The organism is Sphingobium olei (assembly GCF_042678845.1).
GTDB classification, from domain to species: Bacteria; Pseudomonadota; Alphaproteobacteria; order Sphingomonadales; family Sphingomonadaceae; genus Sphingobium; species Sphingobium olei.
Map to the genome: position 1 here is coordinate 1 of NZ_JBHTLS010000127.1, position 113170 is coordinate 113170.

The 113170-nt window shown below is 65.4% G+C and carries 107 protein-coding genes, 2 tRNA genes and 1 other RNA gene; 75 read left to right on the forward strand and 35 right to left on the reverse strand.

The genetic code is table 11. The features are described 5' to 3' along the window. Positions 1-59: 59 nt before the first annotated feature. Positions 60-935, forward strand: coding sequence for a TonB-dependent receptor (locus ACFQ24_RS12410; RefSeq protein ID WP_380911642.1), 876 nt, complete (start codon positions 60-62; stop codon positions 933-935). A 323-nt stretch (positions 936-1258) separates the two neighbouring features. Next, positions 1259-1660: a DUF6766 family protein gene (locus ACFQ24_RS12415; RefSeq protein ID WP_380911644.1), complete on the forward strand. Its 402-nt coding sequence runs from the start codon at positions 1259-1261 to the stop codon at positions 1658-1660. Positions 1661-1846: 186 nt separating this feature from the next. Here ACFQ24_RS12415 and ACFQ24_RS12420 read toward each other — a convergent pair whose 3' ends face one another. The 5 genes from ACFQ24_RS12420 to ACFQ24_RS12440 form a co-directional block, all read right to left on the reverse strand. After that, positions 1847-4270 carry a membrane-bound PQQ-dependent dehydrogenase, glucose/quinate/shikimate family gene (locus ACFQ24_RS12420; RefSeq protein WP_380911646.1) on the reverse strand — a complete coding sequence of 808 codons (2424 nt, stop codon included), beginning with the start codon at positions 4268-4270 and terminating at the stop codon, positions 1847-1849. Positions 4271-4422: 152 nt separating this feature from the next. Beyond that, complete coding sequence (locus ACFQ24_RS12425) at positions 4423-5721, reverse strand: chloride channel protein (RefSeq protein WP_380911648.1); 1299 nt, start codon at positions 5719-5721, stop codon at positions 4423-4425. Between the two features lie 196 nt (positions 5722-5917). After that, a tRNA-Glu gene (locus tag ACFQ24_RS12430) sits at positions 5918-5992 on the reverse strand. A gap of 320 nt (positions 5993-6312) precedes the next feature. After that, positions 6313-7101, reverse strand: a complete 789-nt coding sequence (locus tag ACFQ24_RS12435; protein WP_380911650.1) for a SapC family protein — start codon at positions 7099-7101, stop codon at positions 6313-6315. Between the two features lie 148 nt (positions 7102-7249). Then, positions 7250-8689 (reverse strand): FAD-binding oxidoreductase, encoded by a 1440-nt coding sequence (locus ACFQ24_RS12440; RefSeq protein ID WP_380911651.1) that lies wholly within the window; start codon positions 8687-8689, stop codon positions 7250-7252. Positions 8690-8766: 77 nt separating this feature from the next. On the opposite strand from ACFQ24_RS12440, the gene ACFQ24_RS12445 reads away from it, so the two are divergent. Both ACFQ24_RS12445 and ACFQ24_RS12450 read left to right on the forward strand, forming a co-directional pair. After that, a complete protein-coding gene (locus tag ACFQ24_RS12445) occupies positions 8767-9201 on the forward strand; it encodes a hypothetical protein (RefSeq protein WP_380911653.1) in 435 nt (144 codons plus the stop codon). A gap of 109 nt (positions 9202-9310) precedes the next feature. Next, entirely contained in the window at positions 9311-10660 is a 1350-nt protein-coding gene (locus ACFQ24_RS12450) for a DEAD/DEAH box helicase (protein WP_380911655.1), read from the forward strand. Positions 10661-10881: 221 nt separating this feature from the next. Here ACFQ24_RS12450 and radC read toward each other — a convergent pair whose 3' ends face one another. Further along, positions 10882-11586 (reverse strand): RadC family protein, encoded by a 705-nt coding sequence (gene radC / locus ACFQ24_RS12455; RefSeq protein WP_380911657.1) that lies wholly within the window; start codon positions 11584-11586, stop codon positions 10882-10884. A gap of 127 nt (positions 11587-11713) precedes the next feature. On the opposite strand from radC, the gene ACFQ24_RS12460 reads away from it, so the two are divergent. The 8 genes from ACFQ24_RS12460 (at position 11714) to ACFQ24_RS12495 (ending at position 18320) form a co-directional block, all read left to right on the forward strand. Beyond that, positions 11714-14947, forward strand: coding sequence for an intermembrane phospholipid transport protein YdbH family protein (locus ACFQ24_RS12460; protein ID WP_380911659.1), 3234 nt, complete (start codon positions 11714-11716; stop codon positions 14945-14947). After that, the gene (locus tag ACFQ24_RS12465) at positions 14944-15132 is read left to right on the forward strand and encodes a YnbE family lipoprotein (protein ID WP_066764571.1); all 189 of its coding nucleotides are present in this window, start codon (positions 14944-14946) and stop codon (positions 15130-15132) included. The genes ACFQ24_RS12460 and ACFQ24_RS12465 overlap by 4 nt, the downstream gene beginning before the upstream one ends. After that, positions 15129-15527 carry a YdbL family protein gene (locus ACFQ24_RS12470; RefSeq protein WP_380911662.1) on the forward strand — a complete coding sequence of 133 codons (399 nt, stop codon included), beginning with the start codon at positions 15129-15131 and terminating at the stop codon, positions 15525-15527. Before ACFQ24_RS12465 ends, ACFQ24_RS12470 begins: the two co-directional genes overlap by 4 nt. Before the next feature lie 164 nt (positions 15528-15691). Beyond that, positions 15692-16015: an AtpZ/AtpI family protein gene (locus tag ACFQ24_RS12475; RefSeq protein ID WP_380911664.1), complete on the forward strand. Its 324-nt coding sequence runs from the start codon at positions 15692-15694 to the stop codon at positions 16013-16015. Positions 16016-16062: 47 nt separating this feature from the next. Then, complete coding sequence (locus tag ACFQ24_RS12480) at positions 16063-16848, forward strand: F0F1 ATP synthase subunit A (RefSeq protein WP_380911666.1); 786 nt, start codon at positions 16063-16065, stop codon at positions 16846-16848. A 51-nt stretch (positions 16849-16899) separates the two neighbouring features. After that, the gene (locus ACFQ24_RS12485) at positions 16900-17127 is read left to right on the forward strand and encodes a F0F1 ATP synthase subunit C (RefSeq protein WP_004207392.1); all 228 of its coding nucleotides are present in this window, start codon (positions 16900-16902) and stop codon (positions 17125-17127) included. Between the two features lie 94 nt (positions 17128-17221). Continuing rightward, positions 17222-17716, forward strand: coding sequence for a F0F1 ATP synthase subunit B family protein (locus ACFQ24_RS12490; protein WP_380911668.1), 495 nt, complete (start codon positions 17222-17224; stop codon positions 17714-17716). Beyond that, positions 17709-18320, forward strand: a complete 612-nt coding sequence (locus ACFQ24_RS12495) for a F0F1 ATP synthase subunit B family protein (RefSeq protein ID WP_380911670.1) — start codon at positions 17709-17711, stop codon at positions 18318-18320. Before ACFQ24_RS12490 ends, ACFQ24_RS12495 begins: the two co-directional genes overlap by 8 nt. Positions 18321-18531: 211 nt before the next feature. On the opposite strand, the gene ACFQ24_RS12500 is transcribed toward ACFQ24_RS12495, so the two are convergent. The 10 genes from ACFQ24_RS12500 to parE all read right to left on the reverse strand — a co-directional run bounded on the left by ACFQ24_RS12500 (position 18532) and on the right by parE (position 30227). After that, positions 18532-19323, reverse strand: a complete 792-nt coding sequence (locus ACFQ24_RS12500) for a LysR family transcriptional regulator (RefSeq protein WP_380911672.1) — start codon at positions 19321-19323, stop codon at positions 18532-18534. Continuing rightward, complete coding sequence (apaG, locus tag ACFQ24_RS12505; protein WP_380911826.1) at positions 19320-19718, reverse strand: Co2+/Mg2+ efflux protein ApaG; 399 nt, start codon at positions 19716-19718, stop codon at positions 19320-19322. The genes ACFQ24_RS12500 and apaG overlap by 4 nt, the downstream gene beginning before the upstream one ends. Before the next feature lie 32 nt (positions 19719-19750). Then, a complete protein-coding gene (locus ACFQ24_RS12510) occupies positions 19751-20959 on the reverse strand; it encodes a trans-sulfuration enzyme family protein (protein WP_380911674.1) in 1209 nt (402 codons plus the stop codon). Beyond that, the gene (locus tag ACFQ24_RS12515) at positions 20956-21954 is read right to left on the reverse strand and encodes a threonine dehydratase (RefSeq protein WP_380911677.1); all 999 of its coding nucleotides are present in this window, start codon (positions 21952-21954) and stop codon (positions 20956-20958) included. The genes ACFQ24_RS12510 and ACFQ24_RS12515 overlap by 4 nt, the downstream gene beginning before the upstream one ends. A 66-nt stretch (positions 21955-22020) precedes the next feature. Further along, complete coding sequence (locus ACFQ24_RS12520; RefSeq protein ID WP_380911679.1) at positions 22021-22440, reverse strand: hypothetical protein; 420 nt, start codon at positions 22438-22440, stop codon at positions 22021-22023. Between the two features lie 76 nt (positions 22441-22516). Next, entirely contained in the window at positions 22517-23560 is a 1044-nt protein-coding gene (gene leuB, locus ACFQ24_RS12525; protein WP_380911681.1) for a 3-isopropylmalate dehydrogenase, read from the reverse strand. Positions 23561-23647: 87 nt separating this feature from the next. Further along, positions 23648-24382, reverse strand: a complete 735-nt coding sequence (recO, locus tag ACFQ24_RS12530) for a DNA repair protein RecO (RefSeq protein WP_380911683.1) — start codon at positions 24380-24382, stop codon at positions 23648-23650. 615 nt (positions 24383-24997) lie between these two features. Continuing rightward, complete coding sequence (gene uvrC, locus ACFQ24_RS12535; RefSeq protein WP_380911685.1) at positions 24998-26911, reverse strand: excinuclease ABC subunit UvrC; 1914 nt, start codon at positions 26909-26911, stop codon at positions 24998-25000. Between the two features lie 53 nt (positions 26912-26964). Further along, positions 26965-28254 (reverse strand): serine hydrolase, encoded by a 1290-nt coding sequence (locus tag ACFQ24_RS12540; protein ID WP_380911687.1) that lies wholly within the window; start codon positions 28252-28254, stop codon positions 26965-26967. Beyond that, complete coding sequence (parE, locus tag ACFQ24_RS12545; RefSeq protein WP_380911689.1) at positions 28251-30227, reverse strand: DNA topoisomerase IV subunit B; 1977 nt, start codon at positions 30225-30227, stop codon at positions 28251-28253. The genes ACFQ24_RS12540 and parE overlap by 4 nt, the downstream gene beginning before the upstream one ends. Before the next feature lie 162 nt (positions 30228-30389). On the opposite strand from parE, the gene ACFQ24_RS12550 reads away from it, so the two are divergent. After that, entirely contained in the window at positions 30390-31223 is an 834-nt protein-coding gene (locus ACFQ24_RS12550; protein ID WP_380911691.1) for an outer membrane protein, read from the forward strand. A gap of 78 nt (positions 31224-31301) precedes the next feature. Here ACFQ24_RS12550 and ACFQ24_RS12555 read toward each other — a convergent pair whose 3' ends face one another. Further along, the gene (locus ACFQ24_RS12555; RefSeq protein WP_380911693.1) at positions 31302-31991 is read right to left on the reverse strand and encodes a GcrA family cell cycle regulator; all 690 of its coding nucleotides are present in this window, start codon (positions 31989-31991) and stop codon (positions 31302-31304) included. Positions 31992-32109: 118 nt separating this feature from the next. Here ACFQ24_RS12555 and ACFQ24_RS12560 point away from each other — a divergent pair, with 118 nt between their 5' ends. Then, positions 32110-32979 carry an ABC transporter permease gene (locus tag ACFQ24_RS12560; RefSeq protein WP_380911695.1) on the forward strand — a complete coding sequence of 290 codons (870 nt, stop codon included), beginning with the start codon at positions 32110-32112 and terminating at the stop codon, positions 32977-32979. A 4-nt stretch (positions 32980-32983) separates the two neighbouring features. Here the strand turns inward: ACFQ24_RS12560 and ACFQ24_RS12565 are convergent, their stop codons facing one another. Continuing rightward, positions 32984-33112, reverse strand: a complete 129-nt coding sequence (locus ACFQ24_RS12565) for a hypothetical protein (RefSeq protein ID WP_380911697.1) — start codon at positions 33110-33112, stop codon at positions 32984-32986. A 117-nt stretch (positions 33113-33229) separates the two neighbouring features. Between ACFQ24_RS12565 and wecB the strand changes: the two genes are divergently transcribed. From wecB to ACFQ24_RS12590, 5 genes are all read left to right on the forward strand, one after another. Next, positions 33230-34345, forward strand: coding sequence for a non-hydrolyzing UDP-N-acetylglucosamine 2-epimerase (gene wecB, locus ACFQ24_RS12570; RefSeq protein ID WP_380911699.1), 1116 nt, complete (start codon positions 33230-33232; stop codon positions 34343-34345). Positions 34346-34508: 163 nt separating this feature from the next. Then, positions 34509-34745, forward strand: a complete 237-nt coding sequence (locus tag ACFQ24_RS12575) for a hypothetical protein (RefSeq protein ID WP_380911701.1) — start codon at positions 34509-34511, stop codon at positions 34743-34745. A 235-nt stretch (positions 34746-34980) separates the two neighbouring features. Continuing rightward, entirely contained in the window at positions 34981-36276 is a 1296-nt protein-coding gene (gene wecC, locus ACFQ24_RS12580) for a UDP-N-acetyl-D-mannosamine dehydrogenase (RefSeq protein ID WP_380911702.1), read from the forward strand. 117 nt (positions 36277-36393) lie between these two features. Further along, entirely contained in the window at positions 36394-37101 is a 708-nt protein-coding gene (locus ACFQ24_RS12585) for a polysaccharide biosynthesis/export family protein (RefSeq protein WP_380911704.1), read from the forward strand. After that, positions 37101-39188, forward strand: a complete 2088-nt coding sequence (locus tag ACFQ24_RS12590) for a GumC family protein (protein ID WP_380911706.1) — start codon at positions 37101-37103, stop codon at positions 39186-39188. Before ACFQ24_RS12585 ends, ACFQ24_RS12590 begins: the two co-directional genes overlap by 1 nt. 24 nt (positions 39189-39212) lie before the next feature. On the opposite strand, the gene purQ is transcribed toward ACFQ24_RS12590, so the two are convergent. Next, on the reverse strand, positions 39213-39887 hold the full coding sequence (gene purQ / locus ACFQ24_RS12595; protein WP_380911708.1) for a phosphoribosylformylglycinamidine synthase subunit PurQ: 675 nt from the start codon (positions 39885-39887) through the stop codon (positions 39213-39215). Positions 39888-39890: 3 nt separating this feature from the next. Beyond that, complete coding sequence (gene purS, locus ACFQ24_RS12600) at positions 39891-40124, reverse strand: phosphoribosylformylglycinamidine synthase subunit PurS (protein WP_380911710.1); 234 nt, start codon at positions 40122-40124, stop codon at positions 39891-39893. Positions 40125-40293: 169 nt separating this feature from the next. Between purS and ACFQ24_RS12605 the strand changes: the two genes are divergently transcribed. Further along, the gene (locus ACFQ24_RS12605) at positions 40294-41046 is read left to right on the forward strand and encodes a sulfite exporter TauE/SafE family protein (RefSeq protein WP_380911711.1); all 753 of its coding nucleotides are present in this window, start codon (positions 40294-40296) and stop codon (positions 41044-41046) included. Between the two features lie 36 nt (positions 41047-41082). Here the strand turns inward: ACFQ24_RS12605 and purC are convergent, their stop codons facing one another. Both purC and ACFQ24_RS12615 read right to left on the reverse strand, forming a co-directional pair. Continuing rightward, on the reverse strand, positions 41083-41865 hold the full coding sequence (gene purC, locus ACFQ24_RS12610; RefSeq protein ID WP_066764533.1) for a phosphoribosylaminoimidazolesuccinocarboxamide synthase: 783 nt from the start codon (positions 41863-41865) through the stop codon (positions 41083-41085). Positions 41866-41989: 124 nt separating this feature from the next. Continuing rightward, positions 41990-43267, reverse strand: a complete 1278-nt coding sequence (locus ACFQ24_RS12615) for an aminotransferase class V-fold PLP-dependent enzyme (protein ID WP_380911713.1) — start codon at positions 43265-43267, stop codon at positions 41990-41992. Positions 43268-43418: 151 nt separating this feature from the next. Here ACFQ24_RS12615 and ACFQ24_RS12620 point away from each other — a divergent pair, with 151 nt between their 5' ends. From ACFQ24_RS12620 to aac(6'), 24 genes are all read left to right on the forward strand, one after another. Next, positions 43419-44507, forward strand: a complete 1089-nt coding sequence (locus tag ACFQ24_RS12620; protein WP_380911715.1) for a L,D-transpeptidase family protein — start codon at positions 43419-43421, stop codon at positions 44505-44507. Further along, positions 44504-45070 (forward strand): M23 family metallopeptidase, encoded by a 567-nt coding sequence (locus ACFQ24_RS12625; protein ID WP_380911717.1) that lies wholly within the window; start codon positions 44504-44506, stop codon positions 45068-45070. Before ACFQ24_RS12620 ends, ACFQ24_RS12625 begins: the two co-directional genes overlap by 4 nt. 226 nt (positions 45071-45296) lie before the next feature. After that, a complete protein-coding gene (efp, locus tag ACFQ24_RS12630; RefSeq protein ID WP_380911719.1) occupies positions 45297-45860 on the forward strand; it encodes an elongation factor P in 564 nt (187 codons plus the stop codon). Beyond that, the gene (locus ACFQ24_RS12635) at positions 45860-46255 is read left to right on the forward strand and encodes a hypothetical protein (protein WP_380911721.1); all 396 of its coding nucleotides are present in this window, start codon (positions 45860-45862) and stop codon (positions 46253-46255) included. The genes efp and ACFQ24_RS12635 overlap by 1 nt, the downstream gene beginning before the upstream one ends. A gap of 49 nt (positions 46256-46304) precedes the next feature. After that, the gene (locus ACFQ24_RS12640; RefSeq protein WP_380911723.1) at positions 46305-47120 is read left to right on the forward strand and encodes an inositol monophosphatase family protein; all 816 of its coding nucleotides are present in this window, start codon (positions 46305-46307) and stop codon (positions 47118-47120) included. Positions 47121-47246: 126 nt separating this feature from the next. Beyond that, complete coding sequence (locus ACFQ24_RS12645; protein ID WP_373932558.1) at positions 47247-47621, forward strand: NADH-quinone oxidoreductase subunit A; 375 nt, start codon at positions 47247-47249, stop codon at positions 47619-47621. Beyond that, positions 47612-48166 (forward strand): NuoB/complex I 20 kDa subunit family protein, encoded by a 555-nt coding sequence (locus tag ACFQ24_RS12650; protein ID WP_066767273.1) that lies wholly within the window; start codon positions 47612-47614, stop codon positions 48164-48166. The genes ACFQ24_RS12645 and ACFQ24_RS12650 overlap by 10 nt, the downstream gene beginning before the upstream one ends. Before the next feature lies 1 nt (position 48167). After that, positions 48168-49058, forward strand: coding sequence for an NADH-quinone oxidoreductase subunit C (locus tag ACFQ24_RS12655; RefSeq protein ID WP_380911726.1), 891 nt, complete (start codon positions 48168-48170; stop codon positions 49056-49058). Next, positions 49058-50293: an NADH-quinone oxidoreductase subunit D gene (locus tag ACFQ24_RS12660; protein WP_380911728.1), complete on the forward strand. Its 1236-nt coding sequence runs from the start codon at positions 49058-49060 to the stop codon at positions 50291-50293. Before ACFQ24_RS12655 ends, ACFQ24_RS12660 begins: the two co-directional genes overlap by 1 nt. A gap of 279 nt (positions 50294-50572) precedes the next feature. After that, on the forward strand, positions 50573-51241 hold the full coding sequence (gene nuoE, locus ACFQ24_RS12665) for an NADH-quinone oxidoreductase subunit NuoE (protein WP_380911730.1): 669 nt from the start codon (positions 50573-50575) through the stop codon (positions 51239-51241). Next, positions 51238-52575, forward strand: coding sequence for an NADH-quinone oxidoreductase subunit NuoF (gene nuoF / locus ACFQ24_RS12670; RefSeq protein ID WP_380911732.1), 1338 nt, complete (start codon positions 51238-51240; stop codon positions 52573-52575). The genes nuoE and nuoF overlap by 4 nt, the downstream gene beginning before the upstream one ends. A gap of 2 nt (positions 52576-52577) precedes the next feature. Then, entirely contained in the window at positions 52578-54584 is a 2007-nt protein-coding gene (gene nuoG, locus ACFQ24_RS12675) for an NADH-quinone oxidoreductase subunit NuoG (RefSeq protein WP_380911734.1), read from the forward strand. Further along, positions 54581-55630 carry an NADH-quinone oxidoreductase subunit NuoH gene (gene nuoH / locus ACFQ24_RS12680; protein ID WP_380911736.1) on the forward strand — a complete coding sequence of 350 codons (1050 nt, stop codon included), beginning with the start codon at positions 54581-54583 and terminating at the stop codon, positions 55628-55630. The genes nuoG and nuoH overlap by 4 nt, the downstream gene beginning before the upstream one ends. Next, positions 55627-56112: an NADH-quinone oxidoreductase subunit NuoI gene (gene nuoI, locus ACFQ24_RS12685; protein ID WP_380911738.1), complete on the forward strand. Its 486-nt coding sequence runs from the start codon at positions 55627-55629 to the stop codon at positions 56110-56112. Before nuoH ends, nuoI begins: the two co-directional genes overlap by 4 nt. 29 nt (positions 56113-56141) lie before the next feature. Beyond that, entirely contained in the window at positions 56142-56753 is a 612-nt protein-coding gene (locus ACFQ24_RS12690) for an NADH-quinone oxidoreductase subunit J (RefSeq protein WP_380911740.1), read from the forward strand. Beyond that, entirely contained in the window at positions 56750-57055 is a 306-nt protein-coding gene (gene nuoK, locus ACFQ24_RS12695) for an NADH-quinone oxidoreductase subunit NuoK (protein ID WP_066697213.1), read from the forward strand. The genes ACFQ24_RS12690 and nuoK overlap by 4 nt, the downstream gene beginning before the upstream one ends. A gap of 8 nt (positions 57056-57063) precedes the next feature. Further along, on the forward strand, positions 57064-59175 hold the full coding sequence (gene nuoL, locus ACFQ24_RS12700) for an NADH-quinone oxidoreductase subunit L (RefSeq protein ID WP_380911742.1): 2112 nt from the start codon (positions 57064-57066) through the stop codon (positions 59173-59175). After that, complete coding sequence (locus ACFQ24_RS12705; protein ID WP_380911744.1) at positions 59175-60722, forward strand: NADH-quinone oxidoreductase subunit M; 1548 nt, start codon at positions 59175-59177, stop codon at positions 60720-60722. The genes nuoL and ACFQ24_RS12705 overlap by 1 nt, the downstream gene beginning before the upstream one ends. Then, positions 60722-62158 carry an NADH-quinone oxidoreductase subunit NuoN gene (gene nuoN / locus ACFQ24_RS12710; RefSeq protein WP_380911746.1) on the forward strand — a complete coding sequence of 479 codons (1437 nt, stop codon included), beginning with the start codon at positions 60722-60724 and terminating at the stop codon, positions 62156-62158. Before ACFQ24_RS12705 ends, nuoN begins: the two co-directional genes overlap by 1 nt. 2 nt (positions 62159-62160) lie before the next feature. Further along, positions 62161-62862 (forward strand): biotin--[acetyl-CoA-carboxylase] ligase, encoded by a 702-nt coding sequence (locus ACFQ24_RS12715; protein WP_380911828.1) that lies wholly within the window; start codon positions 62161-62163, stop codon positions 62860-62862. 11 nt (positions 62863-62873) lie between these two features. After that, complete coding sequence (locus tag ACFQ24_RS12720; protein ID WP_380911748.1) at positions 62874-63656, forward strand: type III pantothenate kinase; 783 nt, start codon at positions 62874-62876, stop codon at positions 63654-63656. Then, positions 63653-65290 (forward strand): ribonuclease J, encoded by a 1638-nt coding sequence (locus ACFQ24_RS12725; RefSeq protein WP_380911750.1) that lies wholly within the window; start codon positions 63653-63655, stop codon positions 65288-65290. Before ACFQ24_RS12720 ends, ACFQ24_RS12725 begins: the two co-directional genes overlap by 4 nt. 10 nt (positions 65291-65300) lie before the next feature. Continuing rightward, complete coding sequence (locus ACFQ24_RS12730; RefSeq protein WP_380911752.1) at positions 65301-65570, forward strand: DUF1467 family protein; 270 nt, start codon at positions 65301-65303, stop codon at positions 65568-65570. A gap of 41 nt (positions 65571-65611) precedes the next feature. After that, positions 65612-66031, forward strand: a complete 420-nt coding sequence (aac(6'), locus tag ACFQ24_RS12735; RefSeq protein WP_380911754.1) for an aminoglycoside 6'-N-acetyltransferase — start codon at positions 65612-65614, stop codon at positions 66029-66031. Positions 66032-66041: 10 nt separating this feature from the next. On the opposite strand, the gene ACFQ24_RS12740 is transcribed toward aac(6'), so the two are convergent. Further along, positions 66042-68714 (reverse strand): hypothetical protein, encoded by a 2673-nt coding sequence (locus ACFQ24_RS12740; RefSeq protein WP_380911756.1) that lies wholly within the window; start codon positions 68712-68714, stop codon positions 66042-66044. A gap of 79 nt (positions 68715-68793) precedes the next feature. Between ACFQ24_RS12740 and ACFQ24_RS12745 the strand changes: the two genes are divergently transcribed. From ACFQ24_RS12745 to ACFQ24_RS12760, 4 genes are all read left to right on the forward strand, one after another. Beyond that, complete coding sequence (locus ACFQ24_RS12745; RefSeq protein WP_380911758.1) at positions 68794-69096, forward strand: Hpt domain-containing protein; 303 nt, start codon at positions 68794-68796, stop codon at positions 69094-69096. 85 nt (positions 69097-69181) lie between these two features. Further along, entirely contained in the window at positions 69182-70348 is a 1167-nt protein-coding gene (locus ACFQ24_RS12750; RefSeq protein ID WP_380911760.1) for a hypothetical protein, read from the forward strand. 56 nt (positions 70349-70404) lie between these two features. Next, complete coding sequence (locus tag ACFQ24_RS12755) at positions 70405-71493, forward strand: hypothetical protein (protein ID WP_380911762.1); 1089 nt, start codon at positions 70405-70407, stop codon at positions 71491-71493. Further along, positions 71490-72866, forward strand: a complete 1377-nt coding sequence (locus ACFQ24_RS12760) for a sensor histidine kinase (protein WP_380911764.1) — start codon at positions 71490-71492, stop codon at positions 72864-72866. Before ACFQ24_RS12755 ends, ACFQ24_RS12760 begins: the two co-directional genes overlap by 4 nt. Positions 72867-72915: 49 nt before the next feature. Here ACFQ24_RS12760 and ACFQ24_RS12765 read toward each other — a convergent pair whose 3' ends face one another. Beyond that, positions 72916-73572: an alpha/beta hydrolase gene (locus ACFQ24_RS12765; protein WP_380911766.1), complete on the reverse strand. Its 657-nt coding sequence runs from the start codon at positions 73570-73572 to the stop codon at positions 72916-72918. A 141-nt stretch (positions 73573-73713) separates the two neighbouring features. Between ACFQ24_RS12765 and ACFQ24_RS12770 the strand changes: the two genes are divergently transcribed. From ACFQ24_RS12770 to ACFQ24_RS12830, 13 genes are all read left to right on the forward strand, one after another. Next, on the forward strand, positions 73714-74751 hold the full coding sequence (locus ACFQ24_RS12770; RefSeq protein ID WP_380911768.1) for a cysteine desulfurase family protein: 1038 nt from the start codon (positions 73714-73716) through the stop codon (positions 74749-74751). Next, a complete protein-coding gene (locus tag ACFQ24_RS12775) occupies positions 74748-75842 on the forward strand; it encodes a cysteine desulfurase family protein (RefSeq protein ID WP_380911770.1) in 1095 nt (364 codons plus the stop codon). Before ACFQ24_RS12770 ends, ACFQ24_RS12775 begins: the two co-directional genes overlap by 4 nt. A gap of 16 nt (positions 75843-75858) precedes the next feature. Then, the gene (locus tag ACFQ24_RS12780) at positions 75859-76194 is read left to right on the forward strand and encodes a 2Fe-2S iron-sulfur cluster-binding protein (RefSeq protein WP_380911772.1); all 336 of its coding nucleotides are present in this window, start codon (positions 75859-75861) and stop codon (positions 76192-76194) included. An 8-nt stretch (positions 76195-76202) separates the two neighbouring features. Further along, complete coding sequence (gene blaSGM / locus ACFQ24_RS12785; protein ID WP_380911773.1) at positions 76203-77162, forward strand: SGM family class A beta-lactamase; 960 nt, start codon at positions 76203-76205, stop codon at positions 77160-77162. Between the two features lie 51 nt (positions 77163-77213). After that, positions 77214-77309: signal recognition particle sRNA small type (ffs, locus tag ACFQ24_RS12790), an RNA gene on the forward strand. A gap of 51 nt (positions 77310-77360) precedes the next feature. Continuing rightward, positions 77361-78989: a DNA polymerase III subunit gamma/tau gene (locus ACFQ24_RS12795; protein ID WP_380911775.1), complete on the forward strand. Its 1629-nt coding sequence runs from the start codon at positions 77361-77363 to the stop codon at positions 78987-78989. Continuing rightward, the gene (locus tag ACFQ24_RS12800; protein ID WP_066765004.1) at positions 78986-79309 is read left to right on the forward strand and encodes a YbaB/EbfC family nucleoid-associated protein; all 324 of its coding nucleotides are present in this window, start codon (positions 78986-78988) and stop codon (positions 79307-79309) included. The genes ACFQ24_RS12795 and ACFQ24_RS12800 overlap by 4 nt, the downstream gene beginning before the upstream one ends. A gap of 128 nt (positions 79310-79437) precedes the next feature. After that, positions 79438-81834 carry an endopeptidase La gene (gene lon, locus ACFQ24_RS12805; RefSeq protein ID WP_380911777.1) on the forward strand — a complete coding sequence of 799 codons (2397 nt, stop codon included), beginning with the start codon at positions 79438-79440 and terminating at the stop codon, positions 81832-81834. Positions 81835-82015: 181 nt separating this feature from the next. Beyond that, positions 82016-82288, forward strand: coding sequence for an HU family DNA-binding protein (locus ACFQ24_RS12810; RefSeq protein WP_066764995.1), 273 nt, complete (start codon positions 82016-82018; stop codon positions 82286-82288). Positions 82289-82498: 210 nt separating this feature from the next. Next, a complete protein-coding gene (locus ACFQ24_RS12815; protein WP_380911779.1) occupies positions 82499-83074 on the forward strand; it encodes a septal ring lytic transglycosylase RlpA family protein in 576 nt (191 codons plus the stop codon). A gap of 91 nt (positions 83075-83165) precedes the next feature. Continuing rightward, positions 83166-83242: transfer RNA gene (locus ACFQ24_RS12820), tRNA-His, on the forward strand. Positions 83243-83307: 65 nt separating this feature from the next. After that, positions 83308-83679: a phosphoribosyl-AMP cyclohydrolase gene (gene hisI, locus ACFQ24_RS12825; RefSeq protein WP_380911781.1), complete on the forward strand. Its 372-nt coding sequence runs from the start codon at positions 83308-83310 to the stop codon at positions 83677-83679. Next, positions 83666-84196 carry a hypothetical protein gene (locus ACFQ24_RS12830; protein WP_380911782.1) on the forward strand — a complete coding sequence of 177 codons (531 nt, stop codon included), beginning with the start codon at positions 83666-83668 and terminating at the stop codon, positions 84194-84196. Before hisI ends, ACFQ24_RS12830 begins: the two co-directional genes overlap by 14 nt. On the opposite strand, the gene ACFQ24_RS12835 is transcribed toward ACFQ24_RS12830, so the two are convergent. The 5 genes from ACFQ24_RS12835 to ACFQ24_RS12855 form a co-directional block, all read right to left on the reverse strand. Next, on the reverse strand, positions 84190-84816 hold the full coding sequence (locus ACFQ24_RS12835; protein WP_380911784.1) for a YitT family protein: 627 nt from the start codon (positions 84814-84816) through the stop codon (positions 84190-84192). The two genes, ACFQ24_RS12830 and ACFQ24_RS12835, sit on opposite strands and share 7 nt — an antisense overlap. A gap of 173 nt (positions 84817-84989) precedes the next feature. Further along, on the reverse strand, positions 84990-86186 hold the full coding sequence (locus tag ACFQ24_RS12840; protein ID WP_380911786.1) for an MFS transporter: 1197 nt from the start codon (positions 86184-86186) through the stop codon (positions 84990-84992). A 125-nt stretch (positions 86187-86311) separates the two neighbouring features. Then, positions 86312-87004 carry a L,D-transpeptidase family protein gene (locus ACFQ24_RS12845; RefSeq protein WP_380911787.1) on the reverse strand — a complete coding sequence of 231 codons (693 nt, stop codon included), beginning with the start codon at positions 87002-87004 and terminating at the stop codon, positions 86312-86314. A 50-nt stretch (positions 87005-87054) separates the two neighbouring features. Beyond that, complete coding sequence (locus tag ACFQ24_RS12850; RefSeq protein WP_380911789.1) at positions 87055-89322, reverse strand: NADP-dependent malic enzyme; 2268 nt, start codon at positions 89320-89322, stop codon at positions 87055-87057. Between the two features lie 27 nt (positions 89323-89349). Next, positions 89350-90255: a LysR family transcriptional regulator gene (locus tag ACFQ24_RS12855; RefSeq protein WP_380911791.1), complete on the reverse strand. Its 906-nt coding sequence runs from the start codon at positions 90253-90255 to the stop codon at positions 89350-89352. A gap of 106 nt (positions 90256-90361) precedes the next feature. Here ACFQ24_RS12855 and ACFQ24_RS12860 point away from each other — a divergent pair, with 106 nt between their 5' ends. From ACFQ24_RS12860 to alaS, 5 genes are all read left to right on the forward strand, one after another. Then, positions 90362-92476 (forward strand): malate synthase G, encoded by a 2115-nt coding sequence (locus ACFQ24_RS12860; protein ID WP_380911793.1) that lies wholly within the window; start codon positions 90362-90364, stop codon positions 92474-92476. A 66-nt stretch (positions 92477-92542) separates the two neighbouring features. Further along, positions 92543-93169: a glutathione S-transferase family protein gene (locus tag ACFQ24_RS12865; protein WP_380911794.1), complete on the forward strand. Its 627-nt coding sequence runs from the start codon at positions 92543-92545 to the stop codon at positions 93167-93169. Next, entirely contained in the window at positions 93162-94415 is a 1254-nt protein-coding gene (locus ACFQ24_RS12870; protein ID WP_380911796.1) for a M24 family metallopeptidase, read from the forward strand. The genes ACFQ24_RS12865 and ACFQ24_RS12870 overlap by 8 nt, the downstream gene beginning before the upstream one ends. Positions 94416-94508: 93 nt before the next feature. Further along, positions 94509-94988 (forward strand): PilZ domain-containing protein, encoded by a 480-nt coding sequence (locus ACFQ24_RS12875; RefSeq protein ID WP_380911798.1) that lies wholly within the window; start codon positions 94509-94511, stop codon positions 94986-94988. Between the two features lie 88 nt (positions 94989-95076). Continuing rightward, positions 95077-97743, forward strand: coding sequence for an alanine--tRNA ligase (alaS, locus tag ACFQ24_RS12880; protein ID WP_380911799.1), 2667 nt, complete (start codon positions 95077-95079; stop codon positions 97741-97743). 64 nt (positions 97744-97807) lie between these two features. Here the strand turns inward: alaS and ACFQ24_RS12885 are convergent, their stop codons facing one another. From ACFQ24_RS12885 to ACFQ24_RS12895, 3 genes are read right to left on the reverse strand one after another with little or no spacing between them, the layout of a single operon-like run. Next, positions 97808-98095, reverse strand: a complete 288-nt coding sequence (locus ACFQ24_RS12885) for an acylphosphatase (protein WP_380911801.1) — start codon at positions 98093-98095, stop codon at positions 97808-97810. After that, entirely contained in the window at positions 98095-98889 is a 795-nt protein-coding gene (locus ACFQ24_RS12890; RefSeq protein WP_380911802.1) for an NYN domain-containing protein, read from the reverse strand. Before ACFQ24_RS12890 ends, ACFQ24_RS12885 begins: the two co-directional genes overlap by 1 nt. A gap of 31 nt (positions 98890-98920) precedes the next feature. After that, positions 98921-99559 carry a carbonic anhydrase gene (locus tag ACFQ24_RS12895; protein WP_380911804.1) on the reverse strand — a complete coding sequence of 213 codons (639 nt, stop codon included), beginning with the start codon at positions 99557-99559 and terminating at the stop codon, positions 98921-98923. Between the two features lie 7 nt (positions 99560-99566). Here ACFQ24_RS12895 and lipA point away from each other — a divergent pair, with 7 nt between their 5' ends. Both lipA and ACFQ24_RS12905 read left to right on the forward strand, forming a co-directional pair. Continuing rightward, entirely contained in the window at positions 99567-100583 is a 1017-nt protein-coding gene (lipA, locus tag ACFQ24_RS12900) for a lipoyl synthase (RefSeq protein ID WP_380911830.1), read from the forward strand. 6 nt (positions 100584-100589) lie between these two features. Then, positions 100590-101060: a type II toxin-antitoxin system RatA family toxin gene (locus tag ACFQ24_RS12905; protein ID WP_380911806.1), complete on the forward strand. Its 471-nt coding sequence runs from the start codon at positions 100590-100592 to the stop codon at positions 101058-101060. On the opposite strand, the gene ACFQ24_RS12910 is transcribed toward ACFQ24_RS12905, so the two are convergent. Next, positions 101012-101524 carry a CinA family protein gene (locus tag ACFQ24_RS12910; RefSeq protein ID WP_380911808.1) on the reverse strand — a complete coding sequence of 171 codons (513 nt, stop codon included), beginning with the start codon at positions 101522-101524 and terminating at the stop codon, positions 101012-101014. The two genes, ACFQ24_RS12905 and ACFQ24_RS12910, sit on opposite strands and share 49 nt — an antisense overlap. 4 nt (positions 101525-101528) lie before the next feature. Beyond that, positions 101529-102692 (reverse strand): bifunctional 2-C-methyl-D-erythritol 4-phosphate cytidylyltransferase/2-C-methyl-D-erythritol 2,4-cyclodiphosphate synthase, encoded by a 1164-nt coding sequence (locus ACFQ24_RS12915; protein WP_380911810.1) that lies wholly within the window; start codon positions 102690-102692, stop codon positions 101529-101531. 106 nt (positions 102693-102798) lie between these two features. Between ACFQ24_RS12915 and dusB the strand changes: the two genes are divergently transcribed. The 7 genes from dusB to hflX all read left to right on the forward strand — a co-directional run bounded on the left by dusB (position 102799) and on the right by hflX (position 112158). After that, positions 102799-103821 carry a tRNA dihydrouridine synthase DusB gene (dusB, locus tag ACFQ24_RS12920; RefSeq protein WP_380911812.1) on the forward strand — a complete coding sequence of 341 codons (1023 nt, stop codon included), beginning with the start codon at positions 102799-102801 and terminating at the stop codon, positions 103819-103821. Continuing rightward, a complete protein-coding gene (locus ACFQ24_RS12925; RefSeq protein WP_380911814.1) occupies positions 103818-104930 on the forward strand; it encodes a two-component system sensor histidine kinase NtrB in 1113 nt (370 codons plus the stop codon). The genes dusB and ACFQ24_RS12925 overlap by 4 nt, the downstream gene beginning before the upstream one ends. Next, positions 104927-106378: a nitrogen regulation protein NR(I) gene (ntrC, locus tag ACFQ24_RS12930; protein WP_380911816.1), complete on the forward strand. Its 1452-nt coding sequence runs from the start codon at positions 104927-104929 to the stop codon at positions 106376-106378. The genes ACFQ24_RS12925 and ntrC overlap by 4 nt, the downstream gene beginning before the upstream one ends. A 105-nt stretch (positions 106379-106483) precedes the next feature. Further along, the gene (locus tag ACFQ24_RS12935; RefSeq protein WP_380911818.1) at positions 106484-108739 is read left to right on the forward strand and encodes a sensor histidine kinase; all 2256 of its coding nucleotides are present in this window, start codon (positions 106484-106486) and stop codon (positions 108737-108739) included. Then, positions 108729-110099, forward strand: a complete 1371-nt coding sequence (ntrX, locus tag ACFQ24_RS12940) for a nitrogen assimilation response regulator NtrX (protein ID WP_380911820.1) — start codon at positions 108729-108731, stop codon at positions 110097-110099. Before ACFQ24_RS12935 ends, ntrX begins: the two co-directional genes overlap by 11 nt. 133 nt (positions 110100-110232) lie before the next feature. Then, positions 110233-110727 carry an RNA chaperone Hfq gene (gene hfq, locus ACFQ24_RS12945; RefSeq protein WP_380911832.1) on the forward strand — a complete coding sequence of 165 codons (495 nt, stop codon included), beginning with the start codon at positions 110233-110235 and terminating at the stop codon, positions 110725-110727. A gap of 63 nt (positions 110728-110790) precedes the next feature. Beyond that, entirely contained in the window at positions 110791-112158 is a 1368-nt protein-coding gene (gene hflX, locus ACFQ24_RS12950; protein WP_380911822.1) for a GTPase HflX, read from the forward strand. A gap of 28 nt (positions 112159-112186) precedes the next feature. On the opposite strand, the gene mazG is transcribed toward hflX, so the two are convergent. Then, the gene (gene mazG, locus ACFQ24_RS12955) at positions 112187-112966 is read right to left on the reverse strand and encodes a nucleoside triphosphate pyrophosphohydrolase (RefSeq protein WP_380911824.1); all 780 of its coding nucleotides are present in this window, start codon (positions 112964-112966) and stop codon (positions 112187-112189) included. Positions 112967-113170 lie beyond the last annotated feature (204 nt).

A 113170-nucleotide genomic window follows, 5' to 3' on the forward strand; every position in this document is an offset into this window, starting at 1 on the left:
ACTATCAACATCCCGTTCTCGCCACTTGGTCAAACCACGCGGCCTCATAAAACTCCGGGATGAAAGGGGTCCTTTTTACACGCCGTTCACCCCCCGAACGGGGGGCCTATTGCACGCCGATCCTCACGCAGGCCAACAGCGTCGAGCCGCTGCGCACCGTGACGTATAAGGCCTGGCTGCCCAAGCTTGGCGCCAGCTATGAGGTCGCGCCCGACAAGATGCTGAGTTTCACGATCCAGCGCGGCTATCGCGCGGGTGGCGCGGGCCTCAACCAGCAGCGCGCGCAGGCCTATGACTATGATCCTGAGTTCACCACCAACTATGAACTCGCGTTTCGCTCCGAATGGTTCGATCGCAAGCTCACGCTCAATGCGAACGCCTATTGGATCGACTGGTCCGACCAGCAGGTGTCGGTGCAGCTAACGCCAGGCGCGGTCTTCGACACGCAGGTGGTGAATGCCGGCAAGTCGCGGCTTTATGGGTTCGAGGTGGAAGTTTCCGGCCGTCCGACGCGAATGCTGAACATTTATGCGGGGCTCGGCTACAGCAATACCAAATTCACCGATTTCAACGTGACCATCGGCACGCTTTCCGCCGCCGCGCAGGGCAACGAGTTCGCGCGCGCGCCGCATTGGACCGCGTCGGCGGGCGCGACATTGCAGCATCCCTCGGGCATGGTGGCGAACTTCAACGCCAATTATCGCAGCGCCTATTATCAGAGCACCGTCGTCCAGGACTTTCGTGACATTCCCGCGCTTACGCTCGTCAACGCCAAGCTCGGCTGGCAGGGAAAAAATGTCGGCGCCTTCGTGACGGTCAGCAACCTGTTCGACAGTCAGAAGAGGACGCAATCCTTCCTCGATTTCGACGGGCGCACACGCGGCACTATTGCTGAGCCACGCACATTCGGCCTTAGCCTCGAGGGCCGGTTCTGAACCGCAGTATCTGGAACGGGGGGAGGCAGCGGACTTGTTTTTCATGATGTGCGGATGATCAATCGATCCTTGCGGCAGAGTCATCCTCGCCTGTGCAAGTCAATTCACGTTCCACACTGGCCATTGCGGAACATCGCCCCGATCAGAGCCGCTGACAAGGGGGCAATGCGATACGACTCCCTGCAAGACAGGCACCGTAGCCGGCTTGAGAGTATCAGCTATCGCAAGTTTCTCGGGTCATGAACCAGTTGGGTTTGGCTGCGTTACTGATGAGCAACAATTCACCCCAGACGGGGCCATTTTGTCGGTGAGGAGCCCGTGCGATGAAGCGCTACGCCTACGGCTGGATAACGGCCTTGTTCTTCCTGGTCTCGATCGCAGGCCACTGGATCTTTGGATGGTATGCATTCGTCGATGAAGCCCGCGAACACGGTCAGGTGCCGGAGGTGAGCAACTACCTTGTCGAGATGGGCCGTGACACATTCGAGAACTGGCAGTCGGAATTCCTTCAACTCATCTGGCAGGTCGTGGGCCTCGCGTATTTCCTGTACGTTGGATCGCCAGCGTCGAAGGAAAATGACGACCGCCTGGAGGCAAAGGTCGACGAACTGATGAAGCTGGTGGGTGGCGAAAAGGCCGAGGCGATGATCGCTACTATCGACGAGCGCTATCTTCGGACCCATGGCCATGCCCAACCGCACGCGCACGATGTTGGACGAGAGTGAAATCGGAAGACAACCTTAATGACGCGACCATCACGGTTCTATCCGAGGAGATCAAACATCACGTAAAGGAGGACGAGGAGGCCGCGAAAGACGGCAGGTCCGCCCACGACGTCGATCTCGCGGCCTTCGTGGCCAAGTGCTTGCGAGCAAGGGGAAGCTTCTGGCCGAAGCGAGTAAGTGTCGGGTTCAGCCTTTCGAGGCTGGCAGCGCCCAGGCGATCACCTGATCCCCGATTGGCGTCTTCATGAAATGATGGCCGCCGGTCATCAGCACCACATATTCACGGCCATCCTGTTCATAGACCATGGGCGTCGCCTGACCGCCGGCCGGCAGCGCCTGCTGCCAGAGGATATTGCCGGTCTTGAGGTCGATCGCCTTGAACAGGTCGTCCGTCGATGCCGCGATGAAGATGAGACCGCCCGCCGTCACGACCGCACCGCCGTTATTGGGCGTGCCGATGGTCAGCGGCAGATGACTGGGAATGCCGAACGGGCCGTTCCTGCGCGCCGACCCGAATGGCCGGTCCCACAGCGTCTTGCCGGTCGCGATGTCGATGGCCCGGATGCCGCCATAGGGCGGTTGCTTGCACAACATGCCGGTGACGGGCATCTGCCATCCTGCATTCACGTCGATGGCATAGGGCGTCTGCGCCTGCGGGTCGCCAGCACCCTCGGAATGGGGCTTGCCGCCGCGGCTGGCGTTGCCGCCCTTGTCTTCCTTCGCCATGGCCGCCTTCTGCTCGCGCGTGAACCAGCCCTTCCGGTCGGCTTCCGCGCGCGGCACCAACCGGACATAGTTGGGCATGTCGTTATAATTGGCAACGATGATCCCACGCAGCGGATCGACCGCAACACTGCCCCAGTCGGTCCCGCCATTATAGCCGGGATATTCGATCGAATGGCGATCCGTCTCGGGCGGGGTGAAGAAGCCCTTGTAGCTCGCCCTTCGGAAATTGATCCGGCAGATCATCTGGTCGATAGGGGACATGCCCCACATGTCGCTTTCCCTCAGGTCCGGCTTGCGCAGCGTCTGCCAGAGCGAAACGATCTGCGTGGGTGAGCGCTGCTCCGGCTCCACGCCACCGCCCGGCACCCGGATGGTGCCGACAGGGGTGAGCGGACGCCCGGTCGCGCGGTCGAGCACATACATGTCGCCCTGTTTGGACGACACGAGCAGTGCGGCTTTGCCCTTATAGTCGATCAGGGTCGGCTGGCTGCCGAAATCATAGTCCCAAACGTCGTTCTTCACCGCCCTGAACGTCCAGCGGGGCTTGCCCGTCGTCACGTCGAGCGCGACGATGGACGTTGCAAAGCGGTCTTCCACAGGAGAGCGCATGCTGCTCCAATAGTCGACGCTGCTGTTGCCCATGGGCAGGTAGACGAGGCCAAGTTTTTCGTCGCCGCTGGCGATCGTCCACATATTGGGCGTACCGCGCGCCCATTGCTGTCCGGCGGGCGGATAGCCGGTCCACTCCGGGTGCTTCATGTCCCAGGCGAACCGCAACTTGCCGGTCACGGCATCGAAGCCCTGGATGACACCGGACGGTTCCCAGCGCTGCTGTCCGTCGAGCGTCTGATGCCCGGTCACGGCGATGCCGCGAATGATGACGGGCGGCGAATTGATTGAGACGAGACCGGGGAAGACCTTGCCCATGCCGACCTTGGCGTCGACCTCGCCATTCCGGCCGAAGTCGCTGCACGGCCGGCCGGTTTGCGCATCGACGGCGATCAGGCGCGCGTCCAGCGTGCCCTCGATCAGCCGGCGGGCGCAGAGCGTGCCGGGCTGGGCACCCGGCATGGCATAATAGCTCACTCCACGGCAGGCGGCGGTGTAGGGTATCCATTCGTCCTTCACCTTGGGATCGAAACGCCACCGCTCCTTGCCCGTGCGCGCGTCGAGCGCGATCATCACATTCTTCGCCGAACAGAGATAGAGCATGTCGCCGATCTTCAGCGGCGTCGTCTCCGCGCCATATTGCGCTGCCGCCGCCTCCGTACGCGGCATGTCGCCCGTGTGCGTCAGCCACACCTGCTCCAACCGAGCGACATTGCCGGTATTGATCTGCGTCAGCGGCGAATAGCGGCGGGTGGCTCCGGTCCCGCCATAGGCCGGCCAGTCCGCCCCGGTTGCCATGCCGGATGGATCGGCCATGCCGACCGAAGTCGGAGCCGGCAAGGCGGCGACTGCTACGTCCCTCCTGCCCAACGTGGTAAATAAAAGGCCCGTAGCGACCACGGTGACGCCCACCGCGATGCCCGCATTGCGCCATCTGTGGGGAGCGCGCGTCAACGTGGCCATGACGGGGAAGGTGACGATCAGCAGAATGATCGGCGCGAAAATGCGCGGCACCAGCGCCCATGCGAGATTGGTCTGCGCGTCGAAGAAGGCCCAGAGGATGGTGGCGGCGACGATGGCGATGTAGAGCCACGCGCCTGCCATCCGGCTCCGGACCAGCAGATAGCCCGACGCCATCATCGCAAGCCCGGTCGGCAGATAATAGAGCGAGCCGCCCAGCGTCGCGAGCCATCCTCCGCCGACCGCCAGGACAATGCCGATCAGGCCAACGACCGTTCCGAAGATGAGGGCGGGCCAACGCCGGTTTCCTGCCATGTCGACTATCCTTGCTGCACCGCCGGGAGGCGGGACGGCGCCGCCGGACATGCTGTTTCCGCCAGGGGAAAGGCGTCAGCGCGGCTTCCGTTCCATTGCAAATTTGTAATGTTGGGCAAGGACCGCACGCATTTGTTCACGCGACGCGGTGATCACCCCACGGTCGAGAATCTTTGCGCCAGCCCGTGGTAGAGCTTCTCTTTGCAAACGAATTGCGCGGCAAAATCGCTCACGAGGGCGGCACCTAGCAGCGGCATCATGAGGCCCCGGCTGGCGGTGGTCTCGGAGATGATGATGACGGCGGTCAAGGGCGCGCGCACCACACCCGTGAAATAGGCGACCATTCCAAGCAGCACGAGCGCACCCGGAGGGTAACCCGAAAAGATGCTGCGGAGGACGTCGCCGATGCCAGCTCCCACGGAGAGGGAGGGCGCGAATATGCCGCCGGGCAGGCCCGACACCGCCGTGGCAAGCGTCGCCACGAACTTGGCCGCACCGAACCAGAGGGGCGCGTCGCCTCCCACTATGACATCATGTGCGGTCTGGTATCCGGTTCCCCACGTCAGCCCGGTTGCTATACCGAGGACCGCCACGATCATGCCGCATAGTCCCGAGAACAGCACAGGTCTGCGTCGCAGCCACGCCACCGGGCGTAACGGCGTCGTGCCTGCGCAAAGCATCAGCCGGGAGAAGCATCCGCCGGCGACGCCACCGATCAAGCCGGCGACAGGGGTGACGAACAACGCTTGGCTTACACTGAGAGTCTGGCGCATTTCACCGAAATAGACATAATCGCCCGCCAGCCCCAGGCTGACCATGCCGGCAATCAGCACGGCCGCCATCACAAGCAGCGTCATCCTTTGCTCATAGGCTGCAGCCAGTTCTTCGATTGCAAAGGCGACGCCGGCGAGGGGTGTGTTGAATGCGGCCGCCACGCCCGCTGCGCCGCCCGCGATATAGACCGAAGAACGCAGCGGAATGCGCATCCATCGGTGCGCATGACCCATGATCGTCGCTGCGATCTGGACGGTGGGCCCCTCCCGCCCCACCGATGCGCCGAACAGCAATGTGCCAACCGTCAGGAAAAACTTGGCGAGGGCGGTGCGAATCGATGCCAGCCGATCCAGTCCGTGCACAGGGTCGCGGCTTGCCGCCATGACTTGCGGTATGCCCGATCCCCTGGCCTCCGGTGCGAAGCGGAGAGTGAGCCATACGAAGGCGGCAAACCCCGCTGGCGTTACAATCAGCGGCAACCACCAGCACCAGCCGATCATGTCATGAAAAAGTTCGTTCGCGGTGTCGGCAAGGCTTGCGAACAGCAGCGCCACCACGCCGATCAGGATTGCACCGCCTAGGATGGCAATGCGGCGACGCCAGATCAATGCTTCCGGGCCATGCCGCCGCATCCATATGCGGTAGCGGCGCGGGAGTAAGGAGAGCGGACCAGGCATCAGAGCCCGGCTCTATCCCTACCCTATCCTGTGTTCAAGGATTGCGGCTCGGCCGTCTGTTGCACCATCCACTCAAGCCGCATCGAACGGATCGTCGATCCGTTACCGGCCGGGTATTGGGAGAGACGACACTTTCCTACTCAACGGGTCGCCGGGCGAGTCCACCCTAGCGATGCTCTCTAAGTCATTGATTTTATGGTGACCCCTACGGGAATCGAACCCGTGTTTCAGCCGTGAGAGGGCCGCGTCCTGACCGCTAGACGAAGGGGCCTTGGGTCGCGTCGGCGACCGGCAGGGGCTGCGCTTTAGCAGGCCCTGCACCGGCGTCAAGAGGAAGGGTGGCGCTACGGGCGAATGTGTCCGATGCCAACACCCAGGTGTCATTGGACCCATAAAAAACCACCCCATGCAAGCATGGGGTGGCCAGGTTCAGGGAGGAGACGCCTCCAAAGGGGGAGGCGCCCATATGACACACCCGAAAGGGGGGCAGGTGCGCCATATGTTCGAGAGATAGGGCAGTTGGCGCGCCCTTTCAAGAGGGGCGCATCGACTGCGTCCATCGCTTTGTCGATCCGGCCCGGTCGCCCTGCCTTATGCGTCGGCGGCTTCGGGCGTGGCGGGCAGGGCGATCGGCCCCTTGCCCTGGGCGACCTGCGCCTCGAACACATCGCGCATCAGCTGCAACGAAAAGAGATGCGCGTGGATCAGCGGCAGCAGGCCGTTCTGATTGATCTTGCGCAGCTGGTCTCCGCGCATGTCGCGCAGCTTTTCCTCATTGACCATGCGGAAGCCGCGATAGACGAACGGCTGTTCGTTGAGCGGCGTCTGGATGGTGACTTCGCCATCCATCAGCAGGTCCATTTCCACGAGGTCGCGCACGAACTGCCCGGTGCGGGCGGCTGCCTGCTCGAAATCCTCGCAGAATTTGAGGACGCCCTGAGTCAGTTCGCTGGGCTGGCCATTCTCGAACAGCGGCTGGCCGTCTTCAAAGGCGCCGATGATCGGGCTGGTCGGGTCGAAGCAGAGCGACAGTTCGTCGCCTTCAGGGCGCAGCTTCGCCAGCATCCAGGGATAGCGGCGGACATAGGCCGGGACATAGGCGGGACCGCCAAGCTTGCCTTCTGCATCAACGAACACATTGACGCCTTCGTTGAGGCCCATCAGCAGCAGCGGAACCGCATCGTCGCCGGCCGAAAAGATGATGGGCGCGAAGCGCTGGGCCGGCACGAACTCGTCCACCGTTAGCGGCACGGCATGCTGGGTCGCCAGGAACGGCGCCGAGTCGGCGGTGCGCAGCTTGTAATCGACATGGTCGGCGCTGCTCAGCGGCAGGAGGTCATTGTAGAAAATCGGCAGGGTATTGGCGGGCGCGCTGGCCATGTTCAGGTCCACTCTTTGACTCTGCGGCGGGTTGCTGTCCGGAAATCCGGCCGCCGCTGGCTGAATATTGCGGCAAGGCGATAGTGGCCTTGATCCCGATAGGCAATCGGTTTGTCCGGGTAGCAGGAAGGCGGCTGCGCGAGTGGGCTCAGCCCTCGCCGGGCAGGGGGATGAGCTTGCCCGGATTGAACAGCCCATCGGGGTCGAACGCGGCCTTGATCGCACGGAGCGCACCGATCCGGGCAGGCCCCGCGAGCCGCCCCAGTTCCGCGCGCTTCATCTGGCCGATGCCATGTTCGGCGGAAATGGAGCCCCCGGCCGCCACCACGGCATCATGGACGAAGGCGTTGATCGCGCCGCCCTGCGCGGCGATCCATGCCGGCCCGTCCACGGTCCCCTTGGGCGCGCGGACGTGGAAATGCACATTGCCGTCGCCCAGATGGCCGAAGGAGGAGGCGGTGGTGCCGGGGAAAGCCGCCTCAGCCGCCGCTGCTCCCTCCACCATGAAGGCGGGCATCTTCGCCACCGGCACGCTGATGTCATATTGCAGCGCCGGCCCTTGCGCCCGTTCCGCTTCCGACAGGGATTCGCGGATGCGCCAGAAAGCCTCGGCCTGCGCCTCGTTCGCGGCAATGGCGGCGTCCTTGGCGATGCCCGCGTCGAAGGCGGCGGCCAGCGCCGTCTCCAGCCGGTCCGCCGGGCCGGGTTCCGAGAGGTCGGCATGATCGACTTCAATGAGGACATGCCAGGGCGTCCGCGTCTCGATGGGGCTGCGGGTGCCGGGAATATGTCCCACCACGAAGCCCACCGTTTCGTCGGCGATCACCTCAAACCCTTCGACGCTGTCGCCCAGCAGGCTTTCGGTCAGCCGCAGCAGCGCCAACGCGTCGGCGGGGCTGTCCACGCCGACCCATCCGACCGCCCGCGCGGCGATGGCGGGCACCAGCCGCAACGACGCGGCGGTGACCACGCCCAGCGTCCCTTCGGCGCCGATCAGCAATTGCTTTATGTCATAGCCGCGATTGTCCTTCTTGAGCGCGTCCAAGCCGTCGAAGATGCTGCCGTCGGGCAGCACAGCCTCTATCGCCTCCACCAGCGCGCGCATCGTGCCGTGGCGCAGCACCTGCGTCCCGCCCGCATTGGTGGAAACGAGGCCGCCGATGGTGGCCGATCCCTTTGCGCCCAGGCTCAACGGAAAACGCCGCCCCTGCGCCTCGGCCGCCTCGTGCAGCACGGAAAGGATGACGCCCGCCTCGCAGATCGCCAGATTGTCGTCGGGCGACAGGCTACGGATTCGGTTCATCCGGCGCAGCGACAGGATCAGCGCGGAGCCGTCCGCCGGCGGCGTCGCGCCACCGACCATGGACGTGTTGCCGCCCTGCGGCACCAGCGCCACGCCCAGTTCCGCCGCCAGCGTGACGGCGGCCGCCACCTCCTGCGTGGAGGCTGGCGACAGGATCGCCGCCGCCGCGCCATGATAGCGCCCACGCCAGTCATGGACCCAGGGATCGATGGCGTCGGGATCGGTGATGACGCCCTTTGGACCCAGCAGGGCGACGAAGCGGTCGATTGCGGCTTGTTCGATCATGGGACATGCTATGGCCCGGAATTCATCGACTGTTCAACCATGTGCCCATAGGGTTCGATGCCCAAAAGGGGTCCGTCTTGCTTCAATCCGTCCTGCTGCTGCTGATCGCGCCTGCCGGTGAACCCGTGCAGATGGCGCAACTCACCATCCAGCAGCGCATCATCATCCGCGTGCCTGCGGCAAAGAAGGGCAGCGCGCCCGCCCGAATCACGCCGGAAGCGCGCGAGCGGTGGGACGAGAAGAAGGGGCCGCGCTGTGTTGCGCTGCGGTCGATTCGCGGGGCCAGCGTCGTGGTGGACAATGGCGTGGACCTGCTGCTCGCCGACAATCACCGCTATCGCGCCCGGCTGGAAAAGGGCTGCGACTCCATAGGCTTCTATTCCGGTTTCTATGTCGAGCCTTCGGCGGACGGGTCGCTTTGCTCGGGCCGCGACGAGCTTCAGGCGCGCAACGGGATGAACTGCGCGATCGACAGTTTCCGGCGACTCGTGCCTGCGGACGAGGACGATTGATCGGCCCGGCCGCCGCGATTTTCTTGACAACAGGCCGATATTTCCGCAAGGCGCGCGCGATTTCCGTCGCGGACGCGCAGACGGACACCCTCCTGTCTCGGACGCTTGAATGACTTTTGCCGATCTCGGCCTTTCCGACGAATTGCTCAAGGCCGTAACGGAGGCGGGCTATGACACGCCGACGCCCATTCAGGCGCAGGCGATCCCCCCGGTCCTCATGATGAAGGACATTATTGGCATCGCGCAGACGGGCACCGGCAAGACCGCCAGCTTCGTGCTGCCGATGATCGACATCCTCGCCCACGGCCGCGCTCGCGCGCTGATGCCGCGCAGCCTGATCCTTGAGCCGACCCGCGAACTCGCTGCGCAGGTGGCCGAAAATTTCGAGAAATACGGCAAATATCACAAGCTCAACATGGCGCTGCTGATCGGTGGCGTGCAGATGGGCGATCAGCTCAAGGCGCTGGAAAAGGGCGTCGACGTGCTGATCGCGACGCCCGGTCGCCTGATGGACCTGTTCGAACGCGGCAAGATCCTGCTGAACGGCTGCTCGATGTTGGTCATCGACGAGGCGGACCGCATGCTCGACATGGGCTTCATCCCCGATATCGAACAGATCTGCACAAAATTGCCGGCGCAGAGGCAGACGCTGCTCTTCTCGGCAACGATGCCGCCGGTGATCAAGAAGCTGGCCGACCGCTTTCTGTCCAACCCCAAGTCGATCGAGGTGGCGCGCCCCGCGACCGCCTCCACCAACATCACCCAGCATCTGGTGAAGGTCGATTCGCGCAAGAAGCGGGAAGCGCTGCGCGCCCTCATCGACGCGCAGGACGTGCAGAGCGCGGTCATCTTCTGCAACCGCAAGACCACGGTGCGCGAACTCAACAAGAGCCTTCAGCGCCATGGCTACAAGTCGGGCGAAATCCATGGCGACATCGACCAGGCGTCGCGCATCGCCGAACTGGAGCGCTTCCGCGAAGGCAAAGTCAACATACTGGTCGCCTCCGATGTCGCTGCGCGCGGACTCGACATCAAGGGCGTCAGTCACGTCTTCAACTTCGACGCGCCCTGGCACCCGGACGATTATGTCCACCGCATCGGCCGCACCGGACGCGCAGGAGCGAAGGGCGTCGCCTACACGTTCGTCACGTCCGACGATGCCGAGGCGATCGACAATATCCAGAAGCTGATCGGCACCAAGATCGCCTATGCCGACCTGCCGGCAGGGGCGGACGCTGCCCCCGCGCCGGAAAAGCGTGGCGAGCGCCGCGAAGATCGCCGCCGGGACGAAGGCCGGGACGGAAAGCGCCCGCACGAGGAGCGTCCCCGCGCCGAACGCCGCCCGGAACCGGCGCGCACCCCGCCGCCGCCGCGCCGTCGCGATCCCTTGGATGATGGTCCGGACGAAGGTTGGAACGGTCCGGTCCCGGAATTTCTGTCGGTCGGCTTCAACGCCTGATCCGCAGAGGTGCCGCATCGTCACCCCCGTCGAAGAACAGGCAGCCTTTTGGCCTCAGCGCCGCCAATTCCTATCCTGTCCTATACCGCTTGCCTGCCCTAAAAAATGGGCGGTGCAGGCGAGCGCGCTCGCGTCATGAAATTTCCAACATTTGTTCGGAAATGTCACAACCTGCGGGACATATGCGAAGTTAAGCGGCGACTTTCCTATTTTCGGCGGCGCTAGAGCAGCCCCTTCGCTCGCAGGCTGACATGGCCCTGCGCGCCGATGATGACATGGTCGTGGACGCTGATGCCCAGCCGCTTGCCCGCCTCTATGATCTGGCGCGTTACGTCGATGTCCTGCCGGCTGGGCTCCGGCGAACCGCTGGGATGATTGTGGACCAGGATCAACGCGGCCGAACCCCAGTCGATCGCCCGCTTGATCACCTCCCGCGTGTAGATCGCTGCCTGGTCGATTGACCCGTCGCCCATATGATCGTCGCGGATCAGCATGTTGCGGCTGTTAAGGTGCAGCACCCGCACCCGCTCGACCGTCAGATACGCCATGTCCGCCCGCAGATAGTCGAGCAGCGCCTGCCAGCTGCCCAGCACCGGCTGCGCCGCCACCTCGTTCCGCAGCATCCGCAGCGCGGTCGCCTGCACGATCTTGATCGCCGCGACGCTGGTGTCGCGCATGCCGGGCACCCGCGCAATCGCCTTCCAGTCCGCGCTCATCAGCCGGCCGATCCCGCCGAATTCCCGCAGCAGCGCCTTCGCCAGCGGCTTGGTGTCGCGGCGCGGGATCGCCAGCGCCAGCAGATATTCGATCAGCTCATGATCGTGGAGCGCCTCTCCGCCATTTTCCGCCAGCTTCTGCCGCAGCCGCGCACGATGGCCCACGCCGTCATGCGCCTGCTGTCCGTCGATATCCGCCAATGCGTCCATTCCCCTGCGGCCCCGGCTCGAAGGCTATGCGTTGCGGTTTTTCGCCGCAAGGATATTTAACCGGGCAGGGACGTTGTGGTCCCGTTACGGACGGGCACGTCCATGAAAGCCGGGGTTGGCAAAGGGAATGGAAGAAGAGAGCGGCGAAGAAAGGGTTCGCCGGACCTGGTTGCGATGGCTGGGCGTCGGCACCGGGTCGCTGGCGCTCGTGCTGGTCGCGCTCTGGACGCAGCGGACGCCGATCGCGGAAAATTTCGTCAGCCGCGAACTCAACCGGCGCGGGGTGCAGGCCAGTTACGATCTGGTCGATGTCGGTTTCCGCACGCAGCGGATCGAGAATATCGTCCTTGGCAATCCCGCCCGGCCCGACCTGACGGCGCGCTGGGTGGAACTGGACATCGCCTTCACCGGCCTGACGCCGCAGGTGGCGGCGGTGAGGGCAGGGGGCGTGCGGCTGCGCGGTTCCTTGCGCGACGGCGTGTTGCGGCTGGGCGAGCTTGACCGGTTCCGCGGTCCGTCCTCGACCGCGCCGTTCAGCCTCCCTGACCTGCGCCTCGCGCTCTCCGACGCCAGGGTGACGCTAGATACCGATGCCGGACGGGTCGGCATGCAGATCGACGGCGACGGCAACCTGCGGTCGGGCTTTCGTGGCCGGGTGGCGGCCGCCATGCCGCGCGGCGTTGTGGCTGGCTGCGGCATAACGGCCGCGCGGGCGATGATCGACCTTGCGATGACGCAAGGCCGCCCGCACCTGCACGGGCCTTTGCGGCTCGATGCGCTCGCCTGCCGCGATACCGGCGTGGCGGTGGCGAAGCCGTCCGCCGACATCGACTTGACCTTGGGGCAGGCGCTGGACCGCTGGACCGGCCATGTCGATCTTTCCGCGCAAGCGTTCAAGGCGACTGGCCTCGTGCTTGCCGCGCCCAAGGGCCGCGTCGATATCGATGGCGACACAAGGCGCAGCAACGGGCGAATCCAGCTCGCCAGCCGCTCCGCGTCGGGGCAGGGCGCGACGCTGCGCGATGCCCGGCTGGCCGGTCGCTGGAACGCTGGCAAAGATGGCGCGGGTTTCAATGGAACACTGACCGGCCTCGACTTCCACATGCCCGGTCGTGATCCGCTTGCCGGGCTTCGCACCGGCGCAGCGGGCACGCCGGTCGCGCCGCTGGCGCGCCAGCTGGCGGATGCGGTCGATCAGGCAGGGCGCAGCAATCGCCTGCGCACAGCCTTCGCGCTGGCGCAAAAGGATGTGGGCGGCAGTATCGTCGTGACCGATGCTGCGATCGATGCGCGGAGCGGCGCGCGCGTCGGCATCGCGCCGGGGACACGGCTGACGCTGGCTTGGCCGGGCAGGCGAGGCGGGTTCGACTGGACGCTGGACGGCGCGGTCACGACGCAGGGCGGCGGCTTGCCCCATGCCGCGCTCAGGCTGGCGCGGCGTCTTGGCGGCGGTTTCGGCGGCGATCTTTTCGTCGATCCCTATGTAGCCGGCGATGCCCGTCTGGCGCTGGACCGGGTGCGATTTACATCGGACGCGAAAGGCACGACGCGGTTCCAGACCGCCCTTCGCCTCGACGGCCCGCTGCCCGACGGCGCACTGCGCGGGCTGAGCCTGCCTGTCTCAGGAACGATAGCGCCCGGCGGCAACATCGCGATCAACCCCGATTGCGTGCCGTTGTCGCTGGCCGAGGCGCGCTACGGCAGCTTCGCGCTCGGTCGCACCCGGCAGACGCTGTGCCCCGCTGGCGGTGGCGCGATGCTGGCTTACGGCCCCAATGGGCTGAGCGGCGGGCTATCGATCCGCAACCTCGCGCTCGATGGTCGCAACGGCGACAGCCCCATGCGCCTCCGCGCCGACCGAGCGGACGCCATATTGGGACGAACCGGCTTCCGCCTCTTCAACCCCGCCGTCACCATAGGTCCGGTGGACGCGCCGGTTCGCCTGTCCGCAGCCACGATGGATGGCGCGATGGGCGCGAAGGGTTTCGCGGGTCGTCTGACGGGTGCAGGCGGGCGGATCGGCTCCGTCCCGCTGATCGTCGAGCAAGGCAGCGGGGACTGGCGGTTCTCCGACGGCGCGCTGGCCCTCAAGGCCGCGATCATGGTCCGGGACGCGCAGGCGCCCGCCCGCTTCAATCCCTTGTCGGTGCCCGATTTCGTATTGACGATGATGGACGGCCGCGTCGCCGCGAGGGGCACGCTGACGGCTGCGGGCAGCGGCGTGAAGGTCGCGGACGTCGACGTCGCCCATGCACTGGGCAGCGGCGCCGGCCATGCCGACATCGCCGTACCGGGCCTGACCTTCGGCCCCTCGCTCCAGCCCGAACAACTGACCGACCTCACCAAGACGCTGATCGCCAATGTCGTGGGCACGGTGAAGGGGAAAGGGCGGATCGACTGGACCGGATCCAACGTCACCAGCAGCGGCACCTTCCGCACCGACGACGCCAGCCTTGCCGCTGCTTTCGGCCCGGTGGAAGGGCTGTCGGGCGAGATCCGCTTCACCGATCTCCTGAACCTCGTCACCGCGCCGGGGCAGGAGGTGCGGATCAAGTCAGTCAACCCCGGCGTAGAGGTGCGCGACGGCGTGGTGCGCTACCGACTGGAACCGAATCTCAAGGTACGGGTGGAAGGAGGTGGCTGGCCTTTCTCGGGCGGCCAGCTGATCCTGCTGCCCACCACCATGGATTTCAGCGCGGACGTCGATCGCTACCTGACCTTCCGCGTGGTCGGGCTGGATGCCGGGGCGTTCATTCAGGCGATGGAGCTGGAGAATATCTCCGCCACCGGCACGTTCGACGGCATCATGCCGCTGATCTTCAATGCGCAGGGCGGCCGCATATCCGGCGGCGTCCTGGTCGCGCGGCAACAGGGCCTGCCGCCGCTCATCATGCCCGAAGGCGTGCTGCCGACCATCCCCGCCTGCGATCCCAACCGCCAGTCCGGCGTCCTTTCCTATGTCGGCCCCGTCTCGAACGAACAGGTGGGTGTGATGGGCAAGCTCGCCTTCGATGCGCTCAAGAACCTGCAATATAAATGCCTGACCATCCTGATGGACGGCGCGCTGGACGGCGAAATGGTCACCAACGTCGTGTTTAACGGCGTTAACCGCAACAAGATCGGCGACGCGCCGGCCGGGATCGCGCGCAGCTTCATCGGCCTGCCGTTCCTGTTCAACGTCCGCATCTCCGCGCCTTTCCGTGGCTTGCTGGACACGGCCCGCTCCTATGTCGATCCGACGCAGACGATCCGGGACGAGATCGGAAGGCAGGCCGAGGAAAAGATGCGCGCCGCCCAGGTTCAGGGGCTTGCGGTTCAGCCTCTGGAAAGCGACAAGGCGATAGATAGGGAAGCGAAATGAAGAAGCGAGCAATCATCGTCGCCGGGCTGTCCGGCATTGCGCTGGGGGGATGCATTCAGGTGAAGGCGCCCGACAAGCCGATCGAAATCAACCTGAACGTCAAGGTGCAGCAGGAAGTCGTCGTGCGCCTGCAACGCGACGCGCAGACGCTGATCCAGAATAATCCGGAGTTGTTCCCGCAATGACACGCAAGATCCTCATGATCGCCGCCGGAGCCGCGGTTGCGCTGGCGAGCGGCCTCGTACTCACCGCTCCTGCGCGCGCGCAGTCGGGCGCGGTCGCCGCCGCGCTCAACGCCGGCACGGTCGGCGAGCAGGCGGACGGCTATCTGGGCGTTGTCGGTTCGGTCGGCGCGGACGTCCGCTCCGAAGTCGATTCGATCAACATCAAGCGCCGGGCGGCCTACACCCAGCTCGCCAGCCAGCGCGGCGTGACGGTACAGGATGTCGCCGCCGCCACCGCTTGCCAGACGCTCGGCCGCCTCAAGCAGGGGCAGGCCTACCGCGTCGGCGGCGGCGCCTGGCAGACGAAGGGCGCAGGCCCGATCGCGCTGCCCGCCTATTGCGCCACGGCGGGCTGATCGGGCAGGGCGTGTGGCGGACTTTCACCCGCCCTTCGTCCGCAGCGGATGGTCCTTCTCTTAGCAGGTTGACTATCCGCCATCCCCTTTCTAAACGGGCCGCGCCTTGACGGGTGCAGCCGCAAGCGCCATGCCGCCGCGACGACAGGTCGCGGAGGATCATCATGGCGGCGGATACACCCGGACAGAACCCGGCAGGGGAGGACGCGCGGATCAGCTCGCTCGAAGAGCGGATCGCACGTGCCGAACATGTCGAAAAGGTCAGGCAGGGGGCGACGGAGCAGCAGGCGGACGACGGGTCTCGCCTCGGCAACCGGGTGCTCGCTGAACTGATCGGCGGTCTTGTCGGCGGTGCGTTGATTGGCTGGGTCTTGGACAAGCTGTTCGACACATCCCCATGGCTTCTGCTCGTCTTCCTCGGTCTCGGGATCGTGGCGGCGTTCAGGAACATCATCAGATTGACGACGGTAAAGCGTCCCGACCAATAGGGGCGCTTTAATCATAGTCCGAAGACGTGAACGTTACAGGGGTCAACGTGGCAGAATCCGGCAAGATCGATCCGATGCACCAATTCGCTATCGAACCGCTGTTCGGTACGGATCATTGGTCGGTCGGCGGCTATAATCTCGCCTTCACCAACAGCGCGCTGTACATGGTGCTGGCCGCCGTGGTGCTGTGGATCTTCGTGATCGGCGGCATGAAGCGCGAGCTGGTGCCGGGCCGCTGGCAGATGGCGGTCGAGTATATGACCGGCTTCATCAAGAACCTGCTGATCGCCAACATCGGCGACAAGGGCCGGAAATACATCCCCTACGTATTCTCGCTCTTCATGTTCATCCTGTTGGCGAACCTCCTGGGCCTGCTGCCGCTCGGACTTTTCGGGCTGCACCCCTTTACCTTCACCAGCCATTTCACGGCTACCGGCGTGCTCGCCATCATGAGCTTCTCGATCGTGCTGATCGTCGGCTTCTGGAAGCATGGTCTGCACTTCTTCTCGCTGTTCGTGCCGCATGGCACGCCGGCGCTGATGGTGGTGCCACTCTTCTTCATCGAACTCGTGTCCTTCATGGTTCGCCCCTTCAGCCTCGGCTTGCGACTGTTCGTCGCCATGACGGCCGGCCACGTGCTGCTGAAGGTGCTGGCGGGCTTCGTCATCAACAGCGCCAACGCCTCGCCGGCGCTGGGTCTGACCGTCGGCACCGCCAGCTTCATCCTGATGATCGGCATCAGCGCGCTGGAGATGCTGGTCGCGGTCATCCAGGCCTATGTGTTCGCGCTGCTGACCTCGGTCTATCTGAACGACGCCGAGAACCTGCACTGAGTTTCGCAATTTCATCAACGTTTTTGACTGTTTAACAAGGGAGTTTACGACATGGACGCAGAAGCCGCAAAGCTGCTCGGTGCTGGCCTGGCCGCAATCGGTGCGGGCATCGCCGCCCTGGGTGTGGGCAACGTGTTCAGCAGCTTCCTGGAAGGCGCGCTGCGCAATCCGGGCGCTGCCGACGGTCAGCAGGGCCGCCTGTTCATCGGTTTCGCCGCGGCGGAACTTCTGGGTCTGCTGGCGTTCGTCATCGCCATGATCCTGGTGTTCGTGGCCTGACACGAATTGGAAGCGGGCGGGGCGGCGTGAGGAGCGCCGCGCCCGCCCGCTCCACCGAATATTTGACCGCCCTCCTACCGGACGGACCCGTAATATGCCTCAAATCGCGCAAATCGCCGATACCTATGCCAGCCAGATATTCTGGCTGCTGGTGACGTTCGGCTTCGTCTTCTTCGTCATTGGCCTGGGCATGGTGCCGAAGGTTCAGGGCACGGCGGACGCGCGCGACGCGAAGATCAGCGGCGATCTGGACGCGGCGAAGGCGGCGTTCGCCCGCGCTGACGAGGCGGAGGCGGATTACCGCACCCGCGACGCCGAAAACCGCGCCGCCGCCCAGGCGGTCGTGGCGAAGGCGAAGGCGGATGCGGCCAAGGCATCGGAAGCGCAGCTTGCCGCTGCCGACGCTGAAGTCGCGACCAAGATCGCTGCGGCGGAAGCACGCATCCAGGCCGCGAGCGACGCGGCGCTGGCACAGATCGAAACCGTCGCCGCCGACGCGGCGCGCGACATGGTGGTGCGCATTTCCGGCGTCGAAGCGTCGGAAGAAGCGGCCCGTAACGCAGTAAAGGCGGCACTGGCCCATGGCTGAGGCAGCAGCACAGCATCAGGGCGACGCGCCCAATCTCGAACAGGCCATCCATGCCGAAGGGCTGGAACCGGTCGGCACCGTCGCCCATGAAGGCGTGGCGCCCCATACCGATCCCAAGGCAGTGGGCATGGACGCGACCGCCTGGGTCAGTCTGGCCATGGCGGTGTTCATCCTGATCCTGCTGGTCAAGAAGGTGCCCGGCCTGATCGGCAAGGCGCTGGATGGCCGCATCGCGCAGATCCGGGAGCAGCTCGCAGAAGCATCGAAGCTGCGCGCCGAAGCCGAAACGCTGAAAGCGGAATATGAGGCGAAGCTCGCCGCTGCGACTGGTGAGGCCGAAGCGATGCGCAAGGCTGCCGAACATGAAGCCGAAGGGCTGATCGCCGACGCACGCGCGAATGCCGAGGCGCTGGTGGTTCGCCGCCAGAAGATGGCGGAAGACAAGATCGGCGCGGCGGAGCGGGCTGCCATTGCCGGCATCCGCGCCAAGGCGGTGAGCGCAGCCACGACGGCCGCCGCCACCCTCATCGCGCAGGGACATGACGCCAGCGCGGACAAGGCGCTGGTGGATCGGGCGATCAACGGTCTCGGCACCGTCAACTGACGGCTTCAACCGATGGCATTAAAGGGTCGATGCGCGCTGTCGCATCGGCCCTTTTGCTGTCCTACAATGCGGCCGGATCGCTACAGGATGAACAGGCGGGGGAAGGCCTGCCGCGTAACATTCGAACGCAAGACGGAAATTTAAAGCCGATTTCTACGGGAAATGGGCGAAGTTAAGCGGGCGGTTTCCTATCGCTCGCCCGCGCCGGATCTCAGTGCGCCAGCGCTTCCACCAGCGCCTTGACCTTCTTCTGCCGCCATTGGGGCAGCGGTGCGATCAGCCAGTAGGCAAGAGGCGTGGGGCTGGCATCCCCCACCTGCCGCACCCGGCCCGATTCCAGATCCGCCTGCGCCAGCAGCAGCGGCACGCGCGCGCGTCCGAAGCCGCTCGCCGCCGCCTCGATCGCCAGCCCCCCGTCCGCCACCCGGATGACGGCCGGTGCGTCGCCTGCGGGGCAGCCCGGCCAGTCGATGCTGTAATCGGGGCCGCCCGCCGCCGCCTCGACTGTCACATAGGCGGCCTCGCCTATCTTCACCCCTTCATGCTCTCCCGGCCCTTCGCTCAGGCGCAGCGCGATGTCCAGATTGGCCTCGGTGAAGTCCAATGCCTCGTCCGCGGCAATGAGCTGGAAGGTCAGGTCGGGCTGCCCGGCAGCATAGGCAGCGAGGCGCGGCTGCAGCCACTTGGCGCTGATGTCGCGCGGCGCGGCGATGGTCAGCGCATTGCTCGACTGCCCCGCCTGCATCGCCCGCACCGCTTCCTCGAACTCCAGGAAGCCGGCGCGGAGCGCATCCAGTCCCGCTTCCGTCTCCGGCGTCAGTTCCAGGCCCTTTGGCGTGCGGCGGAACAGGACCACGCCCAGCATGTCCTCCAGCGCGCGAATCTGCTGCCCCACGGCCGCCGGCGTGACCGCCAGCTCGTCCGCCGCGCGGGTGAAGGACAGGTGCCGCGCTGCCGCGTCCAGCACGCGCAGGCCGTTCAGCGGCAAATGGGTCCGCTTCATTCGGCCACCGCAGGCGCGATCAGGGCGAAATGGGGAATGGCGACACTGAACGTCTCGCCGCCGGCGCCGATCATCCGATAGCTGCCTTTCATCGAACCGGTGGGCGTGTTGAGCGGACAGCCCGACACATAATCATAGCTTTTGCCGGGTTGCACGACCGGCTGTTCGCCGACCACGCCGTCACCCTCCACGCTATGCTGCCCGCCGCGCCCGTCCGTGATGATCCAGTGGCGCGTCAGCAGTTGCACAGGCTCGTCGCCGATATTTTCGATCCGGATATGATAGGCCCAGAACCAGCGGCCCCGGTCCGGCTCCGACTGTTCGGGCAGGAAGGTGACGGCGACATGCACGGTGATGTCCCGCGTGGTCGCATGAAAGGGGAAAAGCGCGTTCACCGCCATGAAATGCGCTCCAATTCCCTCGTCCGTCAACGCCCTATCGCGCGCAGGGCCTGATCAAAGTCGGCGATCACGTCGTCCGGGTCTTCCAGGCCGACGTTGAGCCGCAGCATATCCTCCGTGATGCCGACTTCCAGCCGAGCTGCTTCCGCCATGCCATAATGGGTGGTGGAGGCGGGATGCGTCATCAGCGACCGCGAATCGCCGATATTGTTGCTAATGTCGACCAGCTCCAGCGCGTTGAGCAGGCCGTGCGCCTCCGCTCGCCCGCCGCCGACATAGAGCGAGAAGATCGGCCCGGCCATCGCCATCTGCCGCATCGCAAGGTCATGCGCCGGATGGCTCTCCAGCCCCGGATACAGAACCTTGGGTAGGCGACTTTCGAGGAAGCGGGCGACCTTCAGCGCATTCTCGCTCTGCCGACGGATGCGCAGGTCCAGCGTTTCCAGCCCTTTCAGCACCACCCAGGCGTTGAAGGGCGACAGCGTCGGCCCGGTATTGCGGTGGAAGGGTAGCAGCACGGTGTCGATCCACTCGCGCGTGCCGCACACCGCCCCGGCCAGCACCCGGCCCTGCCCGTCCATCATCTTGGTGGCGCTGTAGGCGACGACATCCGCGCCCAGGTCCATCGGCCGCTGGAGCGCCGGCGTGGCGAAGGCATTGTCGACGACCGTGGTGATGCCCCGCGCCTTGGCGATGGCGCACACAGCCGCGATGTCCACCACGTCCATGGTCGGGTTGGCGGGCGTTTCGAAGAAGAAGACCTTGGTGTTGGGCCTCGCGGCCGCCTCCCATGCGGCGGTGTCATGACCGTCGATGGTGGTGGTTTCGATGCCGAATTTGGGCAGCAGCGTGTCGACCAGCCAACGGCAGGAGCCGAACGCAGCTTTTGCCGCGACCACATGATCGCCCGCCGAAAGCTGGCACAGCAGCGCTGCCGTCATCGCCGCCATCCCTGTCGCGGTGGCGCGGCACGCCTCCGCGCCTTCCAGCAGGGCGATACGCTGCTCCAGCATCTCGACCGTGGGATTTTGCAGGCGGCTGTACGTCATGCCGACCTGCTCGCCGGCGAAGCGCGCGGCGGCATCCTCAGCCCGGTCGTAGCAATAGCCGCTGGTCAGGAACAGGGCTTCGGACGTCTCGCCAAATTCGCTGCGCGCCGTGCCGCCCCGGACCGCCAGCGTCGCCGGCTTCCAGTTGCGCGTGATCTCCGGGTTCTGGCCGCTCTTCCGCTTCATATCGCCTTCCGCATATCCTGATGCACGCGCGGCGTTGCGCCGCCCAATATTTCCGCCATCTGGCTCCTGTCGCCATTACCGCCCGACAGGATAACCGCAACCCGCTTCCCCGCCATCGCCTCCTTTTCTTGGATCAGCGCGGCGAGCGCCACCGCGCCCGCGCCCTCGGCCAGATTGTGGGTGTCTTCCCAATAGATGCGAATCGCCTCGGCTACCTCGTCGTCGGTGACAGCGACAAAGCGGTCGGCGCGCGGCCCGAAATAATCGAGCGCTGCCTGCACTGGCGTACAGACTGCCACCCCGTCGGCAAAGGTGTAGGCGGTCGGGTTGGCGACCAGCCGCCCTTCGTCGAAGCTGCGCTTGGCGGCGTCCACATGGGCGGACACGACGCCGACCACCTTCGTCTTGAGTCCCAGCGCGTCGCGCGCGGCGATGGTGCCGCAGAGCCCCGATCCGCACCCCACCGGCACGTAGACGGTGTCGATGTCCGCCACCGCATCGAACAGTTCCAGGCCGTAGCTGGCGACGCCGCGGACCAGTTCCTCATGATAGGGCGGCACCATGTACAGCCCCTGTTCCTGCGAAAGGCGCATCGCTTCGGCCTTGGCGCTGTCGAAGTCGTGGCCATGTTCGATCAGGGTCGCGCCGAACGCGCGCATGGCGGCGTTCTTTTCCTGCGCATTGCCATGCGGGACAAGGATGGTGATGCCAAGGCCCGCGGCGGTCGCGGCGCGCGCCTGCGCCTGCCCGTGATTGCCGCGCGTGGCGGTGATGATGCCCGAAACGTGCGGGTGGGTACGGCGCAGCCAGTCGATATAGGTGATCGCCCCGCGCGCCTTGAACGCGCCGGTGGGCAGGTGGTTCTCATGCTTCACCCACAGGTCACATCCCGTGCGGGCGGCCAGCAGCGGCCAGGCATATTGCGGCGTCGGCGGCATCTGCGCGTGGACCATGGCGGCGGCGGCGCGGAGCGACGGAAGGGAGAAGTCGGTCATCCCACGCCCCTAGCGATCCCGCCGCGTCACCGACAGGACCGGTGCCGCGGGATTGGACCGGGGCGTTCAGGCCGCGATTCGACGGTCTTTGCCGAGCAGAGGATGAAGATGCGCTTCTTCCCACGCCATCCGTTCGCGCAGTTCGTCCTGCAGCGCGAGGACCGCCTTGCGATAGGTGGGCCAGTCGGTCGCAATCTGCGCCGGCGTCCAGCACTTCACATGCTCGCTGTAGCGCAGGAACAGCGCCACGATGCCGCGATGATGGTCGCGAACCACCTGCTCCTGCTCCGGCGGCAGGTCGGCGCGGGGCAGGGCGCTGGTCATCGCTTCCTCGCGCGCCATATGGTCGCGGAACAATTGGGAAAAGGCGATGCGCTTCTGCGCCAGCGTCGGCATGTCGTCGGGGCTTGCCCCTTCCATCGCCCGAGCGAAATCCAGCATCAGCACGCGCAAGTCGGCATGACCCTGCGTCAATTCGGTTATCATAGATTAAGCGATCCCTGTTTTTACCTAGATCGGCCCGGGCACGATAATCTTTAGCTTTTCCGCGAAATAAAGCGCCTCAAAGCGCCGCAAGCACGGCGTCCGCCATCTCCACGGTGGTCATGGCACCGCCAAGGTCCGCCGAGCGCGCGCCGCCCCGCAGCGCACCGGCCACGGCGGCTTCGATCCGGTCCGCCTGTTCGGGCAGGTTCAGCGAGTAGCGCAGCATCATCGCCGCCGACAGGATGGTCGCCAGCGGATTGGCCTTGCCGGTGCCCGCGATGTCGGGCGCGGAACCGTGGATCGGCTCATAGAGGCCCTGATTGCCTTCGTTCAGCGTGGCGGAGGCCAGCATGCCGATGGACCCGACGCACATGCTCGCCTGATCGGACAGGATGTCGCCGAACAGGTTGCCGGTGACGATGACGTCGAACTGGCCTGGGTTACGGACCAGCTGCATCGCGGCATTGTCCACATACATGTGGCTGAGCGCCACGTCGGGATAGTCGGCCGACACCGCGATCACCGTGTCGCGCCACAGCTGGCTCGTTTCCAGCACATTGGCCTTGTCCACGGAGCAGAGCTTGCCGCGCCGCGCGCGCGCCGCCTGGAAACCGGCATGGGCGATGCGGCGGACTTCGGCTTCGTTATAGGACATGACGTCATAGCCTTCGCGCAGACCGTCGGCGGTGGTGCGGAAGCCCTTTTCGCCGAAATAGACGTCGCCATTGGTTTCCCGCACGATCAGCAGGTCGATGGCGGCGGCGACTTCCGGCTTCAGCGCGGATTCGTTCGCCAGTTCGGGGAAGACCTTCGCCGGGCGCAGGTTGGAAAAGAGGCCCAGATGTTTGCGCAGGCCCAGGATCGCCTGCTCGGGGCGAAGGTGCCGCTCCAGCGCGTCGCAATCGGGATCGCCCACCGCCCCGAAAAGGATCGCATCGGCGCGCTTCGCCAGCTCCAGCGTCTCGGGCGGAAGCGGATGGCCGACCGCCTTGTAGGCCGCGCCACCGACCAGCCCCTCTTCATAAGTCAGGCCCGGTATCGCCAGCGCATCCAGCACGCGCTTCGCCTGGGCGACGATTTCGGGGCCGATGCCGTCTCCGGCGAACAGGGCGATGAGCATGTCGTGTTCCTTACCAATCGTGCGGATGGCCTTTTGCGTAAGAAAAGGCTCCGTCGTGCGCGCAGGCCTTTGCAGAACGAACCTGCTTTAGGCAACCGCTCTTTTCAGTCGCTCCACGAGCCGTTCGCGCGCGGCCAGCACGTCGCTGCGCCTTTCGGTGAGGATCGAGCGTTCGAGGAAGAAGCCCGTCAGCCGCAGCCCGTCGATGATCTGCGCCCAGTCGCCCGCGCCGCCCGCCAGCAGGAAGGGGGGGAGGGGCAGCAGCCGCTCCTCATAGCCGAGCGCGCCCGCCCGACTGACCGCCGCCGCGCTACGCGGGCTGACGAAGGCGAGATCGTCCGCGCCGCCGAGCGCCGCGCAGCGCGTGAGATCGAGGCCGAAGCCCAGTTCCGCGAGCAGCAGCAGTTCGTACCGCACCAGCGCCGCCGCCCATCCCCGCGCCGCCGGGGCCGCCTCCACCGCGTCGAGCAGGCCGGAAAAGGCCTGATGCAAGGCAGGGTAGGGCGTTCCTTCGGGCAGGGCGGCGGCGGTCAGGGCGCAGCTCCAGTCGATCGCGGCAGCGGGCAAAGGTTCGGCGTGGAGCGGGGCGCGGCTGTGCGCCAGCTCGACCGTCAGGCCCGCCAATTGCTCGTCGGTGCGGGCGCGGAAATCCGCCTTCACCACATTTCCGGGCATCAGCACCGGCCGCATCGCCCGCGACCTTCCTCCGCGCACATAGCCGGGCAGCAGGCCGTGGTCGGGCGTCAGCAGCCGCGCGATCGCGCCATGTTCGCCATGGTGGCGCACGGCGCAGACGATGGCGGTGGTGGTGAGGGACGGCATCGAGTCGCCTTTTAGATGCGGTTGTTGCCAGGGTCACGCATGGGTCACGCCGCCGAAGTTCACACCATAACAGGGCACGGAAAAGCGACGTTTAGCGGGCAAATCGCGCCTCCGACGCGCCGCCGACGCGTCCGTTACGCAACGGGGACGCGTCGCATGGATCATCGCGATGCACTGGTGACGCGTCGGTAAGGTCACGGGTTGGTCATCGTGGAAGGGCGGGGCGAGGGCGGAACGGCGGTGCGGGAGGATCTGCGTCATCCGACAGGATAGATCAGAGAAAATCCTACATTGGTAGTGGGTTGTTGGGGTGCATTGGCAGGCGCGTGACTCACATCGAGGCGGGCTTGGCGGCGCAACAGCCCTCCCCGCTGCGACTAGCGCGCTGCACGCGCAAGTCTCGCTGCCCCTCCCGCAGGCGGGAGGGGGTATCTGGTGACGGACCAAATGGGGGCCTGCCTTCTGCCTTTCAGGGAGGGGCTGGGGGTGGGTTCGCCGCGCTGGCGGCACTCTGTTCTTACGATGGCAAGCTCGCTGCGCTCGCCACCCACCCCAACCCCTCCCTTGAAAGGGAGGGGCTAAGTCTCCCAGCCGCCCCCCCGCTGTCCACTGTCCTCACCCATGGAAGTAGTCATAGACCTGTTGCGCCACCGCCTTCGACACGCCGGGGGCGCGTTGGAGGTCTTCGAGGGCGGCGTCGCGGACGGCGCGGGCGGTGCCGAAGTGCATCAGCAGCGCCTTCTTGCGGGCAGGGCCGATGCCGGGGACTTCGTCCAGCGAACTGACGGTGATCGCCTTGCTGCGCTTCGCCCGGTGCGCGCCGATGGCGAAGCGGTGGGCCTCGTCGCGCAGGCGCTGGAGGTAGAAGAGGACGGGGTGGTTCAGGGGGAAGGTGACTTCTCGCCCGTCCATCAGGTGGAAGACCTCGCGTCCCTCGCGGCCGTGATGCGGCCCCTTGGCGACGCCGATCATCGTCACGTCCTCGATCCCCATTTCCTCCAGCATCGTGCGGGCGGCCGATAGCTGCCCCTTGCCGCCGTCGATGAGGACGAGGTCGGGCCATTCGCCGCTTTCGCGATCCGGGTCTTCCTTCTGTGCCCGGCCGAAGCGCCGTTCGAACATCTCGCGCATCATCGCGAAGTCGTCGTTCGACGTTTCCGGGTTCTTCATGTTGAACTTGCGATAGGCGTTCTTGCGGAAGCCTTCCGGCCCGGCGACGACCATCGCGCCCAGAGCGTGCGCGCCCTGGATATGGCTGTTGTCGTAGATTTCGATGCGGTCGGGCACGCCCTCCAGCCCGAAAGTCTCGACCATCTCGTCCATGATCCGGCCCTGGCTGGTCGTTTCCGCCAGCCGCCGGTCGAGCGCCTCCACCGCGTTGCGCTGCGCCTGTTTGATGAGGCGGGTGCGGTCGCCGCGCTGGGGGACTTCGATGCGGACACGGCTGCCGACGCGCTCGGTCAGCGCCTCGGCCATCAGCGCGCATTCGGCGGGCTCACGGTCGGTGAGGATCAGCTTGGGCGGCGGCACTTCCTCGTAGAATTGGGCCATGAAGCTCTCCAGCACCTCCTCCGTAGCCACATCGGCGGTGTGGACGGGGAAGAAGCTGCGATGGCCCCAATTCTGGCCGCCGCGGATGAAGAAGGCCTGGATGCACATCGCGCCGCCCTTTTCCGCCAGCGCGAAGATGTCAGCGTCGCCAAGCCCCTCGGCATTGATCGCCTGGCTACCCTGGATGAAGGTGAGCGCCTTGAGGCGGTCACGGATCACGGCGGCCTGCTCGAAGTCCATGGCGTCGGACGCCGACTGCATCGCCGTGCCCAGCTTCTTCTGCACGGCGGTCGACTTGCCGCCCAGGAAATCCTGCGCGTCGCGGACGAGTTCGGCATAGCCGGCTTCATCGATGCGGCCGACGCAGGGGGCGGAGCAACGCTTGATCTGGAACAGCAGGCACGGACGCGAGCGGTTGGCGAAGAAACTGTCGGTGCAGGAGCGCAGCAGGAACAGCTTTTGCAGCGCGTTGATCGTGCGCGTCACGGAACCCGCGCTGGCGAAGGGGCCGTAATAGCGCCCCTTCACCTTGCGCGCGCCGCGATGCTTCTGGACGCGGGGGAAGTCGTGATCCTCGCGCAGGAGGATGAAGGGGAAGCTCTTGTCGTCGCGAAGCAGCACATTGTAGGGCGGGCGGTAGCGCTTGATCAGCTGCGCCTCCAGCAGCAGTGCCTCGGCCTCGCTGTTGGTCGTGACGATGGTCATGCTGCGTGTCTGGGCGACCATGCGCTGGAGCCGCTTGGGGAGGCGGTCGACCTGGGTGTAATTGGCGACGCGGTTTTTCAGCGCCCGCGCCTTCCCCACATAGAGCACGTCGCCGCGCGCGTCCTGCATCCTGTAGACGCCGGGACGGATCGGCAGGGTCTTGAGCACGGTGCGGATCGCCGCCACGCCAGCGTCGATGTCCGGCTGGCTGCCGGTGACGGTGTAGGTCGCCTTGTCTTCGTTGAAGCGGTCGGGGGATTGCGGGCCGGACATGGGCGGAGAGATAGCGCGGCCAGCCTGTTTGGCAATGGCGAGGCTGGAACCGTTCAGTCGGTCGCCGGCTCGGCCAGCAGGTTCATGAGGCGGGTGACGAGGGCGGTGAAGCGGCCTTCGTCCAGTCGTGCGGCGGGATTGTTCCAGCTGGCGCTGACAGCATACCAGCGGCCGTCCAGTCCCTGTGTCAGCAGGTTCATCGCCATCACGCCCGGCTCGCTGCCGCCCTTATAGCCCAGATAGCGCCAGCGCTTCGCATCGGCGGGCGGGATGCCGGGATTGACCGCCATGATCGGCAGGGCGTCGCCGCCATGGCGGCGCAGCCAGTCCAGCAGCCCGATCATGTCGCGCGGGGAGGCGAACCATTCGGCCCCCTCAATGGCGGTCGGAACCTCCGCCACGCTGCCGACATCCACCTGATCGGTGGTCAGGCGGGCGGCCGCTTCTTTCAGCAGCGTGCGCCGCTGGTCGAGCGATCCCGCGACGTAGCGGGCGAGCAGGTCACGATTGGCCGGCATCTTGAGCGCGAAGGCTTCGGCGGTGGTCAGCACCGGCAGCGCGCGTGCCAGATCGGCATGGCCGGTGGCGGGCAGCATGGCGTCCACCTTCTCGCGGTCGAGCGCCAGCAGCAGCGTGTCGGCGGCGCAGTTGTCGCTTTCGGCAACCATCGCGGTCGCCAGGCTATGTAGCGTCATCGGTGCCTGGTCGGGCCATCCCGCAAGCCGGCCGGAAAAGCTCTTGGGACCGAGCGGCAGGACATCGCTCCAGCGCCTTTCGCCTGCCGCCGTGGCGCGGCTTGCTTCGGCAAGGATCAGTAGCTTGAAGCTGGACGCGATCGCCATCTGCGCGTCCGCGCGATAGGTGTGGATCGAGTGCGGTCCGCTGTCGTCCAGCCTCGCCACGGCGAAGGCCGTCGCGCCGGGCAGGGCCTCGATCTCGGCCGCAACCTTGTCCAGCGTGTCGTTCGCCGCTTTCACGCCCACCACATGCAGGCCGACGACCGGGTTGGGTGCTTCCGGCGCGACGACCAGCGAGAAGCCGACAGTGGCGCGCTCGTAGCGGATTTCCACCTGTCCTGCCGTAGGGCTGGATCGGGTGACGGCACCTACGGCGAGCGGCTTGCCATGCGCGGCGCGCAATTCGGCCGCGACCGCGCGCCATCGGTCGAGCGGCACCGCGTCCAGGAACAGGCTGGAGAAGAAGGCGTGTTCCCCGCCCGGCGCGGACAGGATGCCCAGCAACTGTTCGGCGCGCATCCGATAGGCGGGGTCGGACCCGGCGCGCGAGGGGGAGGGGATGAGCGACATGGCCAGCAGGATCAGGGCCGCCGCCAATTGCCTCACGCGTCGATCGCTTCCTCGTCCACCGCCGCCGCATTTTCCTGAATGAAGGCGAAGCGGTGCGCCGGGTTGGTGCCCATCAGCCGGTCGACCAGTTCGCGCACCTGCTGCCGGTCCTCGATATCGTCGGGCAGGGTGATGCGGATCAGGCTGCGGGTCTTGGGGTCCATGGTGGTTTCGCGCAGCTGCATCGGGTTCATTTCGCCCAGCCCCTTGAAGCGGCTGACGTCGACCTTCTTGCCCTTGAACTCGGTGCGCATCAGCTCCTCGCGATGCGCGTCGTCCTTGGCGTAGAGGCTCTTGCCGCCCGCAACGAGGCGGTAGAGCGGCGGCTGCGCGAGATAGAGATGCCCGCGCCGCACCAGTTCCGGCATTTCCTGGAAGAAGAAGGTCATGAGCAGCGTGGCGATATGTGCGCCGTCCACGTCCGCGTCGGTCATGATGACGATGCGTTCGTAGCGCAGGTTGTCCGGGTTGCAGTCCTTGCGCGTGCCGCAGCCGAGCGCGAGGATCATGTCCGCGATTTCCTGGTTCGCCAGGATCTTGGCGGTGTTCGCGCTGGCGACGTTCAAAATCTTGCCGCGCAGGGGCAGGATCGCCTGCGTCTTGCGATCGCGCGCCTGCTTGGCGGAACCGCCGGCGCTGTCGCCTTCGACCAGAAAGATTTCCGCGCCTTCCGGGTCGTCGTTGGAACAGTCGGTGAGCTTGCCGGGCAGGCGCAGCTTGCGGCTGTTGGTCGCGGTCTTGCGCTTGACCTCCTTCTCCTGCTTGCGGCGGAGACGCTCGTCCATGCGGTCGATCACATAGGCGAGCAGCGCCTTGCCCCGGTCCATATGGTCGGTGAGGAAATGGTCGAAATGATCGCGCACGGCGTTTTCCACGAGGCGCGCGGCGTCGGGGCTGGTCAGGCGATCCTTGGTCTGGCTCTGGAACTGGGGATCGCGGATGAAGACGGACAGCATGATTTCCGATGACGTCATGATGTCGTCGGCGGTGATGTCCTTCCCCTTCTTCTGCCCGACCAATTCGGCAAAAGCGCGGATGCCCTTCACCAGCGCGGCGCGCAGCCCCGCTTCATGCGTGCCGCCATCGGGCGTGGGGATGGTGTTGCAATACCAGCTATAGCTGCCGTCCGACCAGAGCGGCCAGGCGACCGCCCACTCGACGCGTCCGGCGGTGCCGGGAAAATCCTGATTGCCGGAAAAGAAGACGCTGGTGGCGCATTCCCGGTTGCCGACCTGTTCCTTCAGATGATCGGCAAGGCCGCCGGGAAACTGGAAGACGGCTTCGGCGGGCGTATCGTCCGTGATGAGTTCGGGCGCGCATTTCCAGCGGATTTCGACGCCCGCGAACAGGTAGGCCTTGGACCGGGCGAGGCGATAGAGGCGGGCGGGCTTGAACTTCTGCTCGCCGAAAATCTCCGTATCGGGAATGAAGCTGACCAGCGTGCCGCGCCGGTTGGGGGCAGCGCCGACCTTCAGCAGGTCGGTCTGCGGCAGGCCGCGCGAAAAGCTCTGGCGGAACAGTTCCTTGTTGCGCGCGACCTCCACCACCGTCTCGGTGGACAGCGCGTTGACCACGCTCGCGCCCACGCCGTGCAGGCCGCCCGAGGTAGCATAGGCCTTGCCCTCGAACTTGCCGCCGGAATGGAGCGTGGTCATGATGACTTCCAGCGCCGACTTGCCGGGGAATTTGGGATGCTCGTCGATCGGCATGCCCCGGCCATTGTCGACGATCGTCAGCCTGTTGCCTGCCTCCAGCGTCACCTCGATGCGCGTGGCGTGGCCGGCGACCGCCTCATCCATGCTGTTGTCCAGCACTTCGCTCGCCAGATGGTGCAGCGCGCGCTCATCGGTGCCGCCGATATACATGCCAGGGCGGCGGCGGACCGGCTCAAGTCCTTCCAGCACCTCGATGGTGGAGGCGTCATATTGCGGCGTGGGCGATGCGTTGGCGGCGAACAGATCTTCGGACATGCCGGAAAGCTATAAGGCGCGCGGGTCTGCGTGCAAGCGTTCCGAAATCGCGACGACAGCAATGATATGTCACAAAGGGCAATGAAACAAATGCCGTAGCCGAAACGTTAGCGGGGCGACCGTGGAGGATAGACATCCCCATCAGGCGAGGAGACGTGTTTAATGAAGACCTTAGCAATCGCCCCGATCGGCGCCACCCTGGCCCTTATGCTGGCTGCCCCCGCCGTCGCGCAGGACAGCGGCCCCGTCGATTGGACCGGCCCCTATGCGGGCGTTTCCTTCGGCAAGACCTGGCAGAAGAATGACGGCGACGAACATCTCCGCTTCGACACGAACCGGGACGGCAACTATAATGACGTGATCCGCACCGCGTCCGGCGCGAACGCCTTCTCGCCCGGCACCTGCGGCGGCGCAGCGCGCGGGCCGACGCCCGCCAGCGGCTGCAACTCGGACAAGAACGCCATCAGCTGGATGGGCCATATCGGCTATGATCGCCAGTTCGGCAGCATCGTTGCCGGCGTCGTGGCGGAAGGCGGTCAGGCGTTCATCGACGACAAGGTGAGCGAATTTTCGACCACCCCGGCCTTCTACACCATGCGCCGCAAGATCGACTGGAACGCCAATCTTCGCGCGCGCCTCGGCTATACCACGCCGGGCGGCATCATGCCCTACATCACCGGCGGCCTGGCCTATGCGCAGGTGCAGAATTATTTCCGCACCAGCAACACCGCCAACAGCTTCACGCCGGTGGACGCGGAAGAGGATGCCTGGGGCTGGACCATGGGCGGCGGCGTCGAAGCGAAGGTCGCGCCCAACTTCTCGATCGGCGCGCGCTATCTGTGGACCCGTTACAATGTCGGCGATTATCGCGTCGATGTGGGCCAGGGCACCGCGCCCGCGACCAATCCGTTCGTGCTGACGGGTGGCGCCAGCATCAATCGCGGCGACAAGTTCGATACGCAGAGCCTGATGGTCACCACCAGCTTCCGCTTCTGATCGCCGGAAGCCTGGACCAAAGAAAGAGGCCGGTCCCGATGGGGGCCGGCCTCTTTCTTTTTGGCTTGATCGGATCGTTCAGCGGACGCGCGGACCGCCGAAGGGAAGCGGCGGGGGCGGGCGGCGGGTGCCGCGCGGCAGCTGTGCCTGATAGGCGCGGCCGCAATGCTCCACGCAATAGGGGAAACCGGGGTTCACCGCCTCGCCGCAGAAATGGAAGTCCGGCTCGCCCGGATGACCCATCGGCCATTTGCAGATGCGTTCGGTCAGATCGAGCAGGCTGGTCTTGCCGGCAATCTCCGGGCTGGGCTTGGCCGGAACCAGCCGGCGCGGCGGCGCGGGCGGAATCGGTGCCTGCTGATCGCCCGGACCCTGACGCAGGAAGCCGCCGGGGCCGACCGAGATGATGCGCGGCTGCGGCGCGGGCGCGGGCGCGTCTTCGGCCGGCGCAGCGGATGCGGGAGCGGAAGGTGCGGCCGGTGCCGGAGCAGGCGCGCGAACCGGGGCGGCTGCGGGCGCCGGAGCGGCGGCGCGCGGCGTTTCAGCTTCTGTCGCGACGGGGGCGGGCTTGCGCGGGGCAGGCGCGGCCTTCTTGGGCGTCTCGTTCGCCTTCACCGGCGACGGGCGCGATTGTAGGCCCAGCCGGTGGGCCTTGCCGATCACCGCGTTACGGCTGACCCCGCCAAGTTCATCCGCAATCTGGCTGGCGGTCAGGCCGCGTTCCCACATCGCCTTGAGCTGATCGATACGCTCCTCGGTCCAGGACAATGAAAAACTCCTCACAAATCTGGTGTGGCTTCCTATATGGGGAAGCAGCCACGCAGGTTCAAATCGCCGGACCTGACCCTCTTGCAGCACAACGGACCAGCCGATAGTCGATCCTCCCATGAACGACCAGCCAAAAATTACCCTCGACGCTGCCACCGCGACGCCGCTGCCGCCCTTCGCCGAACCGGGGGTGCCGCAGATCCGCAACATCAACTGGGCGGGCACTTGGGCGCTATACCGGAAGGAGGTGCGCCGCTTCATGAAGGTGCAGCTCCAGACGGTGTGGGCGCCGGCCATCACCACGCTGATGTTCCTCATCATCTTCATCGTGGCGCTGGGGGGAAGCGGACGGACCGTTAGCCTGCGCGGGGAGGCGGTGCCCTTCGCCGATTTCATCGCGCCGGGCCTCATCATCATGGGCATGATCAACGCCTGCTTCGCCAATGCCAGCTTCTCGCTGATGGTGGGGAAGGTGCAGGGAACGTTGGTCGATTATCTGATGCCGCCCATCTCGGTTGGGGAATTGCTGTTCGCGCTGGTCGCCTCTTCGGTGACGCGCGCGCTGTTCGTGGGCTGCGCGCTGTGGCTGGCGATGGTCGCCTGGCCGGGCGTGCACGTGACGCCAGCGCATCTGTGGGCAGTCGTCTGGTTCGGGCTGCTGGGCACCAGCTTCATCGCCTTCCTGGGTGTGCTGACATCGATCTGGGCGGAAAAGTTCGATCATGGCGCGGCGATCACCAATTTCGTGATCGGGCCGCTGGCGCTCTTGTCCGGCACCTTCTACTCGATCGACCGGCTGCCGCCCTTCTTTCAGGGGATCAGCCACGCCAACCCCTTCTTCTACATCATTTCGGGCTTCCGCTACGGCTTCGTCGCGGCGGCGGACACGAATGTCGTGGTCGGCAGCAGCGTGCTGGTGGCGCTCAACCTATTGCTCGGCGGGCTATGCTATGTGCTGTTGCAGCGGGGCTGGAAGATCAAGGCCTGACAGGTCAGGTGAAGGCGGCGAACAGCGGCACGGCGAGGTTCATCGCCACCAGGATCGCAGCCGCCTTCAGCCAGTGACGCCATTGCGGCGCGCCGGCCCCCGCGTCGTCCGTCCACCAGGGCCATTCGATCATCCATCCGTCCTTCCGCTTGTCAGCCACCGCCCTAGCAACGCCGCGCCGTTCAGGCGATAGTTACCTATTCCTGTCACAGCGTCCGGCAAGGACGATCGCATCTGACGAAGGAAGACGATGAAGGTAGCGCTGGTGTTCGGGACACGGCCCGAAGCGATCAAGATGTTTCCCGTGATCCATGCGCTGCGCGGCCGTGCCGGGATCGACGTGCGCGTGATCGTGACGGCGCAGCATCGCGGGCTGCTGGATCAGGTGTTGGAGATCGCCGGCGTCGTGCCGGACATCGACCTGGACGTCATGGTGCCCAACCAGACGCTCGACGGGCTGACGGCGAAGCTGATCGTCGAACTGGGCAAGGCGTTCGACGCGGAGAAGCCCGATCGCATCCTCGTCCATGGTGATACGCTTACCACCATGGTGGCGAGCCTTGCGGCCTATTACCGCAAGATTCCGGTCGGTCATGTCGAGGCGGGCCTGCGCAGCGGCGACATCCACCATCCCTGGCCCGAGGAAGTGAACCGCCGCGTGGTCGCCTGCATCGCGGACATGAACTTCGCCCCGACCCAGGCGGCGGAGGACGCGCTGCTCAGCGAGAACCGCGAAGCTGCGAGCATCCACATCACCGGCAATACCGTGATCGACGCGCTGCTTGCGACGCGCGACCGGGTGCTGGCCGACCCAAGGCTGGCGAGCGGGCTCGACGATCTCGCCGCGCGCTTCGCCGGCAAGCGCATCGTTGCCGTCACCAGCCACCGGCGCGAGAATTTCGGCGGCGGGATGGAGGCGATCGCCCGATCGATCGCGGACATCGCCGCGCGGCCGGACGTGGCCGTGATCTTTCCGGTCCACCCCAATCCCAATGTCCGCCCGGTGATGGACGCGGTGCTGGGCAACCTGCCCAACGTCGCCATGATCGAGCCGCTCGACTATCCCCATTTCGTGCGATTGCTGGATATGTGCCATCTGGTCCTGACCGATAGCGGCGGCGTGCAGGAGGAGGCGCCCTCGCTCGGCAAGCCGGTGCTGGTGATGCGCGAGACGACCGAGCGGCCGGAGGGCGTGGCGGCAGGGACGGCGAAGCTGGTTGGCACGGACCGCGCGTTGATCGTGCAGGAGGTGTTGGCATTGCTGGACGACGAGGACGCTTACTTGGCGATGGCGCGCGCGCATAATCCCTTTGGGGATGGCAAGGCGGCGGAGCGGATCGCGGATGTCGTGGCGGCAGCATTATAAACGCGACATGGCTTCCCCCACCTGCTAGCAGCTATCCATCGCCGCGAACTTCCGCCTGCAAGCCTTCGCTCCGACAGAGAGACCACCGCGCTCCCGCTTGCCAAAGCATGGAGCGTCGCATGTCGCCTATTTCTTATGTCCTCCCGGTCGTGGCGCTTTCCGCATGAGCCGGGCGATCAACGTCAACGCCAGCGTCGCCGATGTGGAAGCGCTGTGCGCGCGCCATGGGATCGCCATTTCGGTCATCGAGCCGCTGACATCGGGCGGGACACGCGTGGTCTTGCTGAACCCCGACGGGGCGGAACGGGTCCGCACGCTGATGAAAACGAAGATCATCACCGCCGCGGTCGTGCGGTCGCCCATGCACATGGCGCGACAGCCGGCTCCGCGATACCGCTAGGGCGGATAGACATTCAGCCCTGGCGGCCTGCAAATGGCGGCTTTCCGAGCTTCCGGTGCTCACGTACTTTTAGTACGCTGCGCTCCGGGTCTCGAAAACCCACCATTTTCGTCACGCCATCATCTGAATATCTATCCGCCCTGTATTCGTCTCACCTTCGAGGCAGTCGTTACCGAAATCTTCAGCATTTCCGGGCAGGAGGTTGGTCGTATTTCAGCGGCCATAAGGACCATCCATGCCCGTCGACACCAAGCAGAAGGTTTCCGTCATCGGCCTTGGCTATATCGGCCTGCCGACTGCTGCGCTGATCGCGCGGGGCGGGGCGCAGGTGGTCGGCGTGGATGTCAGCGCGCATGTGGTCGAGACGGTCAATTCGGGCCGCGTCCATATCGAAGAGGTCGATCTCGACGGCCTGGTGCAGGGCGTGGTCGCGCGCGGCAATCTGCGCGCCAGCCTTGAGGTCGAGGAAAGCGACGTCTTCATCATCGCGGTGCCGACCCCGGTGGCGGAGGATCGTGCGCCCGACATCTCCTATGTCCTGAAAGCGGCGCGCACCGTCGCCCCGGCGCTCAAGGCCGGCGACACCGTGATCCTCGAATCCACCTCGCCGGTCGGCACGACGGAAGCGATGCGCGACCTGTTCGCAGAGCTGCGTCCTGACCTCAGGATGCCGGGAACCGGCGTCGCGGGCGACATCGCCATCGCCTATTGCCCGGAGCGCGTGCTGCCGGGTCGCATCCTGGTCGAGCTGATCGACAATGACCGCTGCATCGGCGGCATCACGCCCCGTTGCGCGCGCAAGGCGCTGGGCTTTTATCGCCAGTTCGTGCGCGGCGCCTGCATCACCACCACCGCCCGCGCGGCGGAGATGGTGAAGCTGGTCGAAAACAGCTTTCGCGACGTCAACATCGCCTTCGCCAACGAATTGTCGGTGATTGCGGAGAATATGGACATCGACGTGTGGGAGGTGATCCGGCTCGCCAACCGGCATCCGCGCGTCAACATCCTCAATCCCGGGCCAGGCGTCGGCGGCCATTGCATCGCGGTCGACCCCTGGTTCATCGTCCATGGCGATCCGCAAAACGCCCGCATCATCCGCACCGCGCGCGAAGTGAACGACGGCAAGACCGACCATGTGGTCGCGAAAGCCTCCGACCTGATCGATGATTTTGCGCAAGAAGACGTCGCCTGCCTTGGCCTCGCCTTCAAGGCCAATATCGACGATTTCCGCGAAAGCCCCGCGGTCAAGGTGGCCGCGCGCCTCGCCCGCCGCTACGGTCGCCGGATCAAGCTGGTGGAGCCCTATGCCCACGACCTGCCGATGGACTTTGCCGGCACTGGCGCTGAGTTGATCGATCTCGATACGGCACTGGAACAATGCGGCGTGTTCGTCATTCTTGTCGATCATGACATGTTCAAATCGGTCCCCGTCGACGAGCGCGCCGACAAGGCGGTCTATGACACGCGCGGCATCTGGCCGGACCAGCCGCGCCGCATTGCGCAGTTCGCGCCGGATCGCCTCGCCGTCTGACGGCAGGGCGGCAGGGCCACGCCCGTTCGGCTCGGTCCATCCTATCCCAGGTTGCCATTCGCCTGCCGCCCCGTTACCCCGCCGCCTGGAACGGACTGTCACGGGGCGGGAGTGCGGATGAACCGCCGGAACGGCATTACAGGGACTATGGCGGTCCTGCTGGCCTGCGTCCTGCTGGGCGCATGCGCCACGGTGGAGGATGCGCCGCGTGGAGAGGCCGCCTACGCCGCCATCCCGCCCGCGCCGGCCGTGGGTATGGAGTATCGCATCGCGCCCGACGATGTGCTGCGCATTCAGGTCTATCATGAGCCCGAGCTTTCGCTGGAGGATGCGCAGGTCAGTGCCGCGGGCATGATCCGCATGCCGTGGATCGGCGACGTCCCGGTGGCGGGCCTTACCACCTCCGAAGCGTCCGACGTCATCGCCGGGCGGCTGGGGCAGCGCTACCTCGTGTCGCCGCAGGTGACCTTGTTCGTGAAGAAGGCAGTCAACCGCCGCGTCACCGTGGATGGCGAGGTTCGCGAGCCGGGGCTGTATCCGTTCGAGGGTCGCATCCTGCTGTCGCAAGCCGTGGCGATGGCCAAGGGGCCGACGCGGCTCGCCGGGCTCGACAAGGTGGTGGTCGTGCGGACCATGGATGGGCAGAGGCAGGCCGCCATGTTCGACCTCAGCGCCATCCGCAAGGGCGAGGCGGCCGACCCGGAAATCCTGCCGGGCGATCAGGTGATCGTCGGCCTGTCGCGGGCGAAGGCGATCCTGGGCGGGGCGTTGCTGGCGATCCCGGCGCTGGCGACCGGCTTCATCGCGCTGGATGGGGGGCGGTGATGGACGCGACCCTGCCCGACGCCGCCCGCTCCTATGGCTGGAACCGCGTGTTCGCGGACCGGATACGCCATGCCGGATCGGTGCTGCGCCGCCATCGCATCATCCTGTTCGTCACGCTGGCGCTTTGCCTGCTTGCGGGCGCGCTCTTCATCCTGCTGTCCACGCCCAATTATCGCGCCACGGCGTCCGTGGAGGTCGAGGATGTGCCGGCGGGCGCAGCCGGTGCCGGCAGCGCACAGCGCGCCGCGACGCCCGGCGACATCGAAGCGCTGATGCAGACGGAGCTGGAAGTGCTGAAAAGCCGCGCACTGGCCGAGGATGTGGCTCACTCGCTGGCGCTGGTCGGCACGCCGACCTTCTTCCGTGGCATGGGCGAGACGGGGCCGACCCAGGGCAAGGGCAGCCTGTCCCAGCGCCAGGTCGAACAGGAGAGGGTGATCCAGCTCCTCCGTGACCGGCTGCAGGTCGAACTGCCGGGCAAGTCGCGCGTGCTGCGCATCAGTTTCGTCAGCGCCGACCCCGTGCTGTCGGCCCGGATCGCCAATGCCTATGCCGACAGCCTGATCCGCGCCGACCTGAAGCGCGGGTTCGATTCCGGGGTGCAGGCGCGCCGCTTCCTGCTGGGCGAACTTGACGGCGCGCGCAGTGATCTGGCGCGGGCCGAGCGCGATCTGGCGGTCTATGCGACACGGAACGGTACGCCCGAGCCAGAGGGCGACAGCCAGGCCGCGCCCCAGAGCAGCGTCGGCGAAAGGCTGGCGCAGCTCAACGGTTTCCGCGCGCAGGCCGTGGCGGAACGCATTGCCGCGCAGAAGCGGTGGGAAAGCGCCCGCCGCGCCAGCGTGGACAGCCTGCCGGACGTACTGGCCAACGGCGCGATGCAGCAGATCATGGCCGCGCGCGCGCAGGCCCGCGCCGCCATCGCAGAGGAGAGGCAGTTCCGCAAGGATGCCCATCCCGAAATGCGGGAGGCCCGCGCCCGACTCGCCGCCCTCGACGATCAGGCGGATGCCATGGCGAACAGCATCCGCGCCTCCATGCGCGAACAATATGAGGTCGCGGTCAGGGGCGAGGAACAGATTGCGCGGGAAATAGCGGCGCTGGAACGGCAGGCCAAGGCCGAACAGGGCCGCGATGTCCAACTCGGCATCATGCAGCGCTCCGTCGACACCTACCGGATGCTGCACGACAGCCTGTTGCAGCGCTATCGCGACATGGCGTCGCAGGCGGGATTCCAGGCGGGACGCATCCAGCCGCTGGATCGCGCGGCGGTGCCGGACGAACCTTTTTCCCCGCGCATCGGCATCATCCTGCTGGTCGCGACGCTGGGCGGGCTGGCGCTCGGCCTGGTGCTGGTGGTGATCCGGCACATCTTCGACGACGCCGTCACGTCTGCCGACACGCTGGCCGAACGGGTCGACCTGCCCCTGCTCGGCGCGGTGCCGGTGACGGGAGACAGTCCGCAGCCGCCGGAAATCTTCACCCCCATCGCCTCCTCGCTGCTGCTTGCCACGACCGGCGGGCTGCCGCGCTCGATCCTCGTCACCAGCGCGCAGGAAGGGGAGGGCAAGTCGCTGACGCTGCATGCGCTTTCGCTGGCGCTCGCCGGCCTTGGCAAGTCGGTGCTCGTGGTGGACGCGGACATGCGCCGTCCGGTGCAGCATCGCCTGTTCCGCGTTGCGCCGGGCCGAGGCATCGCGGAAGTGCTGACCGGACAGGCGCGGGCGGCCGACGCGATCGTGGAAACCGGAACGCCCGGCGTGTCGCTGCTGCCCTGCGCCGTCCTTCCGCCCAACCCGGCCGAATTGCTGGCGACGCCGGCGCTCGACGTGCTGCTGGCGGAGGTGGCGGGAAGCTATGACGTCGCGCTGATCGACGCGCCGCCGATCCTGGGGCTCAACGACGCGCCGCTTCTGGCGGAAAAGGCGGAGGCCAGCCTGCTGGTGGTCGAATGGGGACGAAACCATCATGGCGGGCTGCGCACGGCGGCCGAAAGGCTGCGGCGTTCAGGCACTGCCGTTATCGGCGCGATCCTGACCAAGCAGCAGGGCCGGGCGCTGGACTATGATTATCACAGAGGCGGTTAGGACCGCGCCGCGCTCCGCGTGAAATCAGGCGCGGGTCAGCAGACCTTCCACCAGTCCCTTGAAGAGGCGTGCGCCGTCGGTCGATCCATGCGAAGGTTCGATCACCCGTTCGGGATGCGGCATCATGCCCAGCACGTTGCCGCCCTCGTTCAGGATGCCGGCGATGTTGCGGGCCGACCCGTTGACCGGCTCGGCATAGCGGAGCGCCACGCGCCCTTCGCCTTCCAGCCGGTCGAGCGTGGCATCGTCGGCGAAATAATTGCCGTCATGATGCGCGACGGGGAAATGGATCTGCTCGCCCGCTTCATACAGGCTGGTGAAGGCGCTTTGCGCATTCTCCACCGTCAGCGCGACGTCGCGGCACACGAAATGGCCGCCCGCATTGCGCAGCAGCGCGCCGGGCAGCAGCCCGCTTTCGGTCAGCACCTGAAACCCGTTGCAGACGCCCAGCACGAAGGCGCCGCGATCGGCCGCCTTCGCCACCGCCTGCATCACCGGTGATCGCGCCGCCATCGCGCCGGAACGCAGATAGTCGCCATAGGAGAAGCCCCCCGGTACGCCGATCAGGTCGATATCGTCGGGAAGCTCGGTGTCGCGGTGCCAGATCATGGCGGGCTTCGCACCGGTCGCAGCCTCGAACGCCACCGCCAGATCGCGGTCGCAATTGCTGCCCGGAAAGACGATGACGGCGCTTTTCATGACTCAGCCCACCTTTTCGATGCGGTAATTTTCGATCACCGTGTTTGCCAGCAGCTTGCGGCACATGGCGTCGATATCCTCGTCGCTGGTGCCGTCATCGAGGTCCAGCTCGATCAGCTTGCCCGCGCGCACATCGTTGACGCCGCCAAAGCCCAGCCCTTCCAGGGCATGATGGATCGCCTTGCCCTGCGGATCGAGCACACCGCCCTTGAGGGTGACGAAGATGCGGGCTTTCATCGGGCGGAGACTCCTTGGTATCGGGCATGAACCGGCCGTGCGGCGCGGAGATCGATAATGCCGCACCCCCTAGGCGCGTGGCCGCGCGGAGGCAAGCCATTATGCGGCGTCTGCGCGGCGCCCGCATCCGCCATTCTCATTGCGCGGCGGATCGCCTAAGCGCCACCTCATGAGTCCCGATATCGTCTACATCGTCTACGCGATCGTCGCGGTCATCCTGTCCGGCCTGGCGAAGGGCGGTTTCGCCGGCGTCGGCGCGCTTGCCATGCCGATCATGGCGATCGGCGTCGATCCGGTGCGGGGCGCGGCGATCCTGCTGCCGATCCTGATCCTGCAGGACGCGGTCAGCGTCTGGGCGTTCCGAAGGAGCTGGGACGCCGCGGTGCTGAAGGTGATGCTGCCCGGCGCGGCGATCGGCATTGCGATCGGCTGGCTGTTCGCGGCGCAGGTGTCGGAAGTGGCGGTGCTCGGGGCGCTGGGCGTCATATCCGTGCTGTTCGGTTTTCAGCGCCTGTGGGTGGAACGCGGCAATGCCGTGGTGCTGCCGTCCAACGCGCCGGGTTGGGTGGGCGTCCTCTTCGGCATCGCCAGCGGCTTCACCAGCCAGATCGCCCATGCCGGGTCGCCGCCCTTCCAGATGTATGTCCTGCCGCGCAAGCTGCCGCGCGACACGCTGATCGGCACGACCGCCATCGCCTTCGCCGTCATGAACTGGATGAAGGTGCCCGCCTATGCCGCGCTCGGCCAGTTCACGCGAACGAACCTTTTGTCCACGGCGATGCTGGTGCCGGTGGCGGTGGCGGCGACCTTCGCCGGCGTGTGGCTGGTCCGGCGCGTGGACGCCGCCCGCTTCTACACGCTGATCTATATCCTCATGATCCTGCTGGGTCTGAAGCTCGTCGTCGATGCCGCGATGGCCTGACATGAAAAAGGCCGGCTTTGCGGCCGGCCTTTTCGCTTATTCCTTCTCGCGCTTCTTGCGATGGGTGTCGAGGTCGAGGACGGTGGTGTCCAGCCCCTCGGGCAGCAGGCCCAGCCGCCGCGCGACCTCCTGATAGGCCTCCACTTCCCCGCCCAGGTCGCGACGGAACCGGTCCTTGTCCAGCTTCTCGCCGGTGTTCATGTCCCACAGGCGGCAGCCGTCCGGGCTGATCTCGTCGGCCAGGATGATGCGGCTGTAATCGCCGTCGTACAGGCGGCCGAATTCCAGCTTGAAGTCGATCAGGCGGATGCCGATGCCGGCGAACAGGCCGCACATGAAATCGTTGATGCGGATCGCCATGTCGGCAATGTCGTGCATCTCCTCCTGCGTGGCCCAGCCGAAGCAGGCGATATGCTCCTCGGACACCAGCGGGTCTCCCAGCGCATCGTCCTTGTAGCAATATTCGATGAGGGTGCGGGGCAGCTGCGTGCCTTCCTCGATGCCCAGCTTCTTGCTGAGCGATCCGGCTGCGACGTTGCGCACCACGACCTCGATCGGCACGATCTCCACCTGGCGCACCAGCTGTTCGCGCATGTTGAGGCGGCGGATGAAGTGGGTGGGGACGCCAATCTGGCCGAGCAGGGTGAAGATATGCTCGGAAATGCGGTTGTTCAGCACGCCCTTGCCGGAAATCGTGCCCTTCTTCTGCGCGTTGAAGGCGGTGGCGTCATCCTTGAAATATTGGATGATCGTGCCCGGTTCGGGGCCTTCGTAAAGGATCTTTGCCTTGCCTTCGTAGATTTGCCGGCGACGGGCCATGCGCGTTCCTGTCTTTTTCTTCAAAAACAATGCGCCCCGGCAACGCGAATCGGAAAGGATCAGCGGGTGCCGGGGCTGTCAGCGCGGCCCATAGAACAAAGTAGGACAGGGTGCAACGAAGCCGTCAGGCAAGGCCCTTGGTCCTGCGGAACTGGTCGTAGAGGCCAAGGAAGCGGTCGATGTCGGCCTTGCTCATGAAATAGGGGGTGGCGAGCCGCAGCTTGCTGGGGTTGCCGCCGCGGATGCGGACCTTGTGATTGGTCCACAGCCAGTCCTGCAACTCCATGCGCTGCACGCCCGGCACGTTTACGGTCGCGATCGCGCCGCGCAGATAGGGGTCGGGCGAGGTCCAGCTTTCCGCGCCGCGCTCCATCATACCGGCATGGATATAGTCCGCCAGCATCCGCCCGCGCGCCTCGATCCGGTCCATGCCGATCTGGTCGGCGAGCGCGATCGCGGCGTTGAGGCCCATCAGCGTCGGGATGCACGACGAGCCGATCTGCATGTAGCGATCGGCCATGCGGGTGGGGTCGTCATAGCCGCCGGTCGCGATCGTGTTCCACACCCTGTCCATAACTGACTTGTCGCGCAGGTAGAGGAAGCCCGTCCCCTTTGTCGCGAACAGCCATTTGTGCATCGATCCGGTATAGATGTCGCAGCCGATGTCGTTGAGGTCGACCTTTATCATGCCGGGCGCGTGGGCCCCGTCGAAGGCGGAGACGATCCCCTTCGAGCGGGCGAGGGCGGCGATCTCCTTCGCCGGCAGGACGACGCCGGTGGCGGTGCTGATATGGCTGACGAAGATGATCCGCGTTCTGGGCGTGATCGCCTCGTTTATGCGGTTCAATATTTCGGCGGCGTTCTTGGGCGGCTTGGGCAGGGCGAATTTCTTGACCACCACGCCGTAGCGCCGCTGGCGCAGCATCCAGGGCATCTCGCCCGATCCATGTTCCTCGTCGCTGATCAGCACTTCGTCGCCGGGCTTCATGTCGAAGCCGTTGGCGACATAGCTGTTCGCCTCGGTGCAGTTGCGCAGGATCGCCATCTGTTCGGTCCGCGCGCCCATGAAGGCCGCGAAGGGCGCGCGATACTCCTCCCATGGGCCGTAGCCCCAGATCGGATAGTCTTCCGATCTCGCCTGCGTCATCCGCTCGGTGTCCATGAAGCCGTCGAAGATCGCCTTCAACACCGGGCGGGGCGATGACCCGACGGTGCCGACGTTCAGGTTGACGACGTCGGTCGGGATCAGGAACTGGCCGCGCAGCGCCTTCCAATAGCCGTCCGGATCCTTGCCGAACATGTCGCTTGCAGGCAGGGGGAGGCTGCTCAGCGCCTCCGCACCCAGCGGCGTGGCGATGGAGGCGGCAGCCGCGCTGCCAAGGAAGGAACGGCGGTCGAGCATCGGAACTCCTCGGGCGACAGGGCGACGAGCCGGAACGGCTTTTCCTGACAACGATGCAAAGCGGAAAATCCGCCTGCGCGCCACAGGATAAGGAAGCAGCCTTCCGGGCTTTGATGCGTTTTTCGGCCGAGAGGAAAAGGGAGAGCCAGCCTTGAAGACATCGATCCTGACCGCCGCCTTGCTGTGCAGCGCCTGCAACATATCGATCAGCGACGGCAATGACAGCGCGGCCGCCAACGCCACGAAGCCCAAGCCGGCGCAGTCTGGCGCTTTGTCGGAAACCGATTATGCGTTTGAGACGGTGGAGGAACCGGCGGGCAAGGCGCCCCAGATCAACCGCATCCTGCAGGCGCAGGTCGCGCTCGACCGGCGCGGCTTTTCGCCCGGCGTGATCGACGGCAAGGACGGGATGAGCTTCAAGGCGGCATTGCGCGGTTTCCAGGAGGCGAACGACCTGCCCGCCACAGGAACCTATGACGAGAAGACGGCCGCCGCCCTTCTGGCCGGGCAGCAGGTGCCCGATAGCTGGCTTGTCCGCATACCGGCCAATTTCGCGCGCGGCCCCTTCTTCAATATTCCCAAGGGGTTGAACGAGCAGGCGAAGCTGCCGGCGCTGACCTATCGCAACCTGCTGGAAAAGCTGGCCGAGCGGTTCCACACCACGCCCGAAACGCTGGTGGCGCTGAACCCGCCGGGGACGAAGGTGGGCGCGGGCTCGACAGTCCGGGTGCCCGCCATAGCCAACCAGCCGGTCGCGCGGATCGAGGGCGACGAAAGGGGCTGGGGCGAGACGCTCGCCAGCCTCGGCGTCGCCAAGGAGCAGCCGCAAGCGGATCATCTGGTGGTCGACAAGTCGGAGGGATTGCTGAAAGTCTATGATGCGCAGGAAAAGCTGATCGCGCAGTTCCCCGTCACCACCGGATCGGAGCATGATCCGCTGCCGATCGGCGAATGGACGATCAAGGGGATCAGCCGCAATCCCGACTTCCACTACAATCCGGACCTGTTCTGGGACGCGTCGTCCAAGGACGAGAAGGCGGTGCTGAAGCCCGGACCCAATGGGCCGGTGGGCATCGTGTGGATCGACCTGTCCAAGGATCATTACGGCATCCACGGCACGCCCGAACCGCAGACCATTGGCCGGACCGAAAGCCATGGCTGCATTCGCCTGACCAATTGGGACGCCGCCCGGCTCGCGCAGATGGTGAAGAGCGGGGTGAAGGCGACGTTTCAGGCATGAGATGGCGGTTGTGGGGCAGCGTGGCGATCGCGCTGCTGCTCTGCGTCGCATTCGTCCGCTTTTGCGTGCGGATCGTCCCGGCGGGCGCGCCTTCGCCGGTGGTGGAGGCGCAGGGCGAGGCTGTCGATGCAGGCCCGCTGCTGGTCCCGGTGGAGGGCGTGCCGCCCTCCGCCTTGACCGACACCTTTACAGAGGCGCGGGCGGGCGGCGCGCGGGCGCATGACGCGATCGACATCATGGCAGCGCGCGGTGCGGGCGTCGTCGCCGCCGCCGATGGTCGGGTGGAAAAGATTTTCTGGAGCGAAGCGGGGGGGCGCACCCTCTATCAGCGCTCGGCGGACGGGCGCTTCTCCTATTATTACGCGCATCTGGACGGCTATGCGCCCGGCATCCATGAAGGGCAGATGCTGCGGCGCGGCCAGCGCATCGCGAGCGTGGGCAGCACCGGCAATGCCGATCCGTCCGCCCCGCATCTCCATTTCGCGGTTCATGTGATGGGGCCGGGCGATCCCTGGCAGGGCGGGCGGGCGATCAATCCCTATCCGCTGCTCGTGTCTCGCTGACCTGTCCTAAGCGGGCGCCGACCTCCTATAATGGCGTCAATCGCGCAGGAAAATGTCCTACATAGGACATGAAACGCCGATTTCTGCGGGACATATGCGAAGTCAAGCGCGCAATCTCCGACAGACGCAGCCCTCTTGCCCTTCGCCCCGGAGCGCTGTAAACGCGCGCCAGCCTCATGCGAGGCCGGCTCTTTTCCACCATCAGACATATAGGCAGGCTCTTCCCATGAAGATCAGCGGCGTGGACATCCGTCCCGGCAACAACATCGAATATGAAGGCGGCCTGTGGCGCGCCGTGAAGATCCAGCACACCCAGCCCGGCAAGGGCGGCGCCTATATGCAGGTGGAACTCAAGAACCTGATCGATGGCCGCAAGAACAATGTCCGCTTCCGCTCGGCCGAAACGGTCGAGCGCATCCGCCTCGACACCAAGGATTTCCAGTATCTCTATGCCGAAGGCGACATGCTGGTGTTCATGGACACCGAAACCTACGAGCAGATCAACCTGGCGCAGGATCTGATCGGCGACGCCTCCGCCTTCCTGCAGGACGGCATGATGGTCGTGCTCGAAATGTATGAGGATCGTCCGATCAGCGTCCAGTTGCCCGAAACCATCGAAGCGACGGTCGTGGAGGCCGACGCCGTGGTGAAGGGGCAGACCGCTTCCGCCAGCTACAAGCCCGCGATCCTGGACAATGGCGTGCGCGTCATGGTGCCGCCACACATCGTCACCGGCACCCGCATCGTCGTCGACGTCTATGCGCGCGAATATGTGAAGCGGGCCGACTGATGATCGTCCGCAGCGCGTTCCTGATCGCGGCGGCCGCCCTGTCGGCGCCCGCGCTCGCCGCCGGGCCGGCTGCGCCGACGAAGGCGCAGCTGGACACGGCCGCCTTTCACCTCAAGGTGCTGATGAGCGCGCTCCAGTCCAAGGAGGTCGACGACCCGATCAAGAACGCGCTGTTCGTCTGCTTCTACGAAAATCCGTTCGGCAAGGTCAGCGACGCCACCACGAAGGTGCTGGCGGGCAACAAGCTCGACGCCAAGGATCCGAACAAGGTGCTGACGGTAATGGCAGGCGTCTGCGGTTTCCGCCCCGGCGGCACGGCACCGCCGCCGCCCGGCGTTCCGCCAAAGGGTGCCGCGCCGAAATCCGGTCCGCCGCAGAAGCCCAAGAGCCGCTGACCCACTTCCAACCCATCTTCTCCGCCCGGCGGGGAAGGGAGACATAATAATGGTATCGCACTCCGGCCTTCTCACCGTCATGGAACGCGCCGCGCGCAAGGCGGGCTCCAAGCTCCGCCGCGACTTCGGCGAGGTCGAGCATCTTCAGGTCAGCCGCAAGGGGCCGGCCGACTTCGTGTCCAAGGCGGACCAGCAGGCGGAACGTACGCTGGTCGAGGAATTGCAGAAGGCGCGTCCCGACTGGGGCTTCCTGCTGGAAGAGGGCGGGGTGATCGAAGGCGATCCCACCAAGCCGCGCTGGATCATCGATCCGCTGGACGGCACGACCAATTTCCTGCACGGCATCCCCCATTTCGCCATCTCGATCGCGGTGGAGGAACCGCTGTTCGGCGGGCAGAAGCGGGAGGTGACGACGGGCCTGGTCTATCAGCCCGTCACCGACGAAAGCTACTGGGCGGAAAAGAGCCGGGGCGCGTGGCGGCATGACCAGCGGCTGCGCGTGTCGTCGCGCCGCGACCTGGGCGATTGCCTGATCGCCACCGGCATTCCGTTCATGGGCCATGGCGACATGGCGCAGTGGACGCGCATCTTCGGCGCGGTGGCCCCCTCCGTGGCGGGCCTTCGCCGCTTCGGCGCGGCGGCGCTCGACCTCGCGCATGTCGCGTCTGGCCGCTACGACGGCTTCTGGGAAAGCGGCCTCCAGCCTTGGGACATGGCGGCGGGTCTGCTGCTCGTGCGGGAAGCGGGCGGCTTCACCAGCGATTTCCGGGGCGGCGACCAGATGATCGACCGCAAGGAAGTGATCGCGGGCAACGACGCCATTCATTCCAAATTACATAAGTTGGTGGCTGGCGCGTTGCGCTGACGTATAAGGGCCAAGCGCTTCAGGCACTTGGCCTTTTTGCGATTCATTCTCACCGCCGTCGCCCCTTGCTTCGCATATGCAGCGGGCCTAAAGCGCGCCCACAACCTTTTCGCCCAGGGGATTCCGTTGGTCGATCTTAGCCAATATCTGCCGATCCTGATCTTTCTCGGGGTCGCCTTGCTGCTCTCGGGGACATTCGTGTTCCTGCCGATGCTGGTCGGCCGCCTGACCGGCGCGCATCAGCCCGACCCCGCCAAGCTCAGCGAATATGAGTGCGGCTTTCCGGCGTTCGAGGAACCGCGCAGCCAGTTCGACGTGCGTTTCTATCTGGTCGCCATCCTCTTCATCATCTTCGATCTTGAAGCGGCGTTCCTGTTTCCCTGGGCGGTGAGCCTCGACCAGATCGGCTGGGCCGGCTGGGCGACGATGATGATCTTCATAGCGGAGCTGGTGCTCGGCCTCGTCTATGCGTGGAAGAAGGGAGCACTCGATTGGGAGTAGAACTCGAACGGCCCGCGCCCGGCACGCTTCTGCCCGCCGGCACGCAGCCCGATCAGGCCTTCTTTGACTCGCTGAACAGCGAAGTCACCGACAAGGGCTTCCTCGTCACCTCGACCGAGGAGCTGTTCCAGTGGGCGCGCACCGGTTCGCTCTGGTGGATGACCTTCGGCCTGGCCTGCTGCGCGGTGGAGATGATCCACGTGAACATGCCGCGATACGACATGGAGCGCTTCGGCGCGGCGCCGCGTGCATCCCCGCGCCAGTCGGACGTGATGATCGTTGCGGGCACGCTGTGCAACAAGATGGCCCCGGCGCTGCGCAAGGTCTATGACCAGATGTCCAACCCGAAATATGTGATTTCGATGGGCAGCTGCGCGAATGGCGGCGGCTATTATCACTACAGCTATTCCGTTGTGCGCGGATGCGACCGCATCGTGCCGGTGGATATCTACGTCCCCGGTTGCCCCCCGACGGCCGAAGCGCTGCTGTACGGCGTGATGCAGTTGCAGCGGAAGATCCGCCGCATCGGAACGATTGAGCGCTGATATGGGCCATTCCGCACCGAAGATCGCGATCATCGATGGCATTGCCGAGGAAATCGGCGGCCTGCTGGGGGCGATGCTGATCGACACCGTCCATCATGCCGACGAATATAGCTTCACCGTGGTTCGGGAGAGCCTGGCCGACGCCATGACGCTGCTGCGCGACCGTGCGCAGTATCAGCAGCTGATGGAAATCGCCGGGGTCGACTATCCCGACCGGGCCGAACGGTTCGAGGTGGTCTATCATCTGCTCAGTGTCACGCGGAACCATCGCATCCGCCTGAAGGTGACGACTGACGAGGATACGCCCGTTCCCACGGTCACGCACATCTGGCCGGTCGCCGGCTGGCTGGAACGCGAGGTGTTCGACATGTATGGCGTGGTGTTCGACGGTAACACCGACCTGCGCCGCATCCTCACCGACTATGGCTTCCGCGGCCATCCGCAGCGCAAGGACTTTCCGCTGACCGGCTATGTCGAGATGTGGTACAGCGAGGAAGACAAGCGCGTCGTCTACAAGCCGGTGCAGCTGGCCCAGGACTTCCGCAGCTTCGACTTCATGAGCCCATGGGAAGGCGCGGAATATATCCTTCCCGGCGACGAGAAGGCGCCCCAGGCTCCCGGCGCGCCGTCGCCTGCCGCCGCGCCGCCGCCTCCTCCCGCAGCGCCAAAGGGCGACGCTGCCGCCGGCACGCCCAAGGTGACGGAGAAGAAGGAAGACACGGGCGCGGGCGAACCCGCCAACAAGGAAGCCGCCAAGGCGACCGAGGAAAAGCCCGTGCCGCATGGCGCTTCGACCTCGCAGGGCGAAGTGAAGGCCGAACCCGCTCACAACCCGGCCGAGGTGAACGCCGACAAGGGCGAGGGCACCGCAAAGCCCGAGGATAAGGCCTGATGGCAGACTATCTCGACGAACTGGAGCACCGCACCGACGCCAGCGACCCCACGCTGGGCGATACGGACATCCAGAATTATACGATCAACTTCGGTCCCCAGCACCCGGCGGCGCACGGCGTGCTGCGTCTGGTCATGGAACTGGACGGCGAGATCGTGGAGCGGTGCGACCCGCATGTCGGGCTGCTGCATCGCGGCACCGAGAAGCTGATCGAGTATAAGACCTATCTTCAGGCGCTGCCCTATTTCGACCGGCTCGACTATTGCTCGCCCATGGGGATGGAGCACAGCTATGTGCTGGCGGTCGAAAAGCTGCTGAACCTCGAAGTGCCGATCCGCGCGCAATATCTGCGCACCTTCTTCGCGGAACTCACCCGCATCAAGAACCACATGCTGAACCTGGGTTCGCACGTCATGGACGTGGGCGCGATGACGCCCAACCTGTGGCTGTTCGAGCTGCGCGAAGACTGCATGAACTTCTATGAGCGGGCGTCGGGCGCGCGGATGCATGCGGCCTATTTCCGGCCGGGCGGCGTGCATCAGGATGTGCCGCTCAAGCTGTTGACCGACATCGCCGACTGGCTCGACACCCGCCTGCCGCGCCTGTTCGAGGATGCGATCAGCCTGGTCGCGGACAACCGCATCTTCAAGCAGCGCAATGTCGACATTGCCGTGGTGAGCAAGGAAGACGCGCTGAAATGGGGCTTTTCCGGCCCGATGCTGCGCGGATCCGGCATCGCATGGGACATCCGCAAGGCGCAGCCTTACGACGTCTATGACCGCATGGACTTCGACATTCCGGTCGGCACCAATTTCGACTGCTACGACCGGTTCATGGTCCGCGTCGAGGAAGTGCGTCAGTCCGCGCGCATCATGAAGCAGTGCCTGAACGAGATGCCCGAAGGCCCGGTGCTGTCGCTCGACACCAAGGTCGCGCCGCCGCGCCGGGGCGAGATGAAGCGCTCGATGGAAGCGCTGATCCACCACTTCAAGCTTTATACCGAGGGCTTCCACGTGCCCGCCGGCGAAGTCTATGTGGCGACCGAAAGCCCCAAGGGCGAATTCGGCGTCTATCTGGTGAGCGACGGCAGCAACAAGCCCTATCGCTGCAAGATCCGCCCGACCGCCTTCAGCCACCTGCAGGCGATGGACTTCATGATGAAGGGCCACATGCTTGCCGACACCACCGCCGTCCTCGGCGCGATGGACATCGTGTTCGGGGAGTGTGACCGGTGAGGTTTCTCGAATCGTATAGGCAACAGTTGGCTGACGAGGCGGCGGGACGTAGCCATCAGTTCACCGATATTTTGCGATACTTCCGAGCTTTCTGGATTGGGTCCACCTTCCTAGGACTAGTCGCTGCGGGTTGGTTGATCGCGTCTGAGCTTCGCAATCCTTATCCGGGCGGTGGTTGGGGGTTCATCATCGGACCGGTCCTGGCGATTGTGATCGCAGTTGCCGGTCGGATACCATACGCGATAGCGCAGCTTTTTCTATCAGTGAGGCCAGAACATAATGGCTGACGCAATTCATATTCCGGACGAAGCCGAGACCCGCGCGCGCTGGGGCGCGTTTGCGTGGACGGCTGAAAACGCCGCGCACGCCGAGAAGATCATCGCGCGCTATCCTGCCGGCCGTCAGCAGTCCGCTGTGATGCCGTTGCTCGATCTCGCCCAGCGGCAGGTGGGCGCGGAGACGCAGACGCAGGGGTGGTTGCCCGTGCCGGTGATGGAATATATCGGGCGTCAGCTCGATATGCCGTACATGCGCGTCTATGAGGTCGCGACCTTCTACACCATGTACAATCTGGCCCCGGTCGGCCGCTATCATGTGCAGGTGTGCGGCACGACGCCCTGCATGTTGCGCGGCTCCGACGATGTCATGGCGGCCTGCAAGAATAAGGGGCTGATCAAGGGTTCGACCACGCCGGACGGCCTTTTCACCCTGACCGAGGTCGAGTGTCTGGGTGCCTGCGCCAACGCGCCGATGGTCCAGATCAACGACGACAATTACGAAGACCTGACCTACGACAGCATGAGCGCGATCCTGGAAACGCTCGCCTCCGGCGGCCAGCCCAAGATCGGCCCGCAGATCGACCGCCAGACCAGCGCGCCGGAAGGCGGACCGACTACGCTGAAAGAGATGGTCAGCGAAAATCATGACTATCGGGGAGAGTGGGCATGACCGACGCACCCGCAGCACCGGCGCCTTTCGTCGGCCCGCTGGCCGACAAGGACCGCATCTTCACCAACGTCCATGGCTTCCAGGATTGGGGCATCGACGCCGCGATGAAGCGCGGCGACTGGGACGATACGAAGAAGCTGATGGAGATCGGCCAGGACGCCATCATCGACATCATCAAGGCGTCGAACCTGCGCGGCCGCGGCGGCGCGGGCTTTCCGACCGGCATGAAGTGGAGCTTCATGCCCAAGGAGAGCAAGGATGGCCGCCCGAGCTTCCTGGTCATCAACGCGGACGAATCCGAACCCGGTTCGTGCAAAGACCGCGAGATCATCCGCCACGATCCGCACAAGCTGATCGAAGGTGCGCTGATCGCCGGCTTCGCGATGCGGGCGCGCGCCGCATACATCTATATTCGCGGCGAATTCATCTACGAAGCGAAGGTGCTCTTCGCCGCTGTCGAGCAGGCCTATGAAAAGGGCTTCCTCGGCAAGAACGCCTGCGGCTCCGGCTATGATTTCGACGTCTTCGTCCATCGCGGCGCGGGCGCCTATATCTGCGGCGAGGAAACCGCGCAGATCGAGAGCCTTGAGGGCAAGAAGGGGCAGCCTCGCCTGAAGCCGCCTTTCCCGGCGGGCGCGGGCCTTTATGGCTGTCCGACCACGGTCAACAATGTGGAATCGATTGCGGTCAGCCCGACGATCCTGCGGCGCGGCGCGGCCTGGTTCAACGGCTTCGGGCGCGAGAATAATCGCGGCACAAAGCTGTTCCAGATCAGCGGCCATGTGAACAAGCCCTGCGTGGTCGAAGAGAGCATGTCGATCCCGTTCCGCGAACTGATCGACCGCCATTGCGGCGGCATCAGGGGCGGGTGGGACAATCTGCTCGCCGTGATCCCCGGCGGTTCCTCGGTCCCGCTGGTCCCCGCGAAGGAGATCATGGACGCGCCGATGGATTTCGACGGGCTGCGCGCGCTCGGCTCGGGCCTCGGCACCGCCGCCGTCATCGTCATGGACAAGTCCACCGACATCGTCCGCGCGATCAGCCGCCTCAGCTATTTCTACAAGCATGAAAGCTGCGGCCAGTGCACCCCCTGCCGCGAAGGCACCGGCTGGATGTGGCGCGTGATGGAACGGTTGCGCACCGGCGACGCGGACCAGAGCGAAATCGACATGCTGTTCCAGGTGACCAAGCAGGTCGAAGGCCACACCATCTGCGCGCTCGGCGACGCGGCGGCTTGGCCGATCCAGGGCCTCATCCGGCACTTCCGCCCGGAAATCGAGCGCCGGATCGCGGAAAACAAGGGTAGCGCCCCCGTCATGGAGGCAGCGGAGTAACCATGCCCAAGGTCAAAGTAGACGGCGTAGAAATCGAGGTTCCGGCGGGCGCGACGGTGCTGCAGGCATGCGAGCTTGCGGGCAAGGAAATCCCGCGTTTCTGCTATCATGAGCGTCTGAGCATCGCGGGCAATTGCCGCATGTGCCTGGTCGAAGTGAAGCCCGGACCGCCCAAGCCGCAGGCTTCGTGTGCGCTGCCGGCCGCAGAAAATCAGGAGATCTTCACCCAGACCGAGATGGTCAAGAAGGCGCGCGAAGGGGTGATGGAGTTCCTGCTCATCAACCACCCGCTCGACTGCCCTATCTGCGACCAGGGCGGCGAATGCGACCTGCAGGACCAGTCCATGGCCTATGGCCGGGGCGGTAGCCGCTTCGACGAGAACAAGCGCGCCGTCACCGAGAAATATATGGGTCCGATCGTCAAGACGGTCATGACCCGCTGCATCCAGTGTACCCGCTGCGTGCGTTTCGCGGAAGAAGTCGCTGGCGTGCCGGAGATCGGCGCGATCTATCGCGGCGAGAATATGCAGATCACCACCTATCTGGAACATGCCGCCAAGAGTGAGCTGTCGGGTAATGTGGTGGACCTGTGCCCGGTGGGCGCGCTGACGAGCAAGCCCTACGCGTTCGAGGCGCGTCCATGGGAGCTGAAAAAGACCCACGCCATCGACGTGATGGATGCTGTCGGCACCAACATCCGCCTCGACAGCCGGGGCCGTCAGGTGCTGCGCGCCGTGCCGCGCATCAATGACGACGTGAACGAGGAATGGGCGTCGGACAAAACCCGGCACAATGTCGATGGCCTGGTCCGCAAGCGGCTCGACAAGCCCTTCGTGCGCAAGGACGGCAAGCTGGTCCCCGCCAGCTGGGAAGAGGCGTTCAAAGCCGTCGCGGCCGTGCAGCATGGCGGTAGCGTCGCGGCCATTGCCGGCGACCTGCTGGATTGCGAGACGATGTTCGCCGGCAAGCTGCTGGTCGAAAAGCTGGGCGGCACGATGCTGGAAGGGCGTCAGACCGGGATGGACTATGACGTGTCCAGCCTGTCGGCGGTCGTGTTCAACACGCCGCTGGCCGATCTGGAAACGGCCGACGTCATCCTGCTGGTCGGCACCAACCTGCGCTGGGAAGCGCCGCTGGTGAACACACGGCTTCGCAAGGCAATCAAGAAGGGCGCGAAGGTCTTTGCTATCGGGCCCGAATATGACCTGACCTACAAGGTCGAATGGCTGGGCAACGACGCCTCTCTGCTCGGCAAGCTGCCGCAGGTGGTGCTGGATGCGTTTGGCGGCGCGGCGCGTCCTGCGCTGATCGTGGGCGGCGGCGTTCTTGCGACACCCGGCGCGCATGGCGACACGCTGGCGCTGGTCGAGACGCTGGGGCTCATCAAGGGCAATTGGAACGGGTACAACCTGCTCCACTTCGCGGCGGCGCGCATGGGCGCGCTGCTGCTGGGCTTTGCGATGGACGGCGGCATCAAGGCGATGGCCGCGGCCAAGCCGAAGCTGCTGTTCTCGCTCGGCGCGGACGAGGTGGACTATTCCGCGTTCGAGGGCAGCTTCAAGGTCTATGTCGGCCATCATGGCGACAAGGGCGCGCATGCGGCCGACGTGATCCTGCCCGGCGCGAGCTACGCCGAGAAGGCCGGCACCTATGTCAACCTGGAAGGCCGGGTGCAGCGCGGCGACAAGGCCGTGTTCGCGCCGGGCGATGCGCGGGAGGACTGGTCTATCCTGCGCGCGCTGTCCGACGTGATGGGTGCGCGCCTGCCGTTCGACAGCTTCGACCAGCTCCGCGCGCGGATGGCGGAGGCGGTGCCTGCGCTGGGTGTCGAGGGGCTGGCGGATTATGGCTGGTCTATCCCATCGCTGCCGACCGGCGCGACCGGGCCGCTCGCTTCTCCGATCAAGGATTTCTACCTCACCAACGCGATCTGCCGCGCCAGCCCGACGATGCAGCAATGCTCGGCCGAGCTGATCCATGGAGAGAGTTTCGCGGAGGCCGCAGAATGACCGCTTTTTTCCAGAATCTCGGCCTGCCGTTCGAGGGTGCCTGGTTCCTGTCGACCATCATCGGCATTCTTCTGATCGCGCTGCCGGTCATGCTGGCGGTCGCGATGATCATCTATGCCGACCGCAAGATCTGGGCGGCGATGGCGCTGCGGCGCGGCCCCAATGTCGTCGGGCCGTTCGGCCTGCTCCAGTCGTTCGCGGACGGGCTGAAAGTATTCCTCCAGGAAACCATCATCCCCTCGGCCGCGAACAAGACCTTGTTCCTGATCGCGCCGATCATCACCTTCACGGTCGCGCTGATGGCCTGGGCGGTGGTGCCGTTCCAGGTGGGGGTGGTGCTGGCCAACATCAATGTCGGCCTGCTCTATATCCTCGCTATCTCGTCGCTCGGCGTCTATGGCGTGGTGCTGGCGGGGTGGGCGTCCAACTCCAAATATCCCTTCTATTCCGCAATCCGCGCCAGCGCGCAGATGATCAGCTATGAAGTCTCGATCGGCTTCATCCTGATCTGCGTCGTCCTGTGGGCGGGCAGCTTCAACCTGACCCAGATCGTGGAAAGCCAGAAGGGCTATTACGGCTTCCTGAACGGCAACGGTTTCAACCCGCTGCTCTTCCCGATGGCGATCATGTTCCTGATCAGCGCCATGGCGGAAACGGCGCGCGCGCCCTTCGACCTGACCGAAGCGGAGAGCGAACTGGTCGCGGGGTATCAGACCGAATATTCGTCCATGGCCTTCGCGCTCTACTGGCTTGGTGAGTATGCCAACGTCATCCTTATGTGCGCGCTGAACGCCATCCTGTTCTGGGGCGGATATTTGCCGCCGGTGGACTGGGCGCCGCTCTATCTGGTGCCGGGCATCCTCTGGCTGTTCGCCAAGATCCTGTTCTTCTTCTTCGTCTTCTCCTGGGTGAAGGCGACGGTGCCCCGCTACCGCTACGACCAGCTGATGCGGCTGGGCTGGAAAATCTTCCTGCCGACCTCGCTGCTGTTCGTGTTCCTGGTGTCGGGCTTCCTCATGCTGACGCGCTATGGAGGCGCACAATGAGCCTCGGTTACTACGTCAAAAGCTTCACCCTCTGGGAGTTCGTGAAGGCGCACTGGCTGACCTTGAAGTATTTCTTCAAGCCCAAGGCGACGATCAACTACCCTTATGAGAAGAACCCGATCTCGCCGCGGTTCCGGGGCGAACATGCGCTGCGTCGCTATCCCAACGGGGAAGAGCGTTGCATCGCGTGCAAGCTGTGCGAGGCGATCTGTCCGGCGCAGGCGATCACCATCGAGGCGCAGCCGCGCGAGGATGGCAGCCGCCGCACCACGCGCTACGACATCGACATGACCAAGTGCATCTATTGCGGTTTCTGCCAGGAAGCCTGCCCGGTGGATGCGGTCGTCGAGGGGCCGAACCTCGAATTTTCGACGGAAACCCGCGAGGAGCTGATCTACGACAAGGCGAAGCTCCTTGAGAATGGCGACAAATGGGAGCGCGCGATCGCCGCGAACCTTGCCGCCGATGCACCCTATCGTTAAGCCGCGCGCGCCAAGGGGAATATGAACCTGTGATTCACGTGCTAGCCTTTTACCTGTTCGCCATATTGGTGGTGAGCAGCGGCGCGCTCACCATATTGTCGCGCAACCCGGTCCATTCGGTGCTGTGGCTGATCCTGGCCTTCTTCAACGCGGCGGGCCTGATGGTGTTGCTGGGTGCCGAGTTCATCGCGATGCTTCTGGTCATCGTCTATGTCGGCGCGGTCGCGGTGCTGTTCCTGTTCGTGGTCATGATGCTCGACATCGACTTTGCCGAGCTGCGGGCCGGTTTCGTCGATTATCTGCCCTTCGGCCTGCTGATCGCGCTGGTGCTGCTGGCGGAGATCGTGCTGGGCATCGGCCTGTGGAGCGCCGGCCCCATCGAACTGGCGCAGCGCGCCGCTCCGGCCAACCCGGAACTGAGCAACATCCAGGCGATCGGCGGGCTTCTCTACACGCGCTACATCTTCCTGTTCGAAGCGGCGGGCATCGTCCTGCTGGTCGCGATGATCGGCGCGATCGTGCTGACCCATCGGGCGCGCGGCGGCGTGCGCCCGCAGAATATCGCGAAGCAGAACCGCCGCCGGCCGGAAGACGCCGTGCGCAACGTCAATCAGCCCGTCGGGCAGGGGGTGGAGCTGTGATCGGCCTTCAGCATTATATGGTCGTCAGCGCGATCCTGTTCGTGATGGGGGTGCTGGGCATCTTCATCAACCGCAAGAATGTCATCATCATCCTGATGGCGATCGAGCTGATCCTGCTCAGCGTGAACATAAACCTCGTCGCATTCAGCGCCTTCCTGGGCGATCTGGTGGGGCAGGTGTTCAGCATGTTCGTGCTGACCGTCGCGGCGGGCGAGGCGGCCATCGGCCTTGCCATCCTCGTCATCTACTTCCGCGGTCGCGGCACCATCGCCGTCGATGACATCAACCAGATGAAGGGCTGAGCCGTTTCATGATCCAGCTTATCGTCCTTCTTCCCCTGCTGGCGGCCGCCATTGCGGGCCTCGGCAACAAGGCCCTGGGCAAGCTGCCGGCCAAGATCGTCACCACCGGCGCGCTGTTCGCCAGCTGCGCCATGAGCTGGCCGATCTTCATCGGCTTCCTCACCGGCCATAACGAAGCCTATGTGCAGCCGCTCTTCACCTGGATCGAAAGCGGCAGCTTCGACGCGCAGTGGGCGCTGCGCGTCGACACGATGACGGCGGTCATGCTGGTGGTCATCACCAGCGTCTCCAGCCTCGTCCACCTCTACAGCTGGGGCTATATGGAGGAGGAGCCGGACCAGCCGCGCTTCTTCGCCTATCTGTCGCTCTTCACCTTCGCGATGCTGATGCTGGTCACGGCGAACAATCTGCTCCAGATGTTCTTCGGCTGGGAAGGCGTGGGCCTTGCCTCCTACCTGCTCATCGGTTTCTGGTTCCGCAAGCCGTCGGCCAATGCCGCCGCGATCAAGGCGTTCGTGGTCAACCGCGTCGGCGACCTTGGCTTCATGATGGGGATTTTCGGCACCTATCTGGTGTTCAACACCATCTCGATCCCGGAAATTCTCGCCGCCGCGCCGTCGATGGCAGGATCGACCGTCGGGTTCCTCGGCCACCGCTTCGACACGATGACGGTGCTGTGCCTGCTGCTGTTCATCGGGGCGATGGGCAAGTCGGCGCAGCTTGGCCTGCACACCTGGCTGCCCGACGCGATGGAAGGCCCGACGCCCGTCTCGGCGCTGATCCACGCGGCGACCATGGTGACCGCGGGCGTGTTCATGGTGTGCCGCCTGTCCCCGATGTTCGAGACGTCGCCGACTGCGCTCGGCTTCGTGACCTTCATCGGCGCTGCCACCTGCCTGTTCGCGGCGACCGTCGGCACGGTGCAGAACGACATCAAGCGCGTCATCGCCTATTCGACCTGTTCGCAGCTGGGCTATATGTTCTTCGCGGCGGGTGTGGGCGCGTATGGCGCGGCGATGTTCCACCTCTTCACCCACGCCTTCTTCAAGGCGCTGCTGTTCCTGGGCGCGGGATCGGTCATCCATGCGATGCACCATGAGCAGGACATGCGCTATTATGGCGGCCTGCGGAAGGAGATCCCAATCACCTTCTGGACGATGACGCTGGGCACGCTCGCCATCACCGGCGTCGGCCTGCCGCTCATCGGCTATGGTTTCGCGGGCTTCTATTCGAAGGACGGCATCCTGGAAGCGGCCTTCGCTTCGGGCGGATCGGGCGTCGGCGCCTATTATGTCGGCGTGTTCGCGGCGCTGCTCACCAGCTTCTACAGCTGGCGGTTGGTGTTCCTCACCTTCTTCGGCAAGCCGCGCTGGGCCGCGTCGGAGCATATCCAGCACGCGATCCACGACGCGCACGGGCATGGGCATGGGCATGGGCATGACGATCATGCGATGCACGGCCACGGATCGGAGCATGACAATGCGCCGGCGCAGGAAGATGCGGGGCATGATCCGCACGGACATGAAGCGGACGCGCATGCGCTGCCCACCGGCACCGGCGGCTATCATCCGCATGAAAGCCCCTGGGTCATGCTGGTGCCGCTCGTGGTGCTCAGCCTGGGCGCAGTGTTCGCCGGCTTTATCTTCCACGACCAGTTCATCGGGCCGGAAGGCGGCATCGAGTTCTGGAAGGGCGCGCTCGCGTTTGACAGCCACCTGATGCACGCCGCGCACGAAGTGCCGACCTGGGTCAAGTTCGGACCGTTCACGGTGATGGCGCTCGGCTTCATCATCGCCTGGCTCAGCTACATCAAGAACACGGACTGGCCGCAGCGCTTCGTCTCGCAGTTCGGCGCGCTGTACCAATTCCTGCTCAACAAATGGTATTTCGACGAGCTGTACAACGTCCTGTTCGTGAAGCCCGCCTTCGCCATCGGCTGCTTCTTCTGGAAGTTCGGTGATGTCGGCTTCATCGACCGCTTCGGCCCCAACGGGCTCGCCGCGCTGGTCGTGCAGGGCAACAAGATCACCCGTCGGATCCAGTCCGGCTACCTCTACACCTACGCGCTGGTGATGCTGATCGGGCTCGCCGCGGCCGCAACCTGGGCGATGACACGATAATGGACGGCTTCCCCATCCTTTCCCTGATGATGGCAGTGCCGATGGCGGGGGCCATCGCCTGTCTCTTCGCGGGCGCCAACGCCGCGCGCTGGATCGCGCTGATCGCCACGCTGGTCGATCTGGTGCTGGGCATCCTGCTCTGGGCCAATTTCGACCAGGGCGGCCTCCAGTGGCAGTTCCAGGAATATCATCCGATCTTCGGCCGCTTCGCCTGGGCGCTGGGCATCGACGGCATTGCGCTCATGCTGATCGCGCTCACCGTGTTCCTGATGCCGATCTGCATCGGGGCGAGCTGGGAAGCCATTCAGAAGCGTGTCGGCGAATATATGGCCGCCTTCCTGTTCATGGAGGTGCTGATGATCGGCGTCTTCGCGGCGCAGGATCTCTATCTCTTCTATGTCATGTTCGAGGCTGGCCTGATACCGATGTACCTCATCATCGGCATCTGGGGCGGCGCGGATCGCATCTACGCCAGCTACAAATTCTTCCTCTACACGCTGCTCGGCTCCGTGCTGATGCTGATCGCGATGATGTGGATGGTGCATGAAGCGGGCACGACCGAAATTCCGGCGCTGATGGCCTATAATTTCGATCCGCAGGTCCAGACCTGGCTGTTCCTTGCCTTCTTCGCCAGCTTCGCGGTCAAGATGCCGATGTGGCCGGTCCACACCTGGCTGCCTGACGCCCACGTGCAGGCGCCGACCGCGGGGTCGGTGATTCTGGCAGGCGTGTTGCTGAAGATGGGCGGCTATGGCTTCATCCGCTTCTCGCTGCCGATGTTCCCCGAAGCCTCCGCGCAGCTGGCGTGGCTGGTCTGGGGCCTGTCGATGGTCGCGGTGGTCTACACCAGCCTCGTCGCCCTGGTGCAGAGCGACATGAAGAAGCTGATCGCCTATTCGTCGGTCGCGCACATGGCGATCGTGACGGTCGGCCTGTTCGCCTTCAACCAGGCGGGCATCGAGGGCGCGATGATGGTGATGCTGGGCCACGGCCTGGTGTCGGGCGCGCTGTTCCTGTGCGTCGGCGTCATCTACGACCGCCTGCATACGCGTGAGATCAGCCGCTATGGCGGCCTCAGCATCAACATGCCCAAATATGCGGTGCTGTTCCTGCTGTTCACCATGGCTTCGGTCGGCCTGCCGGGCACGTCCAACTTCGTCGGCGAATTCCTGTCGCTGATGGGCATCTACCAGGCGTCGAGCTGGGTGGCGCTGGTCTGCACCACGGGCATCATCCTGGGCGCGGCCTATATGCTCTACCTCTACCGCCGCATCGCCTATGGCGAACAGGTGAATGCGGACGCGGCGGCCATGCCCGACCTGTCGGCGCGCGAAGTCGCGCTGCTGGTGCCGATCGCTGCGGCGGTGCTCTGGATGGGCATCTATCCCGAGAGCTTCCTGGCGCCGATGCGCGCCGACATCCGCGCGCTCGAAGCGCGCCTCGCTCCTGCGGCGCCCGCAGGCGATTCTCACATCAAGATGGGTGCGGCCAAGCCGGCCGGCGAGGCCCATCATGACGAAGTATCTGCGCATGGGGAGGCGCACTGATGATCGATTCCGCTTCCCTTCTGGCGGTCCTGCCGGAACTCATCCTGACGGCAGGCGGCCTCGTGCTGATGCTGGTCGCGGCCTTCGGCGGCGACGGCAGCGCGCGCGTGGTCAACTGGCTGTCGGTCCTGACGCTGGCGATCGCAGGCGTGTCGATCTCCACCTCGCTTGCGCACGGTCCCGACGCGTTCGACGGGCTGGTCAGGGCCGATGCCTTCTCCGCCTTCGCCAAGGTGCTGATTTACGGCGCGGCCGCCGCCGCGATCCTGCTCGCGCCGCGCTTCTTCCTGAGCGACGGCAAGGAACGGCCCGAATATCCCGTGCTGATCCTGTTCAGCAGCATCGGCATGGGCATGATGGTGTCCGCCGGCGACCTGCTGACGCTTTATATCGGCCTCGAAATGCAGAGCCTTGCCGCCTATGTGCTGGCGAGCTTCATGCGGCAGGACGGGCGCTCGTCCGAAGCGGGCCTCAAATATTTCGTGCTGGGCTCGTTGGCGAGCGGCATCCTGCTCTACGGCTCCGCGCTGCTCTATGGCTTCACCGGTACGACCGCGTTCGACGGCATCGCGGTTGCGATGGGCGATGGGGTGTCGAACGGCGAACTGTTCGGCATGGTCTTCCTGCTCGCCGGTCTTGCCTTCAAGATGAGCGCCGTGCCGTTCCATATGTGGACGCCCGACGTCTATGAAGGCGCTCCGACGCCCGTCACCACCTTCTTCGGCAGCGCGCCGAAGGTCGCCGCGATGGGCCTCGCCGTCCGCGTCGCGATCGAAGCGCTTGGGCCGGCGGGCCTGGACTGGCAGCAGATCGTGATCTTCGTGGCGCTGGCCTCGATCATCCTGGGCGCGGTCGCGGCGATCGGCCAGACCAACATCAAGCGTCTGATGGCCTATTCGTCGATCAACAATGTGGGCTTTGCGCTCATTGGCCTTGCCTGCGGCACGCCCGCCGGGGTCGCCGCGACGATGAGCTATATGGCGATCTACGTCGTCATGACCATCGGCGCCTTCGCCTGCATCCTCCAGATGCGCGACGCCGAAGGCCGTCCGGTCGAAAGCATCGCCAGCCTGTCTGGCCTGTCGCAGTCGCGCAAGGGGCTGGCCGCTGCCTTCGCCATCTTCATGTTCTCGATGGCCGGCATTCCGCCGCTTTTCGGGTTCTGGGCGAAGTTCCTGGTGTTCGACGCTGCCGTCGCCGCCAACCTGACCGCGCTAGCCGCATTCGGCATTGCGGCCTCGGTGATTGGCGCTTTCTATTATCTCAAGATCATCAAGACGATCTATTTCGACGAACCGGCGGCCGCCTACGAGGCGAAGGGCGGGGCGGTCGAGAATATCATCCTGACCGCCTGCGCGGTGGTGATCGTCTTCGGTTATCTGCTGAACCCTGTCCTTGACGCGGCGAGCGCATCGGCGGCGGCGGCGCTCTTCTGAGCCTGTTTCGCTTCGTCGAGGAGACCGGCTCCACCAACGCCGACTTGCTGGCGCTGGCGGAGCAGGGCGCGCCCGAAGGCATGTGGCTGCGCGCCGGTCGCCAGACCGGGGGCAGGGGGCGGATGGGTCGCTCCTGGGACAGCCCCAACGGCAATCTCTATTGCTCGACGCTGGTGCGGATGGGGCCGAACGATCCGGCCCCGCATACGCTGGCTTTGGTGGCCGCGAATGCGGTTCACGCCTTGGTTGCCCCGCTCTGCGCAGGAAGCGCCAGGATCAAATGGCCCAATGACGTGCTGGTCGATGGGGCGAAGATTGCGGGCATCCTGCTGGAGCGGGTGGGCGACGCGATCGTCGTCGGCATCGGGGTCAACGTGACTGGGCATCCGACCGGGCTCGACCGTCCGGTAACCAGCCTCACCGCGCAGGGCGCGCGCGAGGCGGAGGCGGGGCCTTTGCTGGAACGGCTGTCGGTCCTTTTCGCCCATTGGCTCGGCATTTGGCGGGCACAGGGTCTGGAGCCGGTGCGGACCCACTGGCTGCTCAACGCCCATCCCGCCGGCACACCGGTGCGCGTGCTGATGCCGGATGGCGAGACGGCGGAGGGAAGTTTCGAGACGCTCGATCGGCAGGGGATGCTGATCCTGCGCTTGGCGAATGGCCAGAGCCGTGTCATTCACGCCGGCGACGTCATTCTCACCTGAGGAACCGGCCCATGCTTCTCGCGATCGACGCGGGCAACACCAATGTGGTTTTCGCGCTGCTCGACGGCCGGGACATCCGTGCGCGATGGCGGATCGCGACCGATCCGCGCCGCACGGCGGATGAATATGCGGTGTGGCTGAACCAGCTTCTTCAGCTTGAAGGTTATGCCATTGCGGACGTGGACGCCGTGATCATCGCCACCGTCGTGCCGCGCGCGCTGCACAATCTTCAGGTGCTCGCTGACAAATATTTCAAGACGAAGGCACTGGTCGCCGGGCAGGCGCCGGTCGATTGGGGCATCGAACTGGACGTGGCCGAACCCGCCTCGGTCGGAGCGGACCGGGTTGTAAACGCCATCGCGGCCCACCATCTCTATCAGGGCGACCTGATCGTCATCGATTTCGGCACGGCGACGACATTCGACGTGGTGGATTATACGGGCGCGTACAAGGGCGGGATCATAGCCCCGGGCATCAACCTGTCTCTCGACGCGCTGGTGGCGGCGGCGGCGAAGCTGCCCAAGATCGCGATCGCGCCGCCGGAGAGCAAATCGGTGATCGGCCGCAACACGGAATCGCAGATGCATATCGGCGTCTTCTGGGGCTATGTCGCCATGATGGAAGGATTGGTGGCGCGGATGCGCGCCGAAATCGGCCGCCCGGCACGGGTGGTCTCCACCGGGGGCCTTGCGGTCCTCTTCAACGACAACAGTGATATTTTCGATGCGATTGCGCCGGACCTCACCATTCAGGGTCTCGCGCTGTTGCACGAACGGAGTTTGAAAACAGAATGACACCCGGAAACGAGCTGATCTTCCTGGCCCTTGGCGGGTCGGGGGAGATCGGCATGAACGTCAACCTTTATGGCTGCCAGGGCAAATGGGTCATGGTCGACCTGGGCCTGACCTTTGCAGATCCTGCCTATCCCGGCGTGGAGCTGGTGCTGCCGGACCTCTCCTTCATCGAGGATCGCCGCGACGACCTCCTCGGCATCGTGCTGACGCATGGGCATGAGGATCATATCGGCGCGATCCCCTATCTGGCCGCGGACCTTGGCGTGCCGCTCTATGCCACGCCCTTCACCGCCGGGCTCATCCGGCTCAAGCTGGAGGAAGAAGGGCTGACCAACGAGGTCGAGCTGAACGTCATCGATAATGAGGGCAGCTTTGCGCTAGGTCCGTTCGGCTTCCGATATGTGCCGCTGGCGCACTCGATCCCGGAGGGCAATGCGGTCCTGATAGATACGCCCTACGGCCGCATCTTCCATACCGGCGACTGGAAGCTGGACGAACAGCCGCTGCTCGGGCAGCCCTCCACGCCGCAGGAACTGACTGCGATCGGCGACGAAGGCGTGCTGGCGCTGGTGTGCGACAGCACCAACGTCTTCAATCCCGAGGCCAGCGGCTCCGAAAGCGATGTGCGCGAAGGGCTGATGCAGACCATCGCCGGCGCGAAGGGGCGGGTGCTCGTCACCACCTTCGCCTCCAATGCCGCGCGTGTGCAGACGCTGGGCGAGGTTGCAGCGGCTACCGGGCGCAAGCTTTGCGTCGCGGGCCGCTCGCTGGACCGGATCATCGGCACGGCGAAGGCAGCGGGCTACTTGAAGGACTTCCCGCCGCTGGTCGATTGGGACGATGCCATGGCCCTGCCGCGCAATGAGGTGATGATCATCGCGACGGGCGGTCAGGGCGAAGCGCGCGCTGCTCTGGCTCGCGTCGCGTTCGACAGCCATCCGATCAAGCTGAGCGAAGGCGACATGGTCGTCTTCTCGTCCAAGCAGATCCCCGGCAACGAGATCGCCATCGGCCGCATCCAGAATGCGCTGGCCGAAAAGAACATCCTGATGGTCACGGACCGGCAGGCGGAGGTGCATGTGTCAGGGCATCCCGGCCGTCCCGAACTGGAAGCCATGTATCGCTGGATACGGCCGGAAATCCTGTTGCCCGTCCACGGCGAACGCCGCCATATGGCGGAGCAGGCGCGTCTGGGCATTACTACCGGTATTCCGCACGCTGTGGTGCAATCCAACGGCGATCTGCTGCGGCTTGCGCCCGGCGCGCCGCAGATCATCGGCCATCAGGAAACGGGCCGCCTCGTCCTGGATGGCGATGTCATCCTGCCGGCGGACGGTTCCACCATGAACGAACGGCGCAAGGTCGCGCTGCACGGACAGATCAGCGTCGCCGTGGCGCTGGACCGCAAGGGCAAGCTGATCGGCGATCCCGTCCTGCGCACGCAAGGCGTGCCGGTGGAGGAGGACAAGACCGCTTTTCTCGCCGAAGCGGCCGATGAAGCCGCCTCAGTCCTGGCGAAGGGGTCGCAGGAGGAAGAGGCGGTGCGGGAACGCGTCCGCCTGGCCGTGCGCCGCACCGCGACCCGCTGGACCGGCAAGAAGCCGGTGGTGGACGTGCTGCTCATCCGCGCCTAATCAGGCTGGCATGAACTGGTACGCGATCTTCGCCATCTATTTCCTGATGTGGGTCATCAGCGCCTTCGTCATGCTGCCCTTCGGCATCCGCACGCCTGATGAAACGGGCGAGGTGCTGCTGAAGGGGCAGGCCGACAGCGCGCCGAGCAACTTCCGTCCGGGCGCGGTGGCGCTGCGCGCGACGATTTTGTCCGGCGTCCTGTTCGGGCTCTATTATGCCAATTATGTGCAGGGTTGGCTGACGCTCGACATGTTGCCGGGCTATCACGCGGCCTCGTGAGCCAACCGTCTTTTCAAATCGTCCGGGCGGATGCGTCCCATGTGGAACGCTGGGCCTTGCTGCGGCAGGGGCTGTGGCCCGAACAGCTTTTGGCCGAGCATCGGGAGGAAGTGCTCGACATGCTGCGCGCGGGCAGCCCGGATGCCATCGCCTTCCTCGCCCTCGACGCTATGGGCATGGTTATGGGGCTGGCCGAAGCCGCCGTCCGGCGCGATTATGTGAATGGATGCGATACCAGTCCCGTTGCCTTCCTGGAGGGGATTTTCGTCGATTCCGCCGTCCGCCGATCGGGGTGCGCGCAGGCGCTTGTCAATGCCGTCATTCAGTGGGGACGCGAACGGGGATGCACCGAGCTGGCGTCCGACGCCGACATCGCCAACCAGGCCAGCCACGAGTTCCACCAAGCTGTCGGATTCGCGGAGACCGAGCGGGTGGTCTATTTCCGCCAGCCGATCGGCTGACGCGCCGCTGCTACTGCCGCAGCCGCTCGATCGCCTGCGCCAGCGCGACATAGAGCTTGCCCATGTCGGACGAAAGGATGGCGACGCCCAGCGCATTGCCGTCCCGCGCCGACAGGATGATCCGCAGCATCGATTCGAAATCGTGGATGTAACGGTTCACATGATCGCGGAACTCCGCATCATTGTCATAGTGAAGCGCGATCTCCCGCGACTCGCCTGCATCCAGCAGCTTGACCGCGCGACGGGTGAAGACTCCCCGGTCGCCCTTCAGATAGGCTGACCAGGCGGAATCGGTCACATCGTTGGACAGGATCTTGGCGACGTCGATCGCGGTGCTGTTGAGCGAATCGATCAGCAGCGCCGAACGGCGGGAGAAATGGTCGCGGTCGCGATCTTCTGCGGCCTGGCCCGCCTCCGTTATGCGCTGCTCCAGAGCGGCGCTGGTGTCCGCGATGGTCAGCAACTGGCGGGTGAGCCGTTCGGACGCCTGATGCGCTGCCTTGACCGCGTCATCTGCGACGCGCGCCACCTGCTCGATCTGCGCCGTTACCTTTTCCCCGATCACGCTTTGCAGTGCGTCGTCGCTGGCCTCCGCCAGTTGCTGGGCAGCGTCGGGGATAGCCCGTGCCAGCGCCTGCCGCGCGCGTTCCGCCGCCTGATCGGCGGTATCCTTCACCCGCAACAGCGCCGTCACCAGCAATGGCCCGGCACCATCGGTGATGCGGCGCGCATCCTGATCCGCCGCATCGAGTGCCGTGCGCAGGCGTTCGACCAGTTCCCGGTTGGCCTGAAGCCCGCCCTGCGTGCTTTCCAGCCATTCGGTGAGGCGGCTGCCCTGTCCGCGCAGCAGCGATTCGGCTTCTTCGGCCCGGCCGACCAGTGCCTCCGAAATGGCTTCCAGCCTCTCCATCTCCGGCGTGGCGCTGCCCAGAAGCGCGCGGCTCGCCTCGACCCGGCTGTCGAACCGCTCCAGCGCGGCCGGATAGGTTTCGTCCAGTTCGCGAACACCCGAATCAAGCGCGACCAGCAATGTCTCGGCGCTGCTTATCAGCCGCTCGGCGGTCATGCCGCCTGCCGCCAGCGCGTCGTCTATCCGCTTCGTCTCCTCGGTCAGGCGCACAAGCGCGGCGGTCAGCCGCTCGCCGCGCGCGAGGGAGTCGTGTTCAAGGGCGGCGAAGCGTCCTTCGGTCGAGGCGATCGTCTCCTGAAGCCCGGCATGGATGCCGGCCATCAGGCTGCGTTGCCCTTCGACCATGTCGTTGATCTGGTGCAGCCGGCCCTCGACATCGGCGACCGCATCGCTGAGGCCCACCACCGTATCGCGGCCGATCGAATCGAGGCTGGCCCGCGACCGGGCGATCAGATCGTCCAGTGCGGCGGCCTGGCCGGTCAGTCCCATATCGGTGGCGGCAAGGGCGTCCTGCGCGCGTTCCAGCGCCGCGTCCAGCCGCTGGCGCAGGTCGCTGTCGATGGCTTCCATGTCACGGCCGAGCGCGGCCAGCGCTTCCTCGCTCGTCGATCCGATACCGGACTGGGCACCGGCCACCAGCGTCTGCAGCGCCTCCGCCCGCCGGGCAATGCCGTCGTCCGTTGCGGCGAACATGCCGCGCACCCGGTCCAGCACCGCCTCCATGCGGCGCGCCACGTCGCGATCAATCGCGTCCATGTCTTCGGTCAGCCGCGCGCGCACCTGCTCGCTGGTGATCGCAACGCTCAACTGGGTCGCTTCGACCAGCGAATTCAGCCGGTCCGACTGCGCGTCCAGCTCGGCCCGGCTCCCGGTGATGGCGGATTGCGCGCTGCGGGCGGTTGCCTCGATGCGCCCGACGGCGATGTCGGCAAGGCCCGTGACCTCCCGCGTCGCGGCATGGGTCGCTTCCTGAAGCTGCGTCAGCTGGCTCGACAGGCTCTTGGTCGCGGCCAGCGATCGGGCGCGCGCCTCTTCGGACACTTCGCTGAGGTTGTGCAGCCGCGCTTCGAGCATATCGATCCGCTCGGCCAGGGCATGGCCATTGTCCATGATCTGCGCCGCCATGCGGCCGGCCCGGTCCTCCAGTTCCGGCATGGTGCCGATCAGCTGGTCCATCCGCTCGACCAAAGCCTGGCCGGCGCGCTCGGCCGCTTCGGCCCGTTCAGCCGTGCTGTGGGATCGCGCCGCGATCAGTTCGGCCGATGCTTCCATGTTGCTGCTGGCGGCCGCGCCATAGCTGTCGAGCAGTTCGGCCTGATCCTGCATGGTCTGGCGCGCGGCATCGAGTTGAGCCGTGATGCGCGACAGGCGCAGTTCCAGCACGTCCGCCTCCATGCGCAGTGCGCGCGCGGTGTCGAGATAGCGGCGGGATTCGGTGCGGCTGTTGCGGATCAGCAGGAGGTATGCGAGCCCGAGCAGGATCAAGGGAACGGCGGTCGTAACGATGGCCTGCACCCAGGCCGAAGGGCCAGCCGCCAGGTCGCCGGATGTGATTGTCGCCCAGAGGGCGAAGCAGGTCCAGCCGATGGCGAGAAGACCCAAACCCCATCGCAGCCGGCGCGCGGTGCGATCCGCGCCGCCCGGCAGGACGTCGACCTCCTCGTCCATGTCCGCCACCTGCTGCAACAGCAGCGTATCGTCGGCTTGCGCTTCCCGTCCGGCCGCGCCCTGATCGTCGCGCCAGAATTCCACTATGGTGCTGCCCCCTGTCATGTCCGCATCCTAGCATCTTTTCCGCTGGCGGAAATGCCTGTTACCAAAACTTAACGTACGCCCGATAGCGTCTGCCGCCATGTCCTATGATCCTGGCGCCCTTCATGCCGCATTGGCGGCCGCCGTCGGCGAAGACGGCGCGCTGATCGCCGATCTTCGCACGGCGTTCATGGAAAGCGCTGCCCGGCAGATCGATCTTCTTGGCCGCGCCCGGTGCGACGCCAACTGGCAAATGGCCGCCTGGCGGCTCAAGGGGCTGGCAGCGAGTTTCGGGCTGACGGCGCTGATGGCGCTGGCGGAAGACGCGGCGCAGGCCGCGCCCGGCGATCCCGCCGTCCTGCGGGAATTGCGCGCCGCGCTGGCGGCATTGGAACAGGACTGACCGTCGGCAAAGCGTCGCTTGCGTTGCGCTGGCTGCCTTGCAACAAGGGCGGACATGCAACAATCGGGTCCACAAGCGTAACGATATGAGTTTCGCCGCCATTCTGAGCGCCAGCCGGGCAACGGCCGATTCGCCGGGAGCCTTGCGTGCCGGCCTGCATTTCGCCGGGCAGACGCTGGTGGAATATCAGGCGCGCCAGGCGGCGCAGGCGGGCGCGGACCGCATCATGATCCTGGTCAGCGTGATCACGCCCGCCCTGTCGCAGGCCGTCGACCGGCTGAGCGCCGATGGCATCGCCGTGGCACTGATCCGCGACATGGTGTCCATGGTGCGGGACGCGCCGCGCGACAGCGACGTGCTGCTGATCGCGGATGGCGCGGTCGTGTCGCAGGCGCATGTCGATGCGCTGGGCGCGGCGGACGGCGATACGTTGCTCGTGACCGACGACAGCCGCGCCAGCGCCCCGTTCGAGCGGATCGACGCGGGGCAGCGCTGGGCCGGGCTCGCGCGGATCAGCCCGGGGCTGCTGTTCGGCACGCTCGACATGATCGGCGACTGGGATCTTGCCCTCACCCTGATCCGCGCCGCCGTTCAGAAGGGCGCACGGCGGGTCACGGTGCCGCAGGACGATCTGCTGGAAGGGCGCGTCGCCATCGTGGAGACGCAGCAGCAGGCCGATCTTGTCGCGAACGCGGTGATGGCGGCGGGCGCGCCGGCGCGGCAGGTGAGGGGCGGGGTGGATCATTATCTGCTGGCGCCGCTCGCGCGCGCTGCCAGTCCCGCGCTGATGCGGATGCAGGTGCCGGCGCTTCAGGTGCGGATCGCGGCGATCGCCCTGGCCGCCATCGCCCTCGTTCCGATCGAACTGCAATGGCCAACAACGGGCTTTGCCCTGCTGCTGCTGGCGTTGTTGCTGGCGGAGGTCAGCGACCGGCTGGACAGCCTGGCGCTGCGCATGCCGCCCTCGGGCTGGTTAGGCTTCGCCGCGCCGACTCTGGGGCTGCTCGGCATCGTTCGGGCAGGCGGCACGCCCCTGTCAGTCGATCTGGCGCTGATCCTCGCGATCATCATGCTCGCGGACCGGTGGAGAAAGACCGGCGGCCTGCGCCCCTGGATGATCTTCACCCCGGCGAGCGCGCTGCTGCTGGTCATCCTGTTCGGTGCGGCCGGCACCGTGGCGCTGGGCATCAGGGCGGCGATGCTGCTGGGAATCGCGTCTGTGGGCGCAATCGTCTTGAAGCGCCCCGCCTGAAATTTCGGCGGCACGGTTTAGTGCCTGTTAAGGACGTGCGGATATCGTCCGATCATATGAGCGCCCATTCCCCCCTGGCCGGCATGATCATGGCCGACAGCTGGCCCATGGCGCGCGTCCTTGCGGGCGCGTCCGCCGTGCCGGTGGGCCACGCCATCGATCTTGCCTATATGTTCGGGGAGGAGGATGACGCGCGGCACGATGCGCTCCTCACCGAAACCCGGCGACAACTGGGCGGGTGCGTCGCGGCGGTGGAAATGGCCCTGCGCTTGTCGCTGGGCCACGCGCCCGCCGTTGCGGCCGCGCTGGATGCCGCGCCCTCCTCCATCGCCTGGCCGGTCCTGCGGGCGCAGCCCACTTTGATCAGCCCTCCGCTGATGGCCCACATGCGCATACGCGCTGCGGTTGCCCTGATGCTGCGTCAATATGGGCAGGGCGACCTGGAGCAGATGGGAGAGGCTGCGGAAGACCGGCTGCCATCGGCGGCCGACCCCGATCTAGGCGCTGCCGTGGCTGCGCTGGCGCTGGCCGAGGGGCGATGGTTGATGCCGGGGGGAGAGGATCATCCGATCCGGGCCGACCTGCCCGCCGAACTGTTTGCCGATCTGCTCTGGACCGTGGCCGCCTGCCTCGCCCACGCCGTGCAGCGGGCAACGCCCGATAACGAGGGTTCGGTCTTCGCCGCTTTCGACCGGTCATGCTGGGCGGTACTTGCCGATCATGACGAAGGCGCCAATCCGATCGCGCTGGCCGACAGGCTGGTGCGGCAGCTGGGCGAAGCGACCGACGATCCGTCCCTGATCGGCATCGCGCTTGATCAGCGGCGATTCCTCCTTTTCTGCGCGCTGGCGGCGCAACGGCTGAGGTTGCCGACGACGGAGTTGATCGCCATCCTCCTGCTCGGCCCGGTTCGGCAGGTCGCCGCGCTGTGCCGCGCCTTGGGCGGCAGCGACGCGGATTATCGCCTGCTTCTCCTGACGTTGCGGCCGGTGCGTCCGTCGCTGACCGACGCGATGATCGTGGCGGCTGCGGAAGGTTATGCCGAATTGAGTCAGTCGCAAGCCGATGCCGCCGTGACGGCGCTTCGCACGCCTGTCGCCTTCCGCAGCCGGCTGGACCATCTGCGCGGAGTGTCGCTCGCGTGACCATGCCGCCACACTCCATGGTGCTGCGTGCGACATTGTCGGCCGAAGGGCGATTGCTGAGCGCCGACGCGCCGATCGAGGCGTTGCAGCGCGAAGCTGGGGCTGCGCTGGGCGATCCGCTGGCGGTGCCGCAACTGGCCGCCATCGCGCGGCTCGCCGCAAGGCTGGGCGTGACGATATCCCGGCCGGCCACGGCAGCGGCCGAGCGGGGCGACATCGATATGTGGGTGCGCGCGCGTCCGGATGAGGCGCATGTGACCCTCTCCATCATCGACTGGCGCGAACGTCCCGCCACCGCAGCGCCTGGGGACATGGGCCGCCGGGATGCGGATATCGCCGCGATGGCGGAAGGCTGGGCGTGGCAGATCGACACGCATCTGCGCTTCGTCATGGCGCTGGAGGGCCATGCGGACCGCATGCCGCCCGATCCGCCCCAGCCCGGCGCGCGCTTCTCCAGCTATTTTCAGCTTCAGCCCGATGAGGACGGCGACATGGCGATGCTGCGCGGCTTCGCACAGCGCCGCCCGTTCCGCGACCAGCGGGCGGTGATCGCTGCCGATCCGGCGCGCGCCGTCATCCTGTCGGCCTTTCCGACATTCGACCTTTCCGGGCAGCTCACCGGCTATCGCGGCTCCGCCGTTCCGCTGGAGCGCGCCGTGCCCGCGCCCTTGGATCAGGATCCCCCGCTCACGCTTTATCCGGCGGAATTCGCTCGCCGGCTCGATCGTTCGCTGCGCCAGCCGCTCGGCCGCATCATCGCCAATGCCGATACGATCAGCGCGCAACTGGAGGGGCCATTGCGCGCCGACTATGCGGGGTATGCCAGCGACATTGCGGTGGCCGGGCGGCATCTTCTGGCATTGGTCGACGACCTTGCCGATCTGCAGGCGATCGACCGTCCCGACTTCAGTGTCGTGTCGGAGGAGGTCGACCTGGCCGATCTTGGTCGCCGCGCGGCGGGGCTGTTGGCGGTGAGGGCGCTCGATCGCCGGATCGTCATCGTTCCACCGCCTCTCGACGCGTCCTTGCTCGCTGTGGGCGAGTTCCGCCGCGTGCTGCAAATCCTCGTCAATCTTGTCGGCAATGCGGTCCGTTATTCGCCCGAAGGGACGCAGGTCCGCATCGTCACCGAATGGGAAAGCGGGAAGGCGCGGGTCGCGGTCATCGACCAGGGCACCGGCATTGATCCGGCCGACCGGGAGCGCATCTTCGACAAGTTCGAGCGCCTGGGCCGCGACGATACCGGGGGCAGCGGCCTTGGCCTCTACATTTCCCGTCGCCTTGCGCGGGCAATGGGCGGCGACATCCTGATCGGCGGCGCGCCGGGCCAGGGCGCGCGCTTCATCCTGTCGCTCCCTTCCGCAGGCCAATAGAAAAGGGGCCGCCTTTCGGCAGCCCCCTCGTTCCCTAAATATCAATCGCTCAGCGGATCGGCGAATCCGGCGACAGCCGCATGTCGAGATAATTGTCGACCGACTTCATCAACTGGTCGAGTTCATGCTCGAAGAAATGGTTCGCGCCCTTGATCTCGTCATGATGGATGGTGATGCCCTTTTGCGTGCGCAGCTTGTCCACCAGCTTCTGCACCGCGCTGGCCGTGACGACCTCGTCGGCCGTGCCCTGGACGATGATGCCGCTCGACGGGCAAGGGGCCAGGAACGAGAAATCGTACATGTTGGCGGGCGGCGCGACCGAGATGAAGCCGCGTATTTCCGGACGGCGCATCAAAAGCTGCATCCCGATCCACGCGCCGAAGGAGAAGCCGGCGATCCAGGTCGTCTGCGCCTCGGGGTGGAAGCTCTGCACCCAATCGAGCGCGGCGGCGGCGTCCGACAGTTCGCCGATGCCGTTGTCGAACGTGCCCTGGCTGCGGCCCACGCCCCGGAAGTTGAAGCGCAACGTTGCGAAGCCGCGCTTCACGAACGTCTTGTACAGCGCCTGGGTGATGCGGTCGTTCATCGTGCCGCCGCCCTGCGGGTGCGGGTGCAGGATCATGGCGACCGGCGCGCGCGGGCGGGGCGGGGGGCTGAAACGGCCTTCGAGGCGGCCTTCGGGTCCGGGGAAAATGACGTCGGGCATGGCACCTGTTATCGTTCTGGGCCGCGGGGCGCGGCGGGGGTAGAATGGGCGCACGCGACACAAGGCTTCACGCTGGCGCGGCGCGGCAAGTCGCCTATATAGAGGTCGCCGCCTTTTCCGCAATCAATGAGTAACGTCCGCTTGGCCGCCGACCGCCTTTATCTGGACCATGCCGCCACGACCCCGATGCTGCCGCAAGCGCAGGCCGCGATGGTTGGCGCGATGGCGAACTGGGCCAATCCGTCCAGCCCCCATGCCGATGGCCGCGCGGCGCGTGCCACGCTGGAGGATGCCCGTGCCCGGTTGAAGGCGGCGTTGGGCTGGGACGGCCATGTCATCTTCACCTCCGGCGCGAGCGAGGCGATCGCCATTGCGTTGACCCGCGCCAAGGCCGAGCGGATCGTCACCTCGCCGGTCGAGCACGACGCGGTGCTTCGCGTGGCGAAGGATGCCGAGCGGCTGGCGGTGGATGCGAACGGCATTGTCCTGCCCCCGGCGGATCGGACTGGACGGCTTCTTCTCTCCATTCAGCACGTCAATAACGAGACGGGCGTGATCCAGCCGCTCGACCGGATCGAGCGCGACGACGCAATTCTGTTCGCCGATTGCGCGCAAAGCGCTGGCAAGCTGCCGTTGCCCGACGCCGACATGATCGCCATCAGCGCCCATAAATTCGGCGGGCCGCCGGGGATCGGCGCATTGCTGATCCGTGACCTTGCCCTGATCGAACCGAGTGGCGGGCAGGAGCAGGGCTATCGCGCCGGCACGGAAAATCTGCCCGCGATCCTAGCCATGGCCGCGGCGCTGGAGGCGCGGGAAGACTGGCTGCCGCGTGCCTCCGACCTGCGCGCGCGGCTGGACGCCGCGATAGAGGGGGCAGGCGGAATCGTGGTCGCGCGCGACGCCCCGCGCATCCCGGCCATCGCTAGCTATCGCATGCCCGGCCTTTCGGCGCGCGCGCAGCTGATTCAGTTCGACCTTGCGGGCATATCGGTGTCGGCCGGCAGCGCCTGTTCATCGGGATCGCTCAAGACCAGCCATGTGCTGCGCGCGATGGGGTGGGACGAAGGGGCGGCCGGGGAAGTGGTGCGCGTCAGCTTCGGGCCGCAGACCTGCGACAGCGATGTGGACAGGTTCATCGCCGCCTGGCGAGCCGTCGCCGAACGGCCAAGGCCATGATCTACCTCGACTATCAGGCGACGACGCCGCTCGCGCCCGAGGCGTTCGAGGCCATGGTCCCACTGCTGCGCGACCAGTTCGCCAATCCGCACAGCGCCCATCGTTTGGGCCGTGCCGCTGCGGCGCAAGTGGAAGTGGCGCGTGAGGAGATCGGCCGGCTGTTGCCGCCGGGCGGTCGGCTGGTCTTCACCTCCGGCGCGACCGAGGCGCTGAATATCGCCATTCAGGGCGCGCCGCCGGGCGGCATCGTCACCATCGCGACCGAACATGCCGCCGTGCTGGATACGGTAGAGGCGATGCGCCGAAAGGGACGCGCGGTGACGATCCTGCCGGTTGGCACGGATGGCCTCGTCGATGCCGAGGAGGCGGCGCGCGCCATCGTTCCGGGTGTCGCAATCGTTGTCGCGATGCTTGTCAACAACGAGATCGGCGTCATTCAGCCGGTCGACACACTGGCGGCCTTGGCCTATCGCGCGGGCGCGCTGTTCCTGTGCGATGCGGTGCAGGGCTATGGCCGCGTTCCGGTGCCGCAGGCGTGCGACATGGTGGCGATCAGCGCGCACAAGATTCATGGGCCAAAGGGGATCGGCGCGCTCTGGGTGCGGGATGGCGTGCAAGTTGAACCGCTGATCCACGGCGGCGGGCAGGAGCAGGGGCTGCGGTCCGGCACGCTGTCGCCGGCGCTGTGTGCGGGCTTTGGGGCGGCGGCGCGGCTGATGCGCGAGCGGGGGCATGAGGATCGTGCGCATGTGGAGCAGCTGGCGGCCCTGTCTCGCACACTGTTTGCGGACTGGACGCTGAATGGCAGCGCGGACAGCCGCTATCCCGGTAATCTCAACCTGCGGCGCGATGGGATCGACGGCGCGCGGCTGTTGTCATATTGCCGCAATATTGCTTTTTCGCTCGGCAGCGCTTGCGCGAGCGGGTCCGGACGGCCTAGCCATGTGCTGCGCGCACTGGGCCTGACGGACGCACAGGCGCGCGGGTCGGTGCGGATCGGCTTTGGTCGGTACACGCGCCGCGAAGAACTGGAGAGGGCAGCTGAGGCACTGAATGAGGCGGCGACCGCGCAGGCGGAGCCGTGGGGGTAAAGGAGCGTCGCAGTCCATGACCAGGATCATCTTCGTCAGCGCGGATGGGGAGCGCCGGCAGGAGGTCGATGCCCCACCAGGGTCGGTGTTGCTGGACGTCGCCCAGGCCGCAGGACAACCGCTGGAAGGAACGTGCGAAGGTCAGATGGCCTGCTCCACCTGCCACGTCATCGTCGATGCGCAGGATTTTTCCCGGCTCCCCCGCGCCAGCGAGGATGAAGAGGACATGCTGGACCTCGCGGCCGCCGCTACCCGCACCAGCCGCCTTGCCTGCCAGATCGTTCTTGCCGACGGGCTCGACAGCCTGACCGTCCGCATCCCGGGCGAATCCTATAACATGCAGGGGATGTGACCCGTTCGATGAAAAGTGTTTCCGCGCTGGCCGCGCTCGCCTTGCTCGCCGCGCCGTCGATGGCCGCCGAGAAAAAGCAGGCTAAGGAGCCGGTGCCCACCGGTCGGCTCGATTCCCTTATGCCCGCCGCGCCGCGCTATCTGGTGCCCCAATCCGCGCTGGCGGAAGTGCGGAATCCCAAGGAGATTGAGGCAGAGACCGGCGGCCGCCTCGGCGTCGCGCTGGTGGATGCGAAAGGCGCTCTGATCCTGGGCTTCAACAGGGACGAACGCTTCGCCATGTGCTCGACCTTCAAGGCGCCGCTGGCCGCGGCCGTGCTGGTCGGCGCGGAAGGCGGCAAGTTCGGGCTGGAGGGCACGATCCCCTTCGGCAAGGACGACCTGCTCGAATACGCGCCGGTGGTGAAGAAGAATTTGAAGCGCGGCCGCATGGCGATGGGCGAACTGGCGCAGGCGGCGGTGGAGGTGAGCGACAACAGCGCCGCCAACCTGCTGCTCCCGATGCTGGGCGGGCCGGAGGGGCTCACCGCCTTCATGCGCGCGCATGGCGACACGGTGTCGCGGCTGGACCGCACCGAACCCGCGCTCAACGAGAATGTGGAGGGCGATCCGCGCGACACGACATCGCCTGCGGCCATGGCGGGACTGATGGGACGGCTGATCTTCCGCGACATGGCGGCGGAGAGCGCCGCCAAACTGCGCGCCTGGCTCAACGCCAGCAGCACTGGAGACAAGCGGATCAAGGCGGGCCTGCCCGACGGCTGGACGTCCGGCAGCAAGACGGGGACGTGCGGCACCGCATATAATGATGTGGCGCTGGTGAAGTCGCCGACGGGAGACGAATATATCCTGGCCGTCTATCTGGACCGGCCCACGGTCGACTCAGCGAAGGCGGAGGCGGCGATCGCGGAAACCGCGCAGGCCGCGCTCAGCTTCGTCGGCCGGGCGCAAAAGAGCGGGCTGGAATAGGGGCGCATCCTGCCCCCTTGCCATCCTCGCCCCCTTTCGCCATATGCCGCGCCGGGAGTCGGGCGGACGTGATCGTCGCGAACCGGGTCAGGTCCTGACGGAAGCAGCCACAGTGATTTCGTCACGGGTCGTTCCGGCTCCTACTTTCCAGCAGCATCCTTCTTCGACAAGGGCCGCCTGAGCGGCTAGGACAGAGGCATGTCCGATTCCCCGCAGCCCTATCGCGTCCTTGCGCGCAAATATCGTCCGCGCACGTTCCGCGAACTGATCGGGCAGGACGCGATGGTCCAGACGCTGGGCAACGCGATCAAGCGCGGCCGGCTGGCCCATGCCTTCCTGATGACGGGCGTGCGCGGGGTGGGCAAGACATCGACCGCGCGCCTCATCGCCAAGGCGCTGAACTGCATCGGACCGGACGGGCAGGGCGGTCCGACGATCGATCCCTGCGGCGTTTGCGAGCCGTGCCGCGCCATCGCCGAAGGCCGCCATATCGACGTGGTGGAGATGGACGCCGCCAGCCACACCGGCGTCGATGATGTGCGCGAGATCATCGAGGCGGTGCGCTATGCCGCCGTGTCGGCACGCTACAAGATCTACATCATCGACGAAGTGCACATGCTCTCCAAAAACGCCTTCAACGCGCTGTTGAAGACGCTGGAGGAGCCGCCAGCCCATGTGAAATTCCTGTTCGCGACGACCGAGGTGAACAAGGTGCCGGTGACGGTGCTGTCCCGCTGCCAGCGGTTCGACCTGCGCCGCATCCCCGCCGAATTGCTGGCCGATCATTTCGCCCATGTGGTGGAAGCGGAGAGCGTCGCTGCCGAGGCGGATGCGCTGGCGCTAATCGCGCAGGCGGCGGAAGGGTCGGCCCGCGACGGGCTGTCGATCCTCGATCAGGCGATTGCCCACGCCGAATTGGGCGAAGGCGCGCCGCTCGTTACCGCCGCGCAGGTGCGCGACATGCTCGGCCTGTCGGACCGTGGATCGACCCGCCGCCTGCTCGGCCTCCTGCTGGCGGGCGATACGGGCGCGCTGCTCGCCGCCGTGCGCGACCAATATGCGTTGGGTGTCGAGCCTCTGGCGCTCATGCGCGGCCTCATGGAACTGGTTCATGCGGTGACGCTGGTGAAGGCGGGCCGCGATATCGTGAGCCCCGGCCAGTCCGCCGAGGAGCGGGAAGCGCTGGCCGAATGGGCCAGGCAACTGGGCTTCGCGCCGCTGCACCGGCTGTGGCAATTGCTGGTGAAGGGGCATGACGAGGTCGCCAGCGCCGTGCTGCCGATCGAAAGCTGCGAAATGGCGCTGCTTCGGGTCATGCATGCCGCCACGATGCCCGATCCGGGCGAGCTGGCGCGGTTGCTGCGCGAAGGTGGGGGGGGCGTCGCGCCTTCCGCCTCGCTGGACGGCAAGCCGGCGCCGCCGCCTTCATCTTCGACTTCGCCGGCCGCGCGCCTGCCCGCCAGCCTTCCCGATTTGATCGAAGCGTTCTGGCAGAAAGGCAAGGGCAGTCTGGCGCAGGAACTCCATGATTGCGTCCGCGTCGTCCGCTTCGCCCCGCCCGCCTTCGACTACAGGGCAACGGCGCAATTGCCGGCTGATTTTACCGCGCGTCTGCTGCCTGCCCTGCGCGAGGTGACGGGCGTCGCGTGGCAGGTGGCGCAAAGTGACGCGGATGGCGAACCGAGCCTGCTGGAACAGGAGCAGGCGGCAAAGGCGGCCGAGCGCGCGACGATCTTGGAAACCCCGGTGGTCAAGGCGGCGATGGCGGCCTTCCCCGAAGCGGAGCTTGTCGATGACAAGCCGGAACAATGGAGTGCAGGAGCATGAAGGATCTGAATGAAATCCTGGGCATGGCGAGCCGTGTTCAGGAAGAGTTGCAGCGGGCGCAGGACAATCTGGACAAGCTGGAGGTCGAAGGCGCGGCCGGCGGCGGACTGGTGAAGGTTCGCGCTTCGGCCAAGGGGCGCATCATCGGCGTGTCGATCGACGACAGCCTGCTCGCCCCGTCGGAAAAGCAGATGCTGGAAGATCTGGTCGCCGCCGCGTTCAACGACGCGCGCAAGAAGGCGGACGAGGTCAGCAACGCCGAAATGGGCAAGATGACGGCGGGGCTGCCCCTGCCTCCCGGCTTCAAGCTGCCCTTCTGACGGCGTGATAAGGCGGCGTTCATGATGACGTCCTTATGACATGCCCGTGATTGATTGGCGCGACGGGCATCCCCATAATGGCGGTGAACCGTAGAAGAGGGCCGCTTCCAATCGGCCCCGGAGACCGAATGACACTAGAATATCCCCTTCTGCCGCTGCGCGACATCGTCGTCTTCCCGCAGATGATCGTTCCGCTGTTCGTCGGCCGCGACAAGAGCGTGGCCGCGCTGGAAGCGGCCATGGAAGGCTCCAAGGAAATCTTCCTCGTCTCGCAGCTCGATCCTGCCGAGGACGATCCTGCGCGCGACTCGCTTTACGATACGGGCGTGGTCGCCGTGGTGCTGCAGCTGCTGAAGCTGCCTGACGGCACGGTCCGCGTTCTGGTGGAGGGCAAGCATCGCGCCCAGCTGGAAGGGATGGACGCGAACGAGACCTACCTCGTCGCGACGGTCTCTCCGGTGGAGGAAGCAGCGGCAGAGGGGCCGGAAGCCGCCGCGCTGATGCGGTCGGTCGCGGAGCAGTTCGAGAATTACGCCAAGCTCAACAAGAAGCTGCCGGCCGAAACCCCGGTGCAGCTGCGCGAGATCGAGGATGCGGGGCGACTGGCCGACGCGGTCGCGGCGAACATCAACGTCAAGGTGTCCGACAAGCAGTCGCTGCTGGTCGAAGCCGATCCGGTCAAGCGGCTGGAGATGGTTTTTGCCTTCATGGAAGGCGAACTGGGTGTCCTGCAGGTCGAGAAGAAGATTCGCGGCCGCGTGAAGCGGCAGATGGAGAAGACCCAGCGCGAATATTATCTGAACGAGCAGCTCAAGGCGATCCAGCGCGAACTGGGCAATGGCGAAGGCGAGGAAGGTGACGAGCTTGCCGAACTCACCGAGAAAATCGCCAAGGCCAAGCTTAGCAAGGAAGCCCGGGCGAAGGCGACGGCGGAACTCAAGAAGCTCAAGGGCATGCAGCCCATGTCGGCCGAAGCCACGGTCGTACGCAATTATCTGGACGTGCTGCTGGGGCTGCCGTGGGGCAAGAAGGGCAAGGTAAAGACCGACCTCAAGAAGGCGCAGGCGATCCTGGACGAGGATCATTTCGCGCTGGAGAAGGTCAAGGACCGGATAATCGAATATCTCGCCGTGCAGGCGCGCACCAATAAGCTGAAAGGCCCGATCCTGTGCCTCGTCGGCCCTCCGGGCGTGGGCAAGACCTCGCTCGGCCGGTCGATCGCCAAGGCGACGGGGCGCGAATTCGTGCGCCAGTCGCTGGGCGGCGTGCGCGACGAAGCGGAAATCCGTGGGCATCGCCGCACCTATATCGGATCGCTGCCCGGCAAGATCGTGTCGAACCTCAAGAAGGCGGGCACGATGAACCCGCTCTTCCTGCTCGACGAGATCGACAAGCTGGGCCAGGATTTCCGCGGCGATCCGGCCTCCGCCCTGCTGGAAGTGCTGGACCCCGAACAGAACAGCAAGTTCCAGGATCATTATCTGGAGATCGACGTCGATCTTTCGGACGTGATGTTCGTGACGACCGCCAACTCGCTGAATTTGCCGCAGCCTTTGCTCGACCGCATGGAGATCATCCGGCTGGAGGGCTATACCGAGGATGAGAAGGTCGAGATCGCGCAGCGGCACCTAGTGCCCAAGCAGATCGACGCCCATGGCCTGAAGGATGGGGAGTTTGAAGTGACGGAAGAGGCCGTGCGCGACCTCATCCGCTACTATACGCGTGAGGCTGGCGTCCGCACGCTGGAGCGCGAAGTGGCGCGGCTCGCGCGTAAGGCGCTTCGCAAAATTCTTGAGGGTGCCTATGACAAGGTCGTCATAACGCCCGAAAACCTGGCCGATTTCGCCGGAGTGCGGAAATTCCGGCATGGCGTTGGCGAGGATGAGAACCAGATCGGCGCGGTGACCGGGCTCGCCTGGACCGAAGTCGGCGGCGAATTGCTGACGATCGAGGCGGTGACGGTGCCCGGCAAGGGGCAGATCAAGACTACCGGCAAGCTGGGCGAAGTGATGACCGAGTCGGTGCAGGCCGCCTTCTCTTATGTGAAGGCGCGCTCGCCGGGCTATGGCATCAAGCCGAGCCTGTTCAACCGGAAGGACATCCACATCCACCTGCCCGAAGGTGCTGTGCCCAAGGATGGCCCGTCCGCCGGTATCGGCATGGTGACGACCATCGTTTCCACCCTGACCGGCATTCCCGTCCACAAGGATGTGGCGATGACCGGCGAGGTGACGTTGCGCGGCCGGGTGCTCCCCATCGGCGGCCTCAAGGAAAAGCTGCTGGCGGCGCTGCGCGGCGGCATCAAGACCGTGCTGATTCCCCAGGAGAATGAGAAAGACCTGGCGGAAATCCCCGCGAACATTCGCGAGGGGCTGGAAATCGTGCCGGTGTCCCATGTCGACGAGGTGCTCGCGCGGGCGCTGGTTTCGAAGCCGGAAGCGATCGCCTGGACGGAAGAAGACGACCTGGCAGCGCAGCCTCCGGCTGGTGCCGGGAGGGACGGGGACGCCACGTTGCGGCACTGAACCATCGGGAAAGCGGCGGTTAACCCTGTTATCGGCACCGAAACGACCGATCGGGCGCAAAATCGGCCATGGACCGGCGTCTTCGTCGCTTTCCCTTTGACAGTCGCGGGAATCCGCGCCTTATTGCCCGCCCTACGCCGCGATTCCTAATCAACCAACAGCACAAGGGGGTTCCCAAGGCATGAACAAGCAGGATCTGATCAGCGCGGTTGCTGAAAGCAGCGGCCTCAACAAGAATGACGCCACCAAGGCCGTGGAAGGCGTGTTCGACGCCATCAGCGGCGCGCTGAAAAAGGGTGATGAAGTCCGCCTGGTCGGCTTCGGCACCTTCTCCGTGTCGCAGCGCAAGGCTTCGACCGGCCGTAATCCCCGCACCGGCGAAACCATGACCATCAAGGCTTCGGCCCAGCCCAAGTTCAAGGCTGGCAAGGGCCTGAAGGACTCGGTCAACTAAGCGGCCGGCGACGTCGCCCCAGCGGCGGCGTCCACCGATCGACGATTGCCGGCATCGCGGCCGGGAAGTTACGGGAGAGTGGCGCGGCAAGGCAGGTTTCTGCCCGCGCAATCAAGCCAAAGGCAGGGGGACGAAGACGGAAACGTTTTCGTCCCTTTCTTTATGGTAGCGATACCGTGTCATTCTTCCGGCAAAGGGCCAGGATAACCCATGACGAGCGGCAAGGCAGGGGTGGCATATAAAGCGGCTTGGGCGATCCTGACGCTGATGCTCGCGGCCTGCGGTGGCGGCAATTACCGTCCGGTCCGGGACACGCCGGTCAAGATCGGTCCGCCCTACGCGGTGCGCGGCATCACCTATGTTCCGGCGGCTGACCCCACTTATGACATGCTGGGCTATGCGAGCTGGTATGGATCGGAGTCGGGCAATCGCACCGCCAATGGAGAGCGGTTTCGCGCCAAATGGATCACTGCAGCGCATACCGTCCTGCCGCTGCCAACCTATGTGGAGGTGACGTCGCTGGACAGCGGACGCACGATCCTGGTCCGGGTCAATGATCGCGGACCCTTTTCCGGCCGAGGCCGCATCATCGACCTGTCGCGCGGCGCGGCCGAGCAACTGGGCATCAGAGCACAGGGCCATGCCGCCGTCCGCGTGCGCGTGGTGGAGCCGCCGGAGCGGGACAAGGAGCGCCTGCGCAAGGGCAAGGCGGCGGCGGAAAGGCCCCGTGTTTCCGAACACATCCTTGCCAATCTTCGGGGCCAATTGCAGGCGGGAACACGGTAGGCCAGGAAAATTCCACCGTCGGGCTTTGACGCTTGACGGGCGGGGATGGGCCGCATATGTGGCCCTTCTCTCGGGGCAAGCAGCCCCCATGGCGATCGTAGCTCAGTTGGTTAGAGCGCTGGTTTGTGGTACCAGAGGTCGTGGGTTCGGATCCCATCGGTCGCCCCATTTTCCCCCGACATTCCCTCTTGGCAGGGCTTCGCAGGTCTGCATTTGCGCTCTATAGCCGCTGCATGAACGACGCACGCGACAAGGGGCTGGCCCTCAATCCCAAATATGACAGGGACGGCCTGATCACCGCCGTCGTCACAGACGATCATAGCGGCGAGTTGCTGATGGTGGCGCACATGAATGCCCAGGCGCTCACGCTGACCATCGATACCGGGCTCGCCCATTTCTGGTCCCGCAGCCGACAGGCGTTGTGGAAGAAGGGCGAAACGTCCGGCCATATGCTGGAAGTGCGCGATCTGCGGATCGACTGCGATCAGGACGCGGTGTGGGTCAGGGCGGCACCAGCAGGACCGACATGCCACACCGGCGCGCGATCCTGCTTCTTCCGCCGGATCGGACAGGATGGGCTCAGCAACGTCGATGCGGCGGACTAGCGCCGCGCTGCTCCTCCTGTCGGCAGCGGCATGCCAGCGTGCGCCGATCGCCCCGGATGCCGGCCCGAGCGAAGGCGCGGTGTCTGGCCTGGAACGTGCGGCGATCGCCAGCGGCGCGATCACCGACGCGCGCCGAATGTCTCCCGTGGGCCTGTACCAGCGCCGTCATGAAGCGGGGCGCGACGCGCTGTGCGTCATTCCCGGACAAGCGGGGCGGTTTCGCTTCGGACTGGAGGCGGTATTTGGCGAGGAGCCGAGTTGCCGCGGGCATGGCATGGCGCGCCGCGCCGGCGACAAGCTGATCCTGAGCTTCAGGGGCAGCGATCGCTGCATCATCGTCGCCCAATATGATGGGGATCAGGTGGCCTTGCCGGGCGTCGTGGACATGGCCTGCGCCGATCTTTGCCAGGGGCGCGGATCGCTGGAGGGCGTCAGCTTTCCGCGCGTTTCGAGCGACGCCGCCTCCGCGCTTCGCGGGCGTAACCGGAGCGGCGACCTTCTATGCGGCGATCAGTGACCGATATAGCGGCCGGGGCGATGGTTGACCATCAGCACGGCGTTCATCGCAGCCGCTGACAGGACGGACAGCCCGAAGCGCTCGAAGCTGAGCAAGGGCAGCGACGCCAGCAGGATCAGGATATCGCACAGCATCTGGGTGCGTCCGGCGTTCCAGCCGCGCGATTTTTGCAGGATCAGCGCGACCACGCCAACGCCGCCGACACCTGCGCCGTGGCGGGCGATCGCCAATATGCCAAACCCGATGATCGACCCGCCGAACAGCGCGGCGAACAGCGGGCTGACCCGCGCGATCTGCAACGCGGTGGGCATGACCAGCCCGACGGCCATGATGGCGATGTTGGCGAACAGGGTCTTGAGCCCGAACGCCGTTCCCATGGCGCGTCCGGCGAACAGGAAGAAGGGCAGGTTGATGATCAGGAACAGCGCGCCGGGCGACCAGTGCAACAGATACGACAGCAGCAGCGCGATGCCCGCCATCCCGCCCGTCACCAGCTTGGCCTGATTGAGCAGCATCAGCCCCATAGCGATGAACGCGCAGCCGATCGCGATGGCATAGCCATCCTCCGCCAGGCTGTGGGGGCGCGGTTGAAGGAGCGTTGGATCGGAAGCAGGCGGCATGGGCAAGGGTGTCCGTGGTGGCGTGTCGCCCCAGCATCTCCCCTTCCAGACCTTTGCGCGGCTATAGCGTCATCCCGGCAGAAGGAAACCCGGCTCAACCGCCGGTGTCAATCTGCGATGGACCGAAGTCCTGGTAGCTCAACGCTACATCTCGAAGGGATCGCGAAAGACGTTTATTCGGCGGCCATCAGCGAGCGGGGGGGCTGGCGGCGCTCCAGTGCGATCGCCGCCAGGTAGATGAGGAGGCCGCCCAGCGCCAGAGCGCAGCCGATCCAGCCTGTCGATACCAGACCACAGCCCGCGGCGATCGACAGGCCGCCGAGCCACGGTCCCAGCGCGTTCGCGATGTTGAAGGCGCTGTGATGCAAGGCCGCCGCAAGCGTCTGCGCGTCGCCCGAAACGTCCATCAGCCGCGCCTGCAGCGGCGTGCCAAGGCCGCCGCCGATGCCGATCAGGAAGATGTTGAGCCCGAGCGTCCAGATATTCCCGGCCATGAAGGGAAAGATCGCCAGCGCCGCCGCGCTCCACAGCAGCACGCCGATGACGGTGCGGTTGAGCGCGCGGTCTGCCGCCCAGGCAGCCCCCAAATTGCCGAGCGTCAAACCGACGCCGAAAATGACGAGGACCAACGGTACATAGGTTTCGGGAACATGAGTCACCTCGATCATGGTTGAGGCGACATAGGTATAGACCGCGAACAGGCCGCCAAAGCCGATCGCCCCGGTAAGCAGGGTGAGCCACACCTGCGACTTGCCCAGTGCGGTGAGTTCGCGCATCGGGCTGGCGCCCGGATCGCCCGCGTCTCGCGGCGCGAACAATGCGACCAGCGTCACCGTCGCCAGCGCGAGCGCCGCCACGACGAAGAAGCCGGACCGCCAGCCCAGCACCTGACCCATCCAATTGGCCACGGGCACGCCGATCACGGTCGCGACGGTCAGGCCGGTCATCACCTTGGCGATGGCAAGGGCGCGTTTCTCGATGGGCACCAAGTTGGCGGCGACCAGCGCCGCGACGCCGAAATAGGCACCATGGGGTACGCCCGACAGGAAACGGAACAGCAGCATCCAGGGGTAGCTGGGCGAGAGGGCCGACAAGGCGTTGGCGATCGCGAAGACCGTCATCAATCCGATCAGCAGCATCCTGCGCGGCAGCCGCGCGCCGAAAGCGGCGATGACCGGCGCGCCCGCCACCACGCCCAGCGCATAGGCGCTGATCGCATGGCCGGCAGTCGGCGCATCGATGCCCAGATCGCGTGCGAAGAAGGGCAGCAGGCTCATCGACGCGAATTCGGTCGTGCCGATGGCGAACGCGCCGACCGACAACGCGAAGATAACAAGCGCGGGATGCGCGGTACGCGAGGCGTTCGCCATGGCCAGCTCCATGCTGCAATGCAAAATCTTGAGAGAGGGCGCAGATGGGCTTCATGACAGCGCAGGTCAACCCCGATGCGGCTGTCTTTCCTGCATCGCCAAATGCGTCGCCCGCAATCGTGCCGTCAGCCGCCGATCTTCGCCTTGCTGACGTCGAGCATCTTGCCATTGGTGATGACGACCAGGTCGCCGCGTTTCACCACGCCGAACAATTTGCGCGCGAAATCGACGGGCACGCCGATGCAGCCATGCGTGGCACGTCCATATTGCACGTCGCTGCCATGGATGAACACGCCATCGCTGGTCAGGCGCAGGGCATAGGGCATGGGCGCGCCATAGAGGTTCGACACATGGTCGGCGTCCATCTGCGTGATCGGGAACGCGCCCTGCGGGCTGGGCTTGTCGGTGGCGCCGTAGAGAATGACCGCCGCGCCGATCTCATACCCCGCGCGGAAGACGGAGAGGGTTTCGGCCTTCAGATCGACAGTGACGATGACCGGGCCGGATGCAGGCGCGCCCTTTTCGTCCCAGACATAGTCGCCGTGGCGGAAGGGACCGTCGATGCGCAAGACGCGCCTGACGGTCAGCGCCCGCGGATCGATCGCCATGGGCTGGTCGCTGCGTCGTTCGACGAGCGGGGCGATCGGGGGAGGAGCGACGGCCCCAGGCTTGGCGCCGGCAGCGGGCGCGGGCGCGGCATCTTGGGCGGCGGGCCGGTCGATCCAGTGCATCGCCAGCCACGCGGCGCCGGCCAATGCCCCGCCGATCGCCAGCTTGGGGCCTGCGGCTTTCGCCAATCCCTTGATGAAGCCCGCCATATCCTTACGCCTCTCGTCCTTGACGCTGGCATAGGATGAAAAGGTTAAGCTCAGGCTTCCCGCGCGACTTCCGCCGCAGCGATGGCCGTGAGGTTCAGGATGCCGCGCGAGGTAACACCGGGCGTCAGCACATGGATGGGCTTGGTGAGGCCGATCAGCATCGGACCAACGGTGGGCGAACTGGACGAGGCCGACAGCGCAGTCAGCGTGATGTTGGCCGCATCGAGATTGGGCATCACCAGCAAGTTGGCCGGTCCCTCGAACCGGGAGTCCGGCACCAGCCGCTCGCGCAGCGACTGGCTGAGCGCGGCATCGGCATGCATTTCACCGTCCACCGCCAGATCGGGCGCGGCTTCCCGCACCAGCCGGAAAGCCTTTCGCATCTTGCGCGCGCTGTCGCTGTGCGACGCGCCGAAATTGGAATGGGACAGCAGGGCCGCGCGCGGCGTGAGCCCGAAATGGCGCAGCTCCGCGCTGGCGGCCAGCGTCATTTCCGCCACCTGCTCAGGCGTCGGATCGGGCACCATATGAGTGTCAGTGATGAACAGCGCGCCGGCATCCAGGATCAGGCCCGACAGTGCGTAGACGCGGCTGTGATCGGGCACCCGGTCGATGATGCGCAGCACATGCTCCACCTGACCCCAATATTCCGAGCGTCCGCCGACCAGCGCGGCATCGACCCGGCCGGTGCGCAGCAGCATCGCGGCGGTGATGGTGGGGCGGCGATAGACATGGCGCAGAATCTCGTCCGCAGGCACGCCCTTTCGCCCGGCGATGGCACGATAGGCTTCCACCAGTTCGCCCATGACGAGGTGATCCGTTTCCGGGTCTATCACCTCGACGTCGCGCTCGAAATCGAAGGACAGACCGAGTTCGGGCAGCTTCTGTTCCAGGATGCGGCGGCGGGCGATCAGCGTCGGGCGAACGATCCCTTCGTCCAGCGCGTCGCTGATGGCGCGCAGCACGCGTTCATCCTCGCCCTCGCCATAGGCGATACGGCAATGGCTGCCCCGGGCCGCTTCGAACACCGGCAGCATCAACTGGCCGGATCGGGTCGCCTGGCGCGTCAGGCTGCGCTTATAGTCGTCGAGGTCGAGCGTCCTTTTCGCGACGCCGCTGTCCATCGCCGCCTTGGCGACCGCGACCGCGATCTCGCCGATCAGGCGCGGGTCGAAGGGGGTGGGGATGATATAGTCCGGTCCGAACACCAGCTTGCGACCGCCATAGGCCTGCGCCACGCTGTCATGCGCGGGCATGCGGGCCAGGGCGGCGATGGCGTCTGCGGCGGCGACCTTCATCGCCTCGTTGATCTGCGTCGCGCCCACGTCCAGCGCGCCCCGGAAGATATAGGGGAAGCAGAGGACATTGTTGACCTGATTGGGATAGTCGGACCGGCCGGTGGCGATGATCGCGTCCGGGCGCACCTCGCGGGCGGCCTCTGGGCGGATTTCCGGCTCCGGGTTGGCGAGCGCGAAGATAAGGGGATTGGGCGCCATCAGGGGCAGCCATTCGGGCTTCAGCACGCCCGGAGCGGAAAGTCCCAGGAACAGGTTCGCGCCCGGCAGGACATCCGGCAGAGTGCGCGCATTGGTATTGCGGGCATAGCGCGCCATGTTCGGCAACATGCCCTCGCGGCCGGCATGGATCACGCCGTCCTTGTCCGTCATAGTGACATTCTCGACCGGCAGGCCCATCGATACCAGCAGGTCGACGCAGGCCAGCGCCGCCGCGCCCGCTCCGGACGTCACCAGCTTCGCATCCGCCAGCGTCTTGCCCTGCAGCACCAGCGCGTTGCGGACCGCCGCAGCGACAACGATTGCGGTGCCATGCTGGTCGTCATGGAAGACCGGAATGTTCATCCGCTCCTTCAGCCGCGCTTCGATCGCGAAACATTCGGGAGCCTTGATGTCCTCCAGGTTTATGCCGCCGAAGGTCGGTTCCAGCAGGGCGACGGCATCCACGAACCTGTCGGGATCGGTCGTGTCCACTTCGATGTCGAACACGTCGATATCGGCGAATTTCTTGAAGAGGACCGCCTTGCCCTCCATCACCGGCTTCGACGCGAGAGCGCCGATCGCGCCAAGGCCAAGGACCGCCGTTCCGTTGGAGATGACGGCGACCAGGTTGCCGCGCGCGGTATAGTCCAGCGCCTTGTCCGGATCGGCGGCGATTTCGACGCAGGGCGCCGCAACACCCGGCGAATAGGCCAGCGCCAGGTCGCGCTGGTTCACCATCCGCTTGGTCGGCTCTATCCGGAGTTTTCCCGGTTGCGGGTAGCGGTGATAGTCGAGGGCTGCGCGGCGGGTGTTATCGTCCATATGCCGGGCCTTAGAGCCTCGGTTCCGCTAGGGCAAGACAGGGCGCTCCCACGGCGGCGTCGGCGCGTAAAGTCCGACAAGAAATTCGACGAATGCGGTGAGCGCGCGTGGCGGATTGGCCTGGGGCAGGTGCACGGCATAAAGGCCGACATCGGCCGAGCCTTCATGATCGGGCAGGATCTGACGCACCTTCCCACGCTCCAGCGCATCGGCAATGTCCCATAGCGAACGCAGCGCGATGCCGCCGCCCGCCAGCGTGAGCTCGCGCACCAACTCGCTGCTGTTAGTGCGGACGTGGCTGCGTCCCTCGACCGTGATCGGCCCGCTCGGTCCTGCCAGTCGCCACGGCATCTGCCCTTCCGCGGCCAGCAGCCGGTGGTTCTTGAGATCGGCGACTTTTGTGGGCGTTCCGAAGTGGTCCAGATAGTCGGGCGCGGCGCAAAGCATGCGGCGGTTGGTTGCCAGCCTCCGCGCGGTGACGCCGCTACCGGGATCGGCGGTGATGCGGATGGCGAGATCGAAGCGGCCGCCGAGCAGGTCGCTATACGCGTCCGAAAGATCGACGCTAAGATCGACTGCCGGATGATCGTCCAGGAAGCGCTTGAGAAAAGGCGCGAGGTGCATCCGCCCGAAGGAGGTGGGGGCGCTGATCCGCAGGGGACCGCTTGCCAGGACCGATGCGCCGGAGACCCGCCGTTCGGCATCGTCCAGAGCCGCGAGGATCGCGCGCAGATCGGCGTGGAGCCGTTCGCCCGCCGGAGTCAGCGTCAGCCGCCGGGTCGTGCGGTGAACGAGCTTCGCCCCAAGCCTTTGCTCCAGCCGGGCCAGCCGCTTGGACATCATCGCCGGAGAGATATGCAGCCGCCGTCCCGCCGCTGCGAGGCCGCCTTCATCGACTATGGTTACGAACAGTTCATGATCGGGATCCATCATATTCATTCACCAGAGGAATGGCTGTATTCGCATAATAGCGGATATACGGCATAATGGGAAAGGGCTATTGCAGTTTCAATGATGAACAGTCCCGAGGAGAAGAGCCATGACCGACCCGATGATCGACAAAGCCGGCCTACGCGTCGCCGTTTTGCTCGCGGACTTTATCGAGCAGCATGCGCTTCCCGGCACCGGCATCGCGCCTGACACCTTCTGGGCCGGGGCGGCGGATATCCTCGCGCGCTTCGCGCCAGAAAACAGGGCGCTCCTGCGCAAGCGCGACACGCTTCAGGCGCAGATCGACAGCTGGCATGAACAGCGCCGCGGCCAGCCGCACGATCCGATCTCCTACGAAACATTCCTGCGGGACATCGGCTATCTTGTTCCCGAACCTGCGCCGTTCCAGATCGGCAGCACGAATGTCGATGAGGAGGTCGCGCGCATGGCCGGGCCGCAACTGGTCGTGCCTATCCTCAATGCCCGCTTCCTGCTGAACGCCGCAAATGCACGGTGGGGCAGCCTCTATGACGCACTGTACGGCACGGACGCGATAGCCGGCGCGCCGGCCGGCAAGGGCTATGATGCGGCGCGCGGCGCGCAGGTCGTTTCCTGGGCGAAGGCTTTTCTCGACGACGCGGTTCCTCTGGCGGACGGGAGCTGGGCGGAGCTGGGGAGTGACGATATCGTCCTTGCCGATCCCGCTCAGTTCGTCGGCACGAGTGAGAAGGGCCGGCTCTTCCGCCACAACGGGCTGCATATCGAAGTCGTGTTCGACAAGGGGCACCCGATCGGCGCGACCGATCCCGCGGGTATTGCCGACGTCATCCTGGAATCGGCCCTGACCACCATCTGCGATCTGGAGGATTCAGTCGCCGCCGTCGATGCGCGGGACAAGGTCGCGGCCTATGCCAACTGGCTTGGCCTGATGCGCGGCGACCTCACTGACCGGTTCGACAAAAATGGCGCGATGATGACGCGGGCGCTCAACCCTGACCGCAGCTACACCGCGGCAGACGGCACATCCTTTACGCTGCCGGGGCGCAGCCTGCTGTTCGTCCGCAATGTCGGCCATCTGATGACCACGCCCGCGATCCGACTGCCCAATGGCGACGAGGCACCGGAAGGCATCGTCGACGGCATCATGACCAGCCTGATCGCGCTTCACGATCTGAAGGGACGCCGGGCCAACAGCCGCGCTGGCAGCCTCTACATCGTCAAGCCCAAGATGCACGGCCCGGATGAAGTCGCCTTCACCGACCGGCTGTTCGACGCGATCGAGGACATGATGGGCATGGCCCGTCACACGATCAAGGTCGGCGTCATGGACGAGGAGCGCCGCACCTCGGCCAACCTCGCCGCCTGCATCCACGCGGTGAAGGATCGCATCGTCTTCATCAACACCGGCTTCCTCGACCGCACCGGCGATGAGATGCATACGTCGATGCAGGCGGGGCCGATGATCCCCAAAAGCGAGATGAAGGCGAGCGACTGGATTGCGGCCTATGAGGACCGGAATGTGCAGATCGGCCTCGCCTGTGGCTTTTCCGGCCGGGCGCAGATCGGCAAGGGCATGTGGGCAGCGCCCGATCGCATGGCCGACATGCTGGATCAAAAGGCCGGCCATCCGACGAGCGGCGCGAACACCGCCTGGGTTCCCTCGCCAACCGCCGCGACCCTGCACGCGACGCACTATCATCGCATCGACGTCTTCGCCCGTCAGGCAGCGCGCCAGGCGGAAGGCGTGGCTCCGATCGAAAAGCTGCTGACCCTGCCCATCGCCACCGGCCGCAATTTCTCTGAGGAAGAGATCGCGCGGGAGCTGGACAATAATGCGCAGGGCATATTGGGCTATGTCGTCCGCTGGATCGACCAGGGCGTTGGCTGCTCCAAGGTGCCCGACATCCATGACATCGGCCTGATGGAGGATCGCGCGACATTGCGCATCTCCTCGCAACATATGGCGAACTGGCTGCTGCATGGCGTCTGCACGGCGGAACAGGTCGATGCGGCGCTCCGTCGCATGGCGGCGAAGGTCGATGCGCAGAATGCCGCCGATCCGCTCTACGAGCCGATGAGCGGGCGGGAAGGGGACAGCCTCGCCTTCCTGGCGGCGCGCGCACTGGTGTTCGAAGGCGTCGAGCAGCCCAACGGCTATACCGAGCCCCTGCTTCACGCCTTCCGCGCGAAGAAGAAGGCGCAGGCTGTGCTGGAGCCGGCCTGACGCGTTTGTTGTGGCGGCTTTCCGGCTGCGCTAGCCCACTGGCTGCGTAACGCTCGGAGAGTCGCCATGACCATCATCGTCCACCATCTGAACAACAGCCGGTCGCAACGCATCCTCTGGCTGTTGGAGGAACTGGGCGAACCCTATGTGGTGCGCCGATACGAGCGGGACAAAAAGACGATGCGCGCGCCTGCCTCCCTGCGTGCCGTTCATCCGCTCGGACGGTCTCCGGTGGTGGAGGTTGACGGGCATCGCTTGATCGAGACGGGCGCGATCATGGAGTATCTGGTCGCGCGGGCAGGGGGACGCTTCGGTCCACCCGCCGATGCGCAGGGCGCAATCCTCTATCGCCAGTTCATCCACTATGCCGAAGGATCGATGATGCCGCCGCTGCTCGCCCTGCTGGTGGTGAACAGGCTGGGCCTGCTGGGACGCCCGGCGCGGCCGACCGTGCAGGGGATGCTGAACGATCATCTCGACTGGCTGGAGACCGAACTGGCCGGGCGCCCCTTCTTCGCGGGCGACATCTTCACCGCCGCCGACATGATGATGAGCTTTCCGCTGGAAGCGTCGCGCGCGCGGGGCGGGCTGGACGCCTCGCGGCCCAATATCCTCCGCTGGCTGGATGACATGCACGCCCGCCCGGCCTATCAGACAGCGCTGACGACCGGGGGAGCCTACGCCTATGCCTGATCGCCGCACGCTGTTGCGCCACGCCGCTGCCGGGATCGCGATGGCATCCGTCAGCCCGCGCCTCTTCGCGCAGGAGCGGGCGGCCGAGGCGCTGGGATCGCTCACCGGCGATGTCGTGCCCATCGGCAAGGCGGAGCGCGCCGACCGGCTCGCCCGCGCGCAAAGGATGATGCAGGCGGCGGGCATCGACGCGCTGCTGGTCGAGCCGGGTGCCAGCCTCATCTATTATACGGGCATAAGATGGCACCGGTCGGAAAGGCTGACCGCCGCCGTGATCCCGGCAAGCGGCGCGCCACTGATCGTCTGCCCCTTTTTCGAAAAGCCCTCGATCGACGAATCGCTTGCCATTCCCGCCGAGGTCCGCGTCTGGCAGGAGGATGAAAGTCCTTATGCCCGGATCGCGGACTTCCTGGCGGCAAGGGGGCTGGCGAAAGGTCGCATCGGGATAGAGGAAACGGTGCGCTATTTTGCCGTGGACGGCCTCAAGGCGGCGCTTCCTGCGGCAACGTTGGTGAAGGATCCTGTCACCCGCGCGATCCGGATGCGCAAGACCGCTGCCGAGATCGCGCTGATGCAGAAGGCCGCCGATGTCACCATGGGGGCCTATCGCTGGACCTACCCGCAGGTGAAGACCGGCATGACGCCGGCGGATATCGGCGCGCTCACGTCGGCCGCGACCAAACAACTGGGCGGCAAGGTCGAATTCAATCTCGTCCTGCTGGGCGAAGCCGCCGCCTATCCGCACGGATCGGGCAAGCCCCAGGCGGTTCGGGCGGGAGAGGTGGTGTTGATGGATTGCGGCTGCACCGTCGAGGATTATCAGTCCGACATCAGCCGGACCTGGGTGCATGGCGCCGCGCCCACCCCGCAGCAGCGCAAGGTCTGGGACCATGTGTCGCACGGGCAGAAGATCGCAATCGAGGCGGCAAGGCTGGGTGTTCCGGCGGGGTCAGTCGACGATGCCGTGCGCAGCTATTATGAAGGACAAGGCTACGGCCCCCGCTATGCCTTGCCCGGCCTGTCGCACCGCACCGGTCATGGCATAGGCATGGAAGGGCATGAGCCCGTCAACCTCGTCCATGGCGAAACGACGAAGCTGGACGTCGGCATGTGCTTTTCCAACGAACCGGGCCTTTATCTGCCGGGTGTCATGGGCATTCGCATGGAAGATTGCTTCCATATGACAGGGAAGGGGTCGCAATGGTTTTCGACCCCGCCCACGTCGATCGACCAGCCGATCGCCTGACGAGCCCACGCCAATGGCATAGGCAAGCGCCTGTTCCTTCAAGTTTTCCGTTCCGCTGCCGTTATCGGGTCCAGGGGCCACGAAAGGCTAAGGATGAAGAAACGGGAACCGCGTGTTCTGACGTCCATTCCGGCGCGAATGCGCCTGGAAGACCAGTGGCTTGACGTCAAGATCATGAACCTGTCGCTGCACGGCATGATGCTGCGCATGGCGCGCGCGCCGAGGCGCGGCAGCTATATCGAGGTCCGGCGCGCCTCTTCGGTCATCGTCGGGCGGGTGGTATGGTCGAAGGACGGCCAGTGCGGCATCCGCGCACAGGACGAGATCGACATGGCGATGCTGACCAACGCTCCGGTCCAGGTTGCAGCGCCAGCGTGGAAGGCGGGCGACGCTGACCGTCGCGCGGACCAGCGCAGGCATGTCGAGCATAGTGAGGAGCGCAGCCGCCTCATCGCGCGTCGGCTGCAATTCGGCTCCCTGACGCTGTTCGTCCTGCTGGCCTCGGCGGCGATCCTCAAGATCATCAGCGACAGCTTCGTCGAGGCCATTGCGCAGGTCGCCGAGGCACTCTGATCCGAAGTGCGGTCGCCTGTCCTTGCCTGATCGCACAAGGTCAAAAGCCCCGCTTGTGCGGCGGACCGCTTCCCACTAAATCGCCCCCATGACCTCGACCAACGACATTCGCCGCTCCTTCCTCGATTATTTTGGGGCGAACGGCCACACCATCGTGCCGTCGGCGCCGCTGGTGCCGCATAACGATCCTACGCTGATGTTCGTCAACGCCGGAATGGTGCCGTTCAAGAATGTCTTCACCGGCCTGGAAACGCGCCCCTACAAGAGGGCGACGTCGAGCCAGAAGTCGGTGCGCGCCGGCGGCAAGCATAATGATCTCGACAATGTCGGCTATACCGCGCGGCATCATACCTTCTTTGAAATGCTGGGGAATTTCAGCTTCGGCGACTATTTCAAGGAACAGGCGATCACCCATGCCTGGACCCTGCTGACGAAGGAGTGGGGTCTGCCGGCGGAGAGGCTGACCGCGACCGTCTATCATACGGACGACGAAGCCTTCGACCTGTGGAAGAAGATCGCCGGCCTGCCCGAAGAGCGGATCATCCGCATCCCGACCAAGGATAATTTCTGGGCGATGGGCGACAGCGGCCCCTGCGGTCCCTGCTCGGAAATCTTTTACGACCATGGCGACCATATCTGGGGCGGCCCTCCGGGATCGCCGGAGGAGGATGGCGACCGCTTCGTCGAGATATGGAACCTCGTCTTCATGCAATATGAGCAGGAAGCGAATGAGATCGTCAGCGAACTACCCAAGCCCAGCATCGACACCGGCATGGGGCTGGAGCGCATCGCCGCCGTCCTGCAGGGCGTGCACGACAATTATGACACCGACACGTTCAAGGCGCTGATCGCCGAGAGCGGCGCGCTCAGTAGGACCGCCACGGACGGCGAGCATAAGGCCAGCCACCGCGTGATCGCGGATCACCTGCGCTCGACCAGCTTCCTGATCGCGGACGGCGTGCTGCCGGCGAATGAGGGGCGCGGCTATGTGCTGCGCCGGATCATGCGCCGCGCCATGCGCCACGCCCACATCATCGGCGCGAAGGAGCCGTTGATGTACCGGCTGGTGTCGTCGCTGGTTTCGGAGATGGGCGGGGCCTATCCCGAGCTCGTCCGCGCCCAGCCGCTGATCGAGGAAACGCTGCTGCGCGAGGAAACCCGTTTTCGCAAGACGCTGGAAAATGGCCTCCGGCTGCTGGACGAAGCGACCGGCGGCCTGGCCGAAGGCGGCACGCTGCCTGGCGAAACCGCGTTCAAGCTCTACGACACCTACGGCTTCCCCTATGACTTGACCGAAGATGCGCTGCGTTCGCGCGGCCTTACGGTGGACCGCGCTGGTTTCGACAGCGCCATGGCGGAGCAGAAGGCCGCCGCCCGCGCCGCGTGGAAGGGATCGGGCGAGAAGGCGTCGGACGAAATCTGGTTCGACATCGCGGAAGAGGTCGGCAATACCGAATTCATCGGCTACGCCTCGACCAAGGGCGAGGGCGAAGTGCGCGCCATCGTGAGGAATGGCGCGCGGGTCGAGAGCGCCTCGGTGGGCGACGAAGTGGTCATCATCACCAACCAGACGCCCTTCTACGGCGAAAGCGGCGGCCAGATGGGCGACGCCGGCACCATTACGACGCAGGGCGGCTTTTCCGCAAGGATCGAGGATACGGCCAAGCCGCTCGGCCGCCTCCATGCCCACAAGGCGAAGGTGGAAGCGGGCAGCATCAAGGTGGGCGATACCGTGAACCTCGCCATCGACGTCGACCGCCGCGACCGCATCCGCGCCAACCACAGCGCCACGCACCTGCTTCACGCCGCGCTGCGCAAGGAACTGGGCGCGCATGTGACGCAGAAGGGCAGCCTTGTCGCACCCGATCGGCTGCGCTTCGACTTCTCGCATCCCGAAGCGCTGACCCACAAGCAGATCGCGGCGGTCGAGGCCGATGTGAATGGGCAGATCCGCTATAATGAAGCGGTCAACACGCGCCTCATGACCCCCGACGACGCCATAGCGGCGGGCGCCATGGCGCTGTTCGGCGAAAAATATGGTGACGAGGTGCGCGTCCTTTCCATGGGCCGGGGCGGTCCGCTGGCCGAGGAGCTGCATTATTCGGTCGAACTGTGCGGTGGCACCCATGTCAATGCGACGGGCGACATCGCCCTGTTCAAGATCGTGTCGGAAAGCGCCGTCTCTTCGGGCGTTCGCCGTATCGAAGCGTTGACCGGCGAGGCCGCACGCCTTTGGCTCACCGATCGGGACGACAAGCTGCGCCAGACGGCTGCGGCGCTGAAAACGACGCCGGAGGATGTGCCTGCGCGCATCGCTGCCCTGGTCGAACAGAGCCGCAAGCTGGAGCGCGAACTGGCAGACGCGAAGAAGGCGCTGGCGCTGGGCGGCGGCGGCGCGGCCAAGGCGGCGGGGCCGGAGCAGGTCGGCGCGGTCAGTTTCATCGGCCAGGTGATCGACGGACTGGACCCCAAGGAACTGCGCGGCATCGTCGATCAGAACAAGGCGACGCTCGGCAGTGGCATTTCCGCCGTGCTGGCGGTGGTGGACGGCCGCGCCAGCATCGCCGTGGGCGTGACCGACGACCTGACCGCCACTATCAGCGCGGTCGATCTGGTCCGCGCGGGCGTGGAAGCGCTGGGCGGCAAGGGCGGCGGCGGTCGTCCCGACATGGCGCAGGGCGGCGGCCCGGATGGCGACAAAGCGCAGGCGGCGATCGACGCGGTCAAGGCTGCGCTGGCGAGCGTCCCGGCCTGACCATTCGCAGAGGGAGGGCTCTTCCCTCCCTCGTCATGCCGGGCTCGACCCGGCATCCCGCTTCTTAAAGGGTGGGCCGCTTGTCGAACCGGTCGCGAGGTTCAGCCGGCGCGTCCGCTATGTCTATTCGTGCTACCGCCGCTGCCGGTGGACCGTCATGAGCTCGCCGGATGAAAGCCTCCACCGCCTCATGCCTGCCCTGCACCAGCGCTTCGACGCTTCCGTCCGTCCGGTTGCGGACCCAGCCGGTCAGTCCCAGCTCCCGCGCCGTCTCCACTGTCCACGCCCGATACCAGACGCCCTGCACGCGACCGAAGATCATGAGACGGCGCGCGATGAGTCCATCCGGCATCAGCGCACCCGCTTGATCCAGGTCTGCCCGCCTTCGCGGACCTCGGTAATGAAATTGGGGATCGCGGCGACCAGGTCAGACAGCCGCTTGAAGCCATAGTTGCGCACGTCGAAGCTCGACCGGTTGCCCACGCGCTGGCCGACCGGCCCTAGCGCCACGAAGCCGCGTTCGTCCCGCTTCGCTTCATCATAGGCGTCGATCAGCAGGCGCACCACCTCCGGATCGACTGCGCCTCCCGACAGGGGCGGAGAGGGCGGAGGGGGCTGCGTCGCTGGTTCCTTTGCCGGCGGCTGCGTCTTCGCCTTCGTCCTTGCCGGTGCCGCCTTCTTGGCCACCGGCACGTCCGCCGGCTTCAGCGCCGCCACATCGATGAAGCGGGTGCAGGCGCGGCGAAACCCTTCCGGCGTGTTCGCCGTGCCAAAGCCGTAGACGGGAATGCCGTCCTGCCGCAGCCGGGTCACGAGCGGGGTGAAGTCGCTGTCGCTGGACATGAGGCCGAACCCATCGACCCGCCCGCTGGACAAAAGGTCCATGGCGTCGATCGTCATCTTCATGTCGGTGGCGTTCTTGCCTTTGGTCAAGTCGAACTGCTGCTGCGGTTCGATCGCCTGCGCGACCGAAAGCGCTGCCCAGGTCTTGAGCGTCGTCTTGCTCCAATTGCCGTAGGCGCGGCGGATATTGACCGTGCCCAGTTCCGCCAGCACCGTCATGACCGGGTCGAAATGCGCCGCCGACGCATTGTCCGCGTCGATGAGCAGCGCGATATTGCCGCGGCCTTCCTGTCGTGTCGCCATCGGGCCGTCTCCAGTCTGTTCTGTCTGCGGTTCAGGCGGGCGAAAAAACGCCGGTCGCCTCGTCGAGCACATGCAACTGCCCATCGGAGATCGCGAAGAAGCTACCGATCAGCTTCAACTCGCCGGCCTTCTCCTTGTGCCGGACGCAGGGGAAACTGCGCAGGTTGGCCAAGCTGACTTTGACGCCCTCCTGCTCCATGGCGCGTTCCGCGTCCCGGTCGCGGCGTTCGCCATATTGGGCCACCACCTTCTCGCGCGCCTCATCCAGCAAATCGATCCAGTGATGGATGAAGCCGCCTTCACCCGGAGGCGCGTCCTTGAGGTCATGGCTCAAAGCCGCCTTGCAGCCGCCGCACTTGCCATGACCCATGACGACGATCTCGCCCACTTTCAGCACCTGCACCGCAAATTCCAGCGCGGCCGAAACGCCGTGCCGGCCGGGGGTGGTTTCGAAAGGAGGGACCAGCGCCGCGACGTTGCGCACCACGAAGATCTCGCCGGGACTGGTGTCGAAAATCTGCGCCGGATCGACCCGGCTGTCTGAACAGGCGATCACCATGACACGCGGGCTCTGGCCCTCGCTGAGTTCCGTCCAGCGCTCGCGCTGCTGTGCCCATCCGGTGGTGCGGAAACGGCGATAGCCGTCGATCATGTCGCTGAAGTCGGTCATGCGGCTGATGTGCCGCACAAAGAATAGGCTGGCAAGTGGGAGAGGGCTGGCATGTCGCACCGTCCATCGCTATCTGGACCTCATGACCGACATCGCCCCGATCCCTGGCGTCCAGAAGCCGGAACGCGCCCGCAAGCCCGACTGGATTCGCGTAAAGGCGCCGACGAGCCCCGGCTATCACGAAACCCGCAAGCTGATGCGGGAAAAGGGCCTCGCCACCGTCTGCGAGGAAGCGGCCTGCCCCAATATCGGCGAATGCTGGACGAAGAAGCACGCCACGGTGATGATTCTGGGCGATGTATGCACGCGCGCCTGCGCCTTCTGCAACGTCAAGACCGGGATGCCGCGCAAGGTTGATCCCAATGAGCCGCAGAATCTGGCTGACGCTTCGGCGGAGATGGGGCTTGAGCATATCGTCATCACCTCGGTCGATCGGGATGACCTGCCGGACGGCGGCGCGTCGCAATTCGTCAAGGTGATCGAGGCGCTGCGTCGCACGACGCCGAACACGACCATCGAAATCCTGACGCCGGATTTCCGCAACAAGCATGAGCGCGCGATCGAGATGATCGTCGCCGCGCGGCCGGACGTCTATAATCATAATCTCGAGACGGTCCCGCGCCTCTATCCCACCATCCGCCCCGGCGCGCGCTATTATGCGTCGCTGCGCCTGCTGGAGACGGTGAAGAAGCTCGATCCGTCGATCTTCACCAAGTCCGGCATCATGCTGGGCCTGGGCGAGGAACGGCTGGAAGTGCATCAGGTGATGGACGACATGCGTTCGGCCGACATCGACTTCCTGACCATGGGCCAGTATCTCCAGCCCACGCCCAAGCACGCAAAGGTGATGGAATTCGTCACCCCCGCCGCGTTCAACGCCTATGCCGCCATAGCGCGGGCCAAGGGATTCCTGCAGGTCGCGGCCAGCCCGCTCACCCGTTCGAGCTATCATGCCGGCAAGGATTTCGCGGAGATGAAGGCGGCGCGCGAGGCGCAGCTGGCGAGGGCGGCGGCGAAGGTCTGATCCGGCGTGCCCAAGCATAACGAGACGCGGCAATTGCCTTATTCGCCCGAGCAGATGTTCGATCTGGTGGCGAATGTAGCAGCTTATCCCGAATTCCTGCCCTGGGTCAGTGCGATCCGCATCCGATCGAACAGCGACACCGAAATGGTCGCGGACATGATCGTGGGGTTCAAGGGCATTCGGGAGACCTTCACCTCCCGCGTGGTGAAGCAGCGTCCGACCCATGTCCGCGTCGATTATGTCGACGGACCACTCAAGCACCTTCACAATGAATGGGGCTTTCGCGACGACGGGCAGGGCGGGGTACTGGTCGATTTCGAGGTCGAGTTCGAATTCAAGAACCGCATCTTCGAAATGCTGGCCGGCCAGTTTTTCGACAAGGCGCTGCGCAAGATGATCGGTGCGTTCGAAGAGCGCGCCGCGCGGCTTTATGGCCCGTCGGGCAGCAGCAGTTCCAGCGCGCACAGCGCCGCCTGAAGGCGAACGCCGCCGCGGCCGTTATTTTCGAAATGGCGCATGTCGGCTACGACCTTGTCGGGCGACGCCCCGCGATCGGCGCGGGCAAACACGACGGTGCCCACCGGCTTCTGCTCGCTGCCGCCGCCTGGTCCCGCAATGCCGGTGATCGCGACCGAAACATGCGCATGGCTTTTCTTCAAGGCACCCTGCGCCATCGCCCAGGCGGTCGCGATGGACACCGCCCCGAACGTCTCCAGAACGTCATGAGATACTTTGAGAAGTTCTGCCTTCATGTCGTTGGAATAGGTAATGAAACCCGCTTCGAAGACGTCGGATGATCCCGCAATCTCCGTCAGCGCCGCAGACACGAGTCCCCCGGTGCAGCTTTCCGCGACGGCGACGGTTCGTCCGGCGCGGCGGTTGGCGATGATGACCTTCTCGGCAAGTTCGACCAGCTGGGCCGGTAATATAGTGTCAGGCATGGTGTCAGGGTAGCGCGGGAAGGGAGAGGGTGGCAACCGCCTGCGCGGCGATGCCTTCCCGGCGTCCGGCAAAGCCGAGTCGCTCGGTGGTGGTCGCCTTCACGCTCACCCGGTCTGTGGGCAGCGACAGGATGCCGGCGATTCGAGCCTGCATGGCCTCCCGATGCGGTCCGATCTTGGGCGCTTCGCAGATGATGGTCAGGTCCACATGCTCGATGACGCCGGCCCGCGCGGCCACGCGGTCGCGGGCATAGGCCAGGAACTTGTCGGACGATGCCCCGCGCCATTGCGGGTCGGACGGCGGAAAATGGCTGCCGATGTCGCCGTCCGCCAGCGCGCCGAGGATCGCGTCGACGATGGCGTGGAGCGCGACGTCCGCATCGCTGTGGCCCGACAAGCCCCGATCGTGCGGCACCAATATGCCGCCCAGCCATAGCTGCTCGTCCGGCGCAAGGCGATGGACGTCATAGCCCATGCCGACCCTGGTCGATCGCGGCAGCATCGCCTCGGCGCGCGAAAAGTCTTCGGGAAAGGTCAATTTCGCCAATCTTTCATCGCCTTGCACCAATATGACGTCATGGCCGCTCCGCCGCAGGATTTGCGCGTCGTCCGTCGCTTCTTCGGCGTCGTTCCATGCACGGTGCGCATCCAATATGGCGGCGAAGCGGAAGGCCTGCGGCGTCTGCACCCGATGCAGCTCGGCGCGATCGACCGTACCGCCCATCGCGCCATCGCTGCCGCGGACCAGCGTGTCGGCAACCGGCAGCACAGGAATTGCGCCCGCCGCTTCATCCAACGCCGTCAAAAGGCGACCCACGACCTCGCGGGGCAGGAAGGGGCGCGCGGCATCATGGATCAGGACGATGTCGGCGCCGCCGCTCTGCGCGATTGCCTCAAGCCCCGCGCGGACGGACCCCCGCCGGCTGTCGGCTCCCATTGTGAAGGACGCGATTTGCCGCTCGCTCAGCAGCCGCCGGACTTCCCCTTCCTGATCCGCGCCGACCACCAGGTGAATGGCATCGACCAGTGCCGCGAGCCTTTCGACCGCGTGGACGATGACTGGCTTGCCGGCGACGATCCTGAATTGCTTGGGCGTTTCACCGCCCGCGCGGCGGCCTTGCCCCGCTGCGACGATCAGGGCGACGGTGCGGGGCCTGTCAGACGTCATGCCGGCCGCATAGCCCAGCGCGCTTGCAGCCGCCAGTCCTTCGCTTGCCGAGTTCCCCCTTTTCCGCTAAAGGCTGCCTGTTTTTTAGGCAGATACTGTTTTCAAGATGCGCAAACTCTCCCCCATCTCCATCGGTCCAGTGACCATCGACGTGCCGGTGGTGCTCGCTCCCATGACCGGCGTCACGGATATGCCGTTCCGCACGCTGGTCCGCCGCTACGGTTCGGGACTCAATGTCACCGAGATGATCGCGAGCGCCGCCATGATCCGGGAAACGCGCCAGTCGTTGCAGAAGGCCGCCTGGCATCCGCTGGAAGAACCGGTGTCGATGCAACTCGCCGGCTGTTCCCCCACGGAGATGGCGGAAGCGGCGAAGCTGAACGCCGATCGTGGTGCGGCGATCATCGACATCAATATGGGTTGTCCGGTCAAGAAGGTGGTGAATGGCGACGCGGGCAGCGCGCTGATGCGCGACCTGCCGCTCGCCGCCTCGCTGATCAAGGCCACGGTGGAGGCGGTGGACGTGCCCGTCACCGTGAAGATGCGCATGGGCTGGGACCATAGCAGCCTCAACGCACCCGAACTGGCCCATATTGCCGAGGATCTGGGCGCAAAGCTCATCACCGTGCATGGCCGCACCCGATGCCAGATGTACAAGGGGTCGGCGGATTGGGCGTTCGTGCGCAAGGTCAAGGACGCGGTAAAGCTGCCCGTCATCGTCAATGGCGACATCTGCTCGGTCGAGGACGCCGACATGGCGCTGGAGCAGAGCGGCGCGGACGGCGTGATGATCGGGCGTGGTGCCTATGGGCGCCCCTGGCTGATCGGCCAGGTGATGGCGTGCCTGACGGACGGAACGCGCATTCCCGACCCGTCTCTGGCCGAACAATATCGTGTGATCGTAGAGCATTATCATGCGATGCTCGATCATTATGACAGTCATACGGGCGTCAATATGGCGCGCAAGCATATCGGCTGGTATACCAAGGGCCTGACCGGATCGGCGGAATTCCGCAACGCGGTCAACCAGGAACCGGAGGCGGAGCGCGTGCTGGACATGCTCGCCCGCTTCTACGAACCGCTGATCGCCGCCGGCGTCGACCCGGCGGATATGCGCAAGGCGGCATGACCGACATATTGGCGTCCGTCTCTCGCCTGCGGGTGCAGCAGGACGGGCCGTCGCTCGCGGAACAGATGACGGCGCTGCCGGTCGCCACGCTGGTCGTGAAGCCGGACAACAGCATCGCCGACGCCAATGTCCGCGCCGAAACGCTGCTGAACATGGCGCGCTCCGCCATCGTCGGCAGCGATATCGCCCGCACGATCCGCATTGCGGAAGCCGGCGCGCGCTTCGACATCTGGCACAGCAACAAGCCGATCGCCGCCTATGACATCAAGGTTCATGCCGGCCGCACTGCCGAGATGGAAGTCGACCTGATGATCGCGCCGATCGTGGATCATGAAGGGTGGCGGGTGATCTCGCTTCATGCCCAGAGCCAGGCGCGCAAGATCGGTCATCGTGGCTCGGCCGGCGGCGCGCGGTCCGCCATGGGCGCAGCGGCCATATTGGCGCATGAGATCAAGAATCCGCTGTCCGGCATCCGCGGCGCGGCCCAGCTGCTCGAATCCAGCCATGACGGGCGCGATGCGGCATTGACCCAGCTTATCTGCAACGAAGTGGACCGGATCGCCGCGCTGATCGACCGGATGCAGGATTTCACGACCGACCGGACGCTGGAATGCCATCCCGGCAACATCTATCCGCTGATCGATCGTGCGGCCGGCATCGCCGCCGCCGGATTTGCAAAAAATGTGAGGATCATAAAGCATTATGACCCGTCCTTGCCATTTGCCAACATCAATGAGGATGCGCTGGTGCAGGTGATGATCAACCTGCTCAAAAACGCGGCGGAGGCGCTGGAGCATGTCGCCAAGCCGCGTATCCGGGTGGAAACGGCGTTCCGCCATGGCGTCTCGGTCGTCATGGGCGGGGGCAAGGGCAGCGCCGTATTGCCGATCGAAATCGTGGTGGTGGACAATGGACCGGGCGTGCCGGAGCATATTCTGGACCATCTCTTCAACCCTTTCATCACCGGCAAGCGGGACGGGCAGGGGCTTGGCCTCGCACTCGTGGACAAGCTGGTGCGCGACATGAGCGGCTTCGTCCAATATGCGCGCGATGCTGAAGCGGGCGAATCGACCTTCCGCATCCTCCTGCCCATGGGCATCGCGGCATGAAGGCGACCGGCTCCGTCCTGGTAGTCGATGACGATCCCGCCATCTGCGTCGTGGTGGGGGAGGCGCTCCGGCGCCAAGGGCACAAGGTCAAGACCGCGGCATCCATCCGCGAACGCTCCGCCCTGATGGACAGCTTCACGCCCGATGTTCTTATCACCGACGTCATGTTGCCGGATGGCGACGGACTGGAAGGGGTGGCCGATATATTGGTCGCGCGCCCCCGCATGAACGTCATCATCCTGTCGGCGCAGAACACGCTGAATACCGCCATCCGCGCCACGGAGAAGGGCGCGTTCGAATATCTGCCCAAGCCCTTCGACCTCAACGAACTGACGCGGGCGGTTGCCGATGCGCTCGGCACCCGCGACGGATCGGAGGGCAATCCGGATGACGCGGTCCTGCCCAATGACGGAATGCCGCTGGTCGGCCGCTCGCCGGCCATGCAGGAAGTCTACCGCACGATCGCCCGCGTTCTGTCCAACGACCTGTCCATTCTGGTCCTGGGCGAATCGGGCACCGGCAAGGAATTGGTGGCCGAAGCCATCCACAGCCTTGGCCAGCGCCGCACCAAGCCGTTCGTGGCGATCAACATGGCTGCGATCCCGCGCGAGCTGATCGAAGCAGAACTCTTCGGTTATGAAAAAGGGGCCTTCACTGGAGCCAGCGCGCGCACCGCCGGCAAGTTCGAACAGGCGCAGGGCGGCACACTGTTCCTGGACGAGATCGGTGATATGCCGATGGAAGCACAGACGCGCCTGTTGCGCGTGCTTCAGTCCGGCGAAGTCACTACCGTGGGCGGTTCAAAGCCGGTCAGGGTCAACGTCCGCATCATTGCCGCGACCAACAAGGACTTGCCGCAGTTGATCGACGAGGGGCGGTTCCGGCAGGATCTCTATTACCGCCTCAATGTGGTGCCCATCGACCTGCCGCCGTTGCGCGAGCGGCGGGAGGATGTGGTGCTCCTCGCCCGTCACTTCCTGGAACGCGCGGCGCAGGATGGTCTGCCGCGCAAGGCGCTGGCCGAGGACGCGGCGCAGCTTCTCATGACCTGGCACTGGCCCGGCAATGTGCGCGAGTTGCAGAATATCATGCAGCGGCTGGCGGTGCTGACGCGAGAAAATATGATCACTGCGGAGATGCTGCGCTCCATGTTGCCGCTGGGCGCGGTGCCGCAGGATCAGGGCGCGCCCGCTGAACAACTCGCCCATGTCGTCCGGGATTGGACGAAGCGGCAACTGGGCATCGGCCTTGCCAGCCCGCAGCGGGCGCTGCACGACGACCTGCTGCGCGTCGTGGAGCCTGTGCTGCTCCAGGAAGTGCTTGCCAGCGTAGACGGCAACCAGATCAGGGCGGCTGGCCTGCTGGGCATCAACCGCAATACGTTACGCAAGAAGCTGACCGACTATGGCCTTGACCCGCTCCGGCTGCGGGCGCACGACGGGTCATAATGCGTAGCAAATCAGGACGAACCGACTGGCTGGATCGATCAACGACATGCGACCCCATCAATTACTGTGTTTCCGCAGGCACGGGGTTGTTGTAACAAAGCCACGATGAACGGCGCGACAACAGTGTCCCGGCGGATGTCGGCATGGCGACGGCGCATGCCGCTTCTGCTGCGCAGCCAGCGATTGGCGGCAGTGGTGGAGGCTGTGACGCTGGCCCTCTTCCTGGGGATGGCGGGGCTTACCTATCATCTGCTGTCGGGCAGCGGCCAGTCCTATGCGCTGCTGACCCCGCCCATCGTCGCGCTGCTGCTGGTGGCAAACCTGGTGCCCGCCATCGCCCTGCTGGTGCTGCTCGGGCGACGCGTGGCCAAGCGGCGCGCGGCCCAGTCGGCGATCGGCAGCGACGGTCAGTTGCATGTCCGTCTGGTCGCGATCTTCTCCATCGTCGCCAGCGTGCCGATGCTGCTGGTCGTGATCTTCGCGTCGCTGCTGTTCCAATATGGCGTGCAGTTCTGGTTCTCAGACAGCGCGCGGGGCATGCTGCAGAATGCCGGCGATCTGGCGCGCGGCTATTATGAGCAGAATCTGCGCGAGGTCAGCGACGAAACCGTGACCATGGCGGACGACCTGCGCGACTATCTGCGCGAGTCTCCGGTATCCAGTCCGCGATTTGCCGAGGGCTATATCTATCAGGTCGTGACGCGAAAGCTGAACCGCTCCGCCATCATCGAAGTGGGTAAGGACGGGATCGCGCGTACCGCAGCGACGGTCGATCCAGAAAATCGCCCCGCCGCCGAAATGCTCTGGCCCGAAGCGGTGGAGCGGCTGGCGCAGGGAGAGAATATCGTCGTCCGCATGCGGCCCAATCAGGTCGAGGCGGTGACGCTGCTCTATCCCAAGTCCAAAATCTATCTCTACGCCACCCGCAACGCGGTCACGACCTCCTTTTCCAATGTGGAGCGCGCGCAGAAGGTCATAGCCGACTATGACCAATTCGCGGCGCAGTCCCGCGCCCTGCAGCTGCGCTTCAACGTCGCGCTGTTCATCGGGTCGCTGCTGCTGGTCGGCATTGCGGTCTATATCGCTTTGACGGTGGCCGACTGGATGGTCCGGCCGGTGAACGAATTGGTCACGGCGGCGCGGCGGATCACGGCCGGCGACCTGTCTGCGCGCGTGACGAGCCCGCAGGCGCGCGACGAGATCGGCACGCTTGCGTCCGCCTTCAACCGCATGACGCAGAGGCTGGAAGCGCAGACCGGCGCCCTGGTCGCCGCCAACAGCCAGCTGGACGAACGCCGCGCCTTCATCGAGGCGATTCTGACCGGCGTCAGCGCCGGCGTCCTGTCCGTCGATCTCAAGGGTGTGATCCTCCTGCTCAACCGATCCGCCGCGGCCATATTGGTGGAGGAGGGGGACGATCCCGTCGGCCGCCCGCTCGTCGATGTTTCGCCCGAATTGGCCGACTTCATCGCATCGGAAGAAGCCGCCGGCATCGTTCAGGTGCGGGCGCATGGCGACCTGCGCACGTTGGCGGTCAAGCTGACGCACGACGCTTCACGGCACATCCTGACCTTCGACGACATCACGCAGCAGCTGTCCGACCAGCGCCGCGCAGCCTGGTCGGATGTCGCGCGCCGCATCGCGCATGAAATCAAGAACCCTCTGACCCCGATCCAGCTTGCGGCCGAACGGTTGCAGCGCCGCTACGCGGGCGAGATCAACAGCGACGCCGCCACCTTCACGCGGCTGACCGGAACGATCGTGCGCCAGGTTGGCGACCTGCGGCGCATCGTGGACGAATTTTCGTCCTTCGCACGCATGCCAAAGCCCGTGTTCCGGCGCGAGGCGATCGGCGACATCGCGCGCCACGCCTTGTTCCTGCATGAGGTCGCGCACCCCGACATCCGGTTCGAATATGATGCGCAAACGCCCGACCTGGAACTGGTCTGCGACCGGCGCCAGCTTGGCCAGGCCCTGACGAACATCGTCAAGAATGCGGTGGAAGCCATTGAACCCAAAGAACAACCGGACGACGGCGAACGGCGTGGCCATGTCCGCATGACGGTGGCGCAGGACGGAAGCGATGTCGTCATCACCGTGACGGACGATGGTATCGGCCTTCCGCCCGAGCGCGAGCGGATACTGGAACCCTATATGACGACGCGGACTAAGGGCACCGGCCTCGGACTCGCCATCGTCAAGAAGATCGTCGAGGAGCATCAGGGGGAAATCCGTTTCGACGACGCCCGGGGAGGGGGGGCTTGTGTGACCCTGCGCTTTGCCGCGGCCGCGCTGGAGAAATTGGAAGAAGAGCAGGTAATCGCCCTGCCCAAAGGAAAAGTGACAGCCAATGGCGCTTGATATTCTGATTGTTGACGATGAAGAGGATATTCGCGATCTGGTCGCGGGTGTGCTGGAGGATGAAGGCTTCTCCACCCGCACTGCTGCCAATAGCGACAGTGCGATGGAGGCGATCGACAGCCGCCGGCCATCGCTCATCCTTCTGGACGTCTGGTTGCAGGGTTCCCGGCTCGATGGGCTTGAACTGCTGGACGAGATCAAGCGGCGGGATCCGACGGTCCCGGTGCTGATGATCTCCGGTCATGGCAACATCGACACCGCCGTCGCCGCGATCCGCAAGGGCGCGGCCGATTTCATCGAAAAGCCGTTCGAGGCCGATCGGCTGCTCCATCTCGTTGCCCGCGCCACGGAAACCGAGCGACTCCGGCGGGAAAACCAGGTGCTTCGCGCGCGTTTCGGCCAGGATGACGAACTGACCGGCACCTCTGCGTCCATCAACGGCGTCCGCGCGACCATCAAGAAGGTCGCCGGGACCGGCAGCCGCGTGCTCATCTCCGGGCCTGCCGGCGTCGGCAAGGAAGTCGCCGCGCGCATGCTCCACAGTTGGAGCGGCCGGGCCGACGCGCCCTTCATCATCGTCGCCGCCGCCCGCATGGACCCTGACCGCGTCGAGGAGGAGCTGTTCGGGGTTGAAGACCCCAGCGGCCTGGTACGCCCCGGCTTCCTGGAGCAGGCGCATGGTGGCACGCTCTATCTCGACGAGATCGCGGACATGCCCCTGACGACGCAGGGCAAGATATTGCGCGTCCTCACCGATCAGAGCTTCACCCGCGTGGGCGGCCAGCGGCAGGTGAAGGTGGACGTGCGCGTCATATCCTCGACCGCGCTGAACCTCGCGACCGAAATCGAGGAGCGCCGTTTCCGCGAAGACCTGTTCTACCGCCTCAATGTCGTGCCGCTCGGCATTCCGCCCCTGTCGGAACGGCGCGACGATATTCCGCCGCTGGTCGAACATTATCTCGCGCGCTTCGCCGCCGACCGCCGCGTACCGCCGCCGGAAATCGCCAGCGACGCCATGGCCGCTCTCCAGGCCAATGAATGGCCGGGCAATGTCCGTCAGCTGCGCAACGTCATCGAACGCACGATGATTTTGGCGCCGGGCGACCGCATCGGACGGATCGAACTGGACATGCTGCCGTCTGAACTCACCAGTGGCGGGGCGGGCGAGGGGATCGGCCAGTCCGCTATCATGGGAGCGCCCCTCCGCGAGGCGCGCGAGAGTTTCGAGCGGGAATATCTGCGTATCCAGATCCGCCGCTTTTCCGGCAACATTTCCCGCACCGCGACGTTCATCGGCATGGAACGGTCGGCCCTGCACAGAAAGCTCAAGCTGCTGGGCATCACCGAAGGCAAGGACTGACGGTTTGGCCTGACGCCCATGGACCTTCCTTCGCAATTGCGGTAGAAGTCATTCGGCCCCCGGCACGCGGGGGCAAGCAAGACACTCTGCTTAAGAGTGCAAGAGCGGGTAACGTCCCGCCAACAATAAAGGACTGGCGACGACCATGGCCGAAAAGATGAACAACCTTCAGGATATTTTCCTCAACAGCCTGCGCAAGAGCAAGACCCCGGTCACCATGTTCCTGGTGAAGGGCGTGAAGCTGCAAGGCATCATTACCTGGTTCGATAATTTCTCCGTGTTGCTGCGCCGCGACGGCCAGTCGCAGCTGGTGTACAAGCACGCCATTTCCACGGTGATGCCGGCGCAGTCGATGGACCTGACCGATCTGCGCAAGAGCAGCGATGGCAACGCGAAATCGAAACTCCTTCAGGAAATCTTCCTGTCCGCCGTCCGCAAGTCCGGCAGCCCGGTGACGATGTTCCTGGTCAACGGCGTCATGCTGCAAGGTGAGATCGCCGCCTTCGATCTGTTCTGCATGCTGCTGGAACGCGACGGCATGGTGCAGCTTGTCTATAAGCACGCCATATCGACGGTTCAGCCGCTCCACTCGCTCGACCTTAGCGGCGAGAACGAGCAGGACGACTAAACTGCGTTGCGCGCCGGGCCGCTGACTGGTGGACCGGCGCGCCTCTGGGTGCTTTAAGCCTGCATGGCCATATTCAACCGCGACTCCGACGATGAAGTGGCGCGCGGCGCGCGCGCGATCGTTGTCCATGCCGAAACACACAACGCCGCCAACGCACATGACCGCCGCGACAGCGATGCGCGGCTGGAAGAGGCGCGCGGCCTGGCGCTCGCGATCGGCATCGACGTGCGGGCGGCGCAGGCCTTCCGCGTGCGCGACCGCAAGCCCGCCACCCTGTTCGGCAGCGGACAGGTGGACCAGATCGCGACGCTGGCCCGGCAGGAGGAAGCCGAACTCATCATCGTCGACAACAGCCTCTCGCCCGTCCAGCAAAGCAACCTCGAAAAGGCGACCGAAGCGAAGGTGATCGACCGGACCGGTTTGATCCTCGAAATCTTCGGCGAACGCGCCGCCACCAACGAAGGGCGGCTCCAGGTCGAACTCGCCCATCTCGACTATCAGGCCGGCCGCCTTGTTCGCAGCTGGACCCACCTCGAGCGGCAGCGCGGAGGCTTCGGCTTCCTTGGCGGTCCGGGCGAAACCCAGATCGAGGCGGACCGGCGGATGATCCGCGACCGTATGGCGAAGATCCGTCGCGAGCTGGATCAGGTGACGCGCACCCGCGGCCTGCACCGCGCCCGGCGGCAGCGCGCGCCATGGCCCGTCATCGCGCTGGTGGGCTATACCAACGCAGGAAAGTCCACGCTTTTCAACCGCCTGACCGGTGCTGATGTCATGGCGGAGGATCTGCTCTTCGCCACGCTCGATCCCACCATGCGGCAGATCGCGCTGCCTGGCCTCGACAAGGCGATCCTGTCCGACACTGTCGGGTTCGTATCGGACCTGCCGACCCAGTTGATCGCCGCCTTTCGCGCGACGCTGGAGGAAGTGCTATCGGCCGACCTCATCGTCCATGTCCGCGACATCGCGCATCCCGATACGGAGGCACAGCGTAACGACGTGCTGGATGTCCTGGGCGAACTCGGCGTCGCCGGCGAAGCGGCGCTGGATCGCGGGGAGGGGGAGCCGGAGCCGCCGCCCATCATCGAGGCGTGGAACAAGCTCGACCTGCTGGATGCCGACGCGGCGGCGCTGGTCCACGAACAGGCGGCGCGGCGGGAGGATGTCGTCATCCTGTCGGCGCTGACGGGCGAGGGCATCGACCTGTTGCAGCGGACGATCAGCGACCGCATGACGCGGGGGGCGAAGGTCTATGGCCTGCGCATCCCGGTGTCGGACGGCGCGACCCTGGCGTGGCTGCACGAACATGGCGAAGTGCTGTTCAACAGCATCGAAGGCGAGGAAAATCGCGTCGAGGTCCGCTTGTCCGACGCCGCCTTTGCCCGATACTCGAAGCGCAGCCGCGATCAGGGTGTTTCAGACGACGCCTGAGGGGCGTTTTATAGGTTCACAGCTTAGTTCAGATCACTTTTTCCCGCTGCTTGGCACGTTGCCACAGCGCTTCCTTGTCATCGAGCGGCAAGGCGGGAAATTCAGCGCCCGCCATGTCTTCCATGGCGCGGAAGCGGCGGTCGAACTTGGCGTTCGCCCGGCGCAGGGCAGCCTCCGGATCGACCTTCAGGTGGCGCGCCAGGTTGACTACGGCAAAGAGGAGATCGCCAACTTCATCCTCGCGCTCGTCCTGCGTGGCGGCGGCCTGCACCTCTCCCAGCTCTTCCAGCACCTTCGCCGTGACACCATCCACATCGGGCCAATCGAAGCCTGTCCGGGCCGCGCGCTTCTGCAATTTCTCGGCCCGCAGCAGCGCGGGCAGGGCAGCGGCGACGCCGGCAAGAGCGCTGGGATCGGGTTCCTTTTCCGCTCGCTCGGCTGCCTTGATGACTTCCCATTGTGCGTGGCCGTCCTCTCGGCGGGCACCGTCGCCAAAGACGTGCGGATGGCGGCGGATCATCTTGGCTGTGATGCCGTTGATCACGTCCTGCAGCGCGAAGTGATTTGACTGTTCCGCCATACGGCTATGGAACACGACCTGAAGCAGCAGGTCGCCAAGCTCGTCCTGAAGCGCCGCCATGTCGTTGCGCTCGATCGCGTCAGCCACCTCATAGGCTTCCTCGATCGTATACGGCGCGATCGTCGAGAAATTCTGCTCGATATCCCAAGGGCATCCGGTTTCCGGATCGCGAAGACGCGCCATGACGTCAGCGAGCGGCATGATGTCGGCGGCACTGGCTTTGGTCATGGAAGAGTCTCGGATGATGATGGGGGAAAGGATGGATGGTGGGCCGCGGTCATATTTACCTGAGGTCGATAATATATATTATGTTAATACCGATACCATAACTGTCCATGTAAACTGTGTCCAGTGTGATGGCGAAAGGCTTGCAGTCACGGGGGTCTTTCAACAGTATCAGCGACCGTGTCCACTCCGTTCGCTACGACGCCC

Bases quoted from the DNA above. Each gene is read 5' to 3' on its own strand.
- ntrX (WP_380911820.1), top strand. From the start codon at position 108,729: ATGGCGCTTGATATTCTGATTGTTGACGATGAAGAGGATATTCGCGAT.
- purQ (WP_380911708.1), bottom strand. From the start codon at position 39,887: ATGAAAAGCGCCGTCATCGTCTTTCCGGGCAGCAATTGCGACCGCGAT.
- lon (WP_380911777.1), top strand. From the start codon at position 79,438: ATGACACTAGAATATCCCCTTCTGCCGCTGCGCGACATCGTCGTCTTC.
- ACFQ24_RS12490 (WP_380911668.1), top strand. From the start codon at position 17,222: ATGCCTCAAATCGCGCAAATCGCCGATACCTATGCCAGCCAGATATTC.
- nuoG (WP_380911734.1), top strand. From the start codon at position 52,578: ATGCCCAAGGTCAAAGTAGACGGCGTAGAAATCGAGGTTCCGGCGGGC.
- ACFQ24_RS12865 (WP_380911794.1), top strand. From the start codon at position 92,543: ATGACCATCATCGTCCACCATCTGAACAACAGCCGGTCGCAACGCATC.
- lipA (WP_380911830.1), top strand. From the start codon at position 99,567: ATGTGCCGCACAAAGAATAGGCTGGCAAGTGGGAGAGGGCTGGCATGT.
- ACFQ24_RS12720 (WP_380911748.1), top strand. From the start codon at position 62,874: ATGCTTCTCGCGATCGACGCGGGCAACACCAATGTGGTTTTCGCGCTG.
- leuB (WP_380911681.1), bottom strand. From the start codon at position 23,560: ATGCTCATCGCCCTGTTCGCCGGAGACGGCATCGGCCCCGAAATCGTC.
- ACFQ24_RS12425 (WP_380911648.1), bottom strand. From the start codon at position 5,721: ATGCCTGGTCCGCTCTCCTTACTCCCGCGCCGCTACCGCATATGGATG.
- purC (WP_066764533.1), bottom strand. From the start codon at position 41,865: ATGGCCCGTCGCCGGCAAATCTACGAAGGCAAGGCAAAGATCCTTTAC.
- blaSGM (WP_380911773.1), top strand. From the start codon at position 76,203: ATGAAAAGTGTTTCCGCGCTGGCCGCGCTCGCCTTGCTCGCCGCGCCG.
- ACFQ24_RS12605 (WP_380911711.1), top strand. From the start codon at position 40,294: ATGAGTCCCGATATCGTCTACATCGTCTACGCGATCGTCGCGGTCATC.
- ACFQ24_RS12485 (WP_004207392.1), top strand. From the start codon at position 16,900: ATGGACGCAGAAGCCGCAAAGCTGCTCGGTGCTGGCCTGGCCGCAATC.
- ACFQ24_RS12755 (WP_380911762.1), top strand. From the start codon at position 70,405: ATGAGCGCCCATTCCCCCCTGGCCGGCATGATCATGGCCGACAGCTGG.
- ACFQ24_RS12560 (WP_380911695.1), top strand. From the start codon at position 32,110: ATGAACGACCAGCCAAAAATTACCCTCGACGCTGCCACCGCGACGCCG.
- ACFQ24_RS12500 (WP_380911672.1), bottom strand. From the start codon at position 19,323: ATGAAGCGGACCCATTTGCCGCTGAACGGCCTGCGCGTGCTGGACGCG.
- ACFQ24_RS12745 (WP_380911758.1), top strand. From the start codon at position 68,794: ATGTCCTATGATCCTGGCGCCCTTCATGCCGCATTGGCGGCCGCCGTC.
- ACFQ24_RS12810 (WP_066764995.1), top strand. From the start codon at position 82,016: ATGAACAAGCAGGATCTGATCAGCGCGGTTGCTGAAAGCAGCGGCCTC.
- nuoI (WP_380911738.1), top strand. From the start codon at position 55,627: ATGAGCCTCGGTTACTACGTCAAAAGCTTCACCCTCTGGGAGTTCGTG.
- nuoH (WP_380911736.1), top strand. From the start codon at position 54,581: ATGACCGCTTTTTTCCAGAATCTCGGCCTGCCGTTCGAGGGTGCCTGG.
- ACFQ24_RS12420 (WP_380911646.1), bottom strand. From the start codon at position 4,270: ATGGCAGGAAACCGGCGTTGGCCCGCCCTCATCTTCGGAACGGTCGTT.
- wecC (WP_380911702.1), top strand. From the start codon at position 34,981: ATGCCCGTCGACACCAAGCAGAAGGTTTCCGTCATCGGCCTTGGCTAT.
- ACFQ24_RS12915 (WP_380911810.1), bottom strand. From the start codon at position 102,692: ATGACGTCTGACAGGCCCCGCACCGTCGCCCTGATCGTCGCAGCGGGG.
- ntrC (WP_380911816.1), top strand. From the start codon at position 104,927: ATGAAGGCGACCGGCTCCGTCCTGGTAGTCGATGACGATCCCGCCATC.
- uvrC (WP_380911685.1), bottom strand. From the start codon at position 26,911: ATGTCCGGCCCGCAATCCCCCGACCGCTTCAACGAAGACAAGGCGACC.
- ACFQ24_RS12565 (WP_380911697.1), bottom strand. From the start codon at position 33,112: ATGATCGAATGGCCCTGGTGGACGGACGACGCGGGGGCCGGCGCGCCG.
- ACFQ24_RS12450 (WP_380911655.1), top strand. From the start codon at position 9,311: ATGACTTTTGCCGATCTCGGCCTTTCCGACGAATTGCTCAAGGCCGTA.
- ACFQ24_RS12800 (WP_066765004.1), top strand. From the start codon at position 78,986: ATGAAGGATCTGAATGAAATCCTGGGCATGGCGAGCCGTGTTCAGGAA.
- nuoN (WP_380911746.1), top strand. From the start codon at position 60,722: ATGATCGATTCCGCTTCCCTTCTGGCGGTCCTGCCGGAACTCATCCTG.
- ACFQ24_RS12475 (WP_380911664.1), top strand. From the start codon at position 15,692: ATGGCGGCGGATACACCCGGACAGAACCCGGCAGGGGAGGACGCGCGG.
- nuoF (WP_380911732.1), top strand. From the start codon at position 51,238: ATGACCGACGCACCCGCAGCACCGGCGCCTTTCGTCGGCCCGCTGGCC.
- ACFQ24_RS12410 (WP_380911642.1), top strand. From the start codon at position 60: ATGAAAGGGGTCCTTTTTACACGCCGTTCACCCCCCGAACGGGGGGCC.
- ACFQ24_RS12615 (WP_380911713.1), bottom strand. From the start codon at position 43,267: ATGCTCGACCGCCGTTCCTTCCTTGGCAGCGCGGCTGCCGCCTCCATC.
- ACFQ24_RS12910 (WP_380911808.1), bottom strand. From the start codon at position 101,524: ATGCCTGACACTATATTACCGGCCCAGCTGGTCGAACTTGCCGAGAAG.
- dusB (WP_380911812.1), top strand. From the start codon at position 102,799: ATGCGCAAACTCTCCCCCATCTCCATCGGTCCAGTGACCATCGACGTG.
- ACFQ24_RS12465 (WP_066764571.1), top strand. From the start codon at position 14,944: ATGAAGAAGCGAGCAATCATCGTCGCCGGGCTGTCCGGCATTGCGCTG.
- ACFQ24_RS12730 (WP_380911752.1), top strand. From the start codon at position 65,301: ATGAACTGGTACGCGATCTTCGCCATCTATTTCCTGATGTGGGTCATC.
- ACFQ24_RS12515 (WP_380911677.1), bottom strand. From the start codon at position 21,954: ATGACCGACTTCTCCCTTCCGTCGCTCCGCGCCGCCGCCGCCATGGTC.
- ACFQ24_RS12435 (WP_380911650.1), bottom strand. From the start codon at position 7,101: ATGGCCAGCGCGCCCGCCAATACCCTGCCGATTTTCTACAATGACCTC.
- ACFQ24_RS12575 (WP_380911701.1), top strand. From the start codon at position 34,509: ATGAGCCGGGCGATCAACGTCAACGCCAGCGTCGCCGATGTGGAAGCG.
- nuoL (WP_380911742.1), top strand. From the start codon at position 57,064: ATGATCCAGCTTATCGTCCTTCTTCCCCTGCTGGCGGCCGCCATTGCG.
- ACFQ24_RS12495 (WP_380911670.1), top strand. From the start codon at position 17,709: ATGGCTGAGGCAGCAGCACAGCATCAGGGCGACGCGCCCAATCTCGAA.
- parE (WP_380911689.1), bottom strand. From the start codon at position 30,227: ATGTCCGAAGATCTGTTCGCCGCCAACGCATCGCCCACGCCGCAATAT.
- recO (WP_380911683.1), bottom strand. From the start codon at position 24,382: ATGCCGTCCCTCACCACCACCGCCATCGTCTGCGCCGTGCGCCACCAT.
- ACFQ24_RS12850 (WP_380911789.1), bottom strand. From the start codon at position 89,322: ATGGACGATAACACCCGCCGCGCAGCCCTCGACTATCACCGCTACCCG.
- radC (WP_380911657.1), bottom strand. From the start codon at position 11,586: ATGGACGCATTGGCGGATATCGACGGACAGCAGGCGCATGACGGCGTG.
- ACFQ24_RS12470 (WP_380911662.1), top strand. From the start codon at position 15,129: ATGACACGCAAGATCCTCATGATCGCCGCCGGAGCCGCGGTTGCGCTG.
- ACFQ24_RS12415 (WP_380911644.1), top strand. From the start codon at position 1,259: ATGAAGCGCTACGCCTACGGCTGGATAACGGCCTTGTTCTTCCTGGTC.
- ACFQ24_RS12855 (WP_380911791.1), bottom strand. From the start codon at position 90,255: ATGATGGATCCCGATCATGAACTGTTCGTAACCATAGTCGATGAAGGC.
- ACFQ24_RS12765 (WP_380911766.1), bottom strand. From the start codon at position 73,572: ATGCCCGACGTCATTTTCCCCGGACCCGAAGGCCGCCTCGAAGGCCGT.
- ACFQ24_RS12775 (WP_380911770.1), top strand. From the start codon at position 74,748: ATGATCTACCTCGACTATCAGGCGACGACGCCGCTCGCGCCCGAGGCG.
- ACFQ24_RS12860 (WP_380911793.1), top strand. From the start codon at position 90,362: ATGACCGACCCGATGATCGACAAAGCCGGCCTACGCGTCGCCGTTTTG.
- ACFQ24_RS12830 (WP_380911782.1), top strand. From the start codon at position 83,666: ATGCGGCGGACTAGCGCCGCGCTGCTCCTCCTGTCGGCAGCGGCATGC.
- ACFQ24_RS12925 (WP_380911814.1), top strand. From the start codon at position 103,818: ATGACCGACATATTGGCGTCCGTCTCTCGCCTGCGGGTGCAGCAGGAC.
- ACFQ24_RS12440 (WP_380911651.1), bottom strand. From the start codon at position 8,689: ATGATCGAACAAGCCGCAATCGACCGCTTCGTCGCCCTGCTGGGTCCA.
- ACFQ24_RS12660 (WP_380911728.1), top strand. From the start codon at position 49,058: ATGGCAGACTATCTCGACGAACTGGAGCACCGCACCGACGCCAGCGAC.
- hflX (WP_380911822.1), top strand. From the start codon at position 110,791: ATGGCCATATTCAACCGCGACTCCGACGATGAAGTGGCGCGCGGCGCG.
- alaS (WP_380911799.1), top strand. From the start codon at position 95,077: ATGACCTCGACCAACGACATTCGCCGCTCCTTCCTCGATTATTTTGGG.
- ACFQ24_RS12935 (WP_380911818.1), top strand. From the start codon at position 106,484: ATGAACGGCGCGACAACAGTGTCCCGGCGGATGTCGGCATGGCGACGG.
- ACFQ24_RS12590 (WP_380911706.1), top strand. From the start codon at position 37,101: ATGGACGCGACCCTGCCCGACGCCGCCCGCTCCTATGGCTGGAACCGC.
- nuoE (WP_380911730.1), top strand. From the start codon at position 50,573: ATGGCTGACGCAATTCATATTCCGGACGAAGCCGAGACCCGCGCGCGC.
- ACFQ24_RS12885 (WP_380911801.1), bottom strand. From the start codon at position 98,095: ATGCCGGATGGACTCATCGCGCGCCGTCTCATGATCTTCGGTCGCGTG.
- ACFQ24_RS12815 (WP_380911779.1), top strand. From the start codon at position 82,499: ATGACGAGCGGCAAGGCAGGGGTGGCATATAAAGCGGCTTGGGCGATC.
- ACFQ24_RS12875 (WP_380911798.1), top strand. From the start codon at position 94,509: ATGAAGAAACGGGAACCGCGTGTTCTGACGTCCATTCCGGCGCGAATG.
- ACFQ24_RS12640 (WP_380911723.1), top strand. From the start codon at position 46,305: ATGGTATCGCACTCCGGCCTTCTCACCGTCATGGAACGCGCCGCGCGC.
- hisI (WP_380911781.1), top strand. From the start codon at position 83,308: ATGAACGACGCACGCGACAAGGGGCTGGCCCTCAATCCCAAATATGAC.
- mazG (WP_380911824.1), bottom strand. From the start codon at position 112,966: ATGACCAAAGCCAGTGCCGCCGACATCATGCCGCTCGCTGACGTCATG.
- ACFQ24_RS12840 (WP_380911786.1), bottom strand. From the start codon at position 86,186: ATGGCGAACGCCTCGCGTACCGCGCATCCCGCGCTTGTTATCTTCGCG.
- ACFQ24_RS12870 (WP_380911796.1), top strand. From the start codon at position 93,162: ATGCCTGATCGCCGCACGCTGTTGCGCCACGCCGCTGCCGGGATCGCG.
- ACFQ24_RS12510 (WP_380911674.1), bottom strand. From the start codon at position 20,959: ATGAAGCGGAAGAGCGGCCAGAACCCGGAGATCACGCGCAACTGGAAG.
- ACFQ24_RS12780 (WP_380911772.1), top strand. From the start codon at position 75,859: ATGACCAGGATCATCTTCGTCAGCGCGGATGGGGAGCGCCGGCAGGAG.
- ACFQ24_RS12845 (WP_380911787.1), bottom strand. From the start codon at position 87,004: ATGGCGGGCTTCATCAAGGGATTGGCGAAAGCCGCAGGCCCCAAGCTG.
- wecB (WP_380911699.1), top strand. From the start codon at position 33,230: ATGAAGGTAGCGCTGGTGTTCGGGACACGGCCCGAAGCGATCAAGATG.
- ACFQ24_RS12655 (WP_380911726.1), top strand. From the start codon at position 48,168: ATGGGCCATTCCGCACCGAAGATCGCGATCATCGATGGCATTGCCGAG.
- ACFQ24_RS12725 (WP_380911750.1), top strand. From the start codon at position 63,653: ATGACACCCGGAAACGAGCTGATCTTCCTGGCCCTTGGCGGGTCGGGG.
- ACFQ24_RS12635 (WP_380911721.1), top strand. From the start codon at position 45,860: ATGATCGTCCGCAGCGCGTTCCTGATCGCGGCGGCCGCCCTGTCGGCG.
- ACFQ24_RS12460 (WP_380911659.1), top strand. From the start codon at position 11,714: ATGGAAGAAGAGAGCGGCGAAGAAAGGGTTCGCCGGACCTGGTTGCGA.
- purS (WP_380911710.1), bottom strand. From the start codon at position 40,124: ATGAAAGCCCGCATCTTCGTCACCCTCAAGGGCGGTGTGCTCGATCCG.
- ACFQ24_RS12585 (WP_380911704.1), top strand. From the start codon at position 36,394: ATGAACCGCCGGAACGGCATTACAGGGACTATGGCGGTCCTGCTGGCC.
- ACFQ24_RS12705 (WP_380911744.1), top strand. From the start codon at position 59,175: ATGGACGGCTTCCCCATCCTTTCCCTGATGATGGCAGTGCCGATGGCG.
- ACFQ24_RS12740 (WP_380911756.1), bottom strand. From the start codon at position 68,714: ATGACAGGGGGCAGCACCATAGTGGAATTCTGGCGCGACGATCAGGGC.
- ACFQ24_RS12625 (WP_380911717.1), top strand. From the start codon at position 44,504: ATGAGATGGCGGTTGTGGGGCAGCGTGGCGATCGCGCTGCTGCTCTGC.
- ACFQ24_RS12520 (WP_380911679.1), bottom strand. From the start codon at position 22,440: ATGATAACCGAATTGACGCAGGGTCATGCCGACTTGCGCGTGCTGATG.
- ACFQ24_RS12895 (WP_380911804.1), bottom strand. From the start codon at position 99,559: ATGACCGACTTCAGCGACATGATCGACGGCTATCGCCGTTTCCGCACC.
- ACFQ24_RS12550 (WP_380911691.1), top strand. From the start codon at position 30,390: ATGAAGACCTTAGCAATCGCCCCGATCGGCGCCACCCTGGCCCTTATG.
- ACFQ24_RS12835 (WP_380911784.1), bottom strand. From the start codon at position 84,816: ATGCCGCCTGCTTCCGATCCAACGCTCCTTCAACCGCGCCCCCACAGC.
- ACFQ24_RS12890 (WP_380911802.1), bottom strand. From the start codon at position 98,889: ATGGCGACACGACAGGAAGGCCGCGGCAATATCGCGCTGCTCATCGAC.
- ACFQ24_RS12795 (WP_380911775.1), top strand. From the start codon at position 77,361: ATGTCCGATTCCCCGCAGCCCTATCGCGTCCTTGCGCGCAAATATCGT.
- efp (WP_380911719.1), top strand. From the start codon at position 45,297: ATGAAGATCAGCGGCGTGGACATCCGTCCCGGCAACAACATCGAATAT.
- ACFQ24_RS12750 (WP_380911760.1), top strand. From the start codon at position 69,182: ATGAGTTTCGCCGCCATTCTGAGCGCCAGCCGGGCAACGGCCGATTCG.